Here is a 115343-nt window from a genome sequence, read left to right as displayed (position 1 = left end):
CTTGAGCAGGAACAATAATTGTATCTTGTATATTAAAATGTAAAGAAGACTCTTTATCATACACATCAATTTTTTCAGGCTTATTAAAAACTTGAACGTGTATAAGGGGAAGAATACTTAAAAGTTCGTTAAGGAACTCTCGCGTGTCCGACTTTTCAGATTCAGTTAAGGCTGGCTCGCTTGGTACCACCGAGTTATCCAGAACACATCTTCCAGCAGCGATTGCCTTTGATATTAGCGCCCACTCTATCCAAGTGATATGTCCGCGATTCAATCCATCATTACTGGATATAAATACGATTGCTTTATCCCAAAATGGTTTTTTGCTGTAATGAGACTCTATCCGACTTTTAACCCCGTCACCTTGGCCTACATAAACAGTTGGAATATCGTCAGATTGTTCGTACCCAATCAAAATGTAGATCCCTGTCTGCAGAAACTCTTTCCTATTTCGATACGTTGTCCATGCATCTCTAGATACTTCAATGCCCTTACCAGTCCAATTCATCTTATCTATTATTTTGAGGGAGCTTGGATTTCCACTGGGTACAAATAGGCGGATCGTATAGGGCTTTGACATCGTGCAAATTATTCCTTTAAAACAGATTATTTCATTTTTAATGGATGGTAATCGTATTTAAATATAAAAACAGTTAACACTACCTATTATCACGTTTAATTAATCAATTTCAATTATCCCAAGCTCCTTCCAGTGAAGTAACTAACACGTTAAACATAACAAGCGTAATTCTTTGTAAAATCAATGACCCAAAACGTCATTTAACATCGCTATCCGAATAAAGTTTTGTCTAATATATTCAAATATTTCACCACCTTCGCGCCAGCCCGCTGGATCTATATGGCCACTAGACATGCCTCCATGAGCGTATTTATCCACATAAAACCATTCATGCTCCTTAGGAGAATGTCCGGTAAAATCCTCAAATAATGTGTTTAGCTGCTCACCTAAGAATTCAATACAATCAGGTAGAGGAATTTTATTATTTATGGCATGTAGTCTAATGTCTTCCCACAAAAAAGGTTCTCCTCTTGCTCCCCACGTTCGAGGGGGCACTGCGAACAAATCCGCAAATTTTCTTTTCATACTTCCTCCTTACTAAACTACATAGTAACTTGAAACCGTCTCATGTTATTGGATTCGAATTGGTATTGGGTTATATCGTCATCTTGGAGTATATGAATGACCTGTTAGATAACTTCCTAAGGTAGGAGAACCATTCTTTTGGTTTTTCAATATTGCCAAGTCAGCCAGTTATTGCACAACTCCTAAAAATAGCCCCCTATTAACCATTACGCTGTAATTAACAAACGTACCTAGCAAAAGCTGGGGAGTCCATTCGTGGTAAATCTCGATTTTCGTCTATGTACTCGATACTTTATTCACGATAGCATATAGTCATATTTATAATAATCGCCATCCCGACAAAATTCGTCATCCCGATGAAAATCGGGACCTCCCTGTTTGTTCTAGAAAGCGCAAATTAATCACATTGCTTAAACGCATAGGATAAATTTCACTTCTGCTCTGCGGAGTAACGACGAAGATCGTGATTTTCATCACGATGACGATGTTTTTTAGTGTGCGTTAGCGCTCTGAAAATACTGAAATCCTTCATCCCGACAAAATTCGTCATCCCGATGAAAATCGGGACCTCCCTGTTTGTTCTAGAAAGCGCAAATTAATCCCATTGCCTAAACACATAGGATAAATTTCACTTCCGCTAAGTAACGAGGGAGATCGTGATTTTCATCACGATGACGACGTTTTTCAGTGTGCGTTAGCGCTCTGAAAATACTGAAATCCTTCATCCCGATGACGGTGTTTTTTAGCTATATAAATTTACTTTTCACAGTCAGATAATTTGTTCGCAACACCTTGAAACAATTGAAGCCGTGCGCGTTTCTCTTCACAGGTTAATATAAGTCACTCTTACACGACAGGCGAAAATGGAATGTCAACCCAGCGAATTAACAATATCGACCTAATCCGGGGTATAGCACTCCTGGGATTGCCATTTATGAATATCATTGTTTTCGCTATGCCTTTTTCGGCCTATCTGAACCCTACTTCATATGACAGCGATGGTTTCTTAAATCATGCAACATTTATCTTCTTTCATTTATTCGCAGATATGAAATTCATGGGGCTTTTTTCTTTGCTCTTCGGCGCGAGCGTAATGTTGCTTGCAGATAAACTTGAAGCGAAGGGTAAATCTTCAGTGGCTATCCATTATTCCCGCGCATTTTGGTTATTGGTTATTGGCTTTTGCCATGCTTGGTTTATCTGGGAAGGAGATATATTGACGGTTTACGCCCTATGCAGTTTTCTATTATTCCCCTTTCGGTGTTTGCCTACTAAATGGATGTTATCTTTAGCCATTACGTTGTTGGCAGGCTCGGCCTACCTTTCGTCCCTTACTGATCTGGATGAGGCCCTGGACAATCATAATCGCGCAGCCGTGGAGGTGGTCTATAGTCCGTCTGAAGACCAAATCGCCAAATTAGAATCTATTTATAAAGGCGATTACGAGCGCGTTTCAACATTCACCCGAGAACAAAACTTTGGAGAAGAAGAAAGACCTGAAGATGTTGTGCTTATTCCACTTTCGTTTTCAGCGATACTGCATGCGTTTGGATTAATGATTTTAGGCATGGTGTTATATCGTATGGGTTGGCTCTCGGGCAAGTTGTCTCTGAGGCATTACCGTATTCAAGCAACAATCGGTCTTACGGTAGGGTTACCTGTAATCATTCTTGGGCTTGTTTACAACTATAGTAATCAATGGAATCTGGAAGCTTTTTTCTCCTACGGCATGCTGGCTAATAACTTGGGCTCTATTGCTGTAACGCTAGCCTATGTCGCATTGATTAGCCTTTGGTTTCAATCGAATCTTGCCAATAAACTTAAATACGCTATTCAGCTAGTTGGTCGCATGGCGCTAACCAATTACTTAATGCAATCGTTAATTTGCGCCTTCATCTTTTATGGGTATGGATTAGGTTGGTACGGTGAATTGAGTCGTATAGAATTATTACCAGTGGTTTTTGTTATCTGCGCTTTCCAAATCATATTTTCCACAATTTGGTTAAAACACTTCGCCCAAGGCCCAGGGGAATGGGTATGGCGTAGCTTGGCCTATATGAAGCCCGCTCGAATCAGGCATGAACGGGCTGTACAGGTTGAGTAGAGGTTAACCCTAAGAGCTAGCGTCCAATTAGCTCATCCAAGCTGCTTTGAAGGTGTGCTAATTGCGCTTGCATCTCCTTCACTTTCTGCTCCAGGATAGTTACTCGGTCTGATTCGGGGTTCTGATTAGTCGAATTAGCATAAGTCGTTTGCATTGTTTCTTTAGTTTCAATTGAGTCGCTATCAGCAAAGCAATGTTGATAGCGCGACTCCCGCTTACCCGGCTCACGCTCAAGCTTGACCACTAATTGTTCACCATTATGAGCTCTCAACGCTTCCAGCACTCGTTCAACTTCATCTACACTACTAAACTCGGCCAACCTGTTGGTGCGGGTCCTTAACTCTCCTGGCGTTTGTGGTCCACGGAGTAACAATACACAGATTACCGCGAGTTGTTGAGGATTCAGTTTTAGGTCGCCAAACTCGGTATTACAGAAACGGTGCTTGTACTTCACTACACGGCTTCCAAAACCGGTCTGCTCGGCTATTAGTTTTTTAGTCACCAGCTCGTCTACTGTGTTTATTACATCGGCTTCGCTTAAATTCATAACCGGCTCGCGGTTACTTTTTTGATTACAACCTGCGGTCAGACCATTTAAAGATAGGGGGTAGTGATCCGGTGTGGTTATTTCTTTCTCTAGCAATACACCGATTACACGAGCTTGTTTATCACTTAATTGTATTATCATAGAGGCCTCTGTGTGCCGTTTTTATTGCAAAAACAAATAGTACCACCATATTAAACCGCACCTATGGTTTAACTTTTTAAACACTATTGGTGAACTCCTTAGATTATCGACCCGCAATAGGAGCAGATTTGTCGAGGGTAGTTTGATTAGGTTGGATTTCTTTTGAGCAGGTTTATCGTTTTAAAACAACAATACTGCAACGATCTTCGTTCGAGATAAAAAGTTTATTTAAATAATAGTGTACATATCCTAATAACTCGCGTATTCTACTCTGGCTTTAGAAAAATAAAGCTTTATCTACTACTGCATTTTGCGTCTCTCTTTCTTCTTTTATTAATTTAAGTCGAACTTGTATATACATTTGCTTTACTGGTTAATGTCTTACTTGTTTTGTCTATCGCTTTCTTGGTGGCCTGCCACCTAATACTTATTAATAAAAGGTTTCAAATATGTCTAATTCAGTAAATGGCACAGTTAAATGGTTTAATGAAGATAAAGGTTTTGGTTTTCTAACGCCAAGCGAAGGTGGAAAAGATGTTTTCGTTCATTTCCGCTCAATCGTTGCAGAAGGCTATAAATCTTTATCTGAAGGCCAACAGGTACAGTTCGTAATCGAACAAGGTCAAAAAGGCCCGCAAGCAGCTAACGTTGTACCTTGCTAAGATTTTTATATTAAGGTCAGCCAATGCTGGCCTTTTTTTATTACCGTAAAACTCCCCTTGAACTTACCCCTCAGTAATTGTCTTACAGTACATTTCTAATAAAACAAAAGTATCAAAATATGATTTATACATTTAATGGTGTAAGTATTACTGCCACACCGCCAATCTCGTCCATTTCAGTCAATAAATTCTGCGTCGCATTTGACGACAGTAACGCTCCAAAACGCATTGACTTTCAGAACACAACTGAAAAAAAGAAGTTCCTAAACTGGTTACTTGCGATTTAGTAGCAGTAAGCTATCTACATTAATAATTTCAAAGATAAGGTTCCATAGGTTCGGCAAGGTCAATATTTAGCGGATACCCAACTCCCGTAAAGGGCGCCATTATCTTCTTACTAATTTGCTCTATTCCTTCTTTCTACCGCTTTCATTTCCCGGTACAGTAGACACCGCGGAAGGCCTGTCATGCTTAAAACACTTTAGTTAACGAAAAGTACACACATCTTTTGTCGTCGTAGTGCTTTTGCCACAGATATAGGTAGCCACCTTTTTATTTCTATCAGGTATTGCAGGCAACGTTCACGTTTGTCCAACAGGTAGCAGAGTAACCCGTTAGCTAGACTGAAAGCCTATTCAACGAACTCGTTTCCTTACTAGCACTTTTGCTCGCCTAGCCTTTCTTTTATCTCCTGAAACTTTATGGTTCCCCCTGCTATTACAAAACTTGGAGCTTGAATAAATACAGTTATTCCTTTCACTATAAAACATTACACAGGTGTAATCTTTTTTAGCATTGCGCGCTTATATTACCTAAAGGCTATTCGTGGTAGTAAAACAATAGGGTATGGAAAATTCGCTGCTGAAACTTTTTAGCACTCAAATGCCTAGTAAAAGAATGCCATGACCTACCGGTTTGTAATGAGGTACAGCGGATGAAATCCAATCATAAATCCCTCGTGAAGATAGCGATTATCTTTACTGTTCTAGCTATATCAGCCATCGTTTTGTGGAAGCTGATGGTGACTAGAGAGACAGTGCGTGAAGGTGTGAATTACATTACTTCTTTTGGCTTTTTAAGCTACTTCATTTTTGCTTTACTCTACGTCGTGCTAGCCTCGCTTAGTTTCCCCAGTTCCATATTTAATATCGCAGCAGGCGTGCTGTTTTCATTTTCCATTGGTTTAAGTATCGCGGTAATATCGGCGTTAACGGCATCTTGTATCACCTTTGCGATTTCGCGCTATATGTTGAAAGATTTTATTACCCATAAAATTGAAGCTACAGAAAAGGGTAAACAAGTACTCAAGGTAGTCGCCAAACACAGTGCTAAGTTTATCTTTATATTAAGGTTAAACCCTTTCATTCCCGCAGTGGTGAAAAACTACGGATTGGGTGTTACCCACGTGAAATTCTTAACCTATATATGGACGACCTTCTTAGGACAACTGCCCTTGGCCACTATGTATGTATATCTTGGTTGGATTGGTGGCCTAGCCATGATAGAAGAAGACAGTTCGCCTGATACCGCTCAGTGGTCTGTATTGGGAGCTGGTATTGTAATAAGTATTATTACGTTAGTATTTTCACATTTTTATATGAAAAAACACTTAGCCTCAGATTAAGATACTGTCGCTGCGCGCTAACTTTAGATCGATATCAGGTACGAAAATACGCTGAAATCATATAAAACACTGGAATTTCATCTAGATAATTCTGACATGTCTTTTTAAAGGGTATACCCAACTCAACAGGTGGAGTGTTACACGCTTTGTAACTAAGCTGTATGTTTTTTCCAGATTGAACGCAAAAGCAAACACTGACAAGCATAAGTTCCTTCTGTAAACTCAAGAGCATACACTTCTCACAACCGTGCTTTTGACATGCTTCCTATTGTAAAAATTTTAATTATCGAAGACTCTCGAGCGCTTCTTGAGCAAATTGTTAATGGCATTCAGTCGACAATTGACGCCTTTGAACGCACGGATATTACTATCAGCTTGGTTGAAGCTGATACAGTTCCCAAAGCACTAGATTTAATTCGTAATGACGGCGACATACAAGCGGTAGTGTTTAGTTGGGATACCGAAGTTAAATGGGCGGATATAGGCGACGCTAAACCCGGCAGAGCGGATAACAATGCGGTAGTCATCGACATGATTAAGCATGTTCGCAGGGAGTTACCCGTTTATGTATTAGGCGATGCCATAAAGGGCTTAGATATAGTCAATCTGACCAACGGCATGGAGTCATTTTTTTATCGTAACGATATTATTTCTGACCCTGAGTCTATTCTAGGGTACATAATTAACGACTTTGACGACCGAAATGAATCGCCCTTTTGGACTGCCTATCGAAAATATGTGGTGGAAGCAAACGATTCTTGGCATACACCGGGACATAGTGGAGGCGCGAGTTTCCGTCATTCGCCTTACATCAGCGATTTTTACAAGTTCTTTGGACGTAATGTATTCGTCAGTGATTTATCAGTAAGCGTGGATTCGCTCGGCTCCTTATCTGATGGCACTCATGCTATTGGACGTGCACAAGCGATTGCAGCAAACACGTTTGAGGTACGTAAATCCTACTTTGTTACTAATGGCTCCTCCACGTCTAATAAAATAATTTTACAAACGCTGCTAAGAGAAGGTGATAAGGTCATTGTGGACCGCAATTGTCACAAGTCAGTTCATCACGGTATTATCCAGGCACGCGCTATGCCGGTTTATTTAGACAGCAGTTTAAATCCCGACTATGGTATTTTCGCGCCACCGGAACTAGATCAGCTAAAAGAAACCATTAAAACCAATACAGATGCAAAGCTTATTGTGCTTACTGGCTGCACTTACGACGGCCTGTTAACTGACCTTAAACAAGTAGTAAAGCTGGGTCACGACAACGGAATGAAAGTATTCATTGATGAGGCATGGTTTGCTTATTCGTTATTCCACCCTCGTTTCCGCGATTATTCAGCGATTCAAGCCGGGGCTGACTATGTCACTCACTCTGCGCATAAAGTTGTTTCAGCATTTTCGCAAGCATCCTTTATTCACGTAAACGATCCGGATTTTGATGTGGATTTCTTTAAAGAAATTTACAGCATTCATACTAGCACCTCGCCAAAATATCAGTTGATTGCATCATTGGATGTATGCCGAAAGCAATTAGAGATGGAAGGCTATAAAATTCTAAATGAATTGCTCAACAATGTTGATGAATTAAAACAACAGGTTGCTCGCTTTAACCGCTTACGTATTTTAGATGCTAAAGATTTTGGAAAAATATTTCCTCACTTTGCTAAAGACAATATGGGCCACGATCCGTTGAAAATATTGATAGATGTTTCGGCCCTGGAATATTCCAATCAAGAAATTCATCGTTTTCTGATGGATGAAGTAGCTTTGGAAATTGAGAAATTCACTCACAGCACAATTTTGGTTTTATTAACTCTGGGCGGTATGCGCTCAAAAATAGTGCGTTTATACAATGCGCTTAAAAAACTAGATCAAGGCTCGGTGTCGCTTCATCGCAGTAAGAGTAAAAATGTATTACCTTGCAAAATTCCACCGATAAAATTAGCCGAGTTACCTTCCAATGCATTTTTTGGCAAACGTGAAGCTATTCCTTGGCAGGACAGTGCAGGAAGAGTGGCGGCAGGATTAATTGTGCCCTACCCGCCCGGCATTCCCCTTATTGTGCCCGGTCAGCTTATTCAAGAAGAACACATTGATTATTTGCGTTCTCTTTCAAGCCAAAAGCTTACCATTCAAGGTTTCTATGATGGTGAGCTATACGTAATGGTTAATGAAAATTAGATTTTCGGATCAAACGGGTTTTGAGTTTTCTTTTCGGCATCGGGTGCAACCGGTGATATTCCAGTTGCGGCGAAGTCTTCTGCGCTCAGTGATTGCAAATCGGCGCTGCAAACATTTCCGCCCATCGATTGAATAACTGCACACATTTCTTCCACTTTGGTATCCATCAGATGCATGTGTTCAAGCATTACTCCCATCGCATTCGCTACCGGATCGGGATTATCTGGCGCAACTGCATAGGCATCAAAGCCGTATTTACGTGCGATTCGATTGCGTTTATCTGCTTGCTCTTTAACACGTGATGTATTCTGAGTTGACATAACAATACGGCCGGGAATACCCACCACCGTTGCGCCAGGGGGGGTATCTTTTACTACCACCGAATTAGAGCCAACCTTTGCATTTTCGCCGATATAAATCGGCCCAAGGATCTTAGCCCCAGCACCCACTACGACATTGTCGCCCAGGGTTGGGTGTCGTTTACCCGCTTTCCAACTGGTACCCCCCAACGTTACACCATGATAAAGCGTCACATCATTACCTACTTCAGCAGTTTCACCGATTACTACCCCCATCCCATGGTCGATGAAAAATCGTCTGCCAAGTTTAGCACCCGGATGAATTTCGATGCCGGTCAACCATCGACTGAAAGTGGATAAACTTCGTGCTAACCACTTGAAGCCCCGATTCCACATGCGATGACTAAGACGATGAAGCCAAATAGCATGCAATCCTGGATAATTAGTTAATACTTCAAAAAAGTTTCTGGCGGCAGGGTCGCGTTGGAATACGCCTTCGACATCTTCTTTGATACGTTCAAACACGTTAATTACTCTTTAGTCGATTTATCAATGGATGCGAGAATACCGCGAAGAATATTAAGTTCTTGAGCTTCTGGTCGCGCCCGGTTAAACAGCCTGCGTAATTTTGTCATTACCATTCCTGGGTGATTTTTAACGATGAAATTAGTGCGTTGAAGTGTTTCTTCTAAGTGCACGTAAAAACGCTCCAAATCTTCGTTTAATGGGTAATCTGCTTCTACCTCTGGGTGTGAGTTCGCATCTAACCACGCCACCCGTACTTCGTAACAAAGCGTTTGCACCGCAGCCGCCAAATTTAATGAGCTGTATTCTGGATTAGCCGGGATACATACATGAAAATGACATTGCTGAAGCTCCTCGTTGGATAGGCCGCTGTTTTCACGTCCAAACACCAATGCAACAGGATACTTTTCAGCTTCAGTTACCAGTTTGACGCCACTCTCCCTCGGTTCGAGCATCGGCCAAGAATGGGTGCGGGAACGGGCTGAAGTGCCGATGACCAAACCGCAAGAAGCCACGGCTTCTCCCAACGTCGCTACCGTTTTCGCATTCGCAAGTACGTCGCCTGCTCCTGCGGCCATTGCGCTAGCTTTGCCGTCCGGAGCATGCACAGGATCGACTAGATAAAGGTGCTTAAGTCCCATAGTTTTCATCGCTCGAGCCGCAGAACCTATGTTGCCAGTATGAGAGGTGTTCACCAGAACGATTCGGATGTTATCAAGCATGTAGATACAGTAATTTAATATTTGCAATGTCGCGGATACTAGCATATTTGCACGGGCTAAAACATATTGTTGCCATAAGCAACCCGATTCAGATTGCAAATTTAGTTTGCTCTGCTACACTTCGCGCCAATTACGTAGTACTGTTTATTTATTGAATAGTCACTACCGTTATTCTTCGATCTTTTACAATTGGTGGTTAACTATGCATCCTATGCTGAATATAGCCGTGCGCGCTGCACGCGCTGCTGGCTCAATAATCGTTCGTGGTTTCGAAAATCGTGATGATTTAGAAACGCAATCTAAAGGCACTAATGATTATGTAACAAAAGTTGATAAAGAAGCTGAGAGAGCCATTATCAGTAAAATCCAACAATCTTACCCTAACCATGCATTTTTGGGTGAAGAGACAGGCGAAACAGAAGGCAGCGAAAGCGAATATCAATGGGTAATTGACCCGCTGGATGGCACCACCAATTTCATCAAAGGTATACCACATTTTTGTGTGTCTATCGCTCTTTTATACAAAGGTCGGTTAGACCAGGCAGTAATTTTTGACCCCATGCGTGGCGAACTGTTTACCGCCAGCCGTGGTCAGGGTGCACAGTTAAACGGCTATCGAATTCGTGCCAGCAAAGCAAAAGATTTAAGCGAAACTGTGTTGGCAACAGCTTTCCCTTTCAAAGATAAAAAGCAATTTGGTGAATATGCTTTAGGCTTAAACAAAATATTCCATGCGTGCGGTGACATTCGACGCGGTGGCAGTGCAGCTTTGGATATGGCGTACGTAGCAGCCGGGCGACATGATGGCTACTGGGAGCGAGGCATCAAAGCGTGGGATATCGCCGCTGGAGAGCTATTAGTTCGTGAAGCAGGTGGTCTGGTTACTGACTTTAAAGGTGGCAATGATCCCCTTTATAAAGGTGAAGTAGTTGCGGGCGGCGTTAAAGTTGTTCAAACGCTGGTCAAATATTTGAAATAGCACTTTGTCTAATAGAAAAAAGCCGGATTGTTTTGCAATCCGGCTTTTTGTTTTTCTGATGAGCTAAATTATAGAAGCGGCTCTTGATCCGCGCCCTCTTTTTCCACCTCTGGTGGCATGAGATCTTCTTTACTCACCCCTAGCGCCAACGCCACCGCACTGGCAATATAGATAGATGAATACGTACCGATAACTACACCAAATAGTAACGCGGTAGCAAACCCGTGTATTAGAGCGCCACCTTTAAAAAACAAGGCTAACAATACTAAAACTGTAGTTAATGAAGTTACAATTGTACGGTTAAGTGTTTGAGTAAGTGATACATTCACTACCTCTTCTGGCGTACCTTTACGCAGCTTTCTGAAGTTTTCTCGGATACGATCAGAAACCACGATTGTATCGTTTAGGGAATAACCTATAACAGCGAGTACTGCTGCTAATATGGTTAAGTCTACCTCCAGCTGTAAAATTGAAAATAAGCCCAGGGTGATAATCACATCGTGAATTAATGCTGCCACAGAGCCTAATGCGAAACGCCATTCAAACCGCATCGCAACATAAATCAAAATACAGATTAGGGCAACGAGCATGGCCAGCCCCCCTTGCTCAGAAAGCTCATCACCTACATTTGGCCCTACAAACTCAATACGTTGTTTTTCAACTGAAGTGCCGTCAGCACGCAATACGTCAACCACCTGATCACCAATATCAGACGCTTTAACGCCTTCGCGGGGGGCAATGCGAATTAACACCTCTTGACTGCTACCGAAGTTTTGCACCACAGCATCACCAAAATCAGCTTCAGTTAACTGTTTACGAATACCCTCTAAATCAGCAGACTGCTCATAACCTACCTGAATCAAGGTTCCGCCCGTAAAGTCCAGTCCCCAGTTCAATGAATTTATTGCTAATGAGGTAAGTGAACCTACAATAAGTAAACCCGATAACACCAGCGCAGGAATGCGCAAGCGCATAAAGTTGACGGTATTGGTTAAATTTAATATTTGCATTTAATTACTTCCTATATCGCCAGTGACTTCACACGCTTACCGCCCCATACTGCATTAACGATAACGCGCGTTAATATAATTGCAGTAAACATGGAGGTAGCTATACCAATCATCAGAGTGATAGAGAATCCTTTGATTGGTCCTGTACCAACCGCGAAAAGGATGAGCGCTGCGATGAAAGTGGTGATATTCGCATCAATAATGGTAGAAAACGCATTATCATACCCGTGATGAATTGCCTGTTGCGGGCTTCTACCATCTTTTAGTTCTTCGCGAATACGTTCAAAAATGAGCACGTTGGCGTCAACAGCCATACCAACGGTTAACACTATACCCGCCATACCTGGCAGGGTTAATGTTGCACCGGGAATCATCGACATGATACCTGCGATCATCACTACGTTAGCCATTAGTGCAATATTTGCGACCACGCCAAATGCCTTGTAATAGATCAGCATAAAGACAAGAACCAGTGTCATACCCCACACAATTGCCTGCATGCCCAGTTCGATATTTTCTTTACCCAAGCTAGGGCCGACTGTGCGCTCCTCAACAATTTGAATAGGTGCAATCAGGGCTCCGGCTCTTAGTAATAAGGCTAAATCGCGGGCTTCTTTAGGCGAATCGATACCGGTAATTTGGAACTTACTACCAAGTTGCGCACGAATAGTGGCTTGGTTTATTACCTCTTCATGCTTTTCAAAAATAAGTTTACCGTCAGCATCACGCTCACCACTGGCTTTGTATTCAATGAATACAGTGGCCATTGGCTTACCAATATTGTTACGGGTGTTTCGCGACATTTTATTGCCGCCTTCTGAATCTAACGAAATATTGACGTTAGGCAAACCGTATTCATCCACACCGCTACCGGCGTCAATAATATGATTACCTGTCAGCATAACCCGCTTCTCTAGTAAAACGGGGTTACCTTGTTGGTCGTTGATGAGCACAGACCCAGGAGGCACACGTCCCTCAACCGCGTCACGGACGTCATTTTTAAGATCCACCATGTGGAATTCTAACGTCGCCGTTGCATTTAGAATTTCTTTCGCTCGAGCAGTGTCTTGAACACCCGGAAGTTGCACGACTATCCGTTCTGCACCCTGTTTTTGAATAACAGGCTCAGCGACACCTAACTGATTAACACGATTGCGCAAGATAGTGATATTTTGTTTTACTGCGTAATCACGAATTTCCTGCAGTTTGTTTTCAGAGAATGTAGCTCGTAACACATTGTCCCCTGGCGTGGTATAGGTCAGGTCGCGGTTACGATTACGCAGGAAAAATTCTGCGCTATCAAGGGTTTCTTCATCGCGAAAATGAATATCGATGTGATTGCCTTGCATACTAACTCGGCGATACCGTAACTTTTCTTCACGCAGTGCGGTACGAAAATCACTTTGAGCGTCTTCTAACGATTTTTCCATGACTTCGGACATGTCTACTTCCATCAGGAAGTGAACGCCTCCACGCAAATCTAGCCCTAGTTTCATTGGCGTGCCGCCCAGGCTTTCAAGCCATTCAGGAGTATCAGGGGCGAGGTTCATTGCGACGAAATAATCAGAGCCTAATTCACGATCTAACGTTTCACGGGCTTTTAGTTGGGTATCTGAATCATCTACACGAACCAAAATCTGATCGTTTTCGAATTCAAGACGTTTTATATTGATATTATTTTCTTTAAGAGTGGACTCAATCCGAGGAACCATAGCCTCAGTAACAGTAGCATCGCGACCAGCAGATATTTGAATGGCGTGGTCTTCACCATATAAATTGGGTAGCGCATACAGCCCGCAAAGTGTTAACACCACGAGGACCAACAGCACTTTAAAAATTGAATTTTTATTTAACACAAAAAATTCCTTTTTGCGGGGGCATTCTTTACCACCCCCATACTGAAAAGACTAAAGTGACTTCATGGTACCCTTAGGTAACACTGCAGTAACGGCAGATTTTTGTACAACTATGTTGTTGCCTTCATTTAACGACACTTCGATAAAGTCTTTGTCATCTGACACTTTGGTGATGCGTCCTACTAAACCGCCTTGAGTAAGCACCTCATCGCCCTTACTCAATGAAGAAACCAAATTTTTATGTTCCTTCACGCGTTTGGCCTGTGGGCGATAAAGTAAGAAGTAAAAAATCAACCCAAAAACCGCTAGCATGATAAGCATTTCCATGCCTCCTCCCTGTTGCGCGCCACCAGCAGTTTGTGCGTGTGCAGAAGAAATAAATAAACTCATAATATTCCCCAATAATTGTTGTTGTAATTAGAGTGCCGGCACCGGCATATCTTTTTGTGCATAAAATTCTTGGACAAACTCTTCCAGTTTGTCAGCTTCAATCGCATCACGTAATCCTTGCATGACGCGCTGGTAATATCTCAGGTTGTGAATGGTATTCAAACGCGCACCGAGGATCTCATTGCATTTATCCAAGTGATGTAAATATGACCGCGAATAGTTTTTACAAGTGTAACAATCACATTTTTCATCAAGGGGCGATGTATCGTTGCGATGTTTCGCGTTACGGATTTTTACCACTCCCTCCGTGACAAATAAGTGACCATTACGAGCGTTCCTGGTAGGCATTACACAGTCAAACATATCAATGCCTCTTCGCACTGCTTCTACTATGTCTTCCGGTTTACCTACGCCCATTAAGTAGCGTGGCTTATCTTCAGGAATTTTTGGCGCTGTATGGTCGATGATGCGGATCATATCCTCTTTAGGCTCCCCCACCGACAAGCCTCCAATAGCGTAGCCATCAAAGCCGATATCTTCTAAGCCCTCTAAGGAAACATCTCGTAAATCTTCATACATGCCCCCCTGAATAATCCCGAACAGTGCAGAAGGATTGTCGCCATGAGCTGCTTTGCTTCTTTTCGCCCATCGTAACGACATTTCCATAGATAAGCGTGCTTCCTGCTCAGTGGCAGGATAAGGCGTACATTCATCAAAGATCATGACAATGTCAGAGCCCAGATCACGTTGTACTTCCATCGATTTTTCTGGGGTTAAGAGAATTTTCTCGCCGTTTATTGGCGACCGGAATGTTACACCTTCTTCGGTAATTTTACGTAAATCACCTAAGCTAAACACTTGAAACCCGCCGGAATCGGTAAGGATGGGCTTATCCCAGTGCATAAAATCGTGTAAGTCACCGTGTTGACGAATAATGCTGGTTCCGGGACGAAGCATTAAATGAAACGTGTTTCCTAAACAAATATGCGCACCGCTGGCATCCAGTTCTTCAGGCGTCATCCCCTTTACTGTGCCATATGTACCCACAGGCATAAACGCTGGCGTCTCAACTACGCCGCGGTCAAATACCAAACGTCCGCGTCTGGCTTTGCCGCTTTTTTTGACCAATTCAAATTGCATGCAATCGGTTACCTTGAAATGAAGATAAAAAGTTGGCGGCGATTATACCAGTTCTGGGCAAGAGATCATGCCTAGAAACAGGTTAGTTTTGCGATGATGATATAAACATGCTGTCGCCATAGCTAAAAAAGCGATATTCCTCACGAATAGCTTCCTCATATGCGGCCATTACATTATCGCGTCCAGCAAATGCACTTATCAACATCATTAACGTGGATTCGGGTAGATGGAAGTTGGTGAACATGGCGTCGACAACTTTGAACCGATAGCCCGGGTAGATAAAAATATCAGTATCCGCAAAAAAAGGAATGATCACATCCTGGCTACTTTCTGCTGCTACTGCAGCGGACTCTAATGAGCGCACCGACGTGGTCCCAACAGCAATAACACGTTTACCTGCTGCTTTGGTTTGCTTTACCAGGTCCACCACGGGTTGGCCGACTTCAGCGTATTCAGCATGCATTTTATGTTCAAGGATATTATCTACTCGCACCGGCTGAAAAGTTCCAGCGCCAACATGTAAGGTTACAAATGCAATGTGCACACCTTTTCTTTTTAACATCGCCAAAATATCATCGTCAAAATGCAACCCAGCTGTAGGCGCAGCCACTGCCCCTGGCTTTTGGTTGTAAACCGTTTGATAGCGTTCCTGATCGCTGCTTTCGTCGGGTCTGTCGATATAGGGAGGAAGGGGCATATGCCCATATTGTTCTAATGCTTGAAGCACCGAATTTACATTTTCAAACTGCAAATGAAATAACGCATCCTGTCGTCCTAGCACAGTCACGTCAATCGCATCTTCTAACCTTAGGCGGGCACCTGATTTAGGGGCTTTACTGGCTCTGACATGCGCCAGTACAGTATCGTCTGGTAAAATACGCTCCACCAATACTTCTATCTGCCCCCCCGTAGCCTTTTGACCTTTCAACCGGGCGGGTATAACCCGGGTGTCATTAAACACCAGCAAATCACCTTCCTCTACCAGATTGACCATGTCCTTAAACATGGAATGTGTTACCTCGCCGGTCTTTCCGTCAAGCCGTAATAAGCGGCTCGCGGCCCGCTCTTCAGTGGGATATTTTGCAATAAGATGCTCTGGAAGCGTAAAGTGAAAATCACTTAGTTTCATGATATTTGTCGTTAAATTCTTATGTTGGTTAATAAATTAAGGCGTTGCTTTACTCGTCATCCTCTAGAGTATTGCGAGACAAGTCACCCATTATTTCCTGCATATCGGCTACATTTAACGGTCTAGCGTTAAGCACGACCAGAATCTGCAGAAACAAATCGGCGCCCATTATACCTTTATTCACTTTATTGCGAAGATTATCTGCAGTTTGAATGATCCCGTTTTCTTCAAGGCGTTGGCTCAACGCTTGATACTTTACCCCTCGAAACGACATTTCAGTCTTAATTACCCGCTGTACTAATTCGCGCCAGTTTTGTTTTTCCATTTAGCACCATTTGTGAACTATATTTTACAAAAACACACTTATTTACACATTTAAAGTGATTTTATTATTGACAGTTTTTACCCTAGTTGTCTAGTATAGTTTCGCAAGTATTGGCGAATCCATTAAACATCGGTACATTGACAAGATATTTTTGGCATTCGCTTAAATGTAAAGGAGAAATACTATGGCTTGGGATCTTCAATCAATTGAATCCCTGTTTGAGAAACGTGACGATTTAGTGGTCACTAGAGAGGAAAACTGTTTACTCATTGCTAATCAGGATGGCATTGATGCGTGGCTGGCGATAAGCGGCGAACAAATTTTAGTCGAAAGCTTATTATTTGCCTCCTCGCAGGTCAGAGATAAAGCGGCGTTAGACCATGAAATTCTTTCCACACACATGGTATTCCCGCTCACTACGGTGGGAATTTCAACAATTAATGGTGAGGAATATTACACTGCTTTTGGGGCATTAAGTGCTCAGTCAAAACAGGAAACCATTGAGATTGAAGTCGATACGTTGTTCCAGAATGTTGCGTCATTTCTTGATGCATATGAAACTCATCTTCATTAAATAGAGACAGGAGAAGCGAATGTCTGTTTGGAGAAAACTAGTTACTGCCGTAAAAGGTGGCGCCACGGAGACTGCCCAAGCGGTGGTCGATAGTCAGGCTATCCGTATTTTAGAGCAAGAAATTAGAGAAGCTAAAGACGAGTTACGTAAATCCGATCATGCACGCACGCAAATTTTAGCTAAGTGTAAACTGTCTCAACAAAAAGTAGATAGTTATAATGCTTCAATTGCCGAGTATGAAGCTCATGCTCGTAAAGCGGTAGACAATGATCGTCAACTTGCTTTGGATTGCGCGCAAAAAGTGGCGGACCTCAAAGCGGAACGTGAACAAGAACAGGCTTATCTGGACCAGTTCAAGCAATCAGAAAAACAGCTGGCTGGTAATATACAACAAGCCAAAGCCAACCTGCGTCGTCTTGAACAACAGGTCGATATGGTAAAAGCCACGGAAAGTGTGCAAAAAGCACAAGTAGCCGTGTCATCGCGACATATGGGTGCGAATAGCAAAATGAAGACGGCAACTGAATCGTTGTCACGTATTCAGGACAGGCAAAAACTACGCAACGCTGAACTACAAGCAGCAGAAGAGTTAGCCAGCGATGAGTCAAATGACGATTTAGAAAAACGTTTAGCCGCAGCAGGAATCAAAGGCGGGACTGCCTCTGCAGATGATGAGCTAAGCCGAATTTTAGGTAATTAATGAATGGGAGCCTAATGCTCCCTTATACCAATCCGCAATGGTGCACTACTTACACACCATTGCGGCTTAAAATTATTTTTACTAATTGCTTTTTAGGGTATTCGCTCTGCATACTAGAGTGTGTTGTTAAATTACTAAAAATAATGGGTTGAACTGTTTTGACGCAATGGACGCTTTTTCGCAAATTATTTCTGAAGTATTTCGGTAATACGCGGTGGTATACCATAGCGTTAGTCACCTTGCTTTACGCTGTCTCAAGCTGGTTATTATTAGACCTCGCTTCTGAAAAAGAATTAACGGGTAACGTAAACTTTCTTTACTGGCTCGCAGTAACGGGCTCAACGGTTGGATACGGAGACCTATCTCCTAGCTCAACGGCGGGCAAACTTGTCGTAGCGCTGTATGTTATCCCCTTCGGGTTAAGTATTTTTGCGATGGTGGTAGGTCGAATTGCCGCCTGGGTTAGCAATTATTGGCAAAAGGGTTTGTTAGGAATGAAACCACTACATGTACATAATCACATCTTGATAATAGGTTGGAACGAACAGCGAACTATGTTGCTGCTCGATCTTCTGTTGATGGAAAGAGAAGCACTTGCAGATAAACCTGACATTGTGCTTTGCGTAAAGGCTAATATTGAAAACCCCTTGCCCGGCCAAATTGAATTTGTTCATGTCGATTCGTTTAATCGTGATGAAGACATGGATCGCGCATGCGTTGCTGACGCCTCAACAATTCTAATCGATAATCCACAGGATGATGTAACATTAACCACCGCGCTTTATTGCACAAAACGCAATCCTGATGCCCATCAAGTAGCCTATTTTAACGATGACAGCTTAGTGAAATTGTTACAGCAACATTGTCCGAACGTAGAGTGTACGCCAAGTGTGGCTGTTGAAATGTTAGCTAAATCGGCTTTTGACCCAGGTTCGAGCATGCTGCATCATGATTTGTTAAGCGTTGATGCTGGGCAGGCGCAATTTTCAGTAGCTATGCCTAATAACATGAAAACGGTGTCGGTAGAAAAATTATTTGTTAATTTAAAGCGTCACTACGATGCAATTTTTATCGGTTACGCGCCGAAAAGCGAATACCAAAAACTTGTGGTAAACCCCGCTTTATCCGACACCATCACTGCCGGTGACAAGGTGTTTTATATCGCCGATAAACGTATCAGTCAGTTTGACTGGAAACAATTGGGGGAATAGCGCATGTTTTCAAAATGGTTCTCTAAGCAAGCCCCATCCAAACCCACAGCTCCCGAAATCATGGGCCTTTATTTAGGCGGTTCGTTTGAGTTGGATGATTTAAAATTAAGATTGCTTGAGCCAGAACTCACTATTGAGTCTGCCGCACGCTCTCAACTGATACAAGCCGTAGGTCAGGCTGAGCTGGATTCTGGGGGCACCATATTACGTTTCTATACGGATGATGAAGGGTTCCTACAGGTTATTGTAGATGGAGGCATGACAGAGAACCACATCACTGATGTGAAGCTTTGGCATTTTTACGATACCCAAACTATTGGCAGTGAGGCCCAGTGGCAAGAATGTTTAGATAAGCTAATCAGCCAGCCCACATACACTGTAGATGGTAAGACATTCACCCGGGTATGGAATGCGACTGGCGACTACTCTCCACCTGTGGCAGTATCGGAGAAAACGTTCGAAGAGGATGGTGACACCAGTGTCACCGATCAGTTCATGATGCTGTATGAACGCGAACTTGGTGAAGGACGAACAGAATCACTATTAGTTGCTGGCGAAGAAAAAATCGTAGGAAATAATGCTGATAGATGCCTCGTACTCAGCACAGGTTTTGATATTCAACCCGCAGATATAACAATAAACGGTTAAAGGTACATTGCATGGAAACTATACTTAACTCATTAGCTGGCCTGGATAATTTTGCTCTCTATTTTGCTGTATCTATTTTATTTTTGTTTGTATTCAAAATTATCTATGCGTTTGTTACTCCTCACGATGAATGGAAACTGGTCAAAGAAGAAAAAAATGTTGCTGCGGCGATAGGCTTTGGCGGAGCTTTGGTGGGGTTTGCGTTGGCATTATCGGGGGCGGCGGCAAATTCAGTATCAATTATCGATTTTGCGATTTGGGGAGTCATTGCTATTCTCGCGCAATCACTCGCATTTGCTTTACTACGGTTTAGCTTTATGCCCAAAATTGCACAACGTATCAATGATAATGAAGTGTCGGCCGGCACAATGTTGGCCGCCATGTCTATTGCAGTGGGATTACTAAACGCAGCCTGCATGACCTATTAAGGGGGAATTATGACCACGTTGAAACGTTCCCAATCTATTAATTTAAGCAGAATGCGGAAACATTTTGCCTTAAAACCCTTAGCTATTGCGATGACGGGTCTTATTGTAAGTGCATGTGGAAACCGTCAGGAAGGCCAGATATTCACGTCAGTCGAAGAGTGTAGAAATGACTTCCCTGATGCGACTGAACAGTGTGACAAGGCCTATCAGCACGCGGTACAGGAAGCCGCTCGAACAAGCCCTCGCTATAACTCCGAATACGATTGCGAGTATGAATTTGGAGCTAATCAATGCCAGCGTGTTGAGCGTGAGGGTGGTAGTTTCTTCATGCCGTTTATGGCAGGGTTTATGGTTAGCCAATTGATGTCCCCCCGCTATTACTCGCAGCCAATTTACACGTCGTTCTCCCGTCATTCCCCTTTTCGCTCCCGTTGGATTACTGCTGACGGCTACGTTTTTGATGGGGGTTTGAACAAACGTAAATACCGGGTATCACCAAGTGTATACAAACCAAAGCCAACGGTGAACCGAACGATGAGCAGAGGTGGTTTTGGTAGTAGCGTTAGAGCTAAATCAAGCTGGGGTAGCAGTAGTCGCAAAGGCGGCTGGGGAGGCTAATCTTTGTTAAGGCTACCCAGCACTCCTCGCCCCCATTGGCAAAAGCAGGCACGGGATTTCGGCTTTCACTTCCATACACTTTATGGTGAGCCTTATTGGGATGAAAGTGCTTACTATCAATTTTCGTTAAAACAAATAGAACAAGATCTCGAAGCTCCGACCGAAGAACTTCATCAAATGTGCTTACACGTGGTTGAAAAGGTCGTGAAAGATGAAGCCCTACTCAACAAGTTGGCAATTCCTGCGCAACATTGGGAGCTAGTGAGCGAATCGTGGCGAGATAAACAACCCTCTTTATATTCGCGACTTGATTTTGTCTATGACGGCTCGCAGCCCGCAAAATTGTTAGAAAACAATGCCGATACGCCTACTTCTTTGTACGAATCCGGCTTTTGGCAATGGCTTTGGTTGGCCGATAAAGTCGACTCTGGAGAACTTTCTCGTCATGCGGACCAATTCAACTCCGTACAAGAAAAATTAGTTGCCCGATTTAAAGAGATCGCAGGGTTTTACAATATTGACCAGATGCACTTTGCTTGTTGCAAAAACACCGATGAAGATCGCGGTACAGTCCAATACTTACAGGATTGCGCTAAAGACGCAGGCTTAACAGCAGATTTTGTTTATATCGAAGATATAGGCATCAGCGATACCGGGTATTTTACTGATTTGGAAGATTGTCCTATTACAGACTGCTTCAAATTATATCCATGGGAATTTATATTTAACGAAGAGTTTTCTCAATACTTACCTAAAGCGGCGGTCAACTGGGTTGAACCGCCATGGAAATCGATTCTCTCCAATAAGGGGTTGCTGCCACTTTTATGGAAGTATTTCCCAAATCACCCCAACTTACTCCCTGCGTATTTTTATACAGATAGCCCCAATGCATCGAAGGATGTAATGCGTTGGATTAAAAAGCCCTTATTTTCCCGAGAAGGGGCTAATATATCCCTACTAACCGCTGGCAACGAAAGGGCACTGTCAGACGGACCATATGGTGAAGAAGGGTTTATTGTGCAAGCGTACTCGCCGTTGCCAAGGTTTGGTAACAATCATACGTTGATCGGTAGTTGGCTTATTGATGATCAGGCAGCAGGCATTTCTATACGAGAAGACACCAGCAGTATTACCCAAGACACTTCCCGATATTTACCCCATATTATATTGTGATATCAGCTTATATGAATCGATACCCTACTCTAAAAAAGCAAATTCAATTTCTGATCGTTATCACGCTGATATTGTTTGTAGTTGCAGCGGTGAACTTGGTCACAGCAAATAGTCTAAACCAGTTTGGTCTGGTTCCCCGAGAAGTTCCCTCATTGCTTTCAATTTTTATTGCGCCGTGGTTACACGGTTCCGCAGCACATTTGCTCACTAACCTACTGCCATTACTATTGTTTATGTGGTTGACTATGCAGTGGCCCAAATCGCGCTTCTGGCTGGTAACCTTGACCATATGTGTAATTGGCGGCCTAGGCGTGTGGTTATTTGGCCGAACTGCGCTACACATTGGGGCTAGCGGAATGGTGTATGGTTATTTCGGCTTTTTACTTTACGCTGGTTTCCGCTCCCGCCAACTTCGTTATATCGCTATTTCAGTATTGGTTGCTCTCTTATATGGGGGAATGCTAATTGGGATATTGCCTTCAAGAGCCTTTATTTCTTTTGAATATCATTTATTTGGATTTATCGGTGGATTATTTGCGGCGTGGGCTTGGGCAAAGTGAGTAACTTTATTATAATCTATCCCTCTTTAACGTAGCGAAGATGTATTATGTCGTCAAATGAGCGTCCTCAAAATCAAGGTTTTTTAGGTAACCTGGCATTCAATATTGTCATTCCCGTTTTTATTATGAGTTATGCCAGTGCAGAAGATTACCTAGGCCCTGCCTGGAGTATCGTCGCCGCATTAGCCTTCCCCTTAATTTACGGTTTGTTCGATTTACGCCAATCTGGGAAAGTTAATGGCTTCTCCGTTCTCGGGGTTATTAGTGTGCTGCTGACGGGTGGAATAAGCCTGTTAAAATTGCCTGCCGAATATATTGCTATAAAAGAAGCGGCCATCCCGGCCATCATTGGTTTAGCTGTTGTCATTACCCAGTTTTCAGAAAAACCACTCGTTAAATTGCTTATTTTAAATGACCAAATAATTAACTGGCCTCAACTTAATAAAATCTTAGATGCAAAAGGTAAACAACAGGAGTTTCGTCGAAAAATTGCGAATAGTTCATACATTGTGGCCGCATCATTTTTCCTTTCGTCCGCGCTCAACTATATTTTGGCCAAAATGATTTTGGTTAGCGAGCCTGGCACCACCGCATATACTGAAGAGCTTGGTCGGATGACTGCCATCAGTTATCCGGTTATTGTTATTCCTAGTATGATTTTACTTATTGCGGCTTTATGGTATTTATTCGCACAAATCCGTAAAATTACCGGACACGATTTAGACGACTTTATTAATCATTAAGAAAAAGGCCAGACAATAAATTGTCTGGCCTTCACTACTCGCTTATTTTTCAAGTAGTTTAAATATTTTCTTAGCGATATCGGTGTTATCAATTTGTCCTATAAACTCTTCATATCCAGCACCTAAAGCAAACACTTCAACATCAACCCCGGTATGACCACCAGTGGTCCACCCGGTATGAGTTTTGGCGTCTAAAAACGCTTTTAGGTGGGTGACCATTGCGTTAGCCTGGCTGTCGGCTAAGCTTTGTTTTAGCGTTTGTTTATCTTCTTCAGATAGCGTGAAACCAAATTGTGCTTCGATATAGCTTAAAGGCTTATCATGCTTAGATACGTGCTTTGCAATATTTCCTACAGACGCTTTCATATTCGCTATAAATTCAGGTTTCCAAGCATATTGACCATTGGCACCTATGGTTAAGCCTCCCGTACTGTGATCGGCTGTCAAAATAACCAAAGTATCAGGGTGACGCTCTACATAACGCTGTAAATATTCCATTGTTTTAGCGAGATCGTGCATTTCAGCCATAGCAGAAGCAATATCGTTAGCGTGCCCAGCCCAATCGACCTGACTGGCCTCTACCAGTAGAAAAAAGCCATGTGGATTTTCGAGCCGTTTAATCGCTTGTTCAGTTAAGAAAGCGAGTCTTTCAGGTTTGCTGTCATCTAACGCTGCGGGTAACCCTTTCGGCGCAAACAACCCGAGAATGGGTTTATCTTTCGGCGCGTTCGCGAGCTCCTCATAACTGTTTACAACAGCATAGCCGTTACTTGCAAACTCCTTTTGAATATTTCTATCTTTTCTTGCGAAATAGTCTATGCCGCCCCCAAGCATCACATCGGCCAGAAATGTTTCGTTGATACGATCGTCAAAATAACTGTTGGCGAGCGCTTCATAATTGTTGCGACTTTCATTCGCTACCATATAGCTTGCTGGCGTGGCATGGTTAATTTGCGACGTGACCGCCAATCCAGTCTTCATTCCCTTTTCTTTTGCTCTATGTAAAACCGTAGGCAAGGCCTTTCGATTTACGTCGACACCAATAGCACCATTATAAGATTTTACTCCTGTAGCCAATGCTGTCGCGGATGCAGCTGAGTCGGTGACATAGCCGGAAACCTTGGCAGGATAAGTCGTCGCATTACCCACAAACATCTCATCGAAAATTACCTTCTCGACTTCATCCGTGGCGGGATTATCCATAAAATTTCGATACGCAGTGGTATAGGCGGGCCCCATACCGTCCGCAACGACCATTATGATATTATTAGGTTTGCTAATTCGGTGATGATTGCTGTCTTTAGTATTGGCGTGACCTTCGTGCACGACGAAAGTACAGGTTAAAAGAAGAGCTGTAGAAATTAAACGCATTCTGGCTTCCCGGAGAGCTTAAAATAAATAAATTCAAGGCGTTATTATAATTCGATACGCCCACAATAACACCTTGAAATTTTTTAGAGTTAATATCGGGGATGACAAATATCGATTACAATAATTCTCTCATGCGTTGCTGTACAACATCTACCAGCATATCTGGCTGAAACTTGGAAATCAGGCGATCACAGCCCACTTTCCTAACCATAGCTTCATTAAAACTACCACTAAGAGACGTATTTAACGCAATAAAGAGACTGCTGAGGCGACTATCATCTCTTATTTCCGCAGTGAGTCGATACCCATCCATTTCCGGCATCTCAGCATCAGTAAACATCAGCAGTAGTTCGTCAGTAATATTTTTACCCAAGTCAGCCCAATCCTTTAGCAGAGCTAAGGCTTCACCGCCGTTCGTACATTCGATAATTTTTAACCCCAGCTGTTCAAGTACATCCCGCATCTGCTTTCTTGCCGTACCCGAATCGTCAACGATTAACACTTTTCTTCCTGAAAATTGGGAAACCACATCCCTATCCAAAATATTTTCAGAGATGGAGGTATCGTATTCAATAATATCAGCAAGGACTTTTTCTACATCAATGATCTCTACTATCTCTTTTTTACCTTCAATATTAATTTGCGTGATAGCGGTTAGATAGTTTGCTTTACCTATAGATTTCGGAGGGGGTTGAATATCTTGCCATGAGGTATTCACAATGCTCATCACATTACCAATTAAAAAGCCTTGTACGCTGCGATTATATTCTGTAATGATGACATTTTCAGGCTTATAAGTTGCTGCACCAGCACGCATTTTAATAGCCTGGCGAAGATCAATTATGGGGATAGTGTGACCGCGATAAATCGTAACGCCATTTAAGTTTTGATGAGAACCTGGCATCTGATTCATGGTGGGAACACCCGTGACTTCTTTTACCTTAAATACATTAATAGCAAAGGTGTGACGCGTTCCCAATTGAAACATTAATAACTCAAGCCTGTTCTCGCCAACCAGTTTGGTGCGCTGATCAACAGATGCTAAAACTCCACTCATTGAACCGCCACTCCGCGTTTATTTTACTCTATATAATAGAGCTATTTTCTCTGTCTTGCCGCTGAAATACCAGGGTGGATCTTACCTATAATAACGAACGTCGTAGCAGAATCATTCACCCAATCAATATCGAAAATGAATAACATTGAGTGTTTTTATTTGAGCACGCAGGCTAGGATGAAAGCACATCAACTACAACGGTTGTAGTTTTTCAGTTTTTAATTCTTACCTCAGGTATAAGAGATAGTTGGAGAATACCATGTCGCAATTTCAATCAGACATCGATACATTAGCAACCTTAAAGGCAGCTCAAAAAGGAACCTGGGAAGGGATTACACCTGAATTTGCCGCACGGATGAAAGCCCAAAACCGTTTTCGCACGGGTTTAGACATCGCGAAGTATACTGCGAAAGTAATGCGCGAGGATATGGCTGCATACGACGCCGATTCTGCACAATATACTCAATCGCTCGGTTGCTGGCATGGATTTATTGGCCAGCAGAAAATGATATCAATTAAAAAACACCATGGTAATACCGCAAAACGTTACCTGTACCTTTCAGGATGGATGGTAGCGGCTTTACGTTCAGAATTCGGTCCTTTACCCGACCAGTCTATGCATGAAAAAACATCTGTCCCAGCGCTGATAGAAGAATTGTATACATTCCTTCGTCAAGCTGACGCGCAGGAATTGGGGAAACTGTTTAAACAGCTAGATCATGCCAAAGCCAAAGGGGAAGATACTCAAGCTATTCAATCGAAAATCGATAATTTCGAAACCCATGTCGTACCTATTATTGCCGATATCGACGCAGGGTTTGGTAACGAAGAAGCAACTTATCTGCTAGCGAAGAAAATGATAGAGGCGGGAGCATGCTGTATTCAAATTGAAAACCAGGTATCAGATGCAAAACAATGCGGACACCAGGATGGTAAAGTAACCGTTCCTCACGAGGACTTCCTGGCAAAAATCAATGCTGTTCGTTACGCATTCTTAGAACTTGGAGTAGATGACGGCGTAATTGTAGCCCGCACTGATTCACTCGGAGCTGGATTGACGCAAAAAATCCCAGTGTCCAATCAGAGTGATGATTTGGCTGCTCAGTATAATGAATTCTTAGATACTGAGGAAGTGACGGACTTAGCCACTGTAAATGAATACGACGTGTTACTTAAACAGAACGGCAAACTAGTTAAACCCAAACGCTTACCTAATGGATTGTTTAAGTTTAAAGATGGGTCTGGCTTTGACCGCGTCGTTCTAGATTGTGTAACTTCTCTTCAGCATGGCGCAGATTTACTATGGATAGAAACAGAGAAACCTCATGTGGGTCAAATTGCAGAAATGGTAAACGCCATTCGTCAGCAAGTCCCAGATGCGAAGCTGGTTTATAACAACTCCCCGTCATTTAACTGGACGCTTAATTTCCGTCAACAAGTTTTCGATGCGTGGGAAGAAGAAGGTAAAAACCTATCTGAATATGAACGAAATGCATTGATGTCAGAAAAATATGACAATTCTGAATTGGCAAAAGAGGCGGATATCCGTATTCAGAACTTCCAGCAAGATGCAGCCCGTGAAGCAGGTATATTCCACCACTTAATCACGCTACCAACGTATCATACAGCGGCTCTTTCTACTGACAATTTGGCCAAAGGATATTTTGGCGAAGAGGGAATGTTAGCTTATGTTCGCGGGGTCCAACGCAAGGAAATCAGAGAAGGATTAGCATGCGTTAAACACCAGGCGATGGCCGGGTCTGATTTAGGCGATACACATAAAGAGTATTTTTCAGGTGATGCTGCGCTCAAGGCGGCTGGTGAGGACAATACGATGAACCAATTCGATGTCTAAATATTAGTCAGCAGCACTTTCCAACCTTGGCTCCTGCGGGAGCCTTTTTCGTTTTATCGCTTTTTTTAGTATAAACATCGCAATATAACTGCTTTTCGTTATAATATTTTCTAGATTAGTATGTTAGGCTGCTACTATTGAAGGCAATGGACGCTTACTTAAAAGCCTAAATAATGCCCCCCACTAACGGGCAGTAATAATAAAAATGTAAAGTGAAGTTGTTAAGGATATAAATTGATGAATATTGCCAAGGTTGATCTGAATCTTTTGGTCTATCTCGATGTCTTACTGAGAGAAGGTAGCGTTACCCGAGCCGCAAACCAGCTGAGCATTACTCAACCAGCCATGAGCAATGGCCTCAAGCGGCTTAGAGATCTTTTCAAAGATCCTATTTTGGTTCGAACCAGCGATGGGATGACCCCCACTAAACGAGCTCTAGAATTACAGCCAATTATTCGCGACGTGTTATCTAAACTCGAAAGTTCCATTCAACCAGAAACCGATTTTGACCCTGCAACCAGTAAGCGAACCTTTAGAATAATGACTAGCGACTACGCTGAGAGCACCCTGCTGCTTGAGCTGGTTGGTAGGTTATCTAAATTGGCTCCCAATATTACATTAGATTTAATTACGCCCAGCGATGTTACTTTCCATGATGTAGAGCAAGGAAAGGTAGATATGGCAATCAATCGGTTTGAAGAGCTACCACTATCATTCCATCAAAAAGTGCTTTGGTATGATTCTTTTAGTTGCGTATTGAGCGCGGAACATCCATTAGTAGAGAAGTGGGATTTAAATGCTTATATTGATGCCCAGCATATCTGGGTAAGTAAAACCGGTTTTGGTGTAGGTGTCGGTATCGACCCCAACGAAGTTCAAAAACTCGGGTGGGTGGATGCTGAGTTAACGAAAATTGGTAAACACCGCGACATTCGTGTATTTACACGTCATTATCATGCTGCGCTTCAAATTGCGAAAACCCAAAATCTGATCGCCACACTACCAACTAAAGTGGCGGCGATATTTAAAAATGATTCGAGTGTGGTTCTTAAAGAACCTCCTTTTGATATCCCTCCTATTGCGCTAAAAATGGCTTGGAGCGCTCTCTTACATCATGATGCCGGCCATATCTGGTTGCGCAGATTAATTGCGGATGTAGCGGCCGAAATGAACACGTTTTAGTACTATTAGTGAAATGAATAATTAGGATAATAGTCATAAATTAAGATTAATCTACTAATGTGTATACACTGAGCAGGTAATTTCAGTTATCGAGGTGTATATGCAGAAGTATGTCAATCGAGGGCAACTAAAAATTGCCCAACCGCTACATAAATTTATTAACGACCAAGCCCTGCCTGGTTCACAGGTAGACGAGGCACATTTCTGGCTGTCTCTGGAACAAATCCTTCAACAATACACCTCGCGGAATAACGCTTTACTTAAATATCGTGAAACCATTCAACAAAAGTTAGATGGCTATCATAAAGCCAAGCGGCCAATCATGGGGCCAGACTATGTTAATTTCCTAGAAGAAATAGGCTACTTAGCTGAGGAACCTGAAAATTGCACTATTTCCACATCAAACGTAGATGATGAAGTCTGTAGCATGGCGGGCCCCCAATTAGTCGTCCCCATTAATAATGCACGCTATGCGCTGAATGCCTGTAACGCACGATGGGGAAGTCTTTACGATGCGTTATATGGTACAAACGTCATCGCTCACGACGATGGTGCCGAGACGGGCACACAATATAACCCCATCAGGGGACAAAAAGTCATTGAGAAAGCAAGAGAATGGCTAGATGTAATGCTACCGCTTGCGACCGGTAGTCATAGAGATGCGGTTGCTTATACGATTGAAAATGACAACCTTGTAATTCATCTATCAAATAAAAACTCTACCCAACTTGCAGATATTGAACAATGGCAAGGATTTACTGGCGAATTAAGCGCGCCCTCGTCTTTGTTGTTCCGCCACAATGGTCTTCATCTGGAAATAGCGTTTGACAGCACCCACCCTGTAGGCAAATCCGATCCAGCGGGCATAAAAGACGTCACCTTAGAGTCTGCTCTCTCCACTATTATGGATTGTGAAGATTCAGTAGCGGCTGTGGATGCGGAAGATAAGGTACTGGTATACAGCAATTGGCTAGGCTTAATGAAGGGTACACTTTCCACAACTCTGCAAAAAAACGGTAAAAGCATTACCAGAACAATGCAGAACGACAAAACGTTTACTCCATCCCCGTTCAATTCCGCCAAGTCACCACTATGTTTATCAGGTCGAAGCTTGATGTTTGTTAGAAATGTGGGACTCCACATGTATTCTGACGCAGTTTTATTAAATGACGAGCCCGTGCCAGAAGGCATTTTAGACGGTGTTATAACGTCTTTAATTGGTAAGCACGATATTTTAGGGAATACAAAGTATAAAAACTCAGACAAAGGAAGTATTTATATTGTAAAACCTAAAATGCACGGCCCAGATGAAGTTGCATATACCAATGAACTATTTGCTTCAATAGAAGACGCATTAGGTCTTGAACGATTTACCCTAAAAATGGGGATAATGGATGAAGAGCGCAGAACCTCAGTTAATTTAAAAGCGTGTATCGCGCAGGCTACCAATCGTGTCGTTTTTATCAACACCGGCTTTTTAGATAGAACAGGCGATGAGATCCATACTTCAATGCATGCGGGTGCGTTTGCTGACAAAGCAGATCTAAAAACATTGCCTTGGATTGGAGCCTATGAGCGCTCTAACGTGGCAACGGGAATTGCGTGCGGCCTATCCGGTAAAGCACAGATTGGTAAGGGTATGTGGCCTGTACCAGACGACATGCTTACAATGATGACAAGTAAAATATCGCATCCTTTGGCGGGAGCAACGACCGCATGGGTTCCCTCGCCTACCGCTGCCACACTGCATGCACTTCATTACCATCAAGTTGATGTATTCGATAAACATAACAATATAGTTGATGTCAGCATTGCAGCGCGACCCGAAATTTTGACCATTCCACTACTGGAAAAAAACCTGACACCACAGCAAATTCAACACGAACTCGACAACAATGTTCAAGGAATTTTGGGTTATGTTGTCCGCTGGGTACATATGGGGATAGGTTGTTCAAAGGTGCCTGACATTAATCATATCGGACTTATGGAGGACCGCGCCACCTTGCGTATCTCCTCACAACATATTGCGAATTGGTTGCTACATGGCCTCGTTAACGCGGCACAGATTGAACAATGTATGTTAAAGATGGCTAGCCTGGTCGATGAACAAAACAAGGATGACCCCCATTATTTACCAATGGGACCAGCCCCCCAAAACTCCTATGGATTTCAAGCGGCTAAAAAATTAATTATGGAGGGACAACAGCAACCCAACGGCTATACCGAGTTTGTATTACATGACATGCGCAGGAAAATGAAACTAAATGCGAACTAGCGAAGCGAACAGGTGTTAGTTTTTTTTACACTTTAAAAAATCGTAAAAATTAATGCAATATTTATCAATAAGATACAATTTGGTTCAATTTTTGCTCCACCTCTCATGAATGATAAATGGGGAGGATCCAAATGTTGAAAAATATCGTAATTCGCAGTTTGATAGGGATGTCTGCAGTTTGCGCCCTAAGCGCACAAATTGCAGTGGCCAAGCCGATTAAGGTTAAGGTAGCGGCGGTCGCTTCGTGCAATAATAGTGACGTAACGCTAGAAGCTATCGCAAATGCCGGTGACGGGGATCCATCACCAGGCAATGGACTATTAAGTCAGTCATATGATGCATCGCTGTGTATAAATAATGACGATAATGATGATGCAGGTGGTAGAAGTGCGCCAAGTCCAAATATCGGTGAATGGGGTGACGGCTACTTAAATGGCGAGGAACACAGAGGTTCATCATTCGATCCTATTGTAAATGGCTTAATCTCTAGCGCAGATTTGCAAGATTTGGATAATAATGGCAGCTTTACCGACCCAGGCTATATTCACTTAGCCCGTTTTGGTGGAAATGTCGCTGATGGCAAATTAGAACTGACCTCATACTCTGATGTGGGTTCCGGCGCTGGTGCCTATAACATAGGCAATTTTTTGTCTATCGAGTTTATGTGTGACCAGACTGACGAATGCAAGTCAGGTACTTGGTCATTGAAATTAAGTGACGACCCGAATGTTATTTTGGATATACAAGATGCGTTGGGCCGCCCTGCGGTATTTGACCAACTGGTATTTTCTATTAAAGCCGGAAGTGTCAGTAGCGGAGCTGGTTTAGCGATTTATTCTTTCGATTTTGATGATATTTTTGCAATAGAAAATGATCCCACTAATCTTAACTTCGGAACGCCATACGAATTTTACGGAACGTTTAGTACCGCAGGACTATTAGATAAAGGTATATCGCATCTTAACGTATGGGCTCGTGATCCTGTTTTATCACAAGTAAATACACCTGCAACATTAGGATTAATGATGCTTTCTTTATTTGCGCTCCGCAGAAAACTTAAGAAGTAAACATAATCTAAATAATACTTTATTCAAGCCACTCACTTAGAGTGGCTTTTTTCTAATGGGATTTCGATAAACCTTTAATAATGCCAAAACTACGTCCTATCAAGTACAACAAATCCAGATAGTAAATAAATGGCAGCTTCATAATCTTTGAATACTCGCCACAGCGCTTGATCCGCTTTAAGGAAAATATTAGAGGGATGAGCAGCGCGACGCCAACAAAATAAAGTGCTTCAAACCCTAATATTGGAAGTAGCATTAGACTGAGTAAAATACTACTTGCGAAACTCAGTGTAAGTAAAAAAACAGGGTCCTTTATCGAGTTTCTGATATCTTTGATATAATTTTCTGAATGCCATACTTGTCGTTTAATAAATTGTCCGGCTTCAATAGGGTTTCCTAAATGCACTACGGAATATTTACGGTCCATTTTCACTTCATAACCAGCTCGCAATAAGGATTGGGTGATCTTCGAGTCTTCACCTGACGTGACGGTAGTATCAAACTGCCCCACTTCATTGAAAACATCCTTTTGAATCACAATACATCCACCAAGCAACTCTGAATGCAGGGGCTCGCCTTCTGAAGTATTTAACAGCCAATACTTTTCTAGAAAGTAAGGGTTCTTTCGAAGTCGATAACCGCCACCATACACTTTTGGGTCGCGCAACATACTCTCTACACCCGTTTCTAACCATTTCTCATCTGCTTCACAATCTGCATCGATGAAAAATATGATATCTCCTTGCGCATTATCTACGCCCGTATTTCTAACATTCCCTACAGGGCCTTTTGGCTGCAAAATCAAGTTCACATCAAACGATTTAGCGATTGGAACCGTTTCGTCCGTACTTCCATTATCAACAACGATAATTTCATAACGCTCTTTGCTGTAAGTTTGATTAGTTAGAGATGTCAAACATTGTGCGAGGTACTTTTCTTCGTTATATGCAGGCACCACTATTGAGACAAACGGTGAAATTTCGGCCTGAGTCTCGCTTTTCTGAAAATCTGATACAACCATTCCTACTAATCCAAATTAACGCTTTGTATGTATTTGATAGTCTCGGCAGTGTATATGAGTTCAAAAATGACATCATTAAAAAACTGTTTGAATCAGTGAAAAGATTGCTGCTAAGTACTGAAAGCACAAAGTTAATACAAATTTACTTAGAAAAGGCTTTACGTACAACCTACAATTAATGCACTATCAAGTAGTGAACTATAAAATAATGGCTATACTAGATTTATCAAAGCCAGCAATATAGCAACCTGAGGAAGCAGTAGTATATAGAATGGTTTCTAAAGATAAAATGCTCGGTTCCTTATCAAGGAAGTTGAAGACCAGCAGCATCGGCAAACTATACAGGAGCTATCGCCAGTATGGCGAGTCGAAGTATATTGCCCGCCACTTTTCAAGCTATCTTGAACCCGTTATCGCATCTTCCCCATCTCTTGAAGAGATGTCTTATCGAATTCGGCATAACGTTTATTGTGACGAGCTAAACTTCGAAGAAGCCAGAGAATCTGGAATGGAAACCGATGAGTTTGATGACTATTCTCTTCATTGCTTAATTAAACATACTACGACGGATGAGTATGCGGGTACCGTTAGGTTAGTTCGCCCTACTCAGGAGGGGCAAGAACTTCCCATAGAAAAGTATTGTATTTCATCAATCAACAACGATTCGCTTAATCCACGTAATTTCAATCGACTGAATATCTGTGAAATTTCTCGACTCGCGGTGCCAAAACGATTCCGTCGCCGGGAAATGGATAAGTACGACGGTGCTGCGGTTGGTGTTATCAATCAGCAAACTTACTCTGAGCTAGAGCTTCGGTGTTTTCCGTTTATTGCTGTGGGATTATATTTCGCAGCTGCTGCCACGGCGATTGAACGTGACGTACAACATGCCTATGTAATGATGGAGCCTCGACTTGCTCGAAGCATGAGCTTTGTAGGCATAAAGTTCGAGCAGATCGGACCGGTGATTAATTACCACGGCCGACGTGCTCCCTATTATATTAACCAACCACTTTTACAAAATAGCTTAAAGCCAAATTTTGCGGTTATGCTGCATCAAATTCGTGAGCAAATTAGAAAGCAAGGATAGCTCTGTCTATTAACCTAGATCTAATATACTAACCCGTACCCATATGTACTTCTTCAGAGCGATAGGTTTTTAACTTATAACGTGCTACGTATGAAGGGTGTATGTGGTTAAATGAAGCAAAATGAAAGCAGTCTAATGTCAAAAAAGCCGCTCTCGAAGGAAGTAAGAGAAATGCGCATCCTCTTCGTTACATTGTTTTCAGAATACGAGGCACGTCTACAATAATACGCCTGAATGAAATACACTTCTCATTCAATTAACGATTCAAACAGGGTGGAGAACCAGTATCATACCTGATAAAACTCCCTGTACCACCTCACCAGCTTAGTCACCCCCTGCTCCACCGACATCGTAGGGGTATATCCGGTAGCCTCTTGCAGTAGTGTAACATCGGCAAATGTATCAGGAACATCCCCAGACTGCATGGGTAACATTTCCTTTTCGGCTTCGCGCCCTAACGCCTTCTCCAAGGTTTCAATAAAACGTAATAAATGTACAGGCGTTTGCGCACCGATGTTATAAACTCGATAGGGCGCTTTGCTACTTGCTGGCTCAGGAGCCTCACCCTGCCAATCCGGATTTACCTGAGCTATAGTGTCTAGGGCGAGAACAACCCCGGAAACAATATCATCAATATACGTAAAATCTCGTCGATGATTACCGTAATTAAAAACTTTAATCGGCTCGCCGGCTAAGATAGATTTTATAAACTTCATTGGCGCCATATCCGGCCTTCCCCACGGCCCGTAGACGGTAAAAAAACGAAGACCTGTAGTAGGTAACTGATATAAATGACTATAGGTATGCGCCATTAGTTCGTTGGCCTTTTTACTTGCAGCATAAAGGCTAACGGGATGGTCTACGTTATGGTGTTCAGAAAATGGCATCTTTTCATTGGCACCGTAAACGGAACTGGAGGAAGCATAGACCAGGTGTTCAACCTTAGTATACCTGCATCCTTCAAGAACATTCGTAAAGCCAACAATGTTCGAGTCAATATACGCATGGGGATTTTCTATAGAGTATCGCACCCCCGCTTGGGCCGCCAAATGGACCACGCGGTCAAATTCCTGTGCTTTAAACAGGGTAGTCATTTTGTCGCGATCTTCTACTCCCATTTCAACGAATTGAAATTTTTCGGCCGTGAAGTCTTGCTGTATAGCGTTTATACGGGCTTGTTTTAAAGAAACATCATAATAATCGTTTAAATTATCAATACCCACGACTGTGTCATTGCGGGAAAGCAGTTGTTTGCAAACTGCGGCGCCGATGAAACCCGCGGCGCCTGTTACAAGAATATGCATGAAGCTCCTTAAAGCCTTTCGTCAACAATCCTCTTGTCAAAGATATATTTCAAATCAAACACAAGCGCCCCATCCTTTTTAAGGTTAGCCAGCCCTTGCTCTCCTAGCGCCTTGAACTCGTTGTGACCTACACCCGCAATTATCACATCATATTTTTTGGGTTCGGGCTTATCTATCAATTCAAGACCATATTCGTGCTGAACTTCATCTGCTCTGGCCCATGGATCCCAAATCGTTAAATTAACGTTATAGTCTTGCAGTTCATGTGCAATATCAACAATCTTTGAGTTTCGAATGTCGTGACAATTTTCTTTGAATGTGATGCCAAGCAGCAGAACATTTGCACCGCTCACCTTGATATCTTTTTTTATCATTGCTTTAACCAGGCGATTTACCACGTACTCGCCCATTCTGTCGTTGATACGTCGACCAGCCAATATGACATCCGGATGATGTCCTACTTCTTCTGCTTTGTGTACCAGATAATAGGGGTCTATACCGATGCAATGGCCACCCACTAGTCCTGGTCTGAAGGGTAAAAAGTTCCACTTGCTTCCGGCTGCTTCTAATACTTCTTCCGTATCAATACCAATGCGTTCGAATATCATCACAAATTCATTGATTAACGCAATGTTTAGATCTCGTTGGGTATTTTCGATCACTTTTGAGGCTTCAGCGACTTTTATAGAGGACGCTTTATGTGTGCCCGCAGTGATTACAGACTTGTAAAGATTATCGACACGTTCAGCAATTTCAGGTGTGCTACCGGACGTTACTTTTACGATACTTGAAAGCTTACGCGTTTTGTCGCCTGGGTTTATCCGCTCTGGACTGTAGCCCGCATAAAAATCTTGGTTCAGTTTCTTGCCCGATACTTTTTCTATAACTGGTAAACACACTTCTTCGGTGGCGCCAGGGAAAACCGTCGACTCATATACCACTACGGTTCCCGGTTGGATAAATTTACCAATCGTTTCACTGGCTTTTATCAAGGGGGTAAAGTCGGGTTGTTTATTTTGGTATATCGGCGTAGGAACAGTCACTATAATGACGTCACATTCACTTAATGCTTCTGGCTCTGAAGAAAAAGATAGATGCTTAGCTGCAGCCAACTCTTCATCTGAAACTTCTTCGGTCAAGTCATCACCAGCTTGTAGTTCTTTTATTCTTTTGAGATTTACATCGAAGCCCAACGTATAATCATTTTTGCCAAACGCTACCGCCAGAGGTAAACCTACATAGCCCAAGCCAACTATCCCAATTTTCTTAAAATCATGTGCCATATCATTAACTACCAGTAAAGATAAAAAGTTGTTTAGCGATTTTTTTATTAACTATAAAAACTGCCAAAGATAATGTCATAGTTTATGCGGGATGGAAAATGCAAAACGAACTATGTGCAGTATTTTTCGTTTTACCTTAACGGATTTGTTTGCTAAAGGATCACTACTATTGCTCGTCGCCCGAAATTTTTGCTCTCTTCGTGCGAACAATCCAACTTCAGAGCAGCCATGTTTGCACAGGTTTAATTTAACTAACCCCGTGATAAACGGCAGTCTTAACAAAGTTGAAAAGCCGCACCTGAATGGAAAAAACAGTATAATTTCCCTATTGAAAACATGCTCGCAAGACGGTTGCCGGCCTTCTTTAGCCCGTCTTCAATAGCTGCATTGCTTTTTCATTGCGCTGATCACACCTTATGGAGAAATGGTATAAAGCTAATGCAGCCAAGTTTAAACCAAAAAAAACGGATGCCGAGTTATACTATGCAGGTCAAACCATATTGACGGTAACAGTTTCAAACAACGGGTTACTGTGGTTAAAAAGCAATCACTGAACATTTTTGTTAATACTGTCAGAAAATTTAACACTTAAAATTAACGAAATTGTACATACCGCTATCAAACTATTTTTGTAAAAACTATGTGTGAGGAGTTCCATGTTTAACTATCAAAAAGCTTATTCGCGCAATATAGGTTGGGTGACGCAACAAGAACAGGAAACTCTACGCAACGCGCGTGTAGCCGTAGCGGGCGCAGGTGGAGTGGGCAGTTTGCATATGTTGACGCTTGCTAGACTAGGCATAGGTTCCCTTAACATTTCTGATTTTGATCAATATGATATCCATAATTTCAACCGTCAATTTGGGGCCTTTATGTCAACACTAGGCCAGGATAAATGCCAGGTGATGGACGAAATGGTAAAAGACATTAACCCTGAAATGCAGGTTAATTCCTTCCCCTCCGGTATCAACAAATCTAACGTCGACGAGTTCCTAAAAGAGGTTGATCTTTATATAGATAGCCTCGATTTTTTTGCACTTGCCGCACGCAAACTAGTTTTCAAGCGATGTTATGAATTAGGAATACCAGTAGTCACAGCCGCACCTTTAGGCCTAGGCTGCGCACTGCTTTGCTTTATGCCAGGGCAAATGACCTACGAAGAATATTTCAGATTTGAAGATAAAACCTCCGAAGAAGAACAACTTATACAGTTTTTAATTGGGCTATCCCCCGCAATGTTGCAACGAAACTACCTAGTCGATGATTCCACAGTAGATTTTAAAGCGCAGAAAGGTCCTTCAACCGTCATGGCAGTAAATCTATGTGCAGGGATGGCAGAATCCTATGCATTAAAAATCCTGCTGCAACGCGGCCCGATAGTAAGTGCGCCCTACGGCATGCATTTCGATGCTTATCGCAATAAATTAGTTAAAACATGGCGTCCGATGGGGAACAGAGGCCTATTGCCAAAGATCATGTTCAGAATTGCAAAGCGGATTGCGCTAAACCCCAAATAACTGTCTATTTTTTTTACAGTTCATGAAAAAACAAAAAAAATCAATTTTTTTTTACTTTACTTTTCAGCACCATAAAGATTTGGCACAAGCCATGCACAATTTAAAACGGGGCATAGGTAATCGCAATTTTTCGAAAGAAAAAGGAATCTTAAAAGTATGAAAAAGTTAAATCTTATCGCAGCGGCAACTGTTCTAACTGCAAGCACATCTGTTTTTGCAGAACCGATGTTAATTGAAGACTGGAACTTCATTGCCGAAGGGGGGTTCGATGATTGGACATCTGAAGGTTCAGGAACGAATCCTGTTGTATCTTCTGGGAGTAGTTCTGATTTCGGCCCGTCAATTTTAACGACAGGCTCTTTACCAGATAATCTTTGTTGGGGAGATGCTGTAACCCCTGCCGGACAGAGCTGCCTAGGCATCAATTCGCCAGTTGACCAAGATAGCACGCAGACTTGGGATGATGATGGCGACTTGGTGGACATCAACGGAGGCGCACCTCAGGGCGTCGCTGAAACTGTTGGCATTGGAGGGGATTACACTACCGCTTTCAAACAAGGTACTGCACTTCGCCATGACAACTTTCCAGTTACAGGTGAATTTCTTGATACCGTCACTATTAGAAACGGTATTCGTCTAGAGGCAGTCTTGCCTGCAGGAGCAACGGTAAGCGCACCTGAACTTGAGTTCCTGGTTGACTTCTGGGAAACACCGAACGTGGGGCTTGATAGTGATGGAACCTGCCCGTTTGGTCCAGATTCTGGTACCGTTGGCTCAATCAACGAAAATGGCTGCTCCGATATCTTTAAAATTATTGGCTTTGAAGATGGTGATGGTTCTGACCTTAACATAGTGGATAGTGGCCCAGGTTTCATTGACTTTTCGGTTAAGTTTACCGTCGCTGGTGTTGATGCTTCAATCTGGCACACCGATTACGAACTTATCACTCGTTTAAGTGGTTTAGACGTGGTGTTTGACGATGATAACGTTGGTTTCGCTACTCGCGAAAGAGGCGTGAACGTTCTTGATGCCCAAATCGTTATCCGCGCGGTTGAAGCGCCAGAGCCTTCTACACTTGCTATTTTCGCTGTAAGTTTACTCGGCTTAGCTGGTTTGTCTCGTAAGAGACGTCAATAAAACGTATTAACATTTTAAAGCCGCCGTTCAGGCGGCTTTTTGTTTATCGTAAAATCATAAGAATATCACGCTACTTTGCTATAGGGTTGGCAGGACTAAATCAAACGTAACAGAAGCAGCTGAAAATAGTAAAAAGCTTCGCTCCAAGGGACATATATATGCGAAAAAAAACCAAAGTTTTTTGTGTCGGATTCCATAAAACAGGTACCTCTAGCTTTACTGTTGCAATGCGGAAATTGGGGTACGCTGTTACAGGTCCAGATGGCGTTACCGATGAAAACATAGCCGAAAACGCATTAAGTATGGCATTGCAAAAAGCTCATAATTACGACGCATTTCAAGATAACCCATGGCCCATTTTCTATCGGGAATTAGACGCAGCATTCCCCAATAGTAAGTTTATCCTGACTGAAAGGAAGCCTACTGCTTGGATTAATAGTCAGCTAACGCACTTTGGAGACAAATGTACCCCGATGAGGAGATGGATTTACGGAGAAGGCTGCCCCTTGGGGCACGAGGACATTTACCTAAAACGTTATACTCAGCATATCTATGAAGTAAAAGAATACTTCAAATCCAGACCACGCGATTTTTTAACTATGAACTTTGCTGAAGGCGATGGTTGGGAAAAGCTCTGCACATTTTTAAATGAGCCCATCCCGGACGAATTATTCCCTAACGTTAATAAAGCGAGCGAAAGAAAAATATTTTCGCCGTCTAATTTGAAACGATATGCCAAGGGAATTTTCAATAGATTTGAATTCAATAAATCGAATTAGCCTTGCCAATTTATCGATAGCATCTGCCATATCTTGGTGTACCAATTTTGACTGCTCAAATGATGCGCTCAAGTTACGCAATTAATTCGTCGCACCATAACCGTAAGCGTGAGCGTAAATGAAATGTTAAACAGCTAACTAAAACTCAGCCAAATTAACGCCGCTTAAAATAATCTTTGACCCATCTACAGATAAGTGTCCATCGTCCCTGTATATAAAAGTATCGTTAAACTCTGTTTTGCAAGCACTCTCATCACATAAATATTCGTCTAACAATATAACTTTAGAGATTCTTGAAAACGCTTCCATCACCTTCAGCACTGCTTTCTGCTCAGTCAAATACGCTTGCTTTGAAATGGAACAATTGTCTTTAAAAATAAGCGCAGGGCCATATTTTCGCTCTAAACATTCCCCAATATTGGTTCCGTCTTCAGGAGGGGGTGATATAAAAATAGCCTTTTTACCTGACTTCGACAGCGCCAATACCCCTTTTTTATACGCCTCTATTAACACACTGGAAGAGGTTGGGGTTAACCCGTCTTCAGAGAGAATTTGATGATCCTCGAATAAATACTGTCTTATCGGCGAACTCATAACGACAGTTTTTACGCTGTCAGTATTAATAATATATTGTAGCGCTCTTTCATTGTAGGCAATACACTCTTGAGCCCATTGTCGGGTTAGTTTTGGGTTTACAGCAGCAATCCCCAAAAAAGGTCCGCAGGAGCTTTTTGTAATTTGAGCTATATTTTTATTATTGATCACTAAACCCGGCACTAAATGCATTGCATAGCTGTCGCCCCACACTACAGTGTCGATTGTGTTTGAATTCTGACAGACTGGTTTAAGTGAATCGTCATCTTCAAATGAGTCCTCACATTCTTTATCCAACCCGTAATTTACTTTTCTAATTTCACTTATTTTGTCAGCATAATCGTCATATAACGGGTGTGAAGACAGGCTTAATGGAATAATCGCTATAACCAGACTTATCGACGCAATCCCCTTCCAGCTTTTGAATAAATAGCGGAACTCTTTGTAGCGAAATGGTGTCTCCACATATCTGAATTGACAGTATCCTAAGAATATAGATAGAAAGATGAGAACTAAGCCCACTATACTTGGAACGTTGCCTACAAAAGAAAGAAAGGCAAAAGCAAATAGTGGCCAGTGAACTAGGTAAATCGAATATGACCAATCCCCTACTTTCTCTATCGCAGTAATAACAGGACTTTTGGGTAACCAGCCATCTTTTCCAAGTAGCAATATTGAAGTCGCTATGACGACGATAACAGACTCAACTCCAGGATGCGATGGTGTCAGTTGAATGACTCCAATCAATAGAATAATAAATAGAGATAGGTATTTAATAAATTGAGGGATTTTTATCGACGCTCGATTTAGATAAAGCCATGCGCAAATTGAACCAGCCAATAACTCCCAAGCTCTAGTAGGAAGCAGGTAGAATGCCCATTCGTATTTATTTGCATAGCCAATTCGCCACAGAAATGGTGCCTCCTGATTACTTGAACTCACCCACATGAAGCACCAAACGGCACTTATGATGGTTACGATTATAAGTCCTGAAATACGGAAGCGCTTAGGAAGAAGAAATAAAAATAAGGGAAGAAGAAAGTAGTACTGTTCTTCTAGCGATAGCGACCAGATATGCAGAAGTGGTTTTCCCTCCGCTTCAGACTCGAAGTAACCAGTTTGACCAGGCAACACCATATTCGCACTAAATGTCAATGCGCCAATAAACTGATCAACATAATCATTTAACTGAATACTGGTTAAAAAGAAAATACTAAAAAGGGAAGTAAAAATTAATGTTGAATAAAGCGCTGGCAGCAACCTGCGTGCACGACGATAGTAAAAATCTGAAAAACTAAAACAATTTTTGTCGAGGCGCTCTAAAATTAGTTTAGTAATTAGAAATCCAGATATAACAAAAAAAATATCTACCCCTAGAAATCCCTGAGGCAATAATGAAAGACCGCTGTGGTATATAACGACGTATAGAACTGCGATCCCTCTTAAAAACTGAATATCCTGTCTCAACTTAATCTCTCTAAATTCTCAACCTTGTGAGGTCAATTAGATATATCCACCCAAAAACAGCAACGTATATGTAACCTTGCTGAGGGTAAGAAAAATACTGGCATCAAAATAGATAAAGCGTGTAGATAACACCGGGGTAGTGCAAGCGCGCTTACGGAATTTATTTACAAACTAATTGTTTTAACGAGTTGAAATTACTTTAAAAAGCTAGGTTTTTGGTCCCAAAGTTGCCAACCAAGTAGCCAAAACGTAGTATCTTCTTCATAGCCACTGTTAGCCCACCCCAATACATAGCCGTTGTCAAAATAATTGGCCCCTTCAACATAGCTTAGATTTTGCATGCTCATAAAAATAAGCTCCCAGTCGCCCCCTTCTATTTTTCGCCAAATTCTATAGCCGCCATCTCGGGCAGTTAAGGAAGAGGATCGCTTTCTTTCAACCACAAATTCTATTATTTTTCCGTTATTGACGGGGTTGAAACTTTCGGCAAAGCTACCAGAAAAGAAGTCATTGCCAACAGAGCCGTACCCTTTATGTGATATGGAAGAATTAACGGTTGGCCTAAAATAGCTTACCCCTATTTCGCCCCCTTTGCCGGGCATTTGAGCTTGGCTTTCCAGGGTAAGCCCTCCGTTAGAGTACTTCCCTTGCCACTGAGTGGAAAACTTATTGTTATAACCCAATGAACGGCTACCTTTACTGGCAAATTCAGCACCATTGCTTTTATTCGTAATAAAGCGTTTATCCCCCCAGTCTTTACTGAAAGGTAAATCAAAATTTTCGATATAAAGGTAGTTAGCATCAACATAAGCAACTGTTGCTTCCATACCCTTATCGTTTTTAATAGTATGGCCTTTCTGCCAGATAGAGGTATCAAGAACCTCACCTGCATCAATTCTTACGTTCGCTCGGTGATAAAAATTATCGGGTTGTAAAAAGCGTAAATATTCCCAAGTGTGGCTTAAAGGTTTTTTAATGCTATAGCGCCATTCGGAAGTAGAATCTTTGGCAGGGTCTTTACCACGAAAATGAAACGAGATCCCTTGTAAGTCTTTACCCGGAATAGATTGAACTCCGCCGTGATCTCCTCTCCACTCAACGATACCTGAACCGTTTGCAGGGTCTTCGCCCGCATTAAAATCCCATGACGCTAATGGAGCGGCTGACTCACATATCTCAATCGCTGAAGCAGAAAAAGATAAGCACAATAAGCTAACTGATGTACTCATTAGAAAAAGGCGAAATGTAGATTTCAAAAGGTGAGTCTTCGTTTCTATATTTTTCATGTTCAACATACAGCCCTATTCACAGTAATTTCCGCTTCAGACCCATACTACCGTGGATAATCTGATTGGTAAACGTGTTACACGTATTAACCTATATAGCTTGGTATGATGATTTTTTTATATCCAGGAGGAGAGCCGTGCTTTAAATTTTATTTTTGTATCACTAATATCATTATGCACACCAATCCTGGTCAATTGATGCTGGCTGAAATTGTCTAAAAAATTGTGACCCCGCTTAGTCGTTACTGCGTAGCGATAATTTTCTTCTACCAGTTTAAGCGCCTCGGGGCAAAAATCGCCATTGGGAAAACAAAAAGCGTCAATGTCATCTTGAATCATTTCAGTAAGAATCTGTTTACTTTGGACTATTTCTTCTTTAAGTAAACTAGAGGAAAGTTCATCCACAAGTCTGTAGTGGCGTCGGGTGTGGCAGCCCACCTTTACGCCCATGGTCTTTTGCGCATCCATCAATTGTTCTTTGTTGATCATTTCGATCTGTGAATTCTGCTGGAGCTCAATGTTTTGAAGGGCTGAGTAAATTTCTTTATCACTGTGTCTTTTAAGTTTTAAGATTACGTTTGCCGCGTCGTCTCTCGACATGGGTAAAGAAGGAAGGGGACCACTCAAACGAAGTAACGCGTTCCAATCTTCATTAACAGTAACGTTTTGATCAAGTAATAAACGTAGTATTTTATTCGGCCAAAAGGGGGCTGGCTTGCCTAAATAATCAGTCACAACATAGAGCGTAGAGGTGAAACCAAATTCTTTTAACACGGGAAATGCAAATTCATAGTTATCTAGCCAACCGTCGTCGAACGTAATGGCTATCGCTAAACTCGGCTTTTCTTCATCCGCCGTAGATATCCACTTATTGGGTGTTATAACAGGAAGGTTTTCGTCAGCGATAACTTGCATATGGAGCCGGAACGTTTTGTCCGATACAACCATACCCGGTTCCTCAAACTGGTATCTTGAATCACTCACCGGCAGTACACGATGGTACATCAGTATTATCAGCTTTTTTTTGCCCGATTTTGCTATTTGCCAACCCACTGTGCCTGCCACACTACGTAAGCACTTTTTAATTAAAGATTTCATTACGCTGTCACTTTCCTGAAAAGTATTGCTTTAATTCATACTGAAATGGGCCTAAATCGCCAATCCGATTAACTTCATGTTTTCGATTGGTCCACTTGGGGGTTAAGAAGCGGGCCACATGCATCAATTTACTTTTAAACGGTTGTTTTTTATCTTTTAAATTGAGGTACAAGTTATCTACATCACCTAATAACCAGCGTAGTTGGACTCCCGTTGAAAAAGTGGATTGCTGAGGTAAATCAACGAATTCACCATCAAAAAGCAACCCCGGGAAATTCACTCCTGCATCAATTGCTAACTGTAAGGACCCCCAAAGTCTAGTATTGATTTCCATGAGGTAGGGCACCCCGTCTGCACCGACTTTAAACTCCACCATCGCCACGCCGTGCCAACTAACATGGTCTAACAGTAAAGTAGCATAGCGTTGCATGGTTGCGTCCACCGCTACACTCTCACTTAGCACGCTCACGCCACCTGAGGGAGGTTTTTCGCGTATTCGTCGATGAGCAAAAAAAGCTTTTGCCTGACTATTTTGATAATAGCAAAATATACCTGCGCCCTGCCCTTCAACATACTGTTGAATCATAAAAGGGAATTTAAAATAGGCATTTTCCAATGCCGCCTTTAACTCAGTTTTTGTGTGCACAATATGAACCTGAGTGCTCATCCATGCGCCATCAATATTCACTTTAGAAAGAGAGGGTTTTAACACGCAAGGCAATGAAATCTTTGTCTGATCAACATCAAGCGCACTCTCAAACATGGTTGATGTGGGTACGGGTATACCTAATTTTTCAGCAAGTTGAACTAACTTATTCTTATCGCTAAGTAATAGAACGGTGTCCAAATCAGAGAATGGAAGTTTAATATCGGGTAACTTATGTTTGTTCTCTATTAATGTTCGACTACTAACTTCTGTTACGGGAAGCAGAAAATCAATCTTTTTAGCGGCGATTAGTTCTATCAGCCAGGTAATAAAACGTTCCGTACTTTTTATGGGATCGGGAGATTGAAAGTAAGCTTGTGAATACTTGGATGCCCCTGCCAACGAACTGTTTGTGCAATCAGTTGTATATACCACGATATCTTCACGCTTTCCCAGCGCCCTCGTTGCTGCAAGGGAACTTCTCTGGCGGGCATCAAAAACGAGAACTGTCTTTTTTTCCATACGAATACATCTTTGTCTGGTATGCAGCAGCACAATTGCCTGTTATGCTTCACTACTAATCAAATTTTAGCGCCATTATGCCTCAATTTATAGAGTATGACTTATAAGATTTTACATTTAATCGACACCACTGGCCCCGGCGGTGCAGAAGAAGTATTCATTGCTCTTGCAGACCACATTAGATCAGATAATATCGATTCTGTCGTGGTTATACGTGGAGAAGGGTATGTGGCTCAACAACTGCGTAAAAAAGGGTTAGAGCCAATAATAATCGATTCGAAGGGAAGTTTTAATTTCAAGCTTATCACGATGCTTTGTAAGGTGGTGAAGCAACACAAAATAAAACTGATTCAATCGCATTTGCTCGGTTCTAATGTTTACGCAAGCATCGTCGGTCTTATAATGCGGGTTCCCGTAGTCGCTACCTATCATGGTATGGTGGATGTTTCCCCAAATGAACGATTCAAAGGTCTGAAACTTTGGTTTATGCGAACTGGAATCGCCCACTTCGTTGCTGTAAGTCATTCTTTAGCGGAAAAAATTGAGCAACAATCTTTACTTATTCCTAATAAAACGTCCGTTGTCTATAACGGCATAGACACAGATAAATACTCATCTGATCGTAAAGATACGCTAAGGGCGAAGCTAGGTATTCCTCCAACGACATTCATCTTTGGTGCACTCGGGAATATAAGGCCAGCCAAACGGTATGATTTACTAATTGAAGCTGCTAATTTACTTAAACAACAAAACATTAATTGCGCCTTCGTCATAGCAGGTGATCCCAAAGCCAAGTTACGCCAGAAATTAGATAAGCAAATTGCATATTATGATCTCGACAATATTCATTTTGTAGGATTTGTTGAAAATACGCCGGACTATTTAAGTAATCTTGGCGCATTTGTTTTAACCTCTGACGCTGAAGGGTTTTCAATCAGCACTATCGAAGCGATGGCTAGTGGGTTGCCAGTACTTTGCACTAAATGCGGGGGGCCTGAAGAAATTATCCAAAACAACGATCAGGGAACCCTAGTAGAGGTGAATGCCAAAAGCATTGCTAATGGCATGAAAAATATTATAAAGCAGCATGAATCTGGTAGGATGGTGATCACATCTGCGATAAGTCGCGTACATGCTGACTTCTCGTTAAAAGCGATGACCAATGCGTATAAAGCTATCTATCGTAAAGTCGATAATTGCTTTCCTGAATCAAATGAATTTTAGCGTTTTTATATAGTAGATAGTTGATGTTAAATGTTTCAAAATTGATTGCGAATGAGTTTGGTTCCAAACTAGGGTTACTTCGATATGTCTTATTTGGCTTTAAAACGGGCTTTGGTAATTATAGAAGGGCTATTCGCATAAACCACGCTAACGTTAATCGATTAGTTTTTATTTGTAGTGGCAATATATGCAGAAGTCCGTTCGGCGAAGTCGTTAGTCAGCAAATGAACTTTCCCGCTATTTCTTACGGCTTACACTGTAGAGGCGATGATCCTGCTTTTGAAAAGACCATACGTGTTGCTGATAAGCTTGGTTATGACCTTACCCATCATCGTTCGCAGAATATAAAAGATTACAAACCTCATGATGGTGACTTACTAATAGTCATGGAACCCGCCCACTTATTGGAATTGGAGAGTATATTACCCGATTGTAAGAAAGTTCTAATTGGGATGTTGTCAGATCAGAAAACTGTCTACCTTCATGACCCCTACAATACTAATGAGTATTTCTTTGAAAAGTGTCTTAAAGCCATCGAAGTCGCTACACAGAGATTAATAAAAGAGATAGGTAATAAGAAATGAAAGCGGGTGACGTTACCATCAGTGACATGATGTTTTTAAGAATTAAGAACCTGTGGACTTACTACAAAGGTGAAAGCTTAGCGTTTCAATGCATTTGTCTTTATCTTTTCGTTGAATTTTTTCGTCCTCAATCAATATTCCCCGTGCTTAATTTTGCCCCTTGGGCGCAGATTCTACTGATAGTTAGTTTCCTCACCAGTTTTTTCGATAACAAAGCTGGATTCAAAATGTCCGGAATGCATGTGCTGGTGATACTTTTTGCATTATCGATACATCTCTCGTTTCTTGTGGCATACGATGTATCCTGGTCGCAGGAATACTACATCTTCTTTATCCAATGGTTAGTGGTGATGTTTATCACGACGACTATCGTAACCACAAAGGAAAGAATATATGTGTTCTTTTTAGTGCTATTTCTCTGCTCCCTTAAAATAGCCGCGGGTACATCGCGAATTTGGGCGATGAGGGGTTTCGGCTTTACTGATTGGGGATTGAAAGGACCACCTGGCTATTTTCAAAATTCAGGGGAACTTGCCGTGCTTATGTTGCTGCTATTTCCTATCGGATATTATCTATATTCCCGCTATAAAAACGATGTGAGATGGTGGGAAAAGTACATTTTATTAGCAGCGGCTGTTTGTCCGGTGCTAACCATATTGGGAAGCAGTAGCCGCGGTTCTCAGGTGGCACTAATGGTTCAAATTTGTTTTATGTTCTGGAAGAAAATATTCCGCCCAAAGGTTCTTATTACCTTTGCAGTAGTAGCATGGATAGGCTGGTCTGTGCTGCCAGAAGAACAAAAAGAACGGTTTACTTCTGCGGGAGAAGACAAGTCATCCGTGCAAAGACTTTTATATTGGGAAAATGCGTGGGAAATGATGTTGGAACATCCCGCGCTAGGAGTCGGTTACTACAACTTTATTCCCTATTATACCAGGCATTATCCAGAGGATATTTTATACGGGCAAAGAGCCCAGCTTCCTCATAATATATTTTTCCAGATTGGTACAGATGCAGGGTTTATCGGTTTGTTCTTTTACCTGCTTATTATTATCTCGTCCCTGACGCGAAATTTACCAATTAAAGCGGGAAATTATCATCCTGATGATGAATTTTTCTTACTGCTTTGGAAAGCATTAAAACTTAGCGTATTAGGATTTGTGATCGCCGGCCAGTTCGTCACTATTGGCTACTATCCGTTTCTTTGGATCTTAATCACGTTTCAATCGTGCATCATGATTGCCTACAATCAACATAATAAAAGCAGGAATAACGTTCATGGCAGAACATCACCAAAAGTTGAATAAAGGGTTTCTACTTACAATTCCACTGACGCCGGAGGCCCCTTCTTGGCGAAGTACATTCAGTAAGCACCATAAATTAAATGGTGCTGCGCTTTATTTTGATGATGATTACTCTAAAAATGTCGTTATAACATGTGCAGATGATGGACTGACCATATATAAGGGCGACCGACACCTTTATAATTCGTTTCGAGAAAGGCCTGAGAAACTTGCCTCCCTTACGGCTGGCCAACTTACTGGTACATTGATTACCTACAATAATAGTACCCAGTTACTTACAGTACAAAGTGACTTCTTAGGGTCAGAGCCTCTTTACTATTTGAAAACCAACGACACGTTTTGGCTAACTGATCGTATAGATAATTTTTCCCGCTTTCGTCAATGCAAGCCCGATTTAACCAGCGTATACGCCTTAGTGACCAGCGGCGCCACATTGGGTTCGCGCACAATACTCGAAGGTGTTAAACAGACAGGTGAGCTGCAAACCCTTACATTCAACAGTCAAACCGGGAAATTAACCAATCATGTCAGTAAACGATGGAGAAGCAATCCAAAAGCTCCTGTTGATGATGTCACAGAAAGGATCAGCGATAAGCTAAAGAGTATTTTGTGTGACATTCCTGATTCAGCATTAATGTTATCTGCTGGCTGGGATTCCCGAGTTTTAATGAGTGAACCTTCACACATTCAACATACCTATACCCATGGCGACTTAAGCAGCAGAGAAATTGATATTGCATTTAGATTAGGGCAAACATTAGACGCGCCTATGAGTTTTGTGCCCTCGCGCGAAACCCGCTTTGGAGCTGATTTAAATAATGAGATGCTCCAAACGATAGGACAATGCTTTTTCCCTCATTGGTATCAAGCGGGGAAATATATTAGTCAGCTAAATAACCTACCCGTTATGTCAGGAATGTTTGTAGAACATTTTTCAGGTCACTATGGGTTAAATATCGTACCGGGCCCCAATAGAAAAACAAGAGTGCTTAGGTCTTTTCTATACCCTGCATATTATGACCGAATGTCAGATCAGGAAGCGATTGAACTACTGACTACATTAAATTCGAAAGGGTTCGATAGACTTCCTTGGTTCCTAAACAGTTCAGTAGATTTTGATCAGATCCAAACCGATTTTTCCAATCAGATTAGAACCTGTTTAACTGACTATACTCAAACAGGTACATCTGGAGTACAAGAGCTCTGTGAACGGTATAAAATGCAACACATTGAACGGCAGTTCATGGCCAACCAGACGAAGTCGTTCAGCTGTTTTTCTGGTTACCATCACCCTTATGCAGACAGTGAGTTTTCAGAGCTGGTATTGCAGTTAAAGTACAAACATCGTATTGGTTACAAGTTAAGTAAGCAAATAGTCAAAACACACAATCCCAAATTGCTCAACATCCCCTTAGCCGCTACGTTGGTTAAAGCCAAGTCGCCCATTTTTCTTCAGGAAATGAGCCGATTTGTCAGAATAACTGGCGAAGCCGTTTATAACCGCTTTTCCCAAAGCACGTTGAAGGGCTTAGGCTGGAATAACTTCCAATATCTGAGTAAAACCAATGTATTCCACGAGTACGTGGATAATTTAAAGCATGATTTGTGGGATAAACGAAAAATGCATGACAGCATAGACGAGCACCTTAAAGGAAACAACGACGCCTATAGCCTTATTGTTACGTTAGGACGAATTGCCACCGTAGATTATCAACTAATGGCACATCGCTATTGAAACTAGCTTTCAAGCGATGCAAGTTAGTGTAAAGAAATTTGATCCAACTCTTGTTGAGATATATATAATGATGTCGACGTTGATAAAGGCGCTGAAAATGGTCAATACTGTTAACCGGTTCGAAGCCAACATATGTACGTATTGTGAACACTAATTTATCTAAAAGCTGAGATGTATATGGGCGTCAAATCACACGCAGTAAGTAAAGGTTTCCTTATTTCCATTTTTACTTCGCTTCCTGATAAAAATACTTCTCAATCTTTTTCAAAAACCTTTACCTGGCCACGTGTAACGCTTGATATAGATAAAGATAGTTCCAAAAATATTATTTTCGACGTAGATAGCGAAGGTTTCTGTCTTTATCTGGGTGACAGGCATTTAGGCCAAGATCGGGACGATTTCTTAAGGCGATTGAAAGTTCAAAACTTTGATAGCTTGGTCGGCACGCGAATCTTATTCGATAACGAAACAGGTGTACTTGAAATCATGTCAGATTTCATGGGTACCGAACCCGTGTATTATTGCCAACACAATAACCAGTTTTGGGTCTCAGATAGGTTGGAAAACTTTTCCCGCTTAATAGATTGCACGCTTCAACCAGAACACCTTTACACATCTGTTTTGCTAGGCGCAACAGTAGGCAGCCATACGTATCTTAAGGAAGTGAGTCAAACTCGTCCGCTACAGAAAATCAGCTTCGATCTTCGTAGCGCAAGATTAACGACTGAGAATGATTCGATATGGTCTAGCGACCCTGACGCTGACGTTGCTCATGTGTATCAACAAATCGATGAACAATTGTATTCTGTATTGCAAGAAAGTCCGGACACCACCCTTATGTTATCCGCTGGGTGGGACTCTCGCGTGTTAATGGCAGACCCCACTCGAATTAAAGCTACCTATACCCATGGGGATCTAAAAAGTAGAGAAATTAGAATAGCGTTTAAGTTAGGCGCTTTTTTAGATGTACCCATGAATTTCGTTCCGCTTACGGAATCTCCTTATGGCGCAGAAGTAAGTTACGAAATGCTAGCGCGATTTGGACAGTGCTATTTCCCCCATTGGTATCATGCAAGTGAGCAACTAGCCAAAATATCAAACCTCCCACTGAGTGCGGGGCTAATGGTAGAGCATTTCTCAGGCCACTATGGGATCAATAGCCTTCCTGGGAAAGGACGCGTGTTACGCTTACTTCACTCCATGCTTACGCCTGGCAAGTACGACAAAATAGGAAACGAAGAGGCGATTAATTATCTAGCCCCTGCGTTGTCGTCTGGCTTTAACAAAACACCATGGTTTTTACGGGATGATGTAGACTTTACTTATATTAAGAAAAAGTTCTTGGAAAATACGCAGCAATGTTTGTCTGATTATGTTGACAATGGAACGTCAGGAATACAAGAGCTAAGTGAGCGTTATAAAATTGAACATTCTTTACGCCAATATTTTGCCTATCAAACTAAAACAGCGTGTGCGAGCTTAGGCTACCATCACCCCTTTATCGATGCGAAATTAGCAAAACTGGTACTTACCCTTAAGTATCGCCATCGGATTAATTATAAGTTGAGCCGACATGTAGTGAGATCCCGTGCACCAGAGCTATTAACGCTTCCTCTAGCCGCAACACTTGTAAAAGCAGGAGCGCCGATCGTCGCACAAGAAGCCAGCCGGGTTATCCGAATTGGAGGTGAAAAGATATACTCTAAAGCAACGGGCAATCTACCCAAAGGGCTAGGCTGGAATAACTTTCAGTTTCTGAACAAAACGCAAGCTTTCCACGAATACGCAGAAATGCTCACCGCCGATATATGGGATAAAGGAAAAATCCATAACTTTATCAGCAATTTTTGTGAACAAGATCATGAAGCTTATTCACTCCTGATTATGCTTACGAAAATGGTAACTACAGACTACAAACTCAATCCGAACAAATATCAGCAGGCTTAATGTAAATGAAATTTCTTTCAAAGCTTATTTATGTATTGGGAGCAAAAGTAAGAAACCCTTCGCTTTTTCCTATTTACAACCAACTAAAACAAACAGAATTTGCCAGTTTGGAAGAACTAGAAGCCATTCAATTAAACAGATTAAAAGCTTTGTTGAAAGAAGCCTATACGTACTCTCCCTTTTATAAGCAGTTATTTGACGAGCATAGTATTGATGTAAATATTACGTCGTTAAATGATTTATCGACATTCCCGACCATCAGCAAAGTTGATTTGATTCAACATAACGACACCATTCACTCAACGCAAACCTTCGCTAAAAAATTGCTGGCTGAAACTTCTGGAACCAGTGGTGAGGCACTTGCTTTCTACCGTAACGAAGAATGGGACTCAACGAATAGAGCAGGCGTGATGCGGTGCTACGATTGGTATAACGTCAAACCGTGGGACAAGAATGGATACTTCTGGGGATACAATATTGACCCGAATGAAGCGAAGAAAGTAAAGCTGCTTGATCGTCTACAAAATAGAATTCGGATTTTTAGATACGACGATAAATCCATCACAAATTTCGCAAAGGAATTAAACTCTGCCAAATTTTTGTCTGGTTATTCTTCAATGATTTATCAGATTGCAAAGAAAGTAAATCAGCTTAACCTTAAGATTAGCGGCATCAAAATGGTTAAAGGCACGTCTGAAATGATCCTGGATGCCTATCAGCCAGAAGTAAAACAAGCGTTTGGGTGTAAGATGATTAGTGAGTACGGTGCTGCCGAATCCGGGCTCATTGCATTTGAATGCCCCGAAGGGAATATGCATATCAATATGGAAAATGTATACGTTGAAATAGATGAGAACAAAGAAATTATTGTTACCAATCTCGTTTCGCGCTCTTTCCCAATCATACGATATAGACTTGGGGACATCGTTTCACTGGCTGACGAACAATGTAAGTGTGGAAGAAAACATACTATCGTTAAGGAAATCTATGGGAGAAAAGGCGCAAGCATAGTTGGTAAAACTAAAGACTACCCTGCACTTACCTTCTACTACGTGTTTAAAAATATTGCATTAAAGAATGACGTTCTTATCAATTACAAAGCCGAACAATATAGAAAAGGCGAAGTTTTACTCAAAGTAGAAGGCAAACCTAATACGGAATGGGAACAGTTAATCGATAAGGAAATGAGCAAATACTTTGGAGAAGAATTGTCCTATTCAATTCAATACACAAATAAATTTGAATCACAGCTTAAAAAACAACAGTATTTTGAAAGTTTTATTAAATAACGCCCAAAACATACCTTGTTGGTTGAAATTACACCACCCCTTATAGTACAGTCTTCCGCGATTTAGAGGTTAGCCTAGTAGGAAAATAAAAAAACAATCAGCAATCACACCATTCCAAGCACGTTAGCCTCTGATTTTTATATAAAACAACAATAATTACACAATTTTTCACCCTACAGACCACTTATCGATTGACCAAACTTCACTTTTTAGAGTGTAGCTCGTATTTTTCTGCTCGCACCCTGAAAAGTATATTGACTAATACCTATTGTCTAAGGTAATAACCTAAAATATTGAAGGTAAGTACAATTTTCCCGATATAATGTCTGTAACGTGAAACAAACATAGATTCTCATAACGGACAAAGCCAGTGAATTACTCTTAGATTCATGCTTTGCCTTGCGATTGAAGTTTTGAATCTATCTCACGTACACCATGGATAATGAATTTTCACCGCAAATATTGTGAGAACCCTATTCGTTATTTTTGGTAGCAAGGTTTATGGAAAGCCGTAAGGCGGCGTTTTGTCTGGAAATCCAGGCTAGAGTATTCAAGCCGTCAAAGTTGATTTAGTTGTTATAACCTTAAGCGGAATTTAATCCATGACGATTCAAAAAGACCTTCTCAAGACTACCCTAGCTGTAAAAACGAATATGAAAAATACACGGGTAGCAAAATTAAACAGTTTTATTTTCTCTGCCGCATTTATTTTTACTGCTTCTCAATCAGTTCACGCAGAGGTAAACCAGTGTAGTCTAAATAGTACCGAGGCTGCTTCAAGCCTAGTTGCCGGTTGGGATTTCAACGCTGGAGATCTGCCATCTACCCAAACTGGAATGGTTACTTGGCACGGCGATCGTGGTGGCCTTCAGAGTGTCCCTAATACGTCCTTACAAGGGATAAAGTTTGGCTTCAAGGGAACTGATATTAACAAGGACTCAACCAATGAATGGCGTTATACAATAACTTCACCGATGTCGAGCACTTGGGAGCACTTAAAAATATATCAACCTGAGAATTTTTATCATCGTGCGGGGCTTAGGATACTGTCACCCGTAGCGATTGATCCAACTCAATGGAGAGTAGGCGACAAGATTGTTAATATTAAAGGGGTAAAGGCTACTATTGCAAAAGTAGATGGTAATTACCTTTACGTTACTGATTACGACGCGATGTTCAGTAAGAACTGGGGCGCCGGTAAGGAAGTGTTTAACTTAACTACTAACGCCGAATTTGTAAGTGAGGGCTATCGCTTTCTTGGTAATAATAATAAATTCAGTACCCAGTGGCATGGCAGATACTCAAATGCTGGTATGACGATGGAAACCCATAGCCTAACCCCAGAAAAAGGGTATGAAAACGGCGTGAGTTACTGTCGCCCTACCCTCAATACATCCGAAGCACACAGAGGAACCGGTGGACAAAGTAATAATCTAGGTAATCCGGCTGAGTGTTTCCATCCGAGAGACAATGGTACAGTGGTAGAATTTGTTATCGAACGAGTTCGTAGTACCACTTTAACTTCAGAAGACGGAAGCTACCGCATTTGGAAAAAAACGGCTTCTTCAGACTGGACAAAAATTTATGAGAACGCGGCATTGACAGCTTACAATCCAGATAATTATTTCACTAATGGATACGTTTTCGGTTGGTCAAACAGTGGCTACAATGAAGATACCGATTTCTATCTTCTTGGCTGGAACTTGTATTCACAAAAACCAAGTTTTGTAAAATAACCATAGGTTACTGAAAGTACTTCATACAAGGCCGAGCAAATTTTGCTCGGCTTTTTTGTTCATTTGGTGATAAGCTGAAATGCGTTTTAAAGGATTAATCGACATCTCTACTACCTACACAAAGGATAGCCAAAGGAAATATTAATACGTTATTTGAGCCGCTGCGTATTATGAGGTGTAACGTTGACTCAAATTTGCTAAACAACAATAGTTAAGTGAAGCGGAATAAAAATGATAGATAAGGATTTTTTATTTTTGGCCGGCCACCATAGAAGTGGCACTTCACTTATGCATGAAATAATCAGGGGACATCCCAAAGTTAGTGGTTTTTCAAATACCGGCGTGCCAGAAGATGAGGGGCAGCATTTACAAGACGTTTATGCGCCCGCTTTAGCTTTTGGGGGCGCGGGAAAATATATTTTCGACCAAAACTCTTATATGAACGAGCATCACGTTTTGGCGACAGCGCATAATGCTAAGACTTTATACCAGCAGTGGGAAAAGTTTTATAACTCAGACTGTCACTACTATATTGAGAAAAGCCCGCCGAATTTAATACGAACCCGCTTCTTGCAAACGCTGTTCCCCAACAGTAAATTTGTGATCATTCTACGCCATCCGCTTGCGGTAGCATATGCAACGCAGAAATGGAGTAAAACATCTATTAAATCACTGGTCGAACATACACTACGCGGCTATGAAATATTTTTTAACGATCTTAATCATCTAAACGAAGTATATGTTCTCAGATATGAAGAGTTCATTGAACAACCGCAAGTGGAACTGGATAAAATTTTTAAATTTTTAGAGCTTGAAGCTATCCCGATACAGCACGAGGTAAGGAAAAATATAAATGATAAATATTTTGCGATGTGGGAAGCGAATCGGTCAAGCATAATTAAGAAAATGCAGTTCCCCGTTACTCGCGCAATAGAAAAACGAGCAAATTTGTTTGGATATAGCATTAAAGAATTTAGAAAGCTGTTACCTAGTGAAATTTTAGGCACGCATAAAAGGCAGGTAGGCTGAGAAGCTGGACTATGATTCTGTAGCCCTGCATCTTGTTAGTAACGTTTTAGTTAACATTATTATTACTTTCAAGTCCTTGATATGATTAAAATAAATAAAGAGATAGTGAATGGCAAAATTCGCTAAAGAATACAGAATTCACGTTGGCGCACACAAAACAGCTACAACCCATTTTCAAGATACCTTGGAACAAATTTTTTTACATAACACCCTTAAAAATATCGAGTATTTACCCAGAGAGATTTCCAGAGCCAAGTTTAATCGGTTGACCAGGCGCAATTTATCTCCCCTTAGGTTTTCTTTTTTAAAAAAACAGTATGTAAAGAAAGTGTTTTCTGAATCGTTTCCACATAGCGAAACTGTGTTACTTTCAGAAGAAAATATTTTGGGCCTGCCAGTAGATCTTTTATCCTCAAAGGTTTATCAGTTCCACAATTTAGAATTTATTAAGTACTTAGCTAATTATGCGCATATAAAAATATATTTAAGCATCCGAAATTTTCACTATGTTTTGTCGGGCGCGTATGTCACCGACTTAAGATTTCAGCCAATTAATGCTATTAGCGCCAAAAACCAATTTATGGAAAACCTGGGTGCAGCCGATATTCCCTCATGGCTTCCTCTCGTCGATATGATGCAGTCTGAATTGCCTGACGTTGAAATTTACATATGGACGCAAGAGTATTACCACCAAAATTTTAAAGAGATATTAAGGAAGTACGTTCCCAGTAATGACTTTGAAATTCCGTTAATCGAAGAACCTCTTTCTACACAGACGCCGAGTTTTGACGCCATTAACACTGTAGAAAAGATCATAGCGAATAATGCTATAAGCAATTATCCTAATTGGAGAGAGGAGTGTGAAAAAATTTATTCCCAAAATCCTGGTGATAATGAAAATAAATTTTCATTATTTAATAGTGAGCAAAAAGCACTTTTTCAACGTCAATATCAACAGGACTTGGAAAAAATTCAGCAACAATTCCCAGACCTAATGCTGCATAAGCTATCTGACCTTAGGTAAGCTTTCGTATAGAAGTTCACCGTCTATACAGGTTGTTTTTACTTAATCCTTCGTGCTTTATATGAATAATACTTTTCCCGAAGTGTATTTTTTAAACGCCGAGTTATTTCTGACCACACATCTTTAGCTTCTGGCTTCCTTGATACTTCATCACAAATCAACGAAATGTTTTGTCTTTTCGCTGCCCATATGAGACGAGCCCTAGGACTTAATAATTTGAATAACGCAGTCTCACTAATAGGAATATTATCAAGTAATTTCAGTGAATTGTTCACACATGTGTATTTATTTTCACTTTCCAACTTGTAGAGAATAACATCAAATAAAATATTAAATTTAAATATGAAATAGTTGAGCTTTTCCTCAAGTAATCCTTTTTCCAGCAGGAAAGATTTCATCGAAGCCAATACAGCAGGTAAATCAAGATAGGATGTATTGGAGCTCGTTATAGAATTGTGCCTTTGACGGTAATAATAGAGCCTTCTATGCACCACCACAGGGTCGAGTTCGACAATAGACGTATATTTAAACCAGAACTCCTCGTCTTCGTGTTTTAGTCCTTCAGCAAACAGCAGCCCATTGGCGGTTAACTCTTCTAAACGGTATATTTTATTCCATGCAATGACGTTTGACCGCCAAAACCAATCTGCACCGTTGGTATCAGTGTCGCTATATTGTGAAATTTCTAAGGAGCCATCAGCATCATGAAGGTAATAAGCAGAAAAGATTATGAGATTACTTTCAGGCTTTTCCTTTTGTTTTTCCAGACAAACCTCATAGCAGTCTTCACTGACATAGTCATCGCTATCGACAAACGTAACCCAATGCCCCGTGGCAACTTCCAACCCCGTATTTCTTGCTGCACTTAAACCGCCATTGCGTTCTCGCTTAATATATGTGATACGTGAGTCTTTTTTGCTATAAGTTCGCGCAATCTCACCAGATTTATCCTTCGACTGATCATCAACTAATATGATTTCAATATCTGAAAACGTCTGGTTTAGCAGACTATTTATGCATTCTTCAATATAATTTTCTACGTTGTAGATAGGAACTACAATGGAAAGAGCCGGGGTCATATTAGTATCACTTTTAAAGTACAGCCAATCAGGATCTGTTAACCCTGAGCTCGTATGCGAGAATCAAATGCTAAAGGATAAAGATCTACTCGCTTTTATTTATTGCTTTCTTATAAAGGGAGAGAGAATAGATTTAGCAAATAAATAAGCGTTTCTTGATCGCAAATGTAAGTAGACCGATTCGCTGAGATATTTTATAGCAAGTTTTCGTTTACCTTCGCAAAGTGCTTGTGAGCCCATCCACTCTAATACCAGACTTTTAGCCCTACCGTAGGTTCGTTTAGAGATACCGTATTCTGCACGAGCACGATCCAGTATCCTGATATGGTTCTCACACGGGCTGGAGCCAACCGAACGCAAGCTACCCTTTTGCTCCACTACAGTACCAAGCGGTAATAACACCTTAACGAACTTTTGCTTTTGACATATTCTTATCCATAAATCTATATCCTCTGCAGTATCCAGCGTGTCATTAAAGCCACCCAACTCGCGTAAAAATGCAGTTTCTATTACAGCTGAAGGTGTGCCAACGACAGGATCAATTATAACCTCGTCTCTTGCTCTCACCTTAACGTCAATATTATTGACATCACTGTTATCTATTATTTCTTCGTTTTGCTCATAGCGTTGTTGACATGTCGCTTCTGTCTCGAAAGAAAGTGTATGATTAAATGCTTTTTCATCCGAATAGTTGCGAATAACCCTATCCATGATCTCTAACTTTCGCGTAGCCCATATATCATCCGCATCCAGAAAAGCGATATAGTCACCTTTTGCCTCTTGAATTCCAGTATTACGAGATGCTGCCGCACCACTATTAACCTCATTTTTAAAGATTTTGATAGCTGCGCCATACTCAACCAAAATATCCAAAGTTTTATCACTGGATTTATCATCGATTACCAAAATTTCAAAGGCAGAATAGGTTTGAGCTAAAACAGAGTCTAAAGCTCTTTTGATCGTTTTCTCAGCATTGAATGCTGGTATTACAACACTAAATGACGTAGACATGCTTATTCCCACATAAAAACAAGGGTTGCGTTATAGCTATAAGTCCTCTCTTGCCCTGACAAAAACTAGTCAAAGAAATGAGTACTATCGTAAAAATCTGTATATTAGTGTTTTATTGCAGATATACAATAATGACGTACCTCTGCATTCGAGAATATCGACAAGGCTAAAAAACCACCAATCACAATAATACCAACGCCAGAACGAACAATTAAATCAACATAAGGCAACTCTATGGACAACATTGACTGCATAAAGAGCACTGAAAAGAAACAAATCAATCCAATCGCCAATGTTTTATAGAGATTATAATTCAAAGTAAAGTACCGTTTAGTGATAAAGTAAGTCACATTAATTGAGACAAATGAGGCAAGCAGAAGTGCATACGCGGCCCCAACCAATCCGAAATAGTAAGTTAAAACAGAAAGGAGCGTTAAACGAAATATCGCATTTCCCCACGTTAAGTAGGCCATTATTTTTGTGTTCTTGGTATGTAAATACGCTAAGTTATACATAAATCCTAAATGATTAAGCACTAAATTAAAACAAAGTACTGGAATTAATGCCGCTGGAGGATAAAACGCAGGAGTGACCATCATTTTCAATACAATAGGTGTAAGGAGAGAGATCCCGATAGCCCCTAACACTAATACGAATGTAATGATTTGAAAAATTAAAGGCAACTCTCTGTGCCGACCTTCATTTCTTACAATTTTAAACCGCTCAGTTTGCCACCACTGCGAGAAAGGCATCCACAACAACATCGCAATAATCATCGCGAAGTTGGTCCCTAGCTGATAGAGCCCTACGTCAGCGACGCTAGCGAACTCTTTTATCAGAATTTGCGTAGCACTTGTAACAGCAATCCCCCCTAAACCCACGAACCATAATGGGAAAGAAAAGACGTATAACTCTTTCGCTAGCTCTAAACTGAAACTGACTATACATGTTTTAAAAGTGTAGATTATTGAAAGTAGCGCAAATGCGCAGGACACTATTACCGAGGAGTACAATACACCCACTAATCCCATATCTAAAAAAACAACTAAATATATATTTAGCGACAGTTGAACAAGTAAACGCAGAAGAGATGTGAAGAAAAAGAAAGCGATATGCTTCTTGAGCCGAAAGAGTATCATTACATATGTTTCGATCGTTGATGTACACAGTAAAATTGAATACACCTGAACAACATTAGTAATTTCCTCTTTTTCTAGAACAATACTTGCTATCATAGGTGAAGCAAAATAAAACGCTGTGACACCAATCAAACTCACGGGTATACTCGTGCAAAAAGCAGTAATAATGACCCGATCCCGTTCTTTTGCGGTTTCTCTATCATAATAGAATTTCGGTAAAGCCATACCAAATCTAGAAGCTACAACGATTTCAAATATGGACATTGTCATTAGTAGGAGCGACAACACGCCGTAGTCTGTAGGAGTTAAATGGCTGGTATAAATTGGCAGCATAATAAAACTAACCAATTGACGTATGATGGTGCCCGCAGCAAACCAATAAATAGGTTTTTTATTGAAAAATTGGTTTATTTTATCCATAAAGCGTAATTGTAAGCCCCACTAACCTTGTACATCTTCAATTAAATGACGATAAATCGTATTCATTTTTTCCCCAATTCGAGACAAGGAATAGTGTTTCTCTACCCAACTTCTCGCTTCTTGTTGACGGAAGCTCCATTCTGATTTTCTTGAAAGAATGTCGTTGACTGCTCCAGAGATAGCGTTCACGTCCCTATCAGGTATGAGGTACCCTACCTTTCCATCTCCCAGACACTCGCTTATCCCCCCACTGTCACATGCAATAACATGTAGTCCTGTAGCTTGAGCTTCTTGCAGTACAACACCCTGTGTTTCCTCCCACAACCCGTCCCCGGAACGCAAACTAGGTAATATGAATATATGGGACTTGCGGTATATTTCTTTTATTTCATCGTCAATAAGTACACCATGAAATGTAACTCTATCTTGAATCCCCAAATCTCTAGCCTTAGACTTTAGATATTCTCCTTGGGGCCCTCTTCCCACTATATGGTAATGTACTTGGTGTCCTTGACGAAGTAGTTCAGCTATAGCTTGGATGGCGTAAATATGCCCTTTTTCTTCATCTAAGCGTCCGACCGTTAACAAATTAATTGGTCCCTGATCAGAATACTGACAGGGAGAATACCGCCATTTTTCCAAATCAATCCCTTGCGGTACAACAATAAAGTTGTCTGATTCACCACCAATCGCCTCAAATTGTTTTCGCGCAAAATCAGTATTCACAAAAACAGCCTTCGCAGCGCGGGAGTAAACTCTTCGCTGGTCAGCAGATATGGTAGGTACACCGATAGGGGTTAGTCCGTGAAAGGTCTGAACGAAAGGTGCGCCGTTTGCTACTATCAAAGGCAGCAAGCGAGTCCCAACGGGTTCGCTATGAGAATGGATAATGTCAGGTTTTACAGCGAGAGTAGGCGCTGCTAACACATCAAATGTTCTTTTAACGACACTTCTGTTGCCCCCCTTATATTTGGACAGAAGCGCAATAGTACGCTTTCTAACAGCTTGATTGCTCATGGCTGAAAGAAAAGTCTTCAGAACACTCACCCTATTTTCAGGCACACAGATATACTTCTCCGTCAGTCTATGCATTTGAACCGCCTCGGTGATCTGGTCAAGCTCAGCTCGGCGTGAAATAACTCTGTTATCGCCACCATGGCGAATAATTTCGACCAGATGATTGACCAACCAAGGCTGGATCGGAGTGGGGAATGCGCCTGCAATAGTGAGCACGTTAACACCGTTAGGTTGTTCGGGAGCGAATGGCTTAAAATAGTCGTTCATATTAATTATTCTTATTAACAACTGTTATCAACGCATTTTTTAGCGCTTGATGTGTTGACGTCAAGGTATAGTTCGCAAGTACGCTTTGTTTTGCCTCATCCCCATGCTGCTTCCGAGTGTGTTCGTTTGTCAGGTACAGCGCAATCGAATCTGCCGCACCTTGAATACTTTTGTCGTTGTAAACTTGCCCATTAGTACCGTGGGCCGTCGCCCCACAAACAGAGGGATTGTCGGGTACGATAACAGGTAACTTATTTACCATATATTCTAAAATTGAAAGTGAATAACCCACCTCTCCGGAGGAAGGTTGAAAGGCAACATGGCATGATTTAAATAACTGTTGAATCTGGTCCACTCTGCCAGGAAAGTAACAATATGGTTCGATCTTAAGTTTCGTCGCGTATCGTTTGAATTCTTCCAGGTCGGGACCGTCACCACAAAAAAGGTAAACTAAATCAGTAATTCCTTTTTGGTGAACCAGGTAAGCTATTACATCAAGCGCAAACTGGATGCCTTTATATTTATTCGCCCTGCTGGCAGTCACGATTATCTTTTTATCTTTCGGCAATTGCTCAACTAAAGGATGGTTATGTTTTTCATTGTGCTCTGAAAATTCGATGCCGTTTTGAATGGCATAGCAGCGTGACTTAGGCATGCACGAAACATTCACAAGCCGCTGCCTGACGAACTCTGTAGCACCAAACGCGGCGTCAGCATGAATGAATGGTAATCTGGCCCATATTGTTTTGAGCCACTTTTTTACTCCGCGCGGCTCAGTTCGTAACCCAGGAGTGTGGTCATGTACTATAATAGTCTCAACACCCGCCATTCTGTACATTGCGTAGACAAGACTAACTGAACTATGGTCAGATAAATAGAGCACTTTGATGTTATGCCGACGTATAAATGACATATTGTTAAGTACTTGTTTTATACTGTTTTGACTAAACGCATATTCAATAGGCGTAAGCTGGCTTTCGGCAATATTTACCGGAAGGGTGTTGATTTGAGGATAAGCAACAAACGTTTGATAGCGTCCAGTAAAGGTCTCACTAATTTTAATCCAGTAGCTTTCCATTAACCACCAAGCATAACCTACATCCGAAGGGTAGTTCGCTACACAAAGAATACTGCCTTGAGTTGTCATACCATCTACTTAAACTATTTATTAACCACTAAAATAATAAAACTATCTAATTAAATTTGGTTCGGTAGGATTCAAACCAGGAACGATCCTTTTCGTAACCAAACTCAATCAATATGTCGAATAATTCTGGACACTGAGTAAATTGCTCATAAATTCGCTTATCAAATTTACTCGCGCGCCACCGAGCCTGTTTGTTCACAACCTGGCTTCCTTCAAGCACCAGCGATGTATCGCTAGCCTGGTATTTACCTTCGTATTTGTAAGCCAGTTTGTGCTGCATTTCATGGTATTTTGAGAACACCCCTTCAAAGGGTAATTCGTAACGTTCTTTAAGTTCTGACTGAATACTGTCTGGGTCGCTAACTAGATCTTCATAGCGAATAATTGTGACATCCTTTCTATTACGGACTTTAAAAATATTATTCGTAATTTCAATAACGCCGCTACCGACGTACGCCCATTTGGTTAACTCTTTATTCGTCGGCCAGTAACTATTGTCATAGCCGATAAAGTATTCATCATTATAGATTGGGTGTCTGGAAGTAATAATGTCTCTTATATCGCGAATTACGACTATAATGACCAGGCTTTTATTATTGACATTGAGTTTATCTACAGGCCCAAGATGATTTATATCTAATGGCGCTTTTGATGCAATATTGCCAAGTTTGTGTATGAGATAAATGTAGTATTTTTCGAATGAAGTAAACGTAAAATGCTCACTAAGGGTCGTGGATAACATATTATAAAGTAAAGATGTGCCCCCTCGAGGGTAACCACATACGATTAATTGGCTTTGATTGACGCCTACAAACTTTAGACATCTGGAAATAACCCCACTCCCCCACAACCGAAACCTTTGGATCGCCGAATTCTTAGGAACTTCTAACAACGTTTTACCCTTACCAACCTATAGTATCTGGTTAAATAAATCGAATATATACATTACTATTGCTTGCCGCATAGAATAGCGCGTAAAGATACTACATATAGTTGAACTTCTCATCACTTCATTTATCATTGGCTAAAAATTTGAAGTTGATTATATGAAAGGAACCCGATTCAAAGAAGTTACCCGAGAAGCACTAGGTAATATTCTTCGAGAAGTTAAGATTGCAGCCAAACCAATACCCCACCCAGATAAATGGGTGTTCATTGTTGGCTGTTATAATTCTGGTACTACACTGCTGTCCGAACTGATGGGGCGTCACCCCGATATGTCAGCGCTTCCAACCGAAGGTCATTTCATCACCGATCAGTTTAAAAAAGATTACGACCTGGGTATTCCAAGAATGTGGGTTGACCGGGAAGATATTTTTAGACTGACGGAGAACGATGAAGGCCCCGACGTTATTCGCATCAAAAAAGAGTGGGGAATGCGTTTAAATCTAAAGAAAAAGGTGTTGGTCGAAAAATCCCCACCAAATACTGGCAGAACCCGCTGGTTTCAGAAGCATTTTGAAAATGCTCACTTCATTGGAATTGTCAGAAATGGTTATGCCGTAGCAGAAGGTATTTCCAGAAAAGGCGATCCCAAGGCGATGAAAGATGGTTGGCCGATGGAAAAATCTGCATGGCAGTGGGCTCGTAGTAATGAGATTATGTTAGACGATGCAAAGCATCTTAAGAAATTTCATCTATTACGATATGAAGATTTAGCCTCGTCTCCGCAGCAAGAACTGAATAAAATTGCAGAGTTTTTGTCGCTTCCCGCGTTTCCGGATGTACGTAATGAAAATTTTTCGATCCACGAAAGAAACGACAGCGTTAAAGATATGAATCAGAGCAGTATCAGCAAACTATCGCAAGCTGATATATCAATTGTTAACGATGTGGCAGGCTACATGCTAGATCGACTAAACTATGAGCGTTTACCCTCTGAGTAATGAATAATTCAGCGAAGCAAAAGATTTTAGCGTTAACAAACCCATCCACAGTCTGGGGGTAAAAAGCTAATGAAAGGTATTCTGAGTAAAGCAAAACATAAAGCAAAAGTTTTAAAACAACGCTATTTGGATAAATTTATATTCATCCATATCAACAAAACAGGTGGAAGTAGCGTAGAGAAGGCGTTGGGCTTACCATTTGAACACGAAACCGCATTAGAAAAAATCGCGGAGTTGGGAAGAAGCCAATGGGACAAGAAATTTACCTTTGCTATTGTTCGTAACCCTTGGGACAAGGTGGTATCGCATTATCGTTACCGGGTTAAAACCAATCAGACCAATTTGGCCGATAAGAATATCGATTTTAGGCAATGGGTAAAGCTCGCCTATGGTGACAATAATCCAGAATACTACGATAAACCAATAATGTTTATGCCTCAGCTAGATTGGATCGCAGATGAAGACGGCAACCTGCTGGTAGACGAAATCCTTCGCTTCGAAAATTTAAGCGAAGGATTCAACGATGTTGCTAAGCGTCTTAACATTAATGCCACACTACCTCACGTTAAAAAATCTAAACGTGGTAATTATCGCGACTATTATGATGATGAAACACAACTGGTGGTAGCAAAATGGTTCGCAAAAGATGTTGAGCAATTTAATTATACGTTTTAAGCTGAAATAAGTGCCTGATAAAGCGAAGTAACGTGTCGGGCGTTTTCAGCAGCGTCGTATTGCGAAGGCAGTTTGATGGTAGACTCTGCGTATAGCGCCTTAAACGTCGCTTCGGCATAGGCTGCCGGTGTGTGTTCTTCCACTAACCCTGATGGAAAGGCTTCGCTTAAAAGTGGAATCAGTCCCCCCACTGCATGCGCTACCAATGGCTTAGCGAGAGCTAAGCATTCAAGCGCTGTCATCGGTAAACCTTCATGATCAGAGGGCATCACTACTACATCTAGTTGCTTTATCCAACTTTGGATAGCATCAGTGTGACCGTGAAAGGTTACATTCTCGAATACGCTAAGTTGCTTCGCTAAATCCGCCAGTTCGGTTGCTAAACTTCCACTGCCAAAAACATGAAACTGTAGCGCCATCTGTCGATCTCTCGATTGCAACATAATATTTGCCATCTGCAAAAACAAATCAACGCGCTTGACTGGTTCGAGCCTCCCCACAATTGCCACGTGCTTTACGTTTTCGTCTAACACTTGCTGATATTGTGACGCTTTATTTAACGTGTCAGCGATATCTATTCCATTTGGAATAGTAGATATTTTCTTCCGGGAAAATCGAGCTGCAAGTTTTTTCGTCAATTCGCCATCAACCGAAATAACGGCATGTTGTAAATATCGTCCGCAGAAAATATCGAGCGCTGTCTGAACCCGTTGTTTAAAAGAAGGTGAGAACTCAGGACTGCCATGTACAGTTCGAACGCAAGGGACACGTAGGCTTATTCTATTTGCGATACTGCCTACAATATGCTCTTTCTGACGGTGCGTATGCACAATATCTGGCTCTAATGACAGCAGGGTGTGTCTAACTTCTTGAATAAGCCCTTTAAAACCGAACTTCGATTCAGGAATCACAACCACATTTATTCCAACAGCTGCCAATTCATCAGCCAGTCTTCCTTCATTAAAGACAATAGCACTAACTTGTTGGCTATTTTTTACAAGTTGTGACAGCAGGCTGAATATCTGAACTTCAGCCCCAGCCCATAAATCTCCGGATGCTATATGGAGAATATGCATAGGCTATTTCACTTCTATTCGTGCCAGCGCCTGCACAATATCGCTATGGCGTTGTTTCTCGACTTTCAGTCCATTGCAATATCGTTCACAAGAAACATGCAGGACAACGGCACTCGCTATCGGCGAAGAGAATACTTGTTTCAGCTGAGATAATTTGGTTTCTAATCCCCCTGTGGTAAAGGTATCTCCTACTTTATATCCCCAATACGAAATAGCTGTCTCATTGGGGAACATTGCGGCATTGATGCGATGCGAGTCAAACGCCATTGTGGTTCCCCTTCTAATCCCATCGCCAAATCGATTAGCAAAATAGATGAGCTCCTTTCCTTGCTTCTGTTCTTTAAATGCTAAAACGGCTAGGGTTACGTTTAATCCATCTATCGTTCCTTGATAAAGGTAAGCAAAGTCTGCTCCTTCGATATTGATTCCGTAGTCGCCAGGTTCTCCGTCTACTTCATTTAGTGAGGATAATTTCTGCGGTAATTGCACCGTAAGCGACTGAATGTCATTGCTATGTGTATTCTGCGAACGCACATATAACGGCGCAGCGGCAAAAGAAATTAACGTGAGTGTGAATATAGCCACTAGCTTTACCGTAGGTTTTAGCTCGCCTTTAATATGATCGGTTGACTCAAACTCAGTATCTTTGGCCTCAAGTTTGCGCATATAGATAAAGTAGCCTACCGCAAGGAACGCAAAGATCACCCAACCGAAAAAACCATGTTCGTGAACGAGGCTGCTTTCCATTTCGCTGTAATATCCAATGAGGATAAGCCACCAAACGCGTATCCAATTGCCTACCAATGCAATAATGACAATAAGCGTTATCGCCCAAATTTTAAGTGATGTTTTACGCAAATTAAGGTAGCTGTAAAAAATCCCGATACACACCCCGGCAAGTAAGTAATTAAGTCCCGCACATCCACCAGATATGCGCATGATTCCATACGGAAGGTGGATATCATAACCTTCAATATACGCAGTAATTCCCTGTAACTTGAGCAGATATGTAACCACGAAGGAGGTGAGATCTTGAAGTGGTGTAATCAGAAAATCAGATACGGGGATAGCCAGGTAAAGGGCTAACACAGGAATTAATGCTTTCAAACTATTTTTCAGACCCACCATCACCAGCATAGCGGCGAATACCAATACTGGAAGCAGCATTTGTTGAATAAGACGCACTTGAACAGCGTCTGATGCTACCCATACAATGCCAACAGATAATGCAAGTGGAATAGCTAAAAATGATGGGTGTTGAAATAGCCAGCGCTTATCGACAAAAAGTGCGTAACCCACAAATGCTAATAAAATATATCCGTGAGAGTAAGTTTGGTTGTTCTGGGACCAAAGCGTATGCATTGAAAGAAAAGTGTCTGGAATTATGAGGTAGCTGACAGCACCAAATACACTGAATAACAAAAATGCCAACATAATTGGCGGGAATTTACGATCTTTTTCCATGAATGCTACTTATTCTATTAACTTCTAGGCCTTTTCATTCTGTAAGGAAGAGGCAACGGCTGCTGGTATAATACTCATTCACTGATTTTGTGCAATCGTTGATACGTGACATCTAAATCATTGATTGCGAATATAGCATTCGGCAGGGTAAAGTATAAGCATAACTTTGAGGTATAAAATTAAGTATTATGACGTTTCTGTTTTGGCTTCTATTGCTACTCTCTGTTTTTAGTTATTTCATCTATCCTTTAGCGCTCACTTTATTGGTAAAGTTTCGAAGTTTACCATCGCACTATCGCCAGGAGTTCTCAGAAGAAGAATTACCACAGGTGACCATTATTGTGACCGCTTTCAATGAGGAGAAACGGATTAGTGAGAAAATAGAAAACACCCTATCACTTCGCTACCCCTCAGAAAAATTAACGATGTTAGTTGCGTCCGATTGCTCTACCGACGGCACCGATGAAATCGTAGCAACATACGCAGAACGCGGCGTAAAGCTCGTCCGTGCACAAGACCGGTTAGGAAAAGAAAATGCACAATTGCAGGCTATTAAGACTGTTGATGAAGGTATTATCGTTTTCTCGGATGTTGCGACCCGAATAGAAGAAGATGGAATATTAAAACTCGTTCAATACTTTAGTGACCCTCAAGTAGGTGCTATCAGCAGTGAAGACAGATTCGTCAGCAAAGATGGCACGGTTGCCGGTGAAGGCGCCTATGTTAAATATGAAATGTGGTTACGCAAACAAGAATCGTTACTCGCAGGACTGGTGGGCTTAAGCGGCTCCTTTTTCGCGGCTAGAGTAGAAGTTTGTGCTGACTGGGATATCCATTCCCCGAGTGACTTCAACACGGCTTTAAATTGTGCCAAGTCAGATTACAAAGCGGTTACCGCGCCTGATGTGTTGGGTTTCTATACAGATCTGGCTGATCCTAGCAAAGAGTATGCGAGAAAAATTCGTACTGTTATCAGAGGTATGACAGCGCTTGAGCGTCATCCTGAAGTTTTAAATCCATTTAAGTTTGGCGCTTTTGCATTTCAAGTAATAAGTCACAAATTATTACGCTGGACCGTTCCCTGGACTCTACTCGCCTTGTTTATCATCACCCCTTTTTGCATGAAAGAAGGTGAAATGATTTATACGTTGGCTTATATCGCTCAGATACTTTTTTATGGCACCGCGCTGTTCGCGCATTGGGCCGCGTCCTTTAGAGAAATTTCCGTGGTTAAAATTATTTACTTTTTTACGCAAGTGAATGTGGCGTTATTTGATGCTGGGATCCAGTTCTTATCTGGTAAACGAATGGCCGTTTGGCAGCCTTCTGCACGATGAGTTTAACTCAACTTCCCCCAGTGGGGACGCCGTTGATTACCAGTACTAAGAAATTTACGCGAGAACCTGAACCAATTAATTTTTTGGGTTTTGCGCATACTTTCTTGAATTCAGGCACGGCAGCATTAGGATTAATATTAACAAGACTCGTACAGCACTCGGCTAACCCAAAACGAAAGGTAATAATTCCGGGATATGCATGTCCTGACCTAGTAGCAGCATGTGAATTCGCGCGCACTCAAGCTGTAATTGTTGATTTTGACGCTGCAAGTTACCAATACGACCTTACGCAGCTTAACTCACTTAAAGGTGAAATATTAGCGGTCATTTGTCCATCGCTTGTAGGTATATCTATGCCCATTCAACCTTTAAGAGACGTACTCGCCGATAATGTTTACATAATTGAGGACAATGCTCAGTGGTTTCCTGAACATGAGGATCCGACTGTACGTGCGGCTAATTTAGAAAATTTTAGCCAATATATATTGCCTTCAGAAACGCAGCATTGTGATTTTTTCATCGCATCGTTTGGTAGAGGAAAGCCAGTTAATATGTTAGGTGGTGGATTGGTAGCGTGGAAAAAACAATATAATGAGTGGTTTGACAACGTTCAACGAACCGCCGACGATGACCATTCAACTGCCGTGGGATATTCTACGAGAATAAAAGCGCATATTTTTAATTTTATATGCCATCCACTGCCGTATGGAATGCTTTGCAGGCTTCCATTCTTGAAGTTGGGTGCTACTACTTTTCATCCACTTGAAAATATTGAATCCCTGGACAAAGAAAAAATTGGTCTAAGTCGGTGGGCGGCTTTGAAATATCTATCACAGTCCACCCAAGTCATGGATTTTCTGAAGTTAAATATCCCCTTCGCGTGGTCTCAACAGGGTACTGACAAACGTTTATTACGTTTTCCCATGCTAGCCGTCAACAAGCAAGTAAGAGACAAAATTGTCGCCAAATGCAATGAATATGGTCTCGGCGCGTCTGCAATGTATGAGAAACCACTTTCTACTATTGATGATATTGCGCAACGAGTCGAGCAGCCGTTTCCGACGCCGATTGCAGATAGCATTGCGAATGGTTTTTTTACATTACCGGTACACGCCGGTGTAACCTATGATCATGCGTTGCAAATGGCTAAACTTCTTTCCCCTTATTATAGTGAATTACGTCAGGTTCCGGCTTTATGAGTGAGCAAGCTAATAATCAAATGTGCAATAAAAACCAAGAGCTCAAACTGCTCATTAAAGAATTGAAAGAAAAAAAAGGACAAATTGCCAGACAATTTAAAGATGTGACAACTGGCAGCGATGCGCATCAAGCGCTTATCCAATCGATGCAAGGCGTCAGTGAAAAGTTGAAAGAATCCGAGGCTGAATTAAAGGCCCGGGTAAAGGCAACTAAATCGAAAAAGAATACACAAAAGGACGTACGCCCATTCCCTCCTCTATTCCGACCTTTGAAAGAAACCTACTCAGGGGAAATCAGCGTCAAAAAATTAGTTTCTTCAAATGAAAAGGATACGTGGTGGGATTACGTCGCTCAAGCGAAGCACGCGTCCCTTTATCACTCTAAAGCTATTTATGAGTTTTACAAAACTCAACCTCATTTAAAATACGAAATTTTTGGCGCATGGTCCCAAGACGGTGAACTAATTGGAGGCATGCCAGTGGTAAGAATGACAACCCCACTTTTTGGTCAATTTGCGGTCTCCCTGCCATTCTTTAACTATGGGGGTCCCATAACTTCATGCAAACGCGTCTTCGCATCACTAATAGAGGCGTATGATCAACATGCCCGGTCGGTAGATGATAAGTACGCTGAAATCAGAACCTCTACCAAAATTGACAGACAGGCGTCTACGAAGAAAGTGTCTATGCTTAGAGCATTACCTGAGACAGTATCTATTTTCGAGAAACAGGTAGGCGCTAAGGTAAGAGCGCAGGCCAAAAAAGCGGAAGAGTATTCGCCTGAGTTTAAGGTAGGAAGTGAAGAGCTACTCAACGACTTTTATAAGGTTTTCTCAACTAACATGCGAGATTTGGGTACCCCGGTGGAGCACAAATCATTTTTCCGCTCGCTGCTAATCAAGTTGGAAAGCAGCGCTCGAATCGCGGTAGTGTATGTCAACAATAAAGCGGTGGGGGCCGCATTTCTAACCACCCACCAGGACATAATGGAAATACCCTGGGCTTCTACTTTACGTTCTGCCAACAAAATGAATATCAATATGTGGATGTATGACAATATTTTGAAATACGCCATAACTGAGAAATTTAAATGGTTCGATTTTGGTCGCTCTACCCAAGATGCGGGTACTTATCGATTTAAAAAACAATGGGGCGCAGTTCCAGTTCAACATTATTGGTACAGCTTAGCTACAGCTCAAAATAATGAGCAAAGCCTTAATCCAGACAATCCTAAGTTTAAATTAGCTATTGCGTTATGGCAGCGCATCCCTGTTTGGTTAGCGAACCGGATAGGGCCATTCGTCGCGAGCCAACTCCCCTGATGAGTAAGCTACAAACTAAAATTCACTTGGGCCACTCAGCTTTTGCAGAGCTCGAACACCATTGGTTGAAACTACAAGAGCAAGAAAATACCTTACCTTTTATCCACTTTCATTGGTGTGTAAAACAAGCGAGCTATGTAGCACAACCTATTATTTTATCAATATGGGATCAGGAAGAGTGTGTGGCCATTTTACCGCTGGCTAAAAAAGTCGTGATACATAAAATGCGTATTGAGGGATTAGTCCATCTTTGTCAGCGCTTTACCGATTATCAATCACTACTTGGCAGTTCACGCTTTCTTTTAAGTGATTATTTAGACGCAGCGTTTTCGGCTTTATCTTATTCTGCATTCAAATCTCTGCCAGTTTTTTTGCACAATCCCGATCATCACCTTACAAGTGTTGTTGTAAGCAGTGCTAAACGATTTGGCACAATTAAAAAATTCAATCGTTGGGAACATGTCAGTTATGCAGAAAAACTTGGCCCCATAAAAAAGAAAGTGATTGGAGATGCCAGCCGACGCCGAAGAAAACTGGAGGAAAAAGGCAATTTCGTGACCTCACTTGATTCAGGTTACGACAGAACGTTAGTTGGTTGGATTCTAAACAAGAATGCTGACAGGCATGGAGAAGGTGCACTAACAAACTATAATGACAGGGATGATATACAAAAACTGCTTAAAGATTGTGGTAATACACTACATATTGCAAGTATAAAGTTGGACGAACAAATTGTTGCTGCGCATCTGGGGTTTAAAGTAAACGAATGTCTTTACTATTTTGTTCCCGTAATTAACCCCGACTTTCGGCAATATTCACCCGGCATGATTTTACTTGAACAAATTTTCACTCATTTTAAAGAGTTGAAGATTAACAAGGTTGATTTCTTACGCGGAGACGAAGCGTATAAATATAAGTGGGGCAACAAAAAACAAAAGAAATTTGGCCTTTGTTGCTTACCTAAGAAAATTAGTCCAATCAAAAAGTTAATTTTGCTTTGGTGGTTCAAACGAAATCAATAGTCACCATTTGCTACCTTTTCCCATGTACCTAGTTGGGGATAGGTATTCGGTAAATAGGCATCAGCCATAGACGTCCAATTATACCGTTCACAGAGCTTAGTAAGCTTTTTAAGCGCACTACGCTGGTTAACGTGGTGGCGGAAGCTAGATTTAAAATTACTTTGGATCCTTGGCTGCTGAGGATCAAACTCCCAAGGATGAGTATAAAAATTGGCTACCGCATTCACATCGCTTTTTTGAAACAACCAATTAAAAACAGCGAAGGGGAGTAAACGAAAATATCCACCACCCCCAGCAGGAAACACTCTGTTTCTCCACATAGCAGTGGTAACCGGGATTTCCAATAGCCCATTGGCAAGCTTATAGGGATGTTTAGGTGCATTGGGCACGCCATACAAATCATGGTTTATTGGATAGCTACTTGAGCTATATTCATAGCCCGCTTTTGCAATTAAATCATGCGCCCAGTCATTGTCGGCGCTTATCGAAAAACACGGTGCGCGATACCCTTTCACTTCGCATCCGGCAATATCTTCTATCAAAGATTTGGCTTTTGAAATATCCTCAAAAAAAACGTCAGCGTTTTGCTTTGACAAATGCTGATGCATAAATCCATGGCTAGCAATTTCATGCCCCTGAGCAACAATTTGTTTAACCACGCCCGGATGGGCTTTGGCTATCCAGCCCAACGTGAAAAACGTAGCTTTAACATTTGTCTGAGCAAAAACTGAAAGTAGTTTTTCCATTTGTAATGCAAGACGTGATTCATATTTCGACCATTCGCTTATTGCAATATCTTGTGCGAAAGCTTCTACCTGAAAGTATTCTTCAACATCCACTGTCATTGCGTTAACATTTGCCATAGATTCTACTTTTTATTACTCACTTGAGTTACAGTATCAACTTCGATATATATACGAAGAAACAATCCATCAAGATTGTTCGTTTATCAACCACATATATCTTTTCTGTACAAGAATCCGTAATCATATTCTTGCTATTCGGGTCATTGTAAATAGATTAACGTGTAAAAGGAAACATTTATGCTAAAGAGAACGTTCGTATTGCCTTTGTTAATTGCTGCAAGTATGGGGTGTACGCCAGCAATAAACCGTGACGAAGCGGTAGCAAATGCCGAAGCTGCTTTAAAAAGCGGGCAATTAAACGAAGCACGAATAGATCTGCAGAATGTTCTGGTTGAAAACCCTAACGATGTAGAAGCAAGACTACTATTAGCTCAGGTTTTGTTAGCCAACGGAAATTACGCTGGCGCAGAAAAAGAATATAGAAAAGCCCAACAGCTAGGTAACAATAGCCCCGAAGTTAAATTAGGTATCGCCCGTGCGCAAGTACGATTAGGCGAGTTTGAAGAAGTTATTAATACCGATTTCGATGCCAGTAATTTATCCGATGACCAAATAGCACAGATGTATGTTTATAAGGGGGTGGCTGCTTCCGCAGTAGGCAAGAAAGAAGAGGCGATACTGTTTTTCGAGCAAGCCTCGCAAGTGGGGCAAGATTCCACTTACTCTCAGCTCGGAAATGTCTATGTTACCAACAATTCAAAAAGTTTAGACGAAGCCATTTCGCTGTTAAACGAACTGTTAGACGAGAATCCAGAGGTTGCAGAAGCCCACCTACTGTTAGGGCAGCTTAACTTGAAAGCTAATGACTACCAGTCAGCTATTTCCGCCTTTAGGAAATACAGTGAAATGCAACCTGAATCGCGAGAAGCAAAAGTATTACTCGCGGGTGCCCTCGTTCAGGCGCGTGAGTATGACGAAGGTAAACAGTTAACTTCGAAACTGCTAAAAGAGTTTCCTGGACACCCCTATGTAAACCAGCTAGGTGCCATTATTGCATTCAATGAGCAGGATTATAAAACCGCTAAGCGTATGATCGACATCGCTGTAACCGCAGGTTTACGAACCGAGGTAGCCATGGTAATAAAGGGGATCAGTGATTATCAACTTGAAAATTATGAGCAGTCTTACCAAAGTTTGAAGACGGTAGTGAACAAGCTCCCCGGCGACCACCCTGCCCGCCGACTGTATGTTTTAACCCAAATATTACTGGGCTATGATCAAGAGGCTTCAGCAACCGTTAAGCGATGGGACAATCTGACTAGTGAAGATGCAAGTGTTGTGGCAATGCTAGGCACTAACTTAGCTCGATCGGGAAAAGAAGATAAAGCTCGGGAAATATTACAAGAATTAGAATCAATAGATCTAGAAAACGCCGAAGATATTGCTCGCGTGGGTTTATTAAAAATCCAATTAAATGATATGTCTGGGGCTGCTGATCTAGAGAATGCCATTGCCAAAAATGAGAATCTACAGGGCGCTAAGTTAGGATTAATTGATGCCTATTTAAAAAGTGGTAACGTAGACTCATTAATGAAATTCGGCCAGGAATTGATTAAATCTGAAAGCAGTAAGTTGCTCGGGTACAATACTATTGCGCTAGCATACAGAGAAAAAAACGAGTTTGAAAAAGCCACTGATGCATATTTAGAAGCGCAAAAGATTGACGAACTAAACCCACCTTCAAGAATATTTTTTGCTAATCTGGCATTAGTAGAAGGTAACCGAGAGGAAGCAATCGCACAACTGGAACCGCTTGTGGAAGGCAAACCTGAGTTTATTGAAGGCGTCAAAATGCTTGTCGCTTTGTACTCAAGAGATGCTTTAGACAAAGGAATAGCCAAGCTGGAAAAGGTTGTAGACAAGGTACCGAACAATACAGAATTGAGGGTCCTATTAGCACGCTTGTATTTGCGCCAAGGAAAATTCGATGAGGTACACAGAACGCTTCAACTGGATGACGATATGCTCAGAAGTGCTTCCGATGACTATTACCACACACGGTTAGAAAGCTATTTACAGGAAGAAAACTTTAATGATGCGGAGGATCTTTTAGCAAAATGGGTGAGACTACAACCTCAAAGTGAAATTGCGGCAGTAACGCAGATTAGTTATTTTAAAAATATTGGAAAAAATAATAAACTGATGCAAGCAATAGAGCGGGCAATTTCAGATATTCCCCAGTCACAAAGTTTAAAAGCAATCCAAATAAAACAGTTATTAGATAAAAACGATACGAGAAGAGCCAAACAAGCGTTAAACAAAACGTCTGACAAGTTTTCTTCGAGCGTGGTAGGACAAGGATTGAAAGGACATATTCTGTTAGCCGAAAATAAACCTGAAGATGCCCTTCCATTGTTAGAAGCTTACTATGAAGAAGCCCCCAATTTATTTAACGTAAAAGCTATAGCTTTGGCGCTTAAGGCAACTAATCAGCCAGAAAAAGTTCAAGAATTTCTTAGCAATCGAGTTGAAAGTCATCCAGACGACGTATATTCGCGCAATTTGCTCGCGAATTTAGTGATTTATAATAATCCTGCGTTGGCAAAAGAACAGTACCGCGAAATTCTAAAACAACAACCGAACAATATTATAGCGGCGAATAATTTAGCATGGTTGTTAATGAATGAAGAAAAGTACGAGGAAGCTAAAAAGATTGCCACCGATGCCATAGCTTTACAAGAAAATGTCCCTAGTCTCCTCGACACACTTGGACAAATTGAGTTAAAAATGGGGAATAAGAATGCGGCGGTAGATCTATTCGCTAAAGCATATAGTATTACTCCTACTTCAAGCATAGCGCTGCATTACGCACAGGCCTTGCTCGCATCTGGCGATAGAGAACAAAGTAGACAGATTGTGAGTCAAATTGAGAGCGTAAATAGCAAAAAAATGCAAGATGAACTTGAAGCATTACGTTCAGAGTTAAAATAGTTCAGGATGTCATTTTGATTCAATCGATGTTACTTAATCGCGGGCTAAATAGGCTGGCAAACAGACTTCTAGGCCAACGCGTGAGTATTTTTACGCTCCATAGACCTCGCGGTCAACATGGCCTTACAGGTATTGATCCCGTAATGCTCCACCAATTGCTGGAGAGTCTAAGTAGACATAATGTTCAATTTATTTATTTGGATGAGTTGGTAAACAGTTCGACAGACTTAGATCCAAAAGGACATTATGTTTGTTTCACTATTGATGATGGTTATAAAGATCAGGTAGATAAACTTCTACCTGTTATGTTCGAGTTCGATGCGAAGCCGACCATGTTTGTCATTACCAATATGATTGACAACAGCGAATTACCCTGGGATGCAATAATCGCGTCATTAGTCAACAAATCTAACTTACGCTCTGTCAATCTATCGAATCTGCAAGATATTAATCTATCTAAAGTCGATTTGCTGGATAAGCGACAGGTCAGGCGAATATTATCTGACCACGTAAAACGTCTTGGCTCAGCTGACAGAAGCTCGTTTGTAGAAGCTTTGATTCCTGTACTGAGCCCAGAAGACGAAGTCAGCACTGAAAGCTTTCGCTCTTCTACATGGCAAGAGCTCAGAACGCTAGAAACGCGTGGATTAGCAATTGGTTCACATACATGCAGCCATCAACCATTATCAACATTAAAAGATGATGTACTGGTGGAAGAGATTACAGTGAGTAAACAATTACTGGATGCCAATCTATCAACCCCTTCACGAATACTTTGCTACCCAGTTGGCAAAGTAGAAGATTTTGACGAGAGATCTATCGAGGTTGCTAAAAAAGTGGGATACATGGGTGGGGTAACCTCTGAACCTGGCTTTTTTTGCCCCCTTTCACACAAAGAAAATAAAGAAAATTGTTTTACAATTCCACGCATGAGCTTTCCCCCAACTTTGGGAACCGCTATAAGATATGCTTCGTGGCTAGAAAAGCTTAGAGCTGTAAAATAACTCCATTACGTTTTTAATGCATTGTCTAAACGTCATCCTCCGCTAGAGCGGAGGCCCCTTCATACTATGCTAAATGATATCAAATAGGGTTAGTGTGTGGTTAGTTTAGAGAAAGAATGAGCCATTTAGTTAAGTCGCATTGTTGATTAGGACGAGCGTTTCAATTGATGAACGCGTTAGTGCATACCACTTCTTTATTTAACCGAAGCTTTTTAACCTTTTAAATGCCTAGATTTCATACGCGCTTTTGTCTTCTCCTAGCCTTCCCAAACTGTTTACCTAACCGTAAAAACCCCTTACTCCGAATGAAGGAGCATTTTAATGGATGAGTGTTCACTTGTACCTAGGGTACTTTGACACTATCACCTGCACTGGAGTGACTCTCTTGCATAGAAGGGTTAACGCGTTGAGAGCTGGCTAGATAGCCAGCTGCGCGCCCAATTTGGTAATAAAATAGGAAGTAGGAAGTAGGAAGTAGGAAGTAAAAAGTAGGAAGTAAAAAGTAGGTTCATACAAGTGAACGTAAACTTCCCTTCCAGCACAAACGGAAAACATAAAATATCCCCCTTCGCGATGAAGCTCTCATCCCATGCCATCTTTCGCAAAGGTTTAGAATTATGACTTTACTTTCGCACGTCTGTAATAGTTGTGGCCGCTTTCCAGTAACAAAAGCAAGGTTTCTACGTTTGCTCTTGTTACCTTTTTATCTATCTTAAGCGCTCGCTTTTATTTAGATCTATAGGCCCTGCCAAACGAGTTAACGTTTTTATCTGCCTTTACCAAAAAGCACCACTTCTACCGTTCGAATTAAGATTAATATATCAAGTAATAAGCTTTGATGTTTAACATAGTATAAATCGAACTTAAGCTTTTCCATTGAGTCTTCTACACTCGCGCCATAGGGGTAATTTAACTGCGCCCAACCAGCAAGCCCTGGTTTCACGTTATGACGCTGGTTATAGTAAGGCACTTCCCGCACGAGCTTCTCAACAAACTCTGGACGCTCCGGTCTCGGTCCGATAAATGCCATTTCACCTTTAAATACATTAATTAACTGAGGAAGCTCGTCCACTCGATATTTACGAATAAAATGTCCTATTCGCGTCACTCTATCATCATTCTTACTGGCCCATTTTGCTCCATCCTTTTCTGCATCAGGGCGCATACTGCGAAACTTTATGATTTTAAAAAGTTTGCCATTTAAGCCTACTCTCTCTTGCTTATAAAATACTGAAGTACGGGTACGTCTGCCGTCATCTAACCAAATAATCAGCGCTGTTATCAGCATAAATGGCCAAGCAAAAATCAGTACGAAGGTTGCCAGAAAAGCATTTAAAAAATAATCTAATGCATCTCGTAAATAATTTTGGCTTTGAAAACCATTCGAATAGATAACCCAGCTTGGATACATCAAGTTAACCACAATCTGACCCGTTTCTCGTTCCATAAAATCAAGTAGGTCTGTTACTTCTATGCCCCTTAGACGACATTCAAATAACACATCGATGGGTAAGGTGCCTCGACGTTGATCACAGGCGATAACTATTTCTTCAATATCATTATCTACAATGAACTGTTGAAAATTTTCGTCTATCTTAACGTGAATAATTTTTTCTTTGCGAATGCCATCTTCCCGGTTATCTCCCGGGATTGGGATGAAGCCTAATAATTCAAAACCAATGCGGTCGACGTCACGGCGCATACGTTTTTCAATTATTGAAGCCCTCTCTCCGGCACCCAATACAACAATACGAACTTTTCCGAGTCCAAGTAGCCCCAGTCGATTTGTAAAATACCTAAATACAACCAGCGTAATGATAATTGCGCAAACAGCGGCAGGTAGAAAATAAGGATGCATCATCAGTGCATCGAAAAATGCGCGGCTGATAACTTCGACAAAAAAGTAACTTAACCCCACACTGACAAATATTCGACGAATAATTCCCCTGAAAGTCTCACGAAGTTTTGTTTCGTATAGGCCGACTGATAAAGAACAAATCAATATTGAAATGGTTAACATTCCAACATTTACCATCAACTTCTCGATAGGAACCGACGGGCTGATATTAATCTGTACCAGGATAAAGTGTGTTATATATCCCATGTAAGCGATTAATAATGCTTCTGTAACAACCAGAATATTGGAACGCTTACTTTGATTACGCCTGTTTAGTGCCACCCTCGGCCCCCTGCTTTTACATCTAAAGTGAACATAATAATGATAATTATTGTAATAGACTACAAATGATGATGGCATTATAGTGGTATTTACCGTAGGGTAAATTACATTACGATAAAAATTTAACCATTTGAGCGCAGGATGATCTCTTATGCACCGTTCTAAACCCTTACTTTATTTAGCTCTTGGCACCTCAATAACACTACTGGCGGGTTGTAGTAGTTCAAGCTCAACGTTGCCGGAGGCCAGTACTCACGCATCACTAACGACAAACGTCAGTGAATACGAATATTTAATTGGTCCGGGTGATTCGTTAAATATTTTTGTGTGGCGGAATCCTGACATTTCTGGCACATTTACTGTCAGACCCGATGGTAAAGTAACCACTTCCTTGGTAGAAGATATTCAGGTTGCGGGAAAAACACCTACAAACCTTGCAAGAGAAATTGAAGAAAAGTTATCTACCTATATCAACAATCCACGCGTTACAATAAGCGTTAACTCATTTTCTGGCCCATTAAGCGAACAGGTTAGAGTCATTGGTGAAGCGACCAACCCTAAGGTGGTTAACTACACTAAAAACATGACATTGCTCGATTTGATGATAGCCGTAGGTGGCTTAACTGATTTTGCAGATGGCAACGGCGCAAAATTGGTTCGGGTCGTAGACGGTGAAAAAAGAACGTATGACATCGATATAGATGATCTTATTCGTAAAGGAAACATATCTAAGAACGTAGATATACTTCCTGGTGATATCATAATCATCCCGGAAGCTTGGTTCTAGCAGCATCGGAACAAATTAATGCAGGATTTACAACCATCAATAAACCAGTTGCTCGATTTCATTAAGGGCATCTGGTTAAAAAAACGCTTTATTATAATTTGCTCATGGCTTATCTGCCCGATAGGCTTTTTATATGTAGCATCATTACCAAATCAATATTTATCAAGCGCAACGGTTTACGTTGATACGGGCTCACCATTAAGACCAATATTAGAAAATATTGCTATCCAATCTAATCCCAGGGAAGAGATTAATATGATGGCGAAAACCTTATTGAGTCGGTCCAATTTAGAAACAATTGCCAGGGAAAGTGATTTAGATATCACTGCAAGAACTGATAAACAGTTTAATCAATTGATCGATCGCTTAAGCGATACCATTGAATTAGAGTCCACCGGCAAAGACAACATTTATACGATAAATTTCAAACATCGTAATCCGAATGTAGCGCAACGGGTCGTACAGGAAACGCTGGAATTATTCGTTGAAGGCTCGTTAGGGAACAACCGTCGTGATACTGACACCGCAGGTCGTTTTCTCGATGAACAAATAGCCGATTACGAAACAAGACTATCCGATTCGGAACAGCGACTTGCTGATTTTAAGCGTAAATATAGTGATGTATTACCTTTACAGGGCACGTTCTACAATCAACTGCAAGGTTTACGCAATGACCTTGAAACAACGCAATTGGAAATCGAACAAACCCAGCGTCAAATCGATTCCGTAAAAGGTCAAATGTCATCGACTAAGGTTTCCGATAATTTTGGTGTGCGAACGGAAAGTGATACCGGGTTAAAAACCCGCTACGACGACAGGATAAAATCATTAGAGGATAGGCTAGATAACCTCACTTTAAGCTATACTGACCAGCACCCTGATGTTATCGAAACAAAAGCGCTTCTTGCTAAATTGGAAGACTCCAGAGATGAAGAAATCCGCAAATTTATGGAAGAGCAAGGAATGGATACCAGTCAACCAATTGGTGATTTGAATAGCCAATTGACGCTTGAAGTGAGTCGTCTTCAAAGTAATTTTGCATCCCTAAAAGTTAAAGAGAAAAGCTTACAAAACAAAATAGTCAGCCTTGAGTCAAAAATAGATTTAGTTCCTCAAATAGAAGCAGAACTCGCTTCGCTTAACCGAGACTATGGGATTACCAAAAGTCGTTACGAGGAACTTCTTTCAAGAAGAGAATCTGCAGACCTATCCCGTCGAGCAGAAGTCTCGGCGGAAGAATTTCAGTTTAGAATTATTGAACCTCCTCTTGTTCCTAATAAACCAGCAGGACCCAATCGAGTGTTGCTCTATACACTAGTACTCCTAGTTGGGTTTGCCACCGGGATAGGTATTGCATTTTTAGTCAATCAACTTTCTCCTGTATTAGTGCGAGCTAATCAATTGTCTGATATTACTGAGTACCCTGTTTGGGGAGTTGTGAGTCACTTACATGCAGATGCGATTACGAAAAAGAATCGTACACGTATGGCCGTGTTCGCCGCTTCGTCGGGTGTGATCGTAGTGATGTATGGCTTCCTCGTCAGTGCAGAAGTTCTTAATATTCAGTTACCGGGTGTGTTGTAATGAGAAGTACTATTGAAAAAGCATTGCAAAAGCAAAGAGAAACGCAGGCTTTAAAAAAGCAGCAAGAGACTCCCACACATGAGGTAAAACCGACGCTTCGATCTTCTGAAGAAAAAACTAGTGCTCCATCAAAACAACAAAAAAGTGTTACTCCTCAATTCGAAATCGACTTTGATAGGTTGAATGAAAATGGGTTGGTCTCACTTGATGGTGGACGTACGCAAATTAATGAAGAATACCGTGAGATTAAGCGAAAGTTGATTAAAAACGCTTTCGGGTCGCTATCTAAAACGTTAAATAATAGCAATATCATCATGGTAACGAGTGCGCGTCCCTCTGAAGGTAAAACCTTTTCGGCAATTAACCTGGCTCTGAGTATTGCTTCAGAGCAAGATAAAACAGTGTTATTAGTCGACGCAGATGTGCTTAAACCCAACGTGTTAAATACACTGGGTCTGGAAGGTCGAAAAGGGATGATCGAATATCTTACGGGCGAAGTAGAAGATATTGCTGATGTGCTTTATCCAACGAACGTGGATAAACTGAAAATCATACCCGCAGGTAAGACTCACCACTCTACCACTGAATTATTAGCCAGCCGGAAGATGCATAAAACAGTGGACGAATTCGCAAATAGATATCCTGACCGTGTAGTAATTATAGACACGCCTCCCTTAATAGGAATTAACGAGACAGCTATCCTGGCAAACTTTGCTGGCCAAGCGGTGGTAGTAGTTGAGGAAGGCAGATCGAAACTTAGCGACATCAGACACTCTGTAGAACGGCTGAGTTCAAATATGGCTATAGGATTTGTTGTGAATAAATCAATTAACTCTGATGCTGAAAAAGCGGGTTACTATGGATATTATTACGCAGAGAATCAAGACTAAAATGGAATGCACGTATAAGCGCATTGGTAGCCAGATTTTAATAGCTGGAACTGTCGGGCTGATCGCTAGCCCGGTGGTAGCCGATGTAAATCTGATCACTAAAGCGGAATCGAATCTAATTTACCAGCAACTTGATTCTTCCGCTCGAGGTGATCAAGATATCTTTACACTTCAACTCAAGCCTTCGGTTGGCGCATTCTACGAATCCGAATCTTTAGAGCTCAATTTGCAAGGTAGCGTAACGCATTTAGAAAGAAACAGTGATTTTTTTGATAGCAGCCAAACATACGGTGAATATCAGATGGGTGCTTCGTGGACGGCAATTGAAAACTTATTAACGTTCAGTGGCTCCGGTGCCACAAGGTATCGAAATTCTGATCCCAATAACTACCTGGTTTCAGACTATCTTAACAATGACGGTAATCTCGCAAAGATTCAAAATAACCGCGCAGGCGTTAGGCTAAACTATTTAGAAGGAAATTGGTTCAATACGACAGCGAACCTTAGTTATACCTCCGTCGAGTCTGATAGGGTACGGACTGGAACTGTGTCTGAGTCAGCACTCGATAGCAACAACCTTTTTGCACGAGCTCGCATATTCAATGGCGATAATGCCAAACGGTTCTTATGGAATATCAAAGGGAACTATCGTAAAACTGAGCGTGAAACTGGTCTGAATGATTTTACGAGTCGCACAGGCGACGTATATCTCGACTCACTTCTTTTTTCTAATGTAGGTATTCGCTTGACGGCCTACCATGATGAAAACGAAGTGGCAGATGAAAGCGAAACGTTTACGGATAAAGACGAATTTACCAGTTACGGTGCGGGTTTAGTTTATCGACAATCAAAAAGTCGATACATAGCAGTAACGCTAAATGAAAGCGAGTCTGACAATCCGGAAATCGATGGTGAGCAATTTGTCGGTTTAGATATGCGTTGGGCGTTTTCACCGCGCACTTCTTTTAATGCTGAAGTCGGCAAAAACGCCTATGGTAGCCGAGCAGATGTTAATTTCGACTATCGGACTAAACGCTCCAGTGCTAGGCTATCTTACTTTGATCGTATAACCAGTACTTCACGCCTATTAACCGAAACTGATCCAACTGGATTTTATGTCTGCCCCATAGGCGTTGATAACATCAATACCTGTGATTTGTTAGCAGATTTAGATTATGTTCCTGGGGAAGGTTTGCAGGCGATCCCTGTCTTCGAAGATAACATCTCATTAGAAGAAGAAATAATTCTTAGAGAAGCGTTAACGGCAACAATAGGCTACGTTAAATCTAAACTCAATTTGTTAGTGAGTATCCAAGTCGCGGAAGATGAAAGACTTACTCAACAATTTAAACGAGACACAGCGTCAGTTAACGTCAGTGCGACTTATAGGTTAAACAGTACCTTAAACTTTGTCAGTAGTGTCGGTTTTGCCCAGATCGAACAGTCATCACTTAGGTTACCCAGCGGCGAAAGCGATAACTTTAGCCTTACTTCGGGTTTTAATAAAAAGTTAAGCCCAAGATTATATACTGATTTAACGCTAACCTATTTAAATCGAGATGGCTCATTCAGCACAGGAGTTTACGGCGCTGAATATACTGACATAAGGCTAAGCGCTGGAGTTAAATACTATTTCGATTAAGCTCTATACCAAGTGAAATAACGTAGAGTAATCAAAGAATCATATTTTAAAATTTAGGTCAGCTTACTTAGCTGACCTTTTTTATTTCTTACTTCTGCAAAGCTACTGAAGCTCCTTTACAAAAATCCCACCGATACTCGTTAGCTCTACTTTTTTCGCTTCGTCAGTCCAAGTACAAGCCTTCTGGTGAGCGAGTATCTGAACGCGACGATGTGAACTAGTATACCTAGTGCAGTGGTTAGTGCGATTATCAAAAATAACGCTAAATACCCATCCATATCAAAAACATTAAAAATAACTACTTTTGCGACTTTTGAAGTAAAGGACTGATACAAATAAATAGCAAAGGAAAAACCGCCTATCCATGCAATAAACTTGCTTTCAAATTTGATACTGAGCAAAGTGAAACAGGCAGTAATTCCAAGAAGGATCCCGAGCGTTGAGCGTTTCGCAAACAATTCTTCTGCACCATAAAAATAACAATAGAATTGAGCAATAAACAGACTTACAAATAATGTAAGGCACAATACAAAAAGCGATGGATACAAATTACTTTTCTGAATATTCCTGTATGAAGCGCCTAATATAAAATAGGGGTACAAGTAAAGGGCACCACCAATAGAAAAGAAATTCGTATTTAAGGCTGTGTTTCTTGCAAATATATAGAATAACGTTGTCGCAACAAAAAATACGAGAGTAAAATAAGGAGTCTTTTGTCGTAAAAAGTACGTTAACCGGTAAGTAAGAAATATTAAGAATATTGCCTGTACAAACCAGTAATGGCCATTTGCATAAAAAAAGTCTCCTAAAAAATTTTCATATAAGGTCTGAGAATTTTTATTAAGTACAAACCTTTCAACTAAAAATTCTGCAAGTATTGCAAAATAAAGCGGAACTAAGAGGCGCATTGATTTAGAGGAAATTAACTTCTTTCTGTCGATTTCGTCGCATTTCAGTAACGCATAAAAGTAACCAGAAATAACAGTGAAAAGAGGTATCCTGATATTTGTAAAAACATATGAGACGACATCTAGACTACTCTTTATCGAATTGAACTCGCGCTCTACACTTAAATGAAGAAATAAAATAAGTAGGATCGCTACTCCTCTTAGTGTTTCAATATGGTAGTCAATTTTTTTCACTAACTTTTCCTTACCACCGCAATTATCTTCTAATCAAAATTATTGGCTCTTAGTATTGTATATTTTACTCAGGCTATAAAAACTCAAACTATTTATATCAGCGAAATGTTCAATAGTCAGACAATTAGGTTCATCGCAAAAAAATTTATAATTTGCTTTCTAATTATCACAGCTATCATGCATTTGTGTCGAAGACCATGAACTGACGATACCTGTCTATATCGACGTTACTTTAATTGATTTAACGGTGCCAGTCTAATGTATAACTACTGTCGTTTTTTTTTTGAGATGGGACTCTCTTGCGTAAGTAAACCAAGAATGAGATGACACATAAACGGTTGGTAAAATATATAGATTACCTTCTACATGTACCCTTTTGCGATAAAGCGGGGGGGTTGAGGCGTGTTAATCGCTGCGCCTCAAATTCTACCTAAAAACAAGTAATAGATAAGTGGTAAAACAATATTACCACTAATCCTCGTCACCTTTTAAACGAACATAGGTTCGGTATTTCTTCTTCAATAACTTGTCGATGTACTGGGTTAGTTTAATTTTGTGACTAATAGCGTCATCTAATGCATCAACCAACTCACTGAGCATGCCTTTATAATATTCGACTTCCTTAATTTCATTTCCATTTGGTGTAAGAACCTTCTGGGTGGGCTTAAAACTTCCCTCGTCTGCCGAATTACTTGTAGTGTTATTTTCTGCTACTTCTTCTGTTTCCTCAAACTTGGGGGATTGAGGAATAAACATTTCATCTTTAACTTCTTCAATAACTGCGTTTACCGCTTCTTCAGTTAATACTTCAAGTTCTTCGAGAAACCCATACAACAATATACGGTCCATTAGCGTATTAATTTTTCTGGGTACGCCGCGGGTAAATTGATAAATGTGTGAAAACGCTTTATCAGATAATAAGCGATTACCCTGCCACCCGGCATGCTGCATACGAAACTCTATATAATGTTGTGTTTCATCTTCAGTCATCGGCGCTAAATGGCATGAGGCGACAATACGCTGCCTGAATTGCTCCATATTAGGTGCGCGCAGAATGGGTTGAAGCTCTTCCTGCCCCAGTAAAAAACTTTGCAGTAACGGTTTTCCAAATTGCTGAAAGTTAGATAGCATTCGCAATTCTTCGATGGTTTCCAGCGGCAGGTTTTGAGCCTCATCTACTAGCAACAACGCACGTTTACCTTGCTTGCTTAAGTCATATAAAAAATGCTCTAGCACATCTAGGATGTCTGCTTTCGAAAGCCCTGCCACTTCTAAATCAAACTTAGCAGCCACCATTTTCACTAACTCATCAGGCGAAAGCTTCGGCGTAACAATTTGCGCTGCCACAATATCATCTTCAATTTCGGCTAATAGACTGTTCGCAATAGTGGTTTTTCCGGTACCAATATCACCAGTAATCACTATAAAGCCTTCAGCTTGAGATAACCCATATTGAAGGTAAGACATAGCCCTCTTATGCCACTTACTGGCAAAGAAAAAAGCTGGATCGGGGGTAAGCTGAAACGGCTTAGAATTTAGCCCATAATAACTTTCGTACATGTATGTTACCGCTTATATGTTTGGCTATGCTAAAAGCACTAGCTTATATTAATCGCCGTTTAACGGCTATCAAAGTTGATCTGGTCACTCTAGTTTTACGCGCTTACTGACTATTTGTTCAATAATACCTGTGGTCGATACACCTTCTTCAAAATGTAGCACTTTGACTTCACCTCCGTTCTCCTGAACTTCCTCGGCCCCCGCGATCTCTTCTACCGTATAGTCCCCCCCTTTTACCAAAACGTCTGGCAATAAGCGTGCAATCAACCGTCTGGGTGTATCTTCCGGGAACGGCACCACCCAGTCCACCGCACTTAATCCAGCCAATACTGCCATACGCCTGTCTACGGAGTTTACGGGTCTACCGGGCCCTTTCAGTTGCGTTACCGATTCATCTGTATTGACCGCAACGATTAACCTGTCCCCTAATTGTGCCGCCGCTTGTAAATAAGATACGTGCCCGGCGTGTAAAATATCAAAGCAGCCATTGGTCATAACAACTCGTTCCCCTTGACCCTTCGCTTGTTCTATCGCACGTAATAGTTGGTCTTCATTCATTACCCCCCCGTCGAGATGGGTACCTTGTTCATTCAGCGCTAACGCCAATTCAGTCGGCGTAATCACCGAGGTGCCCAGTTTACCGACGACAATAGAGGCGGCGATATTAGCTAATACACATGATTGCTGCACTGACTGACCACAAGCCATTGCAACGGATAATGTAGACACTACGGTGTCCCCTGCCCCAGTGACGTCATAAACTTCTCTTGCTTTAGCAGGTAAATGAAAAGGTGCCTCTGCACTGTATAAAGACATACCTTTTTCAGAGCGCGTTACTAATAAGTTGGTTAAATCTAAATCATTTTTTAGGCCTGTTGCCTTTTCCAGTAATTCAGATTCGTTTTCGACCTCGCCTACAATCCCTTCCAATTCTGCCATGTTTGGAGTAAGCACGGTCGCGCCGCGATATTTAGCAAAGTTATTACCTTTTGGATCAACCACAATTGGTAGGTTCTGTTGTTTCGCCAGTTTAATGAGGGTGCGCACATCGCTGAGCGCCCCTTTGTTGTAATCGGAGAAAACAACAAGATCAACATCTTCTAGTTGTTGGGAAAATTGTTCAACTAACTGTGACTTATCTACCTGAGAAAAGCTTTTTTCAAAATCCATTCGTAATAATTGTTGATTACGACTCAACACACGAAGCTTGGTAATCGTGTCAAAGCCCGATACCGGTAAAAAACTACATTGTACGCCATACGATTCAAGTCGCGCCTGAAGCAGTTGTGCGTTCTCATCTTCTCCACAAAGCCCAAGTAATGTCACACTTGCCCCTAAAGAAGCTGCATTTATTGCCACATTTGCGGCACCACCTGGGCGGTCTTCAATCTCCTTGATATTCACCACGGGAACGGGCGCTTCTGGCGAAATTCGGCTTGTTCCGCCTTTCCAGTAGCGGTCTAACATTATGTCGCCAACAATAAGAATTCGAGCTTGACTAAAATCTGGTAGAATCATGAGTAACAATAATTTCTAAATAATGGTCAGTAGTATAACAGTGGAAAGCGCGGTTGAGGACTATGAAAAGACTAACTGGTACGTGTATCTGATTGAAACCGAGTGTGGGCACTTATATACCGGGTCAACTACAAACCCTACACGTCGATTCAGGCAACACAGGGGCGAGTTGGCTGGCGGTGCAAAGTTTTTAAAAGCGAGAAAACCGCGCGTATACCGGGCGATTTTTCAAATCCGGACTAAATCAGCTGCGCTCAAGCTAGAGTGCAGGATCAAGCGGCTTTCCAGACAACAAAAATTAAACGTAATCAGTTCGCACCTTCTCGATGATATGAAACTGGATTGTGCGTTGGATAGGGTGGAGTCAACACCCCATTTATCCTAGGAACCCCAGTACTCCATTTACCACCAGTGCAATTCCAATACTCAAAGTTAGGGCTAGACATGCCACGCCCACGTTGTGCTGCTGGTCAATTTCCTGTCGATAGTCCATACCGAATAAAATAATGCGCTTGCTCAAATTCACCAACAACATTAACGACACTGTCAAAACAACGGAGACGCCTAGCCATCCTGAAACGTTGCTGACATAACCTTCTGGATTATAAGTTAATAAACTGCCGGCCGAAGCTACGATGGTGGCCGTGCCTAATAAGTTTCCTGAGTGTTCGATAGCTAAAGCCATTTGACCTTTTCGCAGCGCACCTTGAAAGGAATCGTTTTGATTGCCTTTAGCATATCTTCTTTCTATTAATCGGGTTAGTACCAACAGTACTGCAAGTACTACCAAGAACCCTGTAGTGATAGCTATGATAGCATTAAAGTCGCTACCATCGACCCACAGCATCATACTACGTAAAATAATTGCACTGGCAATCAAGCTCGCAGCGTCAACTAATGCTACGCTGACACTTCTGTCTGCAATCAAGGCCTGACTATCAAGCCGGTTCAGCACTAGCTTATCGTGCGCGAACCGGCCAAATTTGACCAATATAATGCCAACTAGTCCAAACGTCAGCATGCCGATAGCTGCCTGTTCGTAACCTAAACCCACGTGACGACCAACAACAGAGCTTAACACTATGCAAAGCGACAACATGCCACCAGCAATACTGATCCCAAACGCAAAGTTGTCTTTGACGCCTAGCTCTTCTGTAACCGTACTTTTCCTAAAGGCCCCTGCCATCCATTTCATCACCATTAGTAAAAAAAGGGCTAATCCCAAATCGATAAGCAAATACACCCACAAATCAGAAGGTAAATCGACCAGTTTAACAAGTGTTTCCATCAGGCACGCACCTTGGTTTTTTTTAAATTTTTTGCATCAAAACATTGTCATCGACTCACGTAAGCCGTTAATGTAGTTCATATAACTTTCTCAGCATGCATACGATGGGCAAGCAATACAAGTTTATTCAAGAGCGGAGCGATAATTTCTTTTCAGAAATAAACGATCAACTGCCTGAACTTTCTATTAAGGCGAGAGGCAGATTAGCCACGCTGGTCGGTTACAGTGATTTTATTTCGCGTCATCTATATCGTCACCCCGAGTGGATTAATCTTGTCCTCGATGCAATTGATAATAAAGAAGTAAAATACACTGAATTATTGGCTGAACAACTGAAATCGACCACACAGGTAGAGCAACTATATAAAATTCTGCGTACTTTCAGACATTTTCACATGCTTTGTATCGGTGCGCGCGATCTGTTAAATACGCAGGATATCGAAAGCTCCTTAAAACAAGTTTCCTCCCTTGCGGACTCGTTAATCATGGGCGCCTATAATTGGCTGTATAGCGACTTTTGTAGAAAACATGGTACGCCTGAGGGAGAGTACGGCCCCCAGCCGCTCATTATTCATGCCATGGGAAAGCTAGGAGGAAAAGAACTAAATTTTTCGTCTGACATCGACCTTATTTTTACTTTTCCAGCCAAGGGGACTACCCAAGGAGGAAAAAAACCGCTGGAACATCAACAGTTTTTCATACGGCTCGCTCAACAGTTGATTGCTGCACTGAATAAGATTACGGATGAAGGACAGGTTTTCAGGGTAGATATGCGGCTTCGCCCATTTGGGGAAAGTGGTCCATTAGCGATGCATTTTGCTGCTTTCGAAGATTATTATCAAGATCAGGGGCGTCACTGGGAGCGCTTTGCCATGCTCAAAGCACGCATACTTAATCCGCCCTCCCCTTATACTGAGCAATTGGAATTAATTCTAAAGCCCTTTGTTTTTAGACGGTATCTTGATTTTACCACGTTAGATGCGCTGCGTGACATGAAGCAATTAATCGCCAGAGAAATCAGACGCAGACAGTTGGCGGACAATATTAAGCTTGGGGCAGGAGGAATCCGAGAAGTCGAATTTTTCGCCCAAAGTTTTCAGCTCATACATGGTGGAAGAGAACCGTCATTGCAATGTAAAAGTTTGAAAACAGCCTTATTTGCTCTGGTGGAGTTAGATATCGTAGAAAAAGAGATCGTAGAAAGGCTTTATCAAGACTATTTGTGGCTAAGAAAAACGGAGCACACGCTGCAACAATTAGATGACCAGCAAACGCAAACACTCCCTGAAAAGGAGTGGCAACTTCAGGTTGTTAGTGAAGTTATGCAAGTAGCATCTATTGATGACTTTAAAAGACAATTAACAGATGTAATGGCTCATGTGCATAAACAATTCAACGATTTGATCGAAGAAACCCATGAATCACATAGTGATGACGATTCACTTTTTAACAAGTGCCGTGACTGTTGGCGAATGCCCTTAGAAGAAGACGAATTTGTTGCACTGTTCAAAAACCATTTAAGTGCAATAGAAAGCCGAGGGATTTACAAGCAACTTGTTGATTTTAACGCACGAGCGCGAGGATTCCGCTTAGGCCAGCGCGGTGAAGACTCGTTGAAAAAATTGATGCCTGAAGTGCTTTATGTACTGGTTGATCAGCATCCAGCTCGCTCTGATAAAGTATTAAGTGCAGTTCTTCAAGTGGTGAACGCAGTTTTAGGACGAACGACCTACCTAGACTTGTTACTCGAAAACCCAGACGTGTTACACCAACTGGTTTCCCTATGTTCTCGTAGCAGCTGGATTGCGAACCAGATCCGCCACTTTCCTTTGTTGCTGGACGAACTGCTTTCCCCAGTCTATTTACAAAAACAATGCATCAGTTTGGACGATACACGGATCGAACATGCTGATGAGCTACGGCAACATCTGCTCAGAATCGATCCAGAAGATATTGAACAATGGATGGAAGCGGTCAGGCAGTTTAAGTTGTGCCAACAACTTCGGATTGCCGCTAGCGACATCAATGGTTCGCTCCCCGTGTCCAGTGTTAGCGACAAGCTGACTGTTCTGGCGGAAGTTTGCATTAATTCGGTATTTCAAAAAGCATGGCAACAAATAACAGCAAAGTATGGCACACCTGAACATCTTAAAGATGAAGATACTGGCTTTGCTATCATCGGCTACGGCAAGCTCGGTGGTTACGAACTGGGTTACGGCTCTGATTTAGACTTAGTCTTTCTACACAATGCACCGCGTCAAACGCAGACGAATGGCCCTAAACGCATAGGGTCGACACAATTTTATATCAAGCTGGCACAACGTATCATGCATTTTTTAACCACAACCACGCTATTTGGAAGGCTTTACGATACCGACTTGCGATTAAGGCCTTCTGGTGATGCAGGTTTAATGAGTTGCCATATTGATGGCTTTGAAAGCTATCAGCAAAACGACGCTTGGACCTGGGAGCACCAAGCCCTGGTAAGAGCAAGGGTTGTGTTGGGAGGCGCAGAATTGTCAGCTAGATTTAGTGCTATTCGCCAATCAATTTTAGAAAAACACAGAGAAAAAGAACAGCTAAAAAACGAAGTGGTTAAAATGCGTAAGAAAATGCGGGATCATTTACTGAAAAAAAATACCGTCCAGATAGATTTAAAGCAATGTGAAGGTGGAATTACTGACATTGAGTTTTTAACCCAATATTGGGTGTTATCTTTTAGCCATCAATTCCCTAAAATAGCACAATACACTGACAATTTAAGAGTACTCGATACTATTGCAAAAGAGCACATTGTAGAAGCCGAGGTAACTGACAGTCTTAAATCGGCATACCTTTCACTTAGAGCTGAATACCATCAATTGACGCTATCGGGCAACCACCTTGCTGACGATACACAAGAACTTGAATCACTACGTAAAACCGTTTCGAATATATGGAATGATGTGATGCAGTCAACGACATAAGTACATCAAACACTTCCTAAATCATTTTTTAAAACTGATTTAATCCAATATGTAGAGAGATAACTATTTTTTCGTGGTCGAATTATTAATTTTTACAAAAGCGAATCGATAACGCTATCTTATTAAGAAAAAAGATTCTTTAAAAATACGCTGCTCATAACAAATAATCACTGTATTTTAACTTGACATTAAAATAGTCTATACAGTTGCTGAAATTCTTATCTAAATCAAAAAAACAATATTTCAATCCAATAAAACAATAATTATCATCTTGGAGTAGAAAAGTGAGAGCGTTCATTACTGGAGCAACAGGTTTTTTAGGCAGACATCTGGTCGAATTACTTGTTAAAGAAGCAGAAGAAATCACTGTATTAGTTCGTAAAACATCAAATTTAGAAACGTTAAAAAAGTTCCCCCAAATCAAATTCGCTTATGGCGATATTCTCGATCCCAATTCCCTTAAAGAAGCCATTCCAGATGAAGTGGACGCAGTCTTTCATGTAGCGGGATCGGTAGCGGTACTCCCTGAAAAGCTAGAGCACACCCGGTATGATATAAATGTTGTAGGCACAAAAAATGTTGTTGAAGCGTGTTTGGAAAAAAATATTGGTAAGCTGATTTACACGAGTACGGTGGTGGTTTTCGATTGGCGTCATGGAGAGAGAATTGACGAAAGTTTTCCGAAGAACAGATGGTGCAATGATGCCTATGTTCGTTCAAAAACCCTGGCAGATGATGAAGTAGATAAGGGTGTCGAGAAAGGCTTAAATGCGGTTTATATGCATCCGAGTGCGGTAATCGGAAAATATGACCGCGGCGGGTGGGCAAGTTTATTTACTGAAATAAAAAAAGGCGTCCCAATGAATATGGCTGCTCCTGGCGGCGGCTCTATTTGCAGTGCTAGAGAAGTAATGCAAGCACACATTGACGCCTACCACCATGCGGAACCTGGTTCGCGATATATTTTGGGCGGATTTGACAGGACATGGTATGAGGTCATGCAAAAAGTAGCCAAACTGCTAGGTAAGAAAAAATTAAAGAAACCAACAAACCGATTAATATTTCTACTTTGTTGTTACCTGGACCGTTTTTTCTCTCGTGTGGTCGGGAAAGAACCTACGCTTACCAAACATGTGCAAGATATCGTGTCCATAGAGATTTATTCCGATTCGAGAAAAGCGATGGAAGAAATTAAATATAGGGTTGTTGCTTTGGATACGATGTTGGAAGAATGCTTTACTGACCTAAAATCTGAAAAACTGGTTTAAAACATCATGGATAAATCAGTAAAAGCGTTAATAAAAACGGCAAATAGTTTCGAGGCCTATGTCAAAAATATCTGGCCTATCCATCGCAAGTTTGCAAAAAACAAAATCAGTAGAAGATGCACGAGATGTGCGGCTTCAGAACATATGATTAAATTAGATGATGAGATATGTGATGTATGCAAAACGCTAACACTCGATGAGATAGCGATAAAAAAAGACTACACTGGAAACCTGAACGAGGCAATTGAGTCGGCCTTCGGAAGCGGCAATTACGATATATTAATTGCCTATAGTGGTGGCAAGGACAGCACTTACCTGGTTAAAAAAATAAGAGAAAAGTATCCAAATAAAAGACTGCTTCTCTTTACAATCGATAATGGGTTTATGAGCCCTGTGGCTAAACTCAACATCGAAACGCTTCTTCCTCAGCTGGGTGAAGATCATGTATTCATCAGGCCCGCAAAAGAATTTTTCGCAAAAATGTTCGCTTACGGTCTACAACATCTAAATGACGAAGGTGGCTATGGCACAGTGGACTTTAGCGACGGCGAATTCATGATAGATAGTGGGAAAAAGCTCGCAGCACAAAAAGGGATTCCCCTTATCCTGATTGGTTATTCCCGTTATCAAGTTACCAATGGTTTAAAGCTGGACACCTTCACATTACCGAAAACCGCTAAAAGGAGCACTGTAGCAGGCCTTGAAATCGCTAAATTTCATGACCAAGATGAACAAGGGAAATGGTTTCACAACGACACTATCCCTGAAGTTGCATTTCCTTTTTTCGTGTGGGATTTAGAGGAAGAGGAAATAATAGCGCATCTTGTAGAATGGGGCCTTCTTCACAATAAAAATTTAAGCCCTATTGCCACCAATCACGCCTTAATACCGGTAATTGGCGTAGTTGATGTTCATAATAAGGGCTACAGCAGCTATGAAAAAGAGTTTTGTACAATGATTCGAGATGGTAAAGCTGATTACGTTAAATGGAGAAATACCTTCGAGTTTTTGGAATACACTTCAAATACAGGATTGTTTGTTAAACCTTTAGTCGACGAATCCCTTGCAGAATTAGGGCTATGCTATAGCGATGTTGGCATCAAGTGGTAAGGCAGCAATACGTTTCGGCTCATCTCTAAATTGGCCGTCTCTACGAAGGTTACATCAAACCGAAGAAATGGCTAAGAGTGATACAACCCCGCCATCGTGATGCAACGTCCGTCATCGTGATGCACCTCTCGTCATCGTGATGCAAATCACGATCTCCTCACGCATATGAAGGGGTGAAAACGTATCCTCTATCCTGAAAAAGTCTTCTTCTTAATTCCCCTAGAACAGGCGTGGGGGTCCCGATTTTCATCGGGATGACGAGAAGTTATTTCGGGATGACGAGGAGTTGTTTCGGGATATCGATGGGTCGTTTGGGCATCGCGGTTGGGTATTGTGAATACATTAACCTGCGCCGGGGAAACCCCGCCATCGTGATGAAACGTCCGTCATCGTGATGTACATCACGATCTCCTCACGCATATGCTGGGGTGAAAACATTAACCTGCGCCGAGGAAACCCCGCCATCGTGATGCAACCCCCGTCATCGTGATGCACCCCCGTCATCGTGATGCAAATCACGATCTCCTCACGCATATGCTGGGGTGAAAACTTCTCCTCAATCCTGAAAAAGTCTTCTTCTTAATTCCCCTAGAACAGGTGTGGGGGTCCCGATTTTCATCGGGATGACGAGAAGTTATTTCGGGATGACGAGGAGTTGTTTCGGGATATCGATGGGTTGTTTCGGCATCGCGGTTGGGTATTGTGAAAACGTTAACTTGCGTCGGGAAAAACCCGTCATCGTGATGAAACGTCCGTCATCGTGATGCAAATCACGATCTCCTCACGCATATGCAGGGGCGTTAGCGGCTCCCTCTTTCGTTGGAAACGGCGACAGGCTTAGCCCTCAAAGGTCCGTTGAGTTTATTACGAACGTTTAACCTCACTACATGAAGTCTTAAGATATTTCGTTTTATTTTGCGTCACTACCAATGAGCGCTGTTTAGGACAGATATAAGTTTTTACTTCGCCTGCAAAGTTACTATCTATTGCAGTGGCAATATCTGACAATGCTTTAACAATTGTGCCGTTCACCTGAAAGTGGTGTTTAATAACAAAATCCTGGTCAAGATCCCAAATAACTTGCATACCTTCAAGTTCCGCATAAGTAGAAATTGTCTCGCGAAGTGTTCCTCCTGCTTTAAAAGAACGTTGTTTATGTTCTCCTACCCATCGCTTATTAACAGGTTTAATATCACTAGACATACCTTGCAATTGGCTATCAAGGGTTTGGTCTCCATTAGATATCTCAATAACAAAGTCGCCCTTATTTTCCTTTATACGCTCGTCCGATGACATGCGAAACTCGCGGTAAAAGTCACTTAGGCCCTTGGAAACACTTTTCTGTTTAGTTTCACCTTCAGCCAGAGGTGCTGTTTCGTTTTCAGATTGCATATGAATCAATACGCCCGCAACAATAATTAGTACTAGCGCTAGCACTATGTGCTTCACCCAAAACAGTGAACTGGAAAATCCTGTTTGTGCCATAATTTCACACCGTAATTCCTAAAAGACCTACTTCTTTCAACTGCTTTTCTATTTTATCGGCAGCTTTTTAATTTTTATAATTTTTAATAAAGTGACGGCTCATGCTCGTCGGGCCGGGTTTTAAAACGTTTGTGCATCCACAAGTAGCTTTCCGGCTGCTCCTGAATAATTTCAACGATACGTTTGTTGAGTAAAGTTAACGCGTCGCGATCATCCATTTCAACCAGTTCCGGCATTGGAGGGTAAATTTTAACCTTATATCCGTCAGATGTGTACTGTGATGTCATTAACATCGGAACGCACTTGGTGCGGCGAATAAACATCAGTGTTGCTGTAGTGGTAGCAGTTTGCTTCACACCGCCAAAAGGGACAAAAATACTTTGCGCTCGGCCATAGTCTTGATCAGGGAGATACAAACACAATTCTCCTTCATCTAGAGCATTGATAAGATCTTTAGCATTACGTTTATGGATCAAATATTTATTTGACTGAGCGCGTCCGCGATACTGCATATAATCTACTAGAGGGTTATTATGTTTGCGGTAAAAACCAACTGCAGGCCATGTGTAACCTAACCCTCTACAGGCGAACTCCAAGTTTACGTTATGTAGTGCCATTCCAAACACGCCGCACCCCTCAGCAAACGCATTTTCCACATGTTCGAAACCTTCAACGTGAAACGAACGTTTCACCCTCCACGAAGGCCACCACCACCCCATAGCAGTTTCGAACAATGCCATACCCGTTCGCCTAATATTCTCTTGCAATAGCTGCTCGCGCACTTCGGCTGACATCGTGGGATAGCATAACTCAAGATTACGTCTAGCTATGTGCGCGCGCTTGGGGGCGACAACGCACATTAATTTGCCGACTCTGGCACCCAACCAGCGAATCGCAGGAAGAGGCAACCAGGTTATAAGATAAAGCACACCAGCTCCGAACCATATAGGCCAGTACTGGGGTAACAAAAATTTAAGGGAAAATTCAGGCGGCTTAATGGCTGCAGACAACGATACAATTCCTGTAGTTTTTCAGGTATTGTAACCTCTTAATGAAGTGCATTGAAGTAGGGCAGGAGATTCTAGACCATTTTAGTCAATCAATACTCCCTGTCGATCTGCTTCAATTTTTTCTCAAACTGTTCGTAATGTTCACTGGATTCATAATCAAAATGATATTGATTATGAAAGCCGAACTGTAATTTTACCTTCGGGTCTTCGACAAATAACGTGTATCCATCTAAATCAGTGAAAGCAGTTATGCCATTGAGTCGATATTTGTCATCCTGCTTTTCTCCGAATTGGCGTATTTTCTCAAATACTTGCAGTAAAAATTTAGCATCGAGCTCGTTTTTCATATTTTTACTCATCTCTTTTATTAGAAGACTTTAAGAAAGGTACAGGATATTTGCAGATATAGATTAATTAAAATTGTATCGAATACCTAGATTAACCAAATTCGCTTTAAAATCATTCTCACCGCGAATATGTTCTATCTCAAACCGCACCATCGTCCTTAGAGATAAATGATAATCGAATCCCAGCGCCACCATACCGCCAAATAAACCTTCGTCGAACTCGCATCGTTTGGTTATAAGAGAAACATTCCCAATTGGACATTCTTCTCCATTTGCTGGCTGATACCCCTGCACATCTATGTTCATGACTCCAAGTTTATAAAACAATTCACCAACTTGATGACCCGCTTTTCCCAATACCGCCAAGTACAATGACGATGCTTGCATGGAGTACATTTCACCTTCACCATCAATTATCTCACGAACTCCCGCTTCCGCGTACCATTGGCGCTTAAATTGATGCCCCAATGCCAGTGAATAATTGACGTTATCCAATTCCAGTCCCTGTTCAAGAAATGTAACGTCTGAATAACCCGACGTTACCACTCCATACATTTTTTCCGTCGCTTGAGCAGTAAAAGTAAGGCTCGCGCAAAACGCCCCTATCGCAAATGTTTTTATCATCATTATTATTATATTGCTGAATTATTAAAAAAAGTGTTCTAAAGATAACTGAATGTGGTCGTCGCGTCTTAAAAAATAAAATGTATCAGCTTCATCATTGGACGAAAAGAAGTAAGCATCTATTTTCCAACGCCAGCTATTGGTAATGCGGCTCGATGCTTCTATAAAACCACTATAAGTAGCGGTATCGTCTAAATCTTGTATGTAACCGAACAAAAATTCGGTTCCATCGATATCATTCCATACCCAGCGAAGTCCTGTCATCAAATCGTTTTGCCCAGTGGCAAAAAAGTTATCATCACGTTCATCGTACTGATATTCCATCAGCACACCTAAATCATATTGAGTCTCAAATACGCCTACAGTGGTCCGTTCAAAACCTGCAACAGCAGCGACAAAATCTTCGCTCTGACCTGTCCGATAGATCCCCTCAAACTTGAGCAGCCAGGCCCCCTGAACTTTGAGTAAATCAATACCAAACTGTTCAATTTGTGCATAGTATGGGCGAAGCAAAACGTTATTAGATTCATCAAACTCTGTTAGCAACTCCGGCTCCCGCGACGTGCCATCAAAGTAAGAAAGCCCCACTTCCCATGGCCCTATGCTGTTACGCCAGCGAAAAGCATAGTCTATGTGAGACTGCTCATCATCAGACTCATAAACCGCATTATCCCCATCAATAGGTATTGGCGGGCGTAAACGTCCATCACTTCCCGCAAACGTTCGCTCCCTGAAATACGGTAAAACAAATGCAGAGAAGGTTCCCCAATCTCCAAATAGATTCAAATTAACCATGGGTTGGCCAAGCTTGTCTTCACCATCAACAGCTTCTACCGCATCAGTTTGGTTAATTATATCAACTAAATGGATGGATTCAGTTTGCCCCCAAAAAACATGGGCTACACCAACGCGCGTTTCCCAGCTTTCTGAGGCATGCAACCATTGAAGCTCACGCACATCAACATGGCTTCTTTCTTCATCATGCTGATCCACACGAACAAAGGGCTTAAACACGATACTGTCCGCTCTATCATTCCACTCGTAATAGAATTCTGGTTCGATATAGCCTGAAAGCTGCGTCCGCTCTTGTTCTGGATAGGCAGCATCCTGAAGAAAATAACGGGCATCAACGCCAGCTTGGCCGCCTATTTCAACTTCCGCCATGGCCAAATGGTTAACGAATAATGAACCTGCACACACTAATAATCTTTTTATCACTATCTTATCTTGCTCTTCGTAAACTGTTTTCATCGAAGTCTGAGTCTTCCAGACCCACGCCAAATTCTATTTCATGGGTAATTAACTCTGTCGACTTTTGGGTTTGCACGTTGTACATGTAGCTTTTTAAAGGACGCCAGAACTTATCTTCAAATAAGGTGTAGTCTTCAAATTCCAACGTTTTTAACAGATCGCCCTTGCGGTCGTAGAACTCTACTTTGCGAACGCGGTAGTGCTCCTTGTCAATCCAGACGATTTGCTTGGAGTAACCTGAAAAGTTATCCTGAGGCACCTGTTCGAGTACATAAACCTCATCCCCTTGATAGGTATCATCGCGAAGAAAGTCATAGGTGAATTTGTCAACTTCAAATGAGGTCATGTCCTCAAATGCGAATTCGCTCCCCATAAATGGACCTGACTTATTTTGTGAGGCAATTCGTTTAACCCGTTTTAGCGCTGGAAGATAAATCCATTGTTCGTCGGGCTCTTTTGAATGGGAGAAACTTAAAAATGCTGTTCCACTCACATCACGTGGCGAGTCAAATATGGTCAATGCCTTGTCGCCGTCATCCTGCACTTCAAGTGTCTTCACGCGCATTTCACGCTCAGACTCCTGACCTTGTGCATTACGCAGTATCATGGACATATCCGCTACCGAATTATCCCAGCCTCGATCGCTATTTTTACGCTCAATAGTTATTCGAAGACCTTCTTTTTCAGACTCTTCATCTGCATGAGCAGTGGCAATCGTAAAAATAGGTGTCGCTAAAATAGCACAGACAACTGTGCTAAATAGCCAATTATGTTTGTTCGCTAGTTTGATCATACTCAGCCTCTTTTCTTCTGTTTAACCACACTAAAAATGCTGGTAAAAACAGTAAATCTATCAATAATGCAGAAATAATAATGATCACTGTCAGTGCGCCCATATCTGCGTTTAAAGCGAAGCTGGATAAGGTAAGCACACCGAAGCCAGCAGCCAACACTATGGTGGTGGTGGTCATTGCTTGGCCGACAGTATTAAACGCATAATGCACTGCTTCTTTAACATCCCGCCCTTCGTCCCTGGCCACCTGATACTTTGATAGGAAGTGTACCGTATCATCGACAATAATACCCAGTGTCATACTAAGCACGACTGACAATGCCATATTAATTTCGCCAGAAACCACTCCCCAAATACCAAAGCCAACGCCCGCTGGCACTAGATTAGTAATTAAACTAATACCGCCAAGAAACCATGAACGTAAAGCGATGACAATTAAACCCGATATCAATACGAGTGCAATTAGCGTTCCTCCTACCATGCTTTCCATGTTTCGTTCACCAATATGAGCAAACATGAGCGGCGGGCTTGCGGCTTCTAAGCGCAGGTCTGGCGCCAACTTGTTGAACCAGGCTTTCGCACGACGCTCAAAGTCAGTAAATTCCTTGCTGCCCAAGTTATCCAATACGGCAATTACCCGCAAAGCGGATTTGTCGATATCTATTTGATTATTCAGATCCAATCCATACGGTAATGACATTTCGTAAAGTAATAGGTACTGTGAAGCCAATTCCCTGTTTTCCGGTATTGCGTAAAAATCAGGCTGATCTTCGTGCATATTCATGTTGAGGCGCTTCATGGTGTCGGAAAAGCTTAGTACATGGTGAACTTCGGGTTGCTCTTCTAACCAATTCGCAAACTGCTCGATTTTATGTAAAAAAGTAGGTTCGGTAATGCCATATTGTTCATCCGTGTAAGCAACAAAATCGATATTAGACATCCCGCCTAAATAGTCTTCCTGAATATTGACTGCCTGGCGAAAGGTACTGGAGTCGTCAAAATAATTTACCGCAACGTCATTCAATTCGTTTTTGACTGAAAGGAATGAAAGTGTAAGCAGTATTACGGCTGACACAGGTAATACTAACTTATAATTGCCCGTGACCCAGTGCCCAGCTTTAGTAAAGTATTTCGCCTGCGCTGCTTCACCGGAAGATGGTTTAAACGGAAAGAGCGTGAGCAACGAAGGTAGTACGGTCAACGAAAACAGGCACGCTAACATCACGCCGACAGCAACTGTGTTGCCTAAATCGGCTAATATAGGAACCGCAGAAAAATTCAACATCAGAAAGCCAATGGCTGTAGTAACGCTGGTGATAAGAATCGGTTTTTTATTGATTAAAATACTTTTGTGAATGGCGTCAGCTTTGGACATACCAGCGTTTAAAAATTGTCGCATCGCTACAATGACATGAATACAGTCAGCGACTGCCAACGTCGTTATCACCGTCGGCATATTGACCGTAGCCGTACTTAAAAACATACCATACCAGCCTGCCAACCCCATCGTAATCATGATAGATGCAATTACAATAATAAGCGTGGAAATGGCCGCGTAAACCGAGCGCGTGAGCAAGCCAATTAAGACTGTTATAAGTAAAAACATGAATGGTACAAGGGTCTGAGCATCCTGTTGTGCAGCGATTGAAAACGCGTCGTTCATAATGACCATACCAGTAAGATAGATCTGGTGCCCAGGAAACGCTTTCTCATATTTTTGTTCTAGTTGGCGAGCGAAATCAGCGATTTCTATTACTTCTTTGGTTTGATCACCGTCAGGTAGCTGCACGGTTACATCAATTACCGCCACTTCAGCTTTGTCCGAAACTAAGCGGCCGCTAATTTCCGGTGAAGAAGCCACCACCCCCTCAACCCATTTGATATGGTCAACGTCGGTCTGTCCTGACCTAATTAAATCGGTGACAATCATGTCGTCTTGCTCAGCAAAGGTGTGCTGATAATTAGATAACGACTCCACCCGTAATGATAGTGGCAATTGCCATGCATCTTCAGTGAGAGACTGAATCAGTTCGAACGTTGACGGTTGGTAAATGCTACCGCTTTGGGGAACAATTATAAAAGATACATTCTCGCTTTTGTTGAAGATATTTTGCATCTCTTCGAATGCCACGCGTTGCGGATTATCCTCTTCAAAAAACACTTTGTAGTCGCCGCGAAAATATAAATTCTTTGCGCCTATACTAGCGATGACACAGACAACCACAAATAACACTAGTCCAATTTTGGGTGATTTAATAAACCATGCAATCCAGCCGGGAAGTGCTCGCATTAATGATGACCTTTTAAATGTACAGGAAACAATAGTTTGTGATTAAGTAGATGTCACACAAGCGCATTTTTCGATACATGCGTATTTAAATTAATATCATATTATAGCGCGTATAGCAGTTAACGGTGGGATAGCAAAGATGGATTGGTTTTGTTATAGAAAATTTGATCTTTGTTAAAAAATAGGTAGTATGACTAGAAACAACTGGTCAGATGAGCGGATGAGTATTATGAGTATCAGAACTAGCTTGAAAAAAGTTTTGCCCCCAATTTCGATTACCGAACAGGAAGCCCTAGACGCAGGTGATGTTTGGATCGAGTCTTCTATTTATTGCGGCAAACCCGACATGCAAGCACTTCGCTCCATTCCTCAGGCAAAATTAACTGCAGAGGAACAGGCATTTTTAGATGGCCCTGTTCAGCAATTGCTTGAAATGGTAGATGATTTTGAATTAAGCAATGAAAAACATATCCCTCAGGAAGTGTTGAACTTTCTGGGCGAAAATAAATTCTTTTCAATGATTATCCCGAAGAAATTCGGTGGTCTTGAATTTAGCCCGTATGCGAACTCTACAATTGTTGCCACCATTGCAGCAAAAAGTGGTGCAATTGCTGTAACGGTAATGGTGCCGAACTCGTTAGGTCCTGGCGAGCTGTTAATGCACTACGGTACCGAAGAACAACAAAATTACTGGTTGCCACGTTTAGCGGTTGGTAAAGACATACCATGCTTCGCGTTAACCAGTCCAGAAGCGGGATCAGATGCAGGCGGTATTCCTGATGCAGCAATCGTAACCAAAGGCGAATACAACGGACAGGAAGTATTAGGTCTTTCCGTAAGTTGGGACAAGCGCTACATTACTCTTGCTCCTATCGCTACGGTATTAGGTTTGGCGTTCAAAGTGTTCGACCCTGATAAACTGTTAGGTGACAAGCTCGAACTGGGTATTACCTGTGCTCTATTGCCTAAAGCTCACCCAGGTGTAGAGCTAGGTAACCGCCATGACCCAATGGGCGTACGTTTCTACAACGGTACAACCCGTGGCAAAAATGTATTTATCCCTATGGACTTCATTATTGGTGGACAAAAGAACATTGGCCGTGGCTGGCAAATGTTGGTTAGCTGTTTGGGAGCAGGACGTGGTATCTCGCTACCAGCCATGGGTGCAGCAACTGGTCAATCAGCTTTTAAAAGCACCGCGGAATATGCATTTGTTCGCGAACAATTTGGTTTGCCAATTGGTCGTTTCGAAGGCATTCAGGGCAAAGTCGCTGATATCGCGGGTAAAACATTTTTACTTGAAGCCATGCGCGTGCTCACCACTGAAGGCTTGGGCCTCGGCGTGAAGCCTGCTGTAGTAACAGCAATCGCCAAGTACCACATGACCGAACTAGCGCGTGATGTATTAAATTCAGCGATGGATATTCAGGCAGGTAAAGCTATTCAGCGTGGCCCACAGAATACGCTGGCTGGCGGTTACTCTGCATTGCCAATTGCTATTACAGTTGAAGGTGCCAATATTCTTACTCGCAACTTGATGATATTTGGTCAAGGTGCAATGCGCTGTCATCCGTACCTAAAAGAAATGGTGGATTTGATTCATAGTAACGAATCAACTGCAGATAGTGAATTTAACAAGGTGCTAAGGAAAACAGTTGGCTTCAGCGTTAAAAATGCATTCCGCAGTTTAGGTAAGAGCTATCTGCCATTTATTCGTGAAGCAGAGTCAAGCCTACCAGAGGTGCGCAAATACGAAAAACGCATGAATGCGCTAGCAGCCAAATTGGCTCCTCTAGCAGACCTTTCATTGTTAGTTTTGGGTGGTGACCTGAAAAAAGCTGAACTGCTTTCAGCCCGCTTAGGGGATATCATGAGCTACCTTTACGGAGCAATGGCATCGGTTCGTTTTTACGAACAGCGCATAGAAGATCGAAAGTTAGCAAAACCTTATTTCGACTATGCCATGCAGTGGTCGTTGCAACAAGGTGAGCAAGCGCTGGTTGATTTTATCAATAATTTCCCGAATGCGGCTACTCGTGGGTTGATGCGCGTATTGACTAATACGTATTCAAATAGCGTTAGCGGTATTAGTGATGACTTGTTACGCGAATTGTCGTTAGCAGCCATGCAGGATAACAGCGCTAAAGCCCAGTTGACACATTTAGTGCGCCCTATTCCAGGCGATGGTAACGATATTAATGAGCAAGCCTTTAAAGCTAAGCATGCCGTGGCTCATCTCTTAACGAAAGTACAAAAAGCACTTCGTAAAGAGCCAGTCGTGCCGTTTATCTCGCTTGAAAACGCACTAAACAAATTGCAATCGAAGGGTGTTATCACTACTGCAGAGGCTAGTTTGTTGCACGATTACAACGAGAAACGAAAGTTAGCCGTTCGCGTGGATGAGTTTACTTTTGATATGGAACTCGTTGACGCCGAAGGTAATTTGGCTACCACTGAAACATCAACGAAAGACGCAGCTTAGTCTTGCGTGAACGTACTCTAAAAGGCAACCTTCGGGTTGCCTTTTTTACTTCTAAGGCTATTTGTTGTGTAAATTTGTGCAATTAGATTGTATGTCGTAATTTTTTTAATGTACGATTTACCTTTAATTTTCCATACGTAACTTAAGGTAGGCGGCCAGTTTGGACGCAAAGTCAGCGCAAATAAGAGAACAAGCCCTCCGTTATAGTAGCTATGATGCTATTTCTTTGCTTCACGGCAATATCTTTACTGGCTTGCTAATGACTTTTCTGGCGATGAGCTGTTTGGTATTCGGCTTTGATAACCCAGAAGTTTATCCACTTAAGCTCTATTTCTGGATCGCCACGGTTGTAGTGGTCGTCTTACGGTTGGCAGACACTCTTTACTGGCGAATTTCGCTACGAGGAACGTCATATAACCCAGATATACCTTTGCTTCGCTTTTCCCTCGGCGCTATAGCTACGATCATTATATGGGCAACGTATGTCAGTGTGCTCTACTATCATCTTGATACCTTAGAAATGATGAGCACACTGGTTATTCTTTCCGCTATCGCGGGTGGGGCCGCCACCATACTTGCACCTAGCCGCTTACTCGTATCGCTGTATTGTACGCTTCTTATTTTGCCAGTTTCAGTACTTGCTATTACAGACATACGTAATGAATTTAATATCATTGGGTTTCTCGGCATAGGTTATTGGTTGGTTTTATTGGCTATCTCCCTTAAATCCAATTCATTTTTTTCCAATGCCATTGATATTAAGCGGGTAAACGAATCACTAATTTCTGAACTGAAAACGGAACGGAATCAGGCAGCAAAAGCGAATGAAGCACTTCGCATTACTAATGAAAAGCTAGATAATTCTAACGCAACGTTAGAAGAAGCAGTAATGCGGCGAACAGATGATATTCATCGCCTGTCTAATCGCGACCCGCTTACGGAATTACTTAACCGTGCAGGGTTTAATAGGCACCTTGAGAGTGTTTTAAAAACCACACGGGAGCTTAATAACAGTCTCGCCGTGTTATTTGTTGATCTAGATGGTTTCAAGCAAGTTAACGACGGTTTGGGCCACCAAATTGGTGATAAGGTACTGGTCGAGGTCGCTAAACGACTAGCTCGTTTTTGCGAACCCGACCATATCGCCCGCTGGGGGGGCGACGAATTTGTTATTGCCTTACCTTATGCCACCCGAGATACAGCGATAGCAGTAGCACAGGCAGCGAGGAGTGGTATAACCATCCCCATTATCGTAGAGGAAAACCAAATCTTACTGGATGCTACTATTGGTATCGCTATTTTTCCCGAACATGGCGATACCGCTTCTTTGTTAATCCAGGAAGCCGATGTCACCATGTACGAACAAAAGCGTATTCAACCCGGTACAGTTGGCGTTTTCAATGCAAAGATATACAACTCAATTAAGGAAGAACAAGCGCTGCGGAGTGGTTTACGTCATGCCATTGAGCGTGGTGAGTTTTCGGTAGTCTATCAGCCTATTATCAATGGTTCCGACAATAGCGTATGGGCAGCAGAAGCATTAATACGCTGGACATTCAATGATACGCCCGTCAGGCCAGACATTTTTATTCCCATCGCTGAGAAGATAGGGTTGATTCATGAGATTGGTGACTGGGTCCTTAATCGTGCCTGTATCGATGCGGCTCAATGGGTAATGGAGAATGAAGTGGCGGTATCAGTAAATGTATCGGTTATGCAACTTATGGACGATAACTTTACCGGTGCGCTTGACCGAGCATTAAAAAGTTCGGGTCTAGCACCAGAACGCCTCCATCTAGAAATTACTGAATCTGTCTTTGCCGATAATAAAGAAAAAATTCAGATGCAGATTAACGCCATTAAATCCCGTAATATACACATTTCAATAGACGACTTTGGCACTGGCTTTTCGTCACTTAGCCAACTCCAGACACTGAATTTCGACACCATTAAGATAGATCGTGCATTTGTGCAGAATTTAGAGGAAGGCAGTGATACTATTATTGGTGCAACCTTGTTAATTGCGAAAGAGTTTGGCTACAAAACGGTAGCCGAAGGTATTGAAACGCTCGAGCATGCTGAGCGCCTCACTCGAATGGGTGTAGATTGTCTGCAAGGCTATTATTACGCCAGACCTCTACCTATAAGAGATCTAGCCAAGTGGTTCGAACAACACCAACAATAAAAACGTTATGGCACAATTATATTTTTATTACTCTGCAATGAATGCAGGGAAATCCACTTCATTACTTCAATCGGCATACAATTACCGTGAGCGGGGTATGCATGCTGTCATTTTTACGGCAGCGATAGATAATCGCTATGAAGTCGGCAAAGTGACCTCAAGAATTGGTTTACAAGCCGAAGCGCAACTTTATCAGGAAACAGATAATATCCATCAACGGGTGGTAGCACTACAGGCACAAAGACCACTAGACTGTATTTTTATCGATGAGGCCCAGTTTTTAACTAAACGACAGGTTATGCAGTTGGTTGAAGTAGTCGATGAGCTGGACATTCCAGTTTTGGCTTATGGCTTGCGCACCGACTTTTTAGGCGAAACTTTCGTTGGTAGTCATTATTTATTAGCCTGGGCAGATAAGTTATTTGAACTCAAAACCGTGTGCCATTGTGGCAGAAAAGCCAACTTTGTCGTACGTTTAGATGAAAAAGGCAACGCCGTTACCACGGGAGACCAGGTTGTTATTGGCGGTAACGATCGCTACGATTCTATGTGTCGAAAGCATTTCAAAGAGCTTGTTTGGGGCGACTTAAGTCAATAAGATCGCCGTTAGTGAGTAGCATTGGCCGGCTCTTCATTTGATGCATAGTATTCATTTTTTGCTTCCTGTGCGAAACTGGATATGATTCGGCTAAGGTTCGCGCGATTGTTGGGGTGTGAGTAAAGGGTATGTGCTTGCACGAATTCATCATTCTCGTACAGTGATAATAGCGCATCATCTACCTTCGCCAAGAATGCTTTAGTATTTGGTGAGCGATTACACATAATATGACCCGTAAAATAATCTGGCAAACCTGCTAAGGGATACCCTTTTAATTCCTCTGGCTTCATATCCCCCAATTGAGAAAACAGCGCATCGGGTGAAACTATCAACCAGTCAGCTTCATTCTTCAACAGTAATGATATTGACCGTCGGACAGGTGTTCTGCTATCTAATTCAATTTTCTGTTTAGCCTCTATTTTCTCCATCTGCTTATCGATTTTGTCCCCATAAGAACGCTCCTCACTTACCACAATTTTTGTATTCGGGCGCTGCTCGAGCACCTCGTTAATTTTGTTCACCTTCTTTTCGGGAGTTAATAAGTTAGCGGGAATGTCATCTTGTTCGGCTGACTTAAACAGGTGGTAAAACGCGAAAAAGTTCACCGGTAAGCTAAACAGGTAGCGGCTTTGGCGAGAATTGTTTTTGACTCGATTTAACACACAGACATTTCCCTCTGTCGCCATTAAGCGCGGAATACTTTCTGCGGTCACATAGGTATAGGTTGGTTCAAGATTTAACTGTTGAAATAACAATGTGGTAGTGGCACCAATTTTGGAATGGGGCTTGTCATCGATAAGCTCATCCACCGCATTTCGAGCATCAATCAGCAGCAGAATGTCGAATTCCTTCCCATCGGCTACGGCGGCGCGGGCGTTCACCGAAATTGCATTAACCAGGGCGAAAACGACTATGCCATAGAACAGCTTCATTTTACTCCCCTTTTTTTAGTCCAAACTAGGTAAAGATAACCTTTGACGGAAGACTTAATATCCTCATTCTTTCTCATTACTACTGGACCTCTTACGAAGACCATACTCAACCGGATTAACGCGCTGTTCAATTATTGCGCGTTCCGCATTGCCCTACTTAACGTCAAATACTTGCGAAACCCATTATACCCACTTACTTTTATACATTGATTTCAGAAGTTGAACGTACATGGTAGATATTGACCCGCTGACCGACTTAACAATAAAGCTTAGTCGAGAATCAATTAGCCCCGAGAAAAAATATCGCGAAATTTGTCGTACCGTGCGGCGCGCGATTCACCATGCAAACAGGGTCAGTCTTTGGCGCTTTAATGAGAGCAGAAGCGAAATAAGCTGTTTATGTTTGATGGAAGAAGATAGTTTTCTTGCCGATTTTGGGACGGTTCTACCGCAAAGCGAATGTGAAGAATATTTTGAAGCAATCTTGCAAAAAGAGGTGGTTATTGCGCCTATAGCCCGGGAGCACCCGTATACCAGCTGCTTCACCGAAGCCTATTTTAAACCTAATAATATCTACTCATTATTAGACTATGTTTTTCATCACGATTTTAAACCTATTGGAATTATATGTTGTGAGGCCACAGGAGAGCCTGAAGCCTGGAGTGAACGTGATGTATTCATGCTTAAGCGTATCGCTAGTATAACGTCAATGTTCTACTAGCGGCTTTATTTTTATCGAGTGCCGAAAAGTTTATCTCCAGCATCCCCTAGCCCAGGCAAAATGTAGCCTTTTTCGTTAAGGCAATCATCTATGGATGCGGTAAAGATATCCACATCAGGATGCTTTGACGTTACCGCTTCAATGCCTTCGGGGGCGGCTACCAGGAAAAGTCCCATAATGCGTTTACACCCTTTGGATTTCAAAAGATCTACCGTAGCGTTAAACGTTCCCCCCGTCGCCAACATAGGGTCGACAATGAGTGCCATACGTTCCTCTATCTGCGCGGCCACTTTGTCAAAATAAGGTACCGGTTGCAGCGTTTCCTCGTTTCGGTAAAGTCCTACGACGCTTATCTTTGCATTAGGAATAAGCTCTACGACCCCCTCCAGCATCCCTAATCCGGCTCTTAATATGGGAACTATGGTTATTTTTTTGCCTTTGATACGCTGAACTTCAAACTCTTCTCCCGTCCAACCATTAATCGTGACGGTCTCTGTGGGCAACTCGCGCGTCGCTTCATATGTTAACAAATTACCAATTTCACTCGTTAACTCTCTGAAGTCCTTTGTATTAACACTAGCTTCGCGCAACAGTCCCAACTTATGTTGCACCAAGGGATGTTTAATTTGATGCACTGGCATGACGTTATCCTAATTTGATATAGATTGTATTTATTTAAACAGGAAACGAAAGATTTAGATCGTTGGAGTAGTAGATAAATTAGGACCTGTCGCCTTTTTTCGAATAATAAAAACCAAATCGTTATGCCGCCATGATAGATACCCAAGCGAGCATATACTCATTAACATGGCGCTATATTTTACTAGCCACCCCGTCACCTGCTTTTCCTTGATGTAATTATTTTTACCCAGTTCTTTGATTAACTCCAAATCATACTTTTTACAAAAATTTCGAATGCCTGAACGGGATATACTGTCATCATAGATAACAGGATAAGGGGCGTACCCTGGTTGGCCGGCATGTAAACAATTTTTAATATGTCGATAGAAAAGAATGTGCGACCAATGTGGAGTATTCCGAGCCAGGAAACCATACACAGAATCCCGGTCTGGGATTTTTAATATCAGTAACCCGTTTGGTTTGAGCCAGCGATAAAAATTATTTAGTACTTTCTCTGCGTCCTCTATATGCTCGAGAACAAATGCATTATAAATTAAATCGTACTGCTTATCTGGCAGGTCAAGCGTTCTTAAGTCGCCAATAATAGTGTTATCGAGGTCATCGAAATTTTCTTTTCTCAGCGCTAACGCGTCCTCGTCAATGTCTATTCCAGTAAGGGAGTATTCAATTCCGTTCAGATCTAAAGCCCAGCTTTGCCCGCATCCAGCTTCAAGAATGGAGATGCAATCGCATTGGGAGAAGTGAGTACGCACATAGTCAGCGAGTAATAGCGACTCGGTTTTTGAGTTTTCGATAATGCTCAAGTCCCTCACACACGCATTCCTTCAACCTTCCTCGCTCAGATTACATTATTGACACCTAATTTACGTGCAGTGATTTTATTTAGTTCAGCTGAATCATGGAATGTCTGTATTATTAAACAGGATATTGACTGCACTATGATGATTTTGACTGTCTGATCTTTTTACACTTTTACCCAAGCAGCTTAAGCAGGACCATACCCATCAACAACTTACGAAATGGCACACTAAATGCTTACAATTAAATGGACATAATTAGATGTAGCAGAATATGTTTGGTACATCCTAACCTCCGGCCTTAAATGTGGCTATTCACTACGATAAAAGCGAACTTCACTGGTTCGCTTTTATCGTTTTTACGGTAGTTAAGACCCTTTCTGCCAACCGCTAAGAAGTAATTTCAGTTAACGGATAAACTTTTTTCGCTTTTAATACGCTGATTTAGCGAAGGTTCGACAAGGCCATCGTCTTTCTGGCCTGCAATATATCTTCGGTCGTTGCGATACCCCTGCTGATATTGCTTTTGATTCCAGCTGCTTAAACGCGCCTAGCGGAATAACCTGAATAAAATTTATGTGTATTGCTATGAAACGTTGACTCATTAAAGGTTAGTGCGGTCCAAAGTTGTAACGGTGGGGTAGTACCCCGGAAATGGTTTAATGTGCTCTGTTTTTCAACGCAATTTAACTCTCTTGTGTATCACGTGTTAAATCAATCCTCGCTGAATTAAGAAATTTTTGTGATGATAATTGATGAACCTCGATTTCAAGATACTTCATCTGCGGTTTGGCTTCACCCAATAGCGAAGGCTTGTGAATCATTGTGGCGCAGTATTTTCACGCTAAATGATGTGTATAAGTGCCTGTCAACCTTCATTTAATTGTTTTGAAACTACTGACAACCCTTTTTGATTTCCTGCTCTACCATGCTGCCGAATTCTTTCAGCATTGCTATATCTTGCTCAGAAAATTCCCGAGGCACATCGTCAATAGCGCACAGTGTGCCAAGTTCATAGTCATCGGGTGAGCGAACGATTACGCCGGCGTAAGCCCGAATGAAGGGGGCTCCTGTAACCAAAGGATTATTTGCAAATCGATCATCTTGATGCGAGTCAGGAATAACCAGGTATTCTTCTTCCGCAATGGCATACGTACAAAATGAGATATCGCGGGGAGTTTCGCAAACATCAAGGCCTTGTCTAGATTTAAACCACTGCCGATCTTCAGCAACTAAACTGATGAGGCAGATTTTGCAACGAAAATATTCCTGCACAAAACGCGTAATCTTGTCATACCGCTCTTCTGGAGGAGTATCAAGAATACTTAACTCATACAAGGCCTTCAGTCGCTCAACTTCCTTATTTAATTCAGAATCGCTCAACATACCATCTCCAATGTATCAATTGTTTATACTACCCGTTTTTAATAAAACGAATTGAAAATTTTAACATTTATACCTCAATAAGTTGAACAACCTTAAAATAGGGTTAGACCAATCGCATAACTGAAAAAGTGTAATACGCTTTATTTAGCATTATAAATAAGCGTAGCCCAATCTGACATGAACAATGTAACACTTCCTATTAAATTTGACTCTACTTCTAACGGTGAATTCGAACCGCCGAAACTTTCTTATAGGGAGAGTTTAATCAATGAACGTGCCATCGACGTTATCAATACAACGGCGCGCCATAACGCCCTCAATAGAAGACAATTTATGCTATCTGCCAGTGCCGCCGCAGCGACGCTAGTGACGGCTAACCAGATTAACGCAATGGCGGGCTTAAGTGGAGGTTTTTACAATGTTTCAGAGGAGTCGAAACACGACGCTGAGCTGGCAGCAACGGAATTAGACGGCGATGAATTTATATTCGATATTCAAGGCCACTTTGTCGATCCAAACGGACGGTGGCTGACGCAGAATCCAAACAGAGCAAATTCTTTTCTAAATTTGCCCGGCGCACATTGTCATTTCCCAGATATGCCAAACGATCAAAACTCCATTCAATGTCTCGGCCCCAAACAGTTCATTAAAAACGTTTTTATGGATAGTGATACAGACATGATGGTGCTCTCGTTCTTGCCCTCCAGCCGTGAGTCTGAATCCCTGACTATTGAAGAAGCAGACGCCACCCGTCGCATTATTGATGAGCTGGAAGGAGATCAGCGTTTATTACTGCACGGACGGGTGAACCCTAACCAGGAAGGCGATATTGAAGGAATGCATGAGTTGGCGGAAAAGTGGCACGTCAGTGCTTGGAAGACCTACACCCAATGGGGACCTGATGGTAACGGTTTTTTCCTAGATGATGAAGAAACTGGTTTACCCTTTATTGAAAAGGCAATATCGCTTGGTATAAAGAATATATGTATCCACAAAGGGTTACCCTTTGGCAGACAATCGTATCGATACAGTCTTTGTGACGACATCGGCAGAGTGGCAAAACGTTTCCCCGATGTGAATTTTATTATCTATCATTCAGGTTTCGAAACAGGGATAACTGAAAAAGCATTTACCGCTGACGGTCAAGAAGCTGGGGTGGATTCGCTCATACGTTCACT

Annotated in this window: 97 protein-coding genes (2 of these 97 cut by a window edge); 52 read left to right on the top strand and 45 right to left on the bottom strand. The window is 41.7% G+C overall.

Going from position 1 to position 115343, the window contains the following annotated elements; all coding sequences use genetic code 11:
• On the bottom strand, positions 1-580 hold the 5' portion of the coding sequence (locus OPS28_RS05835) for a GIY-YIG nuclease family protein (protein ID WP_265608522.1). The gene continues 314 nt to the left of window position 1, outside the view; 580 of the gene's 894 nt are visible here — the first part of the coding sequence; its start codon is at positions 578-580; the stop codon falls past the left edge of the window.
• A 180-nt stretch (positions 581-760) separates the two neighbouring features.
• Complete coding sequence (locus OPS28_RS05830) at positions 761-1105, bottom strand: hypothetical protein (RefSeq protein ID WP_265608521.1); 345 nt, start codon at positions 1103-1105, stop codon at positions 761-763.
• 868 nt (positions 1106-1973) lie between these two features.
• Here OPS28_RS05830 and OPS28_RS05825 point away from each other — a divergent pair.
• The gene (locus OPS28_RS05825; protein WP_265608520.1) at positions 1974-3209 is read left to right on the top strand and encodes a DUF418 domain-containing protein; all 1236 of its coding nucleotides are present in this window, start codon (positions 1974-1976) and stop codon (positions 3207-3209) included.
• Positions 3210-3225: 16 nt separating this feature from the next.
• On the opposite strand, the gene OPS28_RS05820 is transcribed toward OPS28_RS05825, so the two are convergent.
• Positions 3226-3897, bottom strand: coding sequence for a YceH family protein (locus tag OPS28_RS05820; RefSeq protein WP_265608519.1), 672 nt, complete (start codon positions 3895-3897; stop codon positions 3226-3228).
• Positions 3898-4346: 449 nt separating this feature from the next.
• On the opposite strand from OPS28_RS05820, the gene cspE reads away from it, so the two are divergent.
• The 3 genes from cspE to OPS28_RS05805 all read left to right on the top strand — a co-directional run bounded on the left by cspE (position 4347) and on the right by OPS28_RS05805 (position 8373).
• Positions 4347-4559: a transcription antiterminator/RNA stability regulator CspE gene (gene cspE / locus OPS28_RS05815; protein ID WP_265608518.1), complete on the top strand. Its 213-nt coding sequence runs from the start codon at positions 4347-4349 to the stop codon at positions 4557-4559.
• Positions 4560-5493: 934 nt separating this feature from the next.
• Positions 5494-6183, top strand: a complete 690-nt coding sequence (locus OPS28_RS05810; protein ID WP_265608517.1) for a TVP38/TMEM64 family protein — start codon at positions 5494-5496, stop codon at positions 6181-6183.
• A gap of 258 nt (positions 6184-6441) precedes the next feature.
• Complete coding sequence (locus OPS28_RS05805) at positions 6442-8373, top strand: aminotransferase class V-fold PLP-dependent enzyme (RefSeq protein WP_265608516.1); 1932 nt, start codon at positions 6442-6444, stop codon at positions 8371-8373.
• Here the strand turns inward: OPS28_RS05805 and cysE are convergent.
• Entirely contained in the window at positions 8370-9197 is an 828-nt protein-coding gene (gene cysE / locus OPS28_RS05800) for a serine O-acetyltransferase (RefSeq protein WP_265608515.1), read from the bottom strand. The two genes, OPS28_RS05805 and cysE, sit on opposite strands and share 4 nt — an antisense overlap.
• Positions 9198-9202: 5 nt before the next feature.
• A complete protein-coding gene (gene trmJ / locus OPS28_RS05795) occupies positions 9203-9919 on the bottom strand; it encodes a tRNA (cytosine(32)/uridine(32)-2'-O)-methyltransferase TrmJ (RefSeq protein ID WP_265608633.1) in 717 nt (238 codons plus the stop codon).
• A gap of 202 nt (positions 9920-10121) precedes the next feature.
• On the opposite strand from trmJ, the gene suhB reads away from it, so the two are divergent.
• Positions 10122-10898 carry an inositol-1-monophosphatase gene (gene suhB / locus OPS28_RS05790; RefSeq protein WP_265608514.1) on the top strand — a complete coding sequence of 259 codons (777 nt, stop codon included), beginning with the start codon at positions 10122-10124 and terminating at the stop codon, positions 10896-10898.
• Positions 10899-10966: 68 nt separating this feature from the next.
• Here suhB and secF read toward each other — a convergent pair whose 3' ends face one another.
• From secF to OPS28_RS05760, 6 genes are all read right to left on the bottom strand, one after another.
• Positions 10967-11908: a protein translocase subunit SecF gene (gene secF, locus OPS28_RS05785; protein WP_265608513.1), complete on the bottom strand. Its 942-nt coding sequence runs from the start codon at positions 11906-11908 to the stop codon at positions 10967-10969.
• Positions 11909-11919: 11 nt separating this feature from the next.
• Complete coding sequence (secD, locus tag OPS28_RS05780) at positions 11920-13764, bottom strand: protein translocase subunit SecD (RefSeq protein ID WP_265608512.1); 1845 nt, start codon at positions 13762-13764, stop codon at positions 11920-11922.
• A 51-nt stretch (positions 13765-13815) separates the two neighbouring features.
• Positions 13816-14154 (bottom strand): preprotein translocase subunit YajC, encoded by a 339-nt coding sequence (yajC, locus tag OPS28_RS05775; RefSeq protein WP_265608511.1) that lies wholly within the window; start codon positions 14152-14154, stop codon positions 13816-13818.
• Positions 14155-14181: 27 nt separating this feature from the next.
• Positions 14182-15294: a tRNA guanosine(34) transglycosylase Tgt gene (gene tgt, locus OPS28_RS05770; RefSeq protein WP_265608510.1), complete on the bottom strand. Its 1113-nt coding sequence runs from the start codon at positions 15292-15294 to the stop codon at positions 14182-14184.
• 82 nt (positions 15295-15376) lie between these two features.
• Positions 15377-16423: a tRNA preQ1(34) S-adenosylmethionine ribosyltransferase-isomerase QueA gene (gene queA, locus OPS28_RS05765; protein ID WP_265608509.1), complete on the bottom strand. Its 1047-nt coding sequence runs from the start codon at positions 16421-16423 to the stop codon at positions 15377-15379.
• A gap of 49 nt (positions 16424-16472) precedes the next feature.
• Positions 16473-16748, bottom strand: a complete 276-nt coding sequence (locus OPS28_RS05760) for a DUF6471 domain-containing protein (RefSeq protein WP_265608508.1) — start codon at positions 16746-16748, stop codon at positions 16473-16475.
• Between the two features lie 184 nt (positions 16749-16932).
• Between OPS28_RS05760 and OPS28_RS05755 the strand changes: the two genes are divergently transcribed.
• The 9 genes from OPS28_RS05755 (at position 16933) to OPS28_RS05715 (ending at position 23403) form a co-directional block, all read left to right on the top strand.
• On the top strand, positions 16933-17322 hold the full coding sequence (locus tag OPS28_RS05755; protein ID WP_265608507.1) for a DUF2170 family protein: 390 nt from the start codon (positions 16933-16935) through the stop codon (positions 17320-17322).
• A 19-nt stretch (positions 17323-17341) separates the two neighbouring features.
• Positions 17342-18022 (top strand): PspA/IM30 family protein, encoded by a 681-nt coding sequence (locus tag OPS28_RS05750; protein ID WP_265608506.1) that lies wholly within the window; start codon positions 17342-17344, stop codon positions 18020-18022.
• Positions 18023-18180: 158 nt separating this feature from the next.
• Complete coding sequence (locus OPS28_RS05745; protein ID WP_265608505.1) at positions 18181-19233, top strand: potassium channel protein; 1053 nt, start codon at positions 18181-18183, stop codon at positions 19231-19233.
• A gap of 3 nt (positions 19234-19236) precedes the next feature.
• Positions 19237-19881, top strand: a complete 645-nt coding sequence (locus OPS28_RS05740; RefSeq protein ID WP_265608504.1) for a YjfK family protein — start codon at positions 19237-19239, stop codon at positions 19879-19881.
• Positions 19882-19892: 11 nt separating this feature from the next.
• A complete protein-coding gene (locus OPS28_RS05735) occupies positions 19893-20309 on the top strand; it encodes a DUF350 domain-containing protein (RefSeq protein WP_265608503.1) in 417 nt (138 codons plus the stop codon).
• Between the two features lie 9 nt (positions 20310-20318).
• Complete coding sequence (locus tag OPS28_RS05730; RefSeq protein ID WP_265608502.1) at positions 20319-20927, top strand: DUF1190 domain-containing protein; 609 nt, start codon at positions 20319-20321, stop codon at positions 20925-20927.
• A gap of 3 nt (positions 20928-20930) precedes the next feature.
• Positions 20931-22100, top strand: coding sequence for a glutathionylspermidine synthase family protein (locus OPS28_RS05725; protein WP_265608501.1), 1170 nt, complete (start codon positions 20931-20933; stop codon positions 22098-22100).
• Between the two features lie 11 nt (positions 22101-22111).
• On the top strand, positions 22112-22660 hold the full coding sequence (locus OPS28_RS05720; RefSeq protein WP_265608500.1) for a rhomboid family intramembrane serine protease: 549 nt from the start codon (positions 22112-22114) through the stop codon (positions 22658-22660).
• Between the two features lie 47 nt (positions 22661-22707).
• Positions 22708-23403, top strand: coding sequence for a VC0807 family protein (locus OPS28_RS05715; RefSeq protein ID WP_265608499.1), 696 nt, complete (start codon positions 22708-22710; stop codon positions 23401-23403).
• Between the two features lie 42 nt (positions 23404-23445).
• Here the strand turns inward: OPS28_RS05715 and OPS28_RS05710 are convergent, their stop codons facing one another.
• Together OPS28_RS05710 and OPS28_RS05705 are read right to left on the bottom strand one after the other, a co-directional pair.
• Positions 23446-24774, bottom strand: a complete 1329-nt coding sequence (locus OPS28_RS05710) for an alkaline phosphatase (protein WP_265608498.1) — start codon at positions 24772-24774, stop codon at positions 23446-23448.
• Between the two features lie 115 nt (positions 24775-24889).
• Positions 24890-25831 carry a chemotaxis protein CheV gene (locus tag OPS28_RS05705; RefSeq protein ID WP_265608497.1) on the bottom strand — a complete coding sequence of 314 codons (942 nt, stop codon included), beginning with the start codon at positions 25829-25831 and terminating at the stop codon, positions 24890-24892.
• Positions 25832-26090: 259 nt separating this feature from the next.
• Between OPS28_RS05705 and OPS28_RS05700 the strand changes: the two genes are divergently transcribed.
• From OPS28_RS05700 to OPS28_RS05685, 4 genes are all read left to right on the top strand, one after another.
• A complete protein-coding gene (locus tag OPS28_RS05700; RefSeq protein ID WP_265608496.1) occupies positions 26091-27686 on the top strand; it encodes an isocitrate lyase in 1596 nt (531 codons plus the stop codon).
• Between the two features lie 237 nt (positions 27687-27923).
• Positions 27924-28868 carry a LysR family transcriptional regulator gene (locus tag OPS28_RS05695; protein WP_265608495.1) on the top strand — a complete coding sequence of 315 codons (945 nt, stop codon included), beginning with the start codon at positions 27924-27926 and terminating at the stop codon, positions 28866-28868.
• Between the two features lie 100 nt (positions 28869-28968).
• Positions 28969-31143, top strand: coding sequence for a malate synthase G (locus tag OPS28_RS05690; protein ID WP_265608494.1), 2175 nt, complete (start codon positions 28969-28971; stop codon positions 31141-31143).
• A 131-nt stretch (positions 31144-31274) separates the two neighbouring features.
• The gene (locus OPS28_RS05685) at positions 31275-32210 is read left to right on the top strand and encodes a hypothetical protein (protein WP_265608493.1); all 936 of its coding nucleotides are present in this window, start codon (positions 31275-31277) and stop codon (positions 32208-32210) included.
• A gap of 52 nt (positions 32211-32262) precedes the next feature.
• On the opposite strand, the gene OPS28_RS05680 is transcribed toward OPS28_RS05685, so the two are convergent.
• Complete coding sequence (locus OPS28_RS05680) at positions 32263-33231, bottom strand: glycosyltransferase (RefSeq protein WP_265608492.1); 969 nt, start codon at positions 33229-33231, stop codon at positions 32263-32265.
• Between the two features lie 271 nt (positions 33232-33502).
• Here OPS28_RS05680 and OPS28_RS05675 point away from each other — a divergent pair, with 271 nt between their 5' ends.
• On the top strand, positions 33503-34321 hold the full coding sequence (locus OPS28_RS05675) for a PEP-CTERM/exosortase system-associated acyltransferase (RefSeq protein ID WP_265608491.1): 819 nt from the start codon (positions 33503-33505) through the stop codon (positions 34319-34321).
• Between the two features lie 287 nt (positions 34322-34608).
• On the opposite strand, the gene OPS28_RS05670 is transcribed toward OPS28_RS05675, so the two are convergent.
• Together OPS28_RS05670 and OPS28_RS05665 are read right to left on the bottom strand one after the other, a co-directional pair.
• A complete protein-coding gene (locus OPS28_RS05670) occupies positions 34609-35625 on the bottom strand; it encodes an NAD-dependent epimerase (protein WP_265608490.1) in 1017 nt (338 codons plus the stop codon).
• A gap of 8 nt (positions 35626-35633) precedes the next feature.
• A complete protein-coding gene (locus OPS28_RS05665) occupies positions 35634-36908 on the bottom strand; it encodes a nucleotide sugar dehydrogenase (RefSeq protein WP_265608489.1) in 1275 nt (424 codons plus the stop codon).
• A 656-nt stretch (positions 36909-37564) separates the two neighbouring features.
• Here OPS28_RS05665 and OPS28_RS05660 point away from each other — a divergent pair.
• From OPS28_RS05660 to OPS28_RS05650, 3 genes are all read left to right on the top strand, one after another.
• Entirely contained in the window at positions 37565-38425 is an 861-nt protein-coding gene (locus OPS28_RS05660; protein ID WP_265608488.1) for a ThiF family adenylyltransferase, read from the top strand.
• A 156-nt stretch (positions 38426-38581) separates the two neighbouring features.
• Entirely contained in the window at positions 38582-39562 is a 981-nt protein-coding gene (locus tag OPS28_RS05655) for a THxN family PEP-CTERM protein (protein WP_265608487.1), read from the top strand.
• A 158-nt stretch (positions 39563-39720) separates the two neighbouring features.
• Positions 39721-40341 carry a sulfotransferase family protein gene (locus tag OPS28_RS05650; RefSeq protein ID WP_265608486.1) on the top strand — a complete coding sequence of 207 codons (621 nt, stop codon included), beginning with the start codon at positions 39721-39723 and terminating at the stop codon, positions 40339-40341.
• Between the two features lie 138 nt (positions 40342-40479).
• Here the strand turns inward: OPS28_RS05650 and OPS28_RS05645 are convergent, their stop codons facing one another.
• The 4 genes from OPS28_RS05645 to OPS28_RS05630 form a co-directional block, all read right to left on the bottom strand.
• Positions 40480-42402, bottom strand: coding sequence for an acyltransferase family protein (locus tag OPS28_RS05645; RefSeq protein ID WP_265608485.1), 1923 nt, complete (start codon positions 42400-42402; stop codon positions 40480-40482).
• A 194-nt stretch (positions 42403-42596) separates the two neighbouring features.
• On the bottom strand, positions 42597-43631 hold the full coding sequence (locus tag OPS28_RS05640) for a hypothetical protein (protein ID WP_265608484.1): 1035 nt from the start codon (positions 43629-43631) through the stop codon (positions 42597-42599).
• 174 nt (positions 43632-43805) lie between these two features.
• On the bottom strand, positions 43806-44786 hold the full coding sequence (locus tag OPS28_RS05635) for a polysaccharide deacetylase family protein (protein WP_265608483.1): 981 nt from the start codon (positions 44784-44786) through the stop codon (positions 43806-43808).
• A 7-nt stretch (positions 44787-44793) separates the two neighbouring features.
• Positions 44794-45954 (bottom strand): carboxylate--amine ligase, encoded by a 1161-nt coding sequence (locus OPS28_RS05630; protein WP_265608482.1) that lies wholly within the window; start codon positions 45952-45954, stop codon positions 44794-44796.
• Positions 45955-46050: 96 nt separating this feature from the next.
• On the opposite strand from OPS28_RS05630, the gene OPS28_RS05625 reads away from it, so the two are divergent.
• The 9 genes from OPS28_RS05625 (at position 46051) to OPS28_RS05585 (ending at position 57826) form a co-directional block, all read left to right on the top strand.
• Positions 46051-47178: a glycosyltransferase family 4 protein gene (locus tag OPS28_RS05625; RefSeq protein ID WP_265608481.1), complete on the top strand. Its 1128-nt coding sequence runs from the start codon at positions 46051-46053 to the stop codon at positions 47176-47178.
• Positions 47179-47201: 23 nt separating this feature from the next.
• Entirely contained in the window at positions 47202-47762 is a 561-nt protein-coding gene (locus OPS28_RS05620) for an arsenate-mycothiol transferase ArsC (protein ID WP_265608480.1), read from the top strand.
• The gene (locus OPS28_RS05615) at positions 47759-49069 is read left to right on the top strand and encodes an O-antigen ligase family protein (RefSeq protein ID WP_265608479.1); all 1311 of its coding nucleotides are present in this window, start codon (positions 47759-47761) and stop codon (positions 49067-49069) included. Before OPS28_RS05620 ends, OPS28_RS05615 begins: the two co-directional genes overlap by 4 nt.
• Complete coding sequence (locus OPS28_RS05610; RefSeq protein WP_265608478.1) at positions 49041-50801, top strand: hypothetical protein; 1761 nt, start codon at positions 49041-49043, stop codon at positions 50799-50801. The genes OPS28_RS05615 and OPS28_RS05610 overlap by 29 nt, the downstream gene beginning before the upstream one ends.
• A 177-nt stretch (positions 50802-50978) precedes the next feature.
• Complete coding sequence (locus tag OPS28_RS05605; protein WP_265608477.1) at positions 50979-52748, top strand: hypothetical protein; 1770 nt, start codon at positions 50979-50981, stop codon at positions 52746-52748.
• Positions 52749-52753: 5 nt separating this feature from the next.
• The gene (locus OPS28_RS05600) at positions 52754-54037 is read left to right on the top strand and encodes a phenylacetate--CoA ligase family protein (protein ID WP_265608476.1); all 1284 of its coding nucleotides are present in this window, start codon (positions 52754-52756) and stop codon (positions 54035-54037) included.
• Positions 54038-54639: 602 nt separating this feature from the next.
• The gene (locus OPS28_RS05595) at positions 54640-55773 is read left to right on the top strand and encodes a hypothetical protein (protein WP_265608475.1); all 1134 of its coding nucleotides are present in this window, start codon (positions 54640-54642) and stop codon (positions 55771-55773) included.
• Positions 55774-56004: 231 nt separating this feature from the next.
• Complete coding sequence (locus OPS28_RS05590) at positions 56005-56802, top strand: sulfotransferase family protein (RefSeq protein ID WP_265608474.1); 798 nt, start codon at positions 56005-56007, stop codon at positions 56800-56802.
• A gap of 109 nt (positions 56803-56911) precedes the next feature.
• Positions 56912-57826, top strand: a complete 915-nt coding sequence (locus OPS28_RS05585) for a hypothetical protein (RefSeq protein ID WP_265608473.1) — start codon at positions 56912-56914, stop codon at positions 57824-57826.
• Positions 57827-57864: 38 nt separating this feature from the next.
• Here the strand turns inward: OPS28_RS05585 and OPS28_RS05580 are convergent, their stop codons facing one another.
• The 6 genes from OPS28_RS05580 to OPS28_RS05555 all read right to left on the bottom strand — a co-directional run bounded on the left by OPS28_RS05580 (position 57865) and on the right by OPS28_RS05555 (position 64756).
• Positions 57865-58905 carry a glycosyltransferase family 2 protein gene (locus OPS28_RS05580; RefSeq protein WP_265608472.1) on the bottom strand — a complete coding sequence of 347 codons (1041 nt, stop codon included), beginning with the start codon at positions 58903-58905 and terminating at the stop codon, positions 57865-57867.
• 99 nt (positions 58906-59004) lie between these two features.
• A complete protein-coding gene (locus OPS28_RS05575) occupies positions 59005-59916 on the bottom strand; it encodes a glycosyltransferase family A protein (protein WP_265608471.1) in 912 nt (303 codons plus the stop codon).
• Positions 59917-60020: 104 nt separating this feature from the next.
• The gene (locus OPS28_RS05570) at positions 60021-61475 is read right to left on the bottom strand and encodes a lipopolysaccharide biosynthesis protein (protein WP_265608470.1); all 1455 of its coding nucleotides are present in this window, start codon (positions 61473-61475) and stop codon (positions 60021-60023) included.
• Positions 61476-61496: 21 nt separating this feature from the next.
• A complete protein-coding gene (locus tag OPS28_RS05565; RefSeq protein WP_265608469.1) occupies positions 61497-62759 on the bottom strand; it encodes a glycosyltransferase family 4 protein in 1263 nt (420 codons plus the stop codon).
• Position 62760: 1 nt separating this feature from the next.
• Positions 62761-63906 carry a glycosyltransferase family 4 protein gene (locus OPS28_RS05560; protein ID WP_265608468.1) on the bottom strand — a complete coding sequence of 382 codons (1146 nt, stop codon included), beginning with the start codon at positions 63904-63906 and terminating at the stop codon, positions 62761-62763.
• 46 nt (positions 63907-63952) lie between these two features.
• Positions 63953-64756, bottom strand: a complete 804-nt coding sequence (locus OPS28_RS05555) for a sulfotransferase domain-containing protein (protein ID WP_265608632.1) — start codon at positions 64754-64756, stop codon at positions 63953-63955.
• Between the two features lie 196 nt (positions 64757-64952).
• Between OPS28_RS05555 and OPS28_RS05550 the strand changes: the two genes are divergently transcribed.
• Together OPS28_RS05550 and OPS28_RS05545 are read left to right on the top strand one after the other, a co-directional pair.
• Entirely contained in the window at positions 64953-65792 is an 840-nt protein-coding gene (locus OPS28_RS05550; RefSeq protein ID WP_265608467.1) for a sulfotransferase family protein, read from the top strand.
• Between the two features lie 69 nt (positions 65793-65861).
• A complete protein-coding gene (locus OPS28_RS05545) occupies positions 65862-66467 on the top strand; it encodes a sulfotransferase family 2 domain-containing protein (protein ID WP_265608466.1) in 606 nt (201 codons plus the stop codon).
• On the opposite strand, the gene OPS28_RS05540 is transcribed toward OPS28_RS05545, so the two are convergent.
• Together OPS28_RS05540 and xrt are read right to left on the bottom strand one after the other, a co-directional pair.
• Positions 66464-67543, bottom strand: coding sequence for a glycosyltransferase (locus OPS28_RS05540; RefSeq protein WP_265608465.1), 1080 nt, complete (start codon positions 67541-67543; stop codon positions 66464-66466). The genes OPS28_RS05545 and OPS28_RS05540 overlap by 4 nt on opposite strands.
• A 3-nt stretch (positions 67544-67546) precedes the next feature.
• Positions 67547-69007, bottom strand: a complete 1461-nt coding sequence (xrt, locus tag OPS28_RS05535) for an exosortase (protein WP_265608464.1) — start codon at positions 69005-69007, stop codon at positions 67547-67549.
• A 188-nt stretch (positions 69008-69195) separates the two neighbouring features.
• Here xrt and OPS28_RS05530 point away from each other — a divergent pair, with 188 nt between their 5' ends.
• Genes OPS28_RS05530 through OPS28_RS05515 form a run of 4 tightly spaced genes read left to right on the top strand, consistent with a single transcriptional unit; the run spans position 69196 to position 73887 of the window.
• The gene (locus tag OPS28_RS05530) at positions 69196-70344 is read left to right on the top strand and encodes a glycosyltransferase family 2 protein (protein ID WP_265608463.1); all 1149 of its coding nucleotides are present in this window, start codon (positions 69196-69198) and stop codon (positions 70342-70344) included.
• A complete protein-coding gene (locus tag OPS28_RS05525) occupies positions 70341-71543 on the top strand; it encodes a DegT/DnrJ/EryC1/StrS family aminotransferase (protein WP_265608462.1) in 1203 nt (400 codons plus the stop codon). The genes OPS28_RS05530 and OPS28_RS05525 overlap by 4 nt, the downstream gene beginning before the upstream one ends.
• The gene (locus tag OPS28_RS05520) at positions 71540-72865 is read left to right on the top strand and encodes a GNAT family N-acetyltransferase (protein WP_265608461.1); all 1326 of its coding nucleotides are present in this window, start codon (positions 71540-71542) and stop codon (positions 72863-72865) included. Before OPS28_RS05525 ends, OPS28_RS05520 begins: the two co-directional genes overlap by 4 nt.
• The gene (locus tag OPS28_RS05515; protein WP_265608460.1) at positions 72799-73887 is read left to right on the top strand and encodes a GNAT family N-acetyltransferase; all 1089 of its coding nucleotides are present in this window, start codon (positions 72799-72801) and stop codon (positions 73885-73887) included. Before OPS28_RS05520 ends, OPS28_RS05515 begins: the two co-directional genes overlap by 67 nt.
• Here the strand turns inward: OPS28_RS05515 and OPS28_RS05510 are convergent.
• Positions 73881-74750, bottom strand: a complete 870-nt coding sequence (locus OPS28_RS05510) for an XrtA system polysaccharide deacetylase (protein WP_265608459.1) — start codon at positions 74748-74750, stop codon at positions 73881-73883. The genes OPS28_RS05515 and OPS28_RS05510 overlap by 7 nt on opposite strands.
• A gap of 180 nt (positions 74751-74930) precedes the next feature.
• Here OPS28_RS05510 and prsT point away from each other — a divergent pair, with 180 nt between their 5' ends.
• Positions 74931-77684: an XrtA/PEP-CTERM system TPR-repeat protein PrsT gene (gene prsT, locus OPS28_RS05505; protein ID WP_265608458.1), complete on the top strand. Its 2754-nt coding sequence runs from the start codon at positions 74931-74933 to the stop codon at positions 77682-77684.
• Between the two features lie 14 nt (positions 77685-77698).
• Positions 77699-78688 carry a polysaccharide deacetylase family protein gene (locus OPS28_RS05500; RefSeq protein WP_265608457.1) on the top strand — a complete coding sequence of 330 codons (990 nt, stop codon included), beginning with the start codon at positions 77699-77701 and terminating at the stop codon, positions 78686-78688.
• 766 nt (positions 78689-79454) lie between these two features.
• Here OPS28_RS05500 and OPS28_RS05495 read toward each other — a convergent pair.
• A complete protein-coding gene (locus OPS28_RS05495) occupies positions 79455-80867 on the bottom strand; it encodes a TIGR03013 family XrtA/PEP-CTERM system glycosyltransferase (protein WP_265608456.1) in 1413 nt (470 codons plus the stop codon).
• Between the two features lie 151 nt (positions 80868-81018).
• Between OPS28_RS05495 and OPS28_RS05490 the strand changes: the two genes are divergently transcribed.
• The 4 genes from OPS28_RS05490 to OPS28_RS05475 are packed head-to-tail and all read left to right on the top strand — an operon-like array spanning position 81019 to position 85770.
• The gene (locus OPS28_RS05490; protein ID WP_265608455.1) at positions 81019-81654 is read left to right on the top strand and encodes an XrtA/PEP-CTERM system exopolysaccharide export protein; all 636 of its coding nucleotides are present in this window, start codon (positions 81019-81021) and stop codon (positions 81652-81654) included.
• A gap of 18 nt (positions 81655-81672) precedes the next feature.
• A complete protein-coding gene (locus OPS28_RS05485) occupies positions 81673-83238 on the top strand; it encodes an XrtA system polysaccharide chain length determinant (protein WP_265608454.1) in 1566 nt (521 codons plus the stop codon).
• A complete protein-coding gene (locus OPS28_RS05480; RefSeq protein WP_265608453.1) occupies positions 83238-84128 on the top strand; it encodes an XrtA-associated tyrosine autokinase in 891 nt (296 codons plus the stop codon). The genes OPS28_RS05485 and OPS28_RS05480 overlap by 1 nt, the downstream gene beginning before the upstream one ends.
• The gene (locus OPS28_RS05475; RefSeq protein ID WP_265608452.1) at positions 84097-85770 is read left to right on the top strand and encodes a hypothetical protein; all 1674 of its coding nucleotides are present in this window, start codon (positions 84097-84099) and stop codon (positions 85768-85770) included. The genes OPS28_RS05480 and OPS28_RS05475 overlap by 32 nt, the downstream gene beginning before the upstream one ends.
• A gap of 146 nt (positions 85771-85916) precedes the next feature.
• On the opposite strand, the gene OPS28_RS05470 is transcribed toward OPS28_RS05475, so the two are convergent.
• From OPS28_RS05470 to hldE, 3 genes are all read right to left on the bottom strand, one after another.
• On the bottom strand, positions 85917-86912 hold the full coding sequence (locus OPS28_RS05470; RefSeq protein ID WP_265608451.1) for an acyltransferase family protein: 996 nt from the start codon (positions 86910-86912) through the stop codon (positions 85917-85919).
• Between the two features lie 471 nt (positions 86913-87383).
• Positions 87384-88472: an XrtA/PEP-CTERM system-associated ATPase gene (locus OPS28_RS05465; RefSeq protein ID WP_265608450.1), complete on the bottom strand. Its 1089-nt coding sequence runs from the start codon at positions 88470-88472 to the stop codon at positions 87384-87386.
• Positions 88473-88556: 84 nt separating this feature from the next.
• Entirely contained in the window at positions 88557-89990 is a 1434-nt protein-coding gene (hldE, locus tag OPS28_RS05460; protein WP_265608449.1) for a bifunctional D-glycero-beta-D-manno-heptose-7-phosphate kinase/D-glycero-beta-D-manno-heptose 1-phosphate adenylyltransferase HldE, read from the bottom strand.
• A gap of 22 nt (positions 89991-90012) precedes the next feature.
• Between hldE and OPS28_RS05455 the strand changes: the two genes are divergently transcribed.
• Positions 90013-90375, top strand: coding sequence for a GIY-YIG nuclease family protein (locus OPS28_RS05455; protein WP_265608448.1), 363 nt, complete (start codon positions 90013-90015; stop codon positions 90373-90375).
• Here the strand turns inward: OPS28_RS05455 and OPS28_RS05450 are convergent.
• Positions 90367-91278, bottom strand: a complete 912-nt coding sequence (locus OPS28_RS05450; protein ID WP_265608447.1) for a DUF350 domain-containing protein — start codon at positions 91276-91278, stop codon at positions 90367-90369. The two genes, OPS28_RS05455 and OPS28_RS05450, sit on opposite strands and share 9 nt — an antisense overlap.
• Before the next feature lie 104 nt (positions 91279-91382).
• Between OPS28_RS05450 and glnE the strand changes: the two genes are divergently transcribed.
• From glnE to OPS28_RS05435, 3 genes are all read left to right on the top strand, one after another.
• Positions 91383-94244, top strand: a complete 2862-nt coding sequence (glnE, locus tag OPS28_RS05445) for a bifunctional [glutamate--ammonia ligase]-adenylyl-L-tyrosine phosphorylase/[glutamate--ammonia-ligase] adenylyltransferase (RefSeq protein ID WP_265608446.1) — start codon at positions 91383-91385, stop codon at positions 94242-94244.
• 284 nt (positions 94245-94528) lie between these two features.
• Positions 94529-95512: an NAD-dependent epimerase/dehydratase family protein gene (locus tag OPS28_RS05440; protein ID WP_265608445.1), complete on the top strand. Its 984-nt coding sequence runs from the start codon at positions 94529-94531 to the stop codon at positions 95510-95512.
• A gap of 6 nt (positions 95513-95518) precedes the next feature.
• Entirely contained in the window at positions 95519-96622 is a 1104-nt protein-coding gene (locus OPS28_RS05435; RefSeq protein ID WP_265608444.1) for a hypothetical protein, read from the top strand.
• An 864-nt stretch (positions 96623-97486) separates the two neighbouring features.
• Here OPS28_RS05435 and OPS28_RS05430 read toward each other — a convergent pair.
• The 7 genes from OPS28_RS05430 to OPS28_RS05400 all read right to left on the bottom strand — a co-directional run bounded on the left by OPS28_RS05430 (position 97487) and on the right by OPS28_RS05400 (position 104422).
• Positions 97487-98107 carry a toxin co-regulated pilus biosynthesis Q family protein gene (locus OPS28_RS05430; protein ID WP_265608443.1) on the bottom strand — a complete coding sequence of 207 codons (621 nt, stop codon included), beginning with the start codon at positions 98105-98107 and terminating at the stop codon, positions 97487-97489.
• A gap of 83 nt (positions 98108-98190) precedes the next feature.
• The gene (gene lpxL, locus OPS28_RS05425) at positions 98191-99117 is read right to left on the bottom strand and encodes an LpxL/LpxP family Kdo(2)-lipid IV(A) lauroyl/palmitoleoyl acyltransferase (RefSeq protein WP_265608442.1); all 927 of its coding nucleotides are present in this window, start codon (positions 99115-99117) and stop codon (positions 98191-98193) included.
• An 89-nt stretch (positions 99118-99206) separates the two neighbouring features.
• Positions 99207-99464, bottom strand: coding sequence for a DUF3081 domain-containing protein (locus OPS28_RS05420; protein WP_265608441.1), 258 nt, complete (start codon positions 99462-99464; stop codon positions 99207-99209).
• 63 nt (positions 99465-99527) lie between these two features.
• Positions 99528-100091: an outer membrane beta-barrel protein gene (locus OPS28_RS05415; protein WP_265608440.1), complete on the bottom strand. Its 564-nt coding sequence runs from the start codon at positions 100089-100091 to the stop codon at positions 99528-99530.
• Between the two features lie 21 nt (positions 100092-100112).
• Positions 100113-101339, bottom strand: a complete 1227-nt coding sequence (locus tag OPS28_RS05410) for a hypothetical protein (protein ID WP_265608439.1) — start codon at positions 101337-101339, stop codon at positions 100113-100115.
• Positions 101311-102132 carry an outer membrane lipoprotein-sorting protein gene (locus tag OPS28_RS05405; protein WP_265608438.1) on the bottom strand — a complete coding sequence of 274 codons (822 nt, stop codon included), beginning with the start codon at positions 102130-102132 and terminating at the stop codon, positions 101311-101313. The genes OPS28_RS05410 and OPS28_RS05405 overlap by 29 nt, the downstream gene beginning before the upstream one ends.
• Entirely contained in the window at positions 102107-104422 is a 2316-nt protein-coding gene (locus OPS28_RS05400; protein WP_265608437.1) for an efflux RND transporter permease subunit, read from the bottom strand. Before OPS28_RS05400 ends, OPS28_RS05405 begins: the two co-directional genes overlap by 26 nt.
• Before the next feature lie 229 nt (positions 104423-104651).
• Between OPS28_RS05400 and OPS28_RS05395 the strand changes: the two genes are divergently transcribed.
• The 3 genes from OPS28_RS05395 (at position 104652) to OPS28_RS05385 (ending at position 109687) form a co-directional block, all read left to right on the top strand.
• The gene (locus tag OPS28_RS05395) at positions 104652-106904 is read left to right on the top strand and encodes an acyl-CoA dehydrogenase (protein WP_265608436.1); all 2253 of its coding nucleotides are present in this window, start codon (positions 104652-104654) and stop codon (positions 106902-106904) included.
• Positions 106905-107064: 160 nt separating this feature from the next.
• Positions 107065-109089 carry a putative bifunctional diguanylate cyclase/phosphodiesterase gene (locus OPS28_RS05390; RefSeq protein ID WP_265608435.1) on the top strand — a complete coding sequence of 675 codons (2025 nt, stop codon included), beginning with the start codon at positions 107065-107067 and terminating at the stop codon, positions 109087-109089.
• Positions 109090-109096: 7 nt separating this feature from the next.
• Positions 109097-109687, top strand: coding sequence for a thymidine kinase (locus OPS28_RS05385; protein WP_265608434.1), 591 nt, complete (start codon positions 109097-109099; stop codon positions 109685-109687).
• An 8-nt stretch (positions 109688-109695) separates the two neighbouring features.
• Here OPS28_RS05385 and OPS28_RS05380 read toward each other — a convergent pair whose 3' ends face one another.
• A complete protein-coding gene (locus tag OPS28_RS05380) occupies positions 109696-110619 on the bottom strand; it encodes a hypothetical protein (protein ID WP_265608433.1) in 924 nt (307 codons plus the stop codon).
• Between the two features lie 229 nt (positions 110620-110848).
• On the opposite strand from OPS28_RS05380, the gene OPS28_RS05375 reads away from it, so the two are divergent.
• Positions 110849-111340, top strand: a complete 492-nt coding sequence (locus OPS28_RS05375; RefSeq protein ID WP_265608432.1) for a GAF domain-containing protein — start codon at positions 110849-110851, stop codon at positions 111338-111340.
• An 11-nt stretch (positions 111341-111351) separates the two neighbouring features.
• Here the strand turns inward: OPS28_RS05375 and upp are convergent, their stop codons facing one another.
• The 3 genes from upp to OPS28_RS05360 all read right to left on the bottom strand — a co-directional run bounded on the left by upp (position 111352) and on the right by OPS28_RS05360 (position 114165).
• Positions 111352-111981 carry a uracil phosphoribosyltransferase gene (gene upp / locus OPS28_RS05370; protein WP_265608431.1) on the bottom strand — a complete coding sequence of 210 codons (630 nt, stop codon included), beginning with the start codon at positions 111979-111981 and terminating at the stop codon, positions 111352-111354.
• Between the two features lie 54 nt (positions 111982-112035).
• Positions 112036-112794, bottom strand: coding sequence for a class I SAM-dependent methyltransferase (locus OPS28_RS05365; RefSeq protein ID WP_265608430.1), 759 nt, complete (start codon positions 112792-112794; stop codon positions 112036-112038).
• An 879-nt stretch (positions 112795-113673) separates the two neighbouring features.
• The gene (locus OPS28_RS05360) at positions 113674-114165 is read right to left on the bottom strand and encodes a GAF domain-containing protein (RefSeq protein WP_265608429.1); all 492 of its coding nucleotides are present in this window, start codon (positions 114163-114165) and stop codon (positions 113674-113676) included.
• A 177-nt stretch (positions 114166-114342) separates the two neighbouring features.
• On the opposite strand from OPS28_RS05360, the gene OPS28_RS05355 reads away from it, so the two are divergent.
• Positions 114343-115343: the 5' portion of an amidohydrolase family protein gene (locus tag OPS28_RS05355; protein WP_265608428.1), read on the top strand. Its footprint extends 454 nt past the window's final position; the window shows 1001 of its 1455 coding nt (coding positions 1-1001); it begins with the start codon at positions 114343-114345; the stop codon falls past the right edge of the window.

It is taken from the genome of Alteromonas sp. ASW11-130, assembly GCF_026183735.1.
GTDB lineage: Bacteria > Pseudomonadota > Gammaproteobacteria > Enterobacterales > Alteromonadaceae > Alteromonas.
This window is presented reverse-complemented; position numbering and strand designations above follow the sequence as displayed.

Coding starts and splice junctions, on each gene's coding strand:
- OPS28_RS05830 (WP_265608521.1), bottom strand. CDS start 1,105: ATGAAAAGAAAATTTGCGGATTTGTTCGCAGTGCCCCCTCGAACGTGG.
- OPS28_RS05825 (WP_265608520.1), top strand. CDS start 1,974: ATGTCAACCCAGCGAATTAACAATATCGACCTAATCCGGGGTATAGCA.
- OPS28_RS05820 (WP_265608519.1), bottom strand. CDS start 3,897: ATGATAATACAATTAAGTGATAAACAAGCTCGTGTAATCGGTGTATTG.
- cspE (WP_265608518.1), top strand. CDS start 4,347: ATGTCTAATTCAGTAAATGGCACAGTTAAATGGTTTAATGAAGATAAA.
- OPS28_RS05810 (WP_265608517.1), top strand. CDS start 5,494: ATGAAATCCAATCATAAATCCCTCGTGAAGATAGCGATTATCTTTACT.
- OPS28_RS05805 (WP_265608516.1), top strand. CDS start 6,442: ATGCTTCCTATTGTAAAAATTTTAATTATCGAAGACTCTCGAGCGCTT.
- trmJ (WP_265608633.1), bottom strand. CDS start 9,919: ATGCTTGATAACATCCGAATCGTTCTGGTGAACACCTCTCATACTGGC.
- suhB (WP_265608514.1), top strand. CDS start 10,122: ATGCATCCTATGCTGAATATAGCCGTGCGCGCTGCACGCGCTGCTGGC.
- secF (WP_265608513.1), bottom strand. CDS start 11,908: ATGCAAATATTAAATTTAACCAATACCGTCAACTTTATGCGCTTGCGC.
- yajC (WP_265608511.1), bottom strand. CDS start 14,154: ATGAGTTTATTTATTTCTTCTGCACACGCACAAACTGCTGGTGGCGCG.
- tgt (WP_265608510.1), bottom strand. CDS start 15,294: ATGCAATTTGAATTGGTCAAAAAAAGCGGCAAAGCCAGACGCGGACGT.
- queA (WP_265608509.1), bottom strand. CDS start 16,423: ATGAAACTAAGTGATTTTCACTTTACGCTTCCAGAGCATCTTATTGCA.
- OPS28_RS05760 (WP_265608508.1), bottom strand. CDS start 16,748: ATGGAAAAACAAAACTGGCGCGAATTAGTACAGCGGGTAATTAAGACT.
- OPS28_RS05755 (WP_265608507.1), top strand. CDS start 16,933: ATGGCTTGGGATCTTCAATCAATTGAATCCCTGTTTGAGAAACGTGAC.
- OPS28_RS05750 (WP_265608506.1), top strand. CDS start 17,342: ATGTCTGTTTGGAGAAAACTAGTTACTGCCGTAAAAGGTGGCGCCACG.
- OPS28_RS05740 (WP_265608504.1), top strand. CDS start 19,237: ATGTTTTCAAAATGGTTCTCTAAGCAAGCCCCATCCAAACCCACAGCT.
- OPS28_RS05735 (WP_265608503.1), top strand. CDS start 19,893: ATGGAAACTATACTTAACTCATTAGCTGGCCTGGATAATTTTGCTCTC.
- OPS28_RS05730 (WP_265608502.1), top strand. CDS start 20,319: ATGACCACGTTGAAACGTTCCCAATCTATTAATTTAAGCAGAATGCGG.
- OPS28_RS05720 (WP_265608500.1), top strand. CDS start 22,112: ATGAATCGATACCCTACTCTAAAAAAGCAAATTCAATTTCTGATCGTT.
- OPS28_RS05715 (WP_265608499.1), top strand. CDS start 22,708: ATGTCGTCAAATGAGCGTCCTCAAAATCAAGGTTTTTTAGGTAACCTG.
- OPS28_RS05710 (WP_265608498.1), bottom strand. CDS start 24,774: ATGCGTTTAATTTCTACAGCTCTTCTTTTAACCTGTACTTTCGTCGTG.
- OPS28_RS05705 (WP_265608497.1), bottom strand. CDS start 25,831: ATGAGTGGAGTTTTAGCATCTGTTGATCAGCGCACCAAACTGGTTGGC.
- OPS28_RS05700 (WP_265608496.1), top strand. CDS start 26,091: ATGTCGCAATTTCAATCAGACATCGATACATTAGCAACCTTAAAGGCA.
- OPS28_RS05695 (WP_265608495.1), top strand. CDS start 27,924: ATGAATATTGCCAAGGTTGATCTGAATCTTTTGGTCTATCTCGATGTC.
- OPS28_RS05690 (WP_265608494.1), top strand. CDS start 28,969: ATGCAGAAGTATGTCAATCGAGGGCAACTAAAAATTGCCCAACCGCTA.
- OPS28_RS05685 (WP_265608493.1), top strand. CDS start 31,275: ATGTTGAAAAATATCGTAATTCGCAGTTTGATAGGGATGTCTGCAGTT.
- OPS28_RS05680 (WP_265608492.1), bottom strand. CDS start 33,231: ATGGTTGTATCAGATTTTCAGAAAAGCGAGACTCAGGCCGAAATTTCA.
- OPS28_RS05675 (WP_265608491.1), top strand. CDS start 33,503: ATGGTTTCTAAAGATAAAATGCTCGGTTCCTTATCAAGGAAGTTGAAG.
- OPS28_RS05670 (WP_265608490.1), bottom strand. CDS start 35,625: ATGCATATTCTTGTAACAGGCGCCGCGGGTTTCATCGGCGCCGCAGTT.
- OPS28_RS05665 (WP_265608489.1), bottom strand. CDS start 36,908: ATGGCACATGATTTTAAGAAAATTGGGATAGTTGGCTTGGGCTATGTA.
- OPS28_RS05660 (WP_265608488.1), top strand. CDS start 37,565: ATGTTTAACTATCAAAAAGCTTATTCGCGCAATATAGGTTGGGTGACG.
- OPS28_RS05655 (WP_265608487.1), top strand. CDS start 38,582: ATGAAAAAGTTAAATCTTATCGCAGCGGCAACTGTTCTAACTGCAAGC.
- OPS28_RS05650 (WP_265608486.1), top strand. CDS start 39,721: ATGCGAAAAAAAACCAAAGTTTTTTGTGTCGGATTCCATAAAACAGGT.
- OPS28_RS05640 (WP_265608484.1), bottom strand. CDS start 43,631: ATGAGTACATCAGTTAGCTTATTGTGCTTATCTTTTTCTGCTTCAGCG.
- OPS28_RS05635 (WP_265608483.1), bottom strand. CDS start 44,786: ATGAAATCTTTAATTAAAAAGTGCTTACGTAGTGTGGCAGGCACAGTG.
- OPS28_RS05630 (WP_265608482.1), bottom strand. CDS start 45,954: ATGGAAAAAAAGACAGTTCTCGTTTTTGATGCCCGCCAGAGAAGTTCC.
- OPS28_RS05625 (WP_265608481.1), top strand. CDS start 46,051: ATGACTTATAAGATTTTACATTTAATCGACACCACTGGCCCCGGCGGT.
- OPS28_RS05620 (WP_265608480.1), top strand. CDS start 47,202: ATGTTAAATGTTTCAAAATTGATTGCGAATGAGTTTGGTTCCAAACTA.
- OPS28_RS05615 (WP_265608479.1), top strand. CDS start 47,759: ATGAAAGCGGGTGACGTTACCATCAGTGACATGATGTTTTTAAGAATT.
- OPS28_RS05610 (WP_265608478.1), top strand. CDS start 49,041: ATGGCAGAACATCACCAAAAGTTGAATAAAGGGTTTCTACTTACAATT.
- OPS28_RS05605 (WP_265608477.1), top strand. CDS start 50,979: ATGGGCGTCAAATCACACGCAGTAAGTAAAGGTTTCCTTATTTCCATT.
- OPS28_RS05600 (WP_265608476.1), top strand. CDS start 52,754: ATGAAATTTCTTTCAAAGCTTATTTATGTATTGGGAGCAAAAGTAAGA.
- OPS28_RS05595 (WP_265608475.1), top strand. CDS start 54,640: ATGACGATTCAAAAAGACCTTCTCAAGACTACCCTAGCTGTAAAAACG.
- OPS28_RS05590 (WP_265608474.1), top strand. CDS start 56,005: ATGATAGATAAGGATTTTTTATTTTTGGCCGGCCACCATAGAAGTGGC.
- OPS28_RS05585 (WP_265608473.1), top strand. CDS start 56,912: ATGGCAAAATTCGCTAAAGAATACAGAATTCACGTTGGCGCACACAAA.
- OPS28_RS05580 (WP_265608472.1), bottom strand. CDS start 58,905: ATGACCCCGGCTCTTTCCATTGTAGTTCCTATCTACAACGTAGAAAAT.
- OPS28_RS05575 (WP_265608471.1), bottom strand. CDS start 59,916: ATGTCTACGTCATTTAGTGTTGTAATACCAGCATTCAATGCTGAGAAA.
- OPS28_RS05570 (WP_265608470.1), bottom strand. CDS start 61,475: ATGGATAAAATAAACCAATTTTTCAATAAAAAACCTATTTATTGGTTT.
- OPS28_RS05565 (WP_265608469.1), bottom strand. CDS start 62,759: ATGAACGACTATTTTAAGCCATTCGCTCCCGAACAACCTAACGGTGTT.
- OPS28_RS05560 (WP_265608468.1), bottom strand. CDS start 63,906: ATGACAACTCAAGGCAGTATTCTTTGTGTAGCGAACTACCCTTCGGAT.
- OPS28_RS05550 (WP_265608467.1), top strand. CDS start 64,953: ATGAAAGGAACCCGATTCAAAGAAGTTACCCGAGAAGCACTAGGTAAT.
- OPS28_RS05545 (WP_265608466.1), top strand. CDS start 65,862: ATGAAAGGTATTCTGAGTAAAGCAAAACATAAAGCAAAAGTTTTAAAA.
- OPS28_RS05540 (WP_265608465.1), bottom strand. CDS start 67,543: ATGCATATTCTCCATATAGCATCCGGAGATTTATGGGCTGGGGCTGAA.
- xrt (WP_265608464.1), bottom strand. CDS start 69,007: ATGGAAAAAGATCGTAAATTCCCGCCAATTATGTTGGCATTTTTGTTA.
- OPS28_RS05530 (WP_265608463.1), top strand. CDS start 69,196: ATGACGTTTCTGTTTTGGCTTCTATTGCTACTCTCTGTTTTTAGTTAT.
- OPS28_RS05525 (WP_265608462.1), top strand. CDS start 70,341: ATGAGTTTAACTCAACTTCCCCCAGTGGGGACGCCGTTGATTACCAGT.
- OPS28_RS05520 (WP_265608461.1), top strand. CDS start 71,540: ATGAGTGAGCAAGCTAATAATCAAATGTGCAATAAAAACCAAGAGCTC.
- OPS28_RS05515 (WP_265608460.1), top strand. CDS start 72,799: ATGGCAGCGCATCCCTGTTTGGTTAGCGAACCGGATAGGGCCATTCGT.
- OPS28_RS05510 (WP_265608459.1), bottom strand. CDS start 74,750: ATGGCAAATGTTAACGCAATGACAGTGGATGTTGAAGAATACTTTCAG.
- prsT (WP_265608458.1), top strand. CDS start 74,931: ATGCTAAAGAGAACGTTCGTATTGCCTTTGTTAATTGCTGCAAGTATG.
- OPS28_RS05490 (WP_265608455.1), top strand. CDS start 81,019: ATGCACCGTTCTAAACCCTTACTTTATTTAGCTCTTGGCACCTCAATA.
- OPS28_RS05485 (WP_265608454.1), top strand. CDS start 81,673: ATGCAGGATTTACAACCATCAATAAACCAGTTGCTCGATTTCATTAAG.
- OPS28_RS05480 (WP_265608453.1), top strand. CDS start 83,238: ATGAGAAGTACTATTGAAAAAGCATTGCAAAAGCAAAGAGAAACGCAG.
- OPS28_RS05475 (WP_265608452.1), top strand. CDS start 84,097: ATGGATATTATTACGCAGAGAATCAAGACTAAAATGGAATGCACGTAT.
- OPS28_RS05465 (WP_265608450.1), bottom strand. CDS start 88,472: ATGTACGAAAGTTATTATGGGCTAAATTCTAAGCCGTTTCAGCTTACC.
- hldE (WP_265608449.1), bottom strand. CDS start 89,990: ATGATTCTACCAGATTTTAGTCAAGCTCGAATTCTTATTGTTGGCGAC.
- OPS28_RS05455 (WP_265608448.1), top strand. CDS start 90,013: ATGGTCAGTAGTATAACAGTGGAAAGCGCGGTTGAGGACTATGAAAAG.
- OPS28_RS05450 (WP_265608447.1), bottom strand. CDS start 91,278: ATGGAAACACTTGTTAAACTGGTCGATTTACCTTCTGATTTGTGGGTG.
- glnE (WP_265608446.1), top strand. CDS start 91,383: ATGGGCAAGCAATACAAGTTTATTCAAGAGCGGAGCGATAATTTCTTT.
- OPS28_RS05435 (WP_265608444.1), top strand. CDS start 95,519: ATGGATAAATCAGTAAAAGCGTTAATAAAAACGGCAAATAGTTTCGAG.
- OPS28_RS05430 (WP_265608443.1), bottom strand. CDS start 98,107: ATGGCACAAACAGGATTTTCCAGTTCACTGTTTTGGGTGAAGCACATA.
- OPS28_RS05420 (WP_265608441.1), bottom strand. CDS start 99,464: ATGAAAAACGAGCTCGATGCTAAATTTTTACTGCAAGTATTTGAGAAA.
- OPS28_RS05415 (WP_265608440.1), bottom strand. CDS start 100,091: ATGATGATAAAAACATTTGCGATAGGGGCGTTTTGCGCGAGCCTTACT.
- OPS28_RS05410 (WP_265608439.1), bottom strand. CDS start 101,339: ATGAAAACAGTTTACGAAGAGCAAGATAAGATAGTGATAAAAAGATTA.
- OPS28_RS05405 (WP_265608438.1), bottom strand. CDS start 102,132: ATGATCAAACTAGCGAACAAACATAATTGGCTATTTAGCACAGTTGTC.
- OPS28_RS05400 (WP_265608437.1), bottom strand. CDS start 104,422: ATGCGAGCACTTCCCGGCTGGATTGCATGGTTTATTAAATCACCCAAA.
- OPS28_RS05395 (WP_265608436.1), top strand. CDS start 104,652: ATGAGTATCAGAACTAGCTTGAAAAAAGTTTTGCCCCCAATTTCGATT.
- OPS28_RS05385 (WP_265608434.1), top strand. CDS start 109,097: ATGGCACAATTATATTTTTATTACTCTGCAATGAATGCAGGGAAATCC.
- OPS28_RS05380 (WP_265608433.1), bottom strand. CDS start 110,619: ATGAAGCTGTTCTATGGCATAGTCGTTTTCGCCCTGGTTAATGCAATT.
- OPS28_RS05375 (WP_265608432.1), top strand. CDS start 110,849: ATGGTAGATATTGACCCGCTGACCGACTTAACAATAAAGCTTAGTCGA.
- upp (WP_265608431.1), bottom strand. CDS start 111,981: ATGCCAGTGCATCAAATTAAACATCCCTTGGTGCAACATAAGTTGGGA.
- OPS28_RS05360 (WP_265608429.1), bottom strand. CDS start 114,165: ATGTTGAGCGATTCTGAATTAAATAAGGAAGTTGAGCGACTGAAGGCC.